This window comes from Candidatus Eremiobacteraceae bacterium (genome assembly GCA_035710745.1).
In the GTDB taxonomy this organism is placed as follows: Bacteria; Vulcanimicrobiota; Vulcanimicrobiia; order Eremiobacterales; family Eremiobacteraceae; genus JANWLL01.
The window spans coordinates 115,343-229,737 of sequence record DASTCX010000025.1; the positions used below are offsets into that span (position 1 = coordinate 115,343).

The window sequence follows — 114,395 nt, forward strand, 5'->3', positions numbered from 1 at the left end:
CGGGCGCGGAAGCGAAGGCCGTTATCGGACTCGACGATAGGCGGACGCTTCTCGTCATGGGCGGCGGCGAGGGCGGCGGCAGACTCAAGCATCTCCTAGCCGACATCGCGCCGACGGTACGCACGCTCGGTCTGCAGCTCGTCGTCATAACCGGACGCAACGAACAGCTGCGCAAACACCTCACCGAGAACGTCGCGGACTTCGGCCGGGGTGCGCAGATCCTCGGGTTCGTCGAGAACGTCGCCGACTACATGCGCGCCGCCGACCTTCTGCTGACGAAAGCCGGACCCGGTGCGATCGCCGAAGCTGCAGCGACCGGACTGCCCGTCGTGCTGTACGAGTACATCTCGGGCCAGGAAAAGGGCAACCTCGACTACGTACGCTCGCGTGGCGCCGGTGTTGTGGCGCTCGACGACGCATCGGTCATCGCAGCGCTCGATAGGCTATTCGCACCAGCATCGGCCGAGCTCGAAGGCATGCGCGTACGCGCTTTGCGAAGCGCACGCCCGAACGCGGCGCACGACATCGCGTGCTTTTTGATGGAAATGCTCGATCGGGCGGCCGCGGTCAGAACGAGCGGGCGGCGCGTAAGGCCTTGATCCCGCCCAGAAAGGCGAGCACCGCTCCGCCGACCGCACCTGCGTCGTTGCCCAATGCCGCCGAAACGATCTTCGTATCTTTCGGCGCCATCGTCGTCAGCACGTCGACGCGCCGCTTCAGCGGCACCGCCAGCATCGCACGGTCGGTCTGACCGACACCGCCGCCGAGCGCGACCATCTGCGGGTTCGTGAAAGCGACGATGTTCGCGACGCCGATCGCGAGATCGTCGAGATAGCGCTCCCACGCGGCGGCGCCGTGCGGATCGCCCGCTGCCGCCGCCTTCACGATCATCTTGCTGCCCCAATCGGCAGGCTTGCGCTGGAGGAAGAGCATGCTGCGCGGAAACGATGGCGCGACGGCAAGCGCGTGACGGAGAAGTCCGGTACCCGAGGCTTGCGCCTCGAAACAACCGACTTTGCCGCACATGCAGATGAAGCCGGTGTCCGGCCGGATCTGGTGATGACCGACTTCGCCCGCGCCCATGCCGTGTCCGAGGATGAGCTTACCGCTCGCGACGATGCCACCGCCGATCCCCGTGCCGATCGTGATGAGCGCGAAGTCCTGCGTGCCCTTGCCGCAACCGTGGACGTATTCACCGAGCGTGGCGGAGCGCGCGTCGTTGAGGATGTGGACGCGCTGACCGAGCCGGCGCTTGAGCGCCGCGCCGAGCGGCACGTTCTTCCACTCGAAGTTCGGCGACCAGCGGACGGTGCCGGTCCGCTCGTCGATGTTGCCGGGCGACCCGACGCCGACGCCCTCGACCTTGCGGCCCTTCAGCGACGCCGCCGCCTTACCGACGGCCGTGCCGATTCGGTCGACGACATCGTCGAAGTCGTGCGATTTCAGCTCGTGTTGAAAACGACTGCGGATCTTGCCGCGATCATCGACGGTCGCCGCCATGACGTGCGTGCCGCCGAGGTCGACGCCGATTGCCCAAGCCATCAATCAACTCCAAAGCCGAAGAAGCCTTGTTCGAAACGTGCCCAGGACAGGACTCGAACCTGCACCGGTGTTACCCGACTAGCCCCTCAAACTAGCGCGTCTACCAATTCCGCCACCTGGGCACGAAAAAACACCGGACCACATTATAGCATCAACGAACGTTCGGGTCCAGCGCGTCGCGCAGTCCGTCGCCCATATAGTTGATCGCGAGGACGGTCGCGAAGATGCACAGGCCGGGATAGACCGCCGCCCACCAAGCGATGGAGACGTTCTCCTGCGCGTCGGAGAGCATGTTGCCCCACGACGCGGTCGGCGGCTGGATGCCGAAACCGAGGAACGAAAGCGCGGATTCCAGGATGATGACGTTCGCGACGTCGAGCGTCGCCTGGACGATGATCGGCGCGACGGCGTTCGGCAGCAAGTGCCGCATGATGATGCGGTTGTCATTGCTCCCGATCGCGCGCGCGGCCTCGCAGAACTCTTTCTCCCGCAAGCTCAAGAAAGCGCCGCGCACGAGCCGCGCGACCGGCATCCACGAGAGGAAGCCGATGATGAGGACTATGCTCGTGGGGTTCAGCGCCGCCTTCGTCGACGAGGCGGCGACGATGCCGGTGAGCACCAGTAGCAACGGCAAAAGCGGGATCGACAAGAACGTGTCGGTCAACCGCATCATCGCCCAGTCGATCCAACCGCCGTAGTAGCCGGCGATAGCCCCGACGATCGTGCCGAGCACGACCTCGATGAGGACCGCGAAGATCGCGACCGTCAGCGAGATGCGGCCGCCGAACAGCATACGCGCCCATAAGTCGCGGCCGAGGTTGTCCGTGCCGAGCCAATGACCGAACTGGCCGGGCGCGAGCGGCGTGCCGCTCCAGTTCCCGTCGATCGCGTTCGGATCGAAATGGGTGAAGGCAGGCGCGAAGATGGCGCTGATAGCGATGAGGATGAGCGCGCCCGCACCGGCGAGCGCGAGATAGTGCCGGCGGAACTTCCGCCACGCCTGGTGTCGTTCGCGTGTGAACTCGGCCTCGTGCGCCTCTTGCAGCGTGCTCTCTTCCGAGCCCGGGGTCCGCATGGGAAGCAATACCTGTCGCATCGCCATCTTAGTCGTACTTCACCCGCGGGTCGAGCCAACCGTACGCGAGGTCGGCGACCAGATTGAAGATCACGACCAGCGCCGAGATCAAGACGAGGTAGCCCATGAGGAGCGAGAAGTCTTGCTGGTAGAGCGCCGTGATGAAGAGCCGGCCCGCGCCCGGCCACGCGAAGATCGTCTCGGTGATCACGGCGCCGCCGACGACGCCGGGCAGCGCGAGCGCGAGCACGGTGACGACCGGCATGAGCGCGTTCTTCAAACCGTGCTTGAAGATGATCTTCCAGTAGCTGAGTCCCTTCGCCGCGGCGGTTCGCATGTAGTCCGTGTGGAGCACTTCCTGCATCGAGGCGCGTGTGAAGCGCGACCACGTCGCGATCTGGATGAGCGAAAGCACGGTCACCGGCAAGATAAGATGCCGGAGGCCGTCGACGAAGCCGCCGCCGTCGGTTTCGTAGCGCCCCGCGGAAGGGAGGCTGAAGTCGATGCGGTAGTCGGAGAACGGGATTCGGAAGTGGATGCCGTTGACCGCGAACGCGATCTGCAAGAGGATCGCGAACCAGAACGTCGGCATCGACATTCCGAAGAACGCGAAGGTCGTGACGAAATAATCCCACAACGAGTACGGACGGACCGCCGCTAGGATTCCGAACGCCAACCCGATGACGAGCGAGACGACGAGCGAGATGCCCATCAGTTCGAGCGTCGCAGGCAGCCGTTCGGCGATCGCCTCCGTCACCGTCGTCGAGTTCATCGTCGACCAGCCCCAATCACCGCGCACGTACGCACCGAGCCACGAAAGGTATTGGATGTACACCGGTCGATCGAGCCCGAAATTATGTCTGAGCCGCTCGATATCGGCCTGCGTGATGTGCGGGTTCTGCATGTACGGCGCAAGCGGACCACCCGGCATGAAATGCAGGATGGTGAACAGGATGATACTGATGAAAACCATCAGCGGAATCGCCTGAAGCAGGCGCCGTATCGTGTAGATCAGCACGTGGACTCCGGGCCTTCTGCCGTCCGCCTAGGCCGGCCTGCTCGCTTCGGCGCTACGGGCGCCGCTGTGACGTCAAGCGGCGCCCGCTCGGACCTCGTATGTCGGCGGACAACACCCAGCCGTATTTGCCGCGCGCGTCTCCCGATACGACCCGGACCCCGATCAAGTAGATGGTCGACGCTCCCGAAGGGTCGCCCGAGGCGCTCGGACGGATCACCTGCTTGCGGCAGCCGAGCGCGAACGCCTTGCTGAAAGCGTGGACGAGCACCGTGTGTTTGAGGACGGTCTGGACGTCGTAATCGCCGGACGCGTAGCGGACGAGCCGGTCGGCGGAATCCCAGAGGAAGACGTCGGGATCGAGTTCTTGCGAAACGAGCACGAGCGCGGCGCCGCGTGAGACCGGGCACGCATTTGCAGAATGGCCGCTCGCGAACACGAAGCAGAGCGCGAAAACGGCGACGCGCACAGCGCGGGTGACGCGTTCGGGCATTTTCAGATGCAAGATTCGAGCGGCCGGCCGACGCATCCCGCTCGATATGGATGAAATCGTCGCAGCGTTCGCCGCCGTCGAGATACGAGCTGGCACCGTGCTTGAGGCCGAGCCGATCGCCGGCGCACGCAAACCTTCGTACAAGCTTCGGATCGACTTCGGCCCCTCGACGGGCACACGCACTTCGAGCGCGCAGTTGACGCGGCGCTACCAAGCGAGCGAGCTTGTCGGCAAACAAGTGCTGGGTGTCGTCAATTTGCCGGTGAAGCGCATCGCAGGCGTCGCGAGCGAGGTGTTGACGCTCGGTGTTGAGGACGAAGCCGGCGCGGTCGTGCTCGTCGTTCCTGAAGCCGCGGTGCCCAACGGCGCGCGGCTGTATTAGCGCCTAGCCTCGGATCTGGCGCAATACGTATTGGAGGATGCCGTCGTGGCGGTAGTATTCCGCTTCGTCCGGCGTGTCGATGCGTGCCGTCGTCGTGAACTGCTTCTTCTTCCCGGCGGAGTCGGTCGCGGTGACGGCGATCTTCGCGCCGGGCTTGACGCCGCCGGCGATGCCGGCGAAATCGTACGTCTCCTCGCCGGTGAGCCCGAGCGATTCAGCCGATTCACCGGTGGCGAATTCGAGTGGCAGTATCCCCATGCCGATGAGATTGCTCCGGTGGATCCGCTCGAAGGTCTCGGCGAGCGCGGCAACGACGCCGAGCAGTCGCGGGCCTTTCGCGGCCCAGTCGCGCGATGAACCCGCACCGTACTCCTTGCCGGCGATGACGATGAGCGGCACGCCGTCCTTCTGGTAGCGCATCGACGCATCGTAGATCGTCATCTGTTCGCCGTCTGGCATGTGGCGCGTGAAACCGCCTTCGGTGCCCGGCGCGAGCCGGTTGCGCAGCCGCACGTTCGCGAACGTGCCGCGCACCATGACCTCATGGTTGCCGCGGCGTGCGCCGTACGAATTGAAGTCTTTCGGTTCGACACCGTGGTCGATGAGATATTTGCCGGCGGGCGTCGACTTCGGTATGCTGCCCGCTGGGGAGATGTGGTCGGTCGTCACGCTGTCGCCGACGTATGCGAGCACGCGCGCTCCGCGTATGTCCGCCCGCGGCTGCGCTTCGCGCGGCATGCCGTCGAAGAACGGCGGCCGTTTGACGTACGTCGATGACGGACTCCACTCGAATCTCGTTCCGGCCGGGACCGCCATCGACTTCCAGCGCTCGTCGCCGCCGAACGCGTCGGCGTATTGGATGCGGAACATCGACTCGGCGACGCATTCCGCGACGACTTTATTGATCTCCGCCGATGACGGCCATAAGTCGCGCAAGTAGACCGGCTTGCCGTCGGTCGTGCCAAGCGGCTCGTCGACCAAGTCGAAGTCCATCCGCCCGGCGAGCGCATATGCCACGACGAGCGGCGGCGAAGCGAGATAGTTCGCTCGCACTTGGGGGTGGACGCGGCCCTCGAAGTTGCGGTTGCCGGAAAGCACCGAGCAGACGATGAGGTCGTTGTCGTTGACGGCCTCGGCGATCGGCTCGGGCAGCGGCCCGCTGTTGCCGATGCACGTCGTGCAGCCGTAGCCGACGAGGTAGAAGCCGAGCTTTTCGAGATAGGGCGTGAGGCCGGCCTTGGCGAGGTAATCGGTGACGACTTTCGATCCGGGCGCGATGCTCGTCTTCACCCACGGCTTCGACGAGAGGCCGGCCTCGACGGCTTTCTTCGCGAGCAGCCCCGCGCAGACGAGGACGCTCGGATTCGAGGTGTTCGTGCAGCTCGTGATCGCCGCGATGACGACGGCGCCGTCGGAGATCTTCTGAGCCCCTGATGGCCCCGCGTACGTGACCGTCCGCTTGCGGGCCATCAGCGAGAGCGCTTCGTTGCCTTCGGGATCGAAGGTCGCCATCTGCGCGACCTTCGCTTCGCGCCGCTCGGCCATCTGCGCGAACGCGTCGCAGAACGACGGCTTCGCTGACTTGAGCGCCACGCGATCCTGTGGACGCCGTGGTCCCGCGAGACTTGGCTCGACCGTCGCGAGATCGAGATGCATGACGTCCGTGAAGATCGGATCGGCGATATCGTCGGTGCGGAATATCCCTTGCGCTTTCGCATAGTCGCGGACGAGCGCGACGTGTGCGGCCTCGCGTCCGGTGAGGCGGAGATACGTCAACGTCTCTTCGTCGATCGGGAACAGCGCGGCGGTCGCGCCGTATTCGGGGCACATGTTGCTGACGGTCGCGCGGTCGGCGAGGCTGAGCGTGCTCAAGCCTGAGCCGAAAAACTCGACGATCTTGCCGACGACGCCGCGCTTGCGCAGCATTTCGGTGCACGTGAGGACGAGGTCGGTCGCGGTCGCGCCCTCGCGCATGCGGCCGGTGATCTTGAAACCGATGACGTCTGGGACGAGCATCGAAACGGGCTGGCCGAGCATCGCCGCTTCTGCTTCGATGCCGCCGACGCCCCAGCCGAGGACGCCGAGCCCGTTCACCATCGTCGTGTGCGAATCGGTGCCGACGAGCGTGTCGGGAAACGCGATCGCTTCGCCGTCCTTGCTTTCGAGGAAGACGACGCGCGCGAGATACTCGAGGTTCACTTGGTGGACGATGCCTTGATCGGGCGGCAGCGCGCGAAAACGTCGCAGCGACTGCTGTCCCCACTTCAACAGCTGATAGCGTTCGCCGTTGCGTTGGAACTCGAGCTCCGCGTTGATCTTGAAGGCCTCGCGCGAACCGAACGCGTCGGCGATGACCGAGTGGTCGATGACGAGCTCGACGTCTTGGAGCGGGTTGATGCGGTCGGGATCGCCGCCCATCTCGGCCATCGCATCGCGCATCGCGGCGAGATCGACGACGCACGGCACGCCGGTGAAATCTTGGAGCAGCACGCGAGCTGGACGAAACGCGATCTCACGCTGCGGCGGTTTTTTCGGATCCCAGTTCGCGAGCGCTTCGATGTGCGCTTTGTCGACGGAGCGGCCGTCCTCGTGACGGAGCAGATTCTCGAGAAGGATCTTCAGCGCTACCGGCAAGCGTTTGACGTTTGGTCCGACGGCCTCGACTTTGTGATATGAGACCTTCTTGCCCGAGGATTCGAGCGTCGTCTTCGCGCTGAAACTGTCCATGCCGGTCGCCACTGTCTCGTCCTTTCCGATGTAGTAGGCCGACCGCAGGTCGGCAAGCCGAGCTTCGCTCGGCCTACTACTATTCTACTCCCCTTGCACCACCGAGTAGCCCGGCGCGCCGTCGAAGGCGTAGAGATTCTCCGTCTTGATCGAGTCGAACCCGGCGCCCTCGATCCACCCGAGCAATGCTGCGATCTCAGATTGTTTGATGGTTCCGTTCGCGGTCTTCGACTTGAAGCGCAGCCGCCATTGATCGGTGCAGAACGTCTCGGGCAGGCCGTCCGGCCACACCTTCGTGCCGCGATTCATGATCGCGGCCAGACGCAGCGCTCCACCGCCGAGCCGTGCTGCGATATCGTCTGCTTTTCCGCCGGCGAGATCGATGAAGACGTCGACGCCGACGAGCGTCTTCGACTGGGTCTTTGACGACGCCGCTCCGACGGACGGCGGCTTTGCGGCCTCGACCGCATAAGCCACCGGCTTCAGCTTCTCAGGCTTTTGCCCGACGCGCGCGACGACGGCTTGCGCGAACTCCTTCGTGCCGACTTTTTCTTTGCTCACCTGCGGATCGAAGATATCGTACGTGTGGATCCCATCCTCGATCGTCCGCAGCCACGCGTTGTGGACGAGCGTCGCGACGTCGCCTTGTCCGATATGGACGAGCATGAGCACGCCGCCGAGCAACAGACCCGATGGGTTAGCCATGTTCTGACCGGCGCGGCGCGGCGCCGATCCGTGGATCGCTTCGAACATCGCACACGACTCGCCGATGTTCGCGGAGCCGGCGAGTCCGACTGAGCCGGCGATCTGAGCGGCGACGTCGGATAAGATGTCGCCATACAGATTCGGCAGCACGACGACGTCGAACGCCTCCGGGGTGTCGGCGAGCTTCGCCGCGCCGATGTCGACGATCCAATGCTCGTGCTCGATGTCGGGATACTCCGCCGAGATCTCATCGAAGATCTTGTGGAATAGACCGTCCGTGATCTTCATGATGTTGTCTTTAGTGAAGCACGTGACTTTTTTGCGGCCGTTGCGCTTCGCGTAGTCGAATGCGAAGCGTACGATCTTCTCGGAGCCCGGGCGGGAGATGAGCTTGAGACACTCGGTCATGCCCTGCGTCTGCCGGTACTCGATGCCGCCATAGACGTCTTCTTCGTTCTCGCGGACGATGACGACGTCCATCTTCGGATGCTTCGTCCGCACGTACGGCGCGTACGACACGCACGGCCGGACGTTCGCGTACAGACCGAACACCGTGCGCGTCGTGACGTTGAGGCTCTTGTAACCGCCGCCTTGCGGCGTCGTGATCGGCGCCTTCAAGAATACTTTGGTCCGGCGCAGGCTTTCCCACGCGTTCGGCGCGATGCCGGCGGAATTGCCGGCGAGATAGACCTTCTCGCCGACTTCGATGACTTCGATATCGAGGCGCGCGCCCGCGGCTTTCAGGATGTCGAGCGTCGCATGCATGATCTCGGGACCGATGCCGTCGCCGTACGCGACCGTGATCGGTGTGTTCGTCGCCATGTGGGCCGTTTTCGGTCGGGTGCGACGGGCGTCCTATCCCGAGCGTCGTCGCTGAAGGGCGCAAAGTCGCATTGGACAAACGACAGCGGTGATGAGCAGCGCAAACATCGTCACCGCGACGTTCGACCTGACGCGCAATGCGACCGCGGCGGTCGACTGGTTCTTGAATCAATCGATCGATCGCGACGCGGTGAGCGTTCGCGTCGCCGGTGCGGGCGAACAGCCCCGGCCGCCGCAAGCCGGCGACAACCGTCGCGCGGACTTGACGTGGTCAGTGAGCGTCGACTTATCGCGCACGCGGCTGAACAAGCGCATCGTCGTCGAGACGATGAAGCGCGAAGGCGGAAGAGTCTAAGGGTTCGTGGGTTAGTTCGCGAGCGTTGCGAGGAGCAGCTTCGCGCCGCCGAAGTGGAACGGCAATTCTCCGACGCCCTGCATGCCCGCGCGCCATTCGTCGTCTTTGAGGAAGATGCGCGCGACCGGATCGCCGAGCGAGTCGTAGACGAAGAACGTCTGACCGGTCTCGTCGTATCGATAGTCGTGGACGCGACCCGCTTGATCTTTCGGCGCTAGATAGAAGCCGACGTGGGTCGCCCTGTACGCGTACGCGTGAGGATCCGACGCGCTCGCGAAAAGCGCATCGACGATGATGCGTCGCGCGAGCGGAAGGCCGATCTTGAATTCGGTCACGGACGGCCGTCCAAGCGTACACCGGACCGCGCGAAAGATGCGCGGTCCGTCGTGGCGCGCTCGCGCGTCGTCCACTTCATGCGGCCGCGTTCGCGCAGATTCCAACGCTTGCCTTGCGCGATACTCGCGGTGTGACTGGGCCCATGTTCGAGCGATCATGGGCCTATCGATGCGACGTTAGGCCCTCACCGCGTCGAGCGCTGGGCCTTCGCCGATGGCGCAGACCGCCGCGGCATCCCAGCGGATGCGTTCGCGCACGAACTCGTTGAATTGCGCGATGCCAACGCCGTCGAGCATCTCGCGCTCCCGAGCCGGCGTCACGAGCGGCTGGTCGATGAGCGTCAGCTCTGCATAACGTGCGGCGTTCGCCATCGGCCATTGCGCGCCGAGATCGATCTGCGCCGCGAGCGCTTCCTTGCCCCGCGAGAACTCGTCGGCGCTGAATCCTCGCGATGTGTCTTCTAGTAGTCGCTTCATCTCTCGCACGGCAACCCCGGCTCTATTGCGACCGACTGCGGCCATCGCGCTCATGACGCCGACGTCCGAATAGAAGTCGAGAGTCGCATAGACCTCGTACGCAAGACCCATGCGTTCCCGCATACCGTCCCATAGACGGCTGCCGTCGCCATCGCCGATCAGCACTTGCGCGAGCTGCGTCTGGAGAACCGCATCGTAGCCGTCCGGATACGACGGCGTCGTCGTCGACGCGGAGAACCACACTTGCGACGTGCCTGATCGACGAAGCACCTTCGATCGGCGTCGCTGAAGCCCGGCGGGAGCGAGTTGCGCAGCCACGCGTCGCCGCGGCGTCGCGGCGATCGCGGACGTCGTCCATCCGCCGAAGTGCCGGCGAGCAAGCGCGAGCATATCGCGCTCGCTCAGTGCACCGGCCACGCTCAACACGGCGTTGCGCGGGTGGAAATAGCGGCGATGGTATCGTCTGACCTGGTCGCGCGTGATCTCGCGGATCGTCGCGCGCTTGCCCCCTATGTCACGACCCATCGGATGTGGACCCCAAAGTGCGGCGTCTGCCAGCACCTCGATGCGCTTGCTCGGATCGTCTTCCCAATCGCGAAGCTCTTCGAGCACGACGAGGCGTTCGGTCTCGATGTCGTCGGCCGCGAAACGGGGCCGCTGTGCAACGCTTGCGATGAGCGCGAGCGCCTCGTCCGCTTTTGGCGACGGAACTGTGCCCGAGATAGCGATCGACTCTTTGCTCGTCGCCGGGTCGAAGCGGTTGCCGCAGCGTTGCATGGAAGCCGCCAGCTGTTGGCGCGAGTAGTCGTCGGTCGACTTGAAGACCAGGTGTTCGAGGAAGTGGGCGAGCCCGTTCGCACGAGGCGGGTCGTAGATGGATCCGGCCTTGACGGCCAGCGTGAAGCTGACGCTGCCGGCGCTGGGCATTGGCGCAGCGACGACGCGGAGGCCATTGCGCAGCCTGAACGAGCCGGGCGCTGGAGTTCGAAGCGGGCGGGGCATGGGGGTGGACCTTTTCCGGGGGTTTTTGAGATGGCGGAGGCTTCTATTATTCTGTCCTAGCGAGGGGTGGGTCCGTTTCGGCTAGGGACGCTCATACCATGGCTTTCCCGCGTCATGCCGGGACGTCTATCGCCCGACGTCCCGCTGTGATACGATTTTGGCATGAGACAGTTGCTTAGGGCGGCAGCCATCGCTGTCTTCGTGACCGCTACCGCGTCGGTCGCTGACGCTGGAACGACTGGCGGCATTAGCGGCCACGTGACCTGGAAGGGATCGGGCATCCCTCTAGCAGGCATCGTGGTTGAGGCTTGTTCCTTGAGCGATCTTGCGATGACGCGAACGAACGCGCGGGGCTTTTACTCGTTCGTTTCGCTCGCGCCCGACCGATACGAAGTCTACTTCCTAGTTCCGTTGCACCCCGCGATGTGGTCAGCGGTTCACGTCTCAGCAGATGCAATGACGACTCTAGACGAGCACGCCTGTCCAGGTATCTGCGAACATGTGGGGCCGCCGCCACCGCCAGCAAGACCATCGAGTAGCGCATGGACGATAGACGACTACGATGTCAAGCCCGTGCGCCATTCGTCATGCGAACTCGGCACGCAACGTTCACGCGCCGAGCTTCGCTCGGCCTACTACACTCCGAATTGGAAGGGCCGCGGCGGTCGACCGTAAAGGTCGACCGCTTCATCCTATCCAGAGCTGAGTTGAGCGAGCGTTTGTTGCGCCTGGACCGTTTGGAATGGGTTGAAGCGCGGATTGATCGCTAAGGCAAGCTCGAGGCGCTTTCGGGCTTCAACTCGATAGCGGCAGTGGAGCGCGATGATGCCGGCATGGTATTGCAGCTTGGCATCCTCCGTGCCGAGGCGAACCGCGCGCTCCGAATGCGCTCGCGCTTCCTCCCATTTGCCGGCGGCTGCAAGCGTCCAGGCGAGCGTGTCTTCCGCGTAGATGTCGTCGCGGCGCGCGAGGTCGCGGCGCGCTATCGCCACGGCGTCATCGGCACGAAGCCCGTGGTCGGCGTAGAACATCGCGATGAGCCGGTCGTTCATGCCCTGCGCGTTGCCGATGCGCTCGATCGCATAGATGAGATCGAGCGTTTGCGCAGCATCGCCACGCCTGCCGAGCGCGAGCTGCGCATCGTATTCATAGCCGAGCACTTCGGGCAGCGGATAGACTTCCGCGCCTTTCGTCGCGAACGCGAGCGCATTCGTCCAGTCGCCTTTCGCCCAGTACGCCTTGGCGAGCCCATCGTAGCCGTGCCAGTAGCCCGGGAAGATCGAGAGCGATTCCTTATAGCGCGAGATAGCCGCCTGCGTATCGCCGGCTGCGAATGCGAGCTCTCCTTGACGCCAATGCGACCAGGCTCGCGTCTCGGCGGGATTGTCGACGACCTCATCCATCCGGCGTTGCACACCATCGATGATCGTGCGCGCGGACGAGAGGTGGCCGGTCAGTTCGTCGTAGCGGGCGAGCGCGATATCCCAATTCGGATCGTCGCTGCTCGGACGTGACGTCAGCGCGTCCTTCGCAGCTGAATAATCGCCGATTTCCATGTCGATGTTGGCGACCGTCGCGCGCGCCGTGAAGCTGGACGGGACGATACGCGACGCCTCTTTCGCATAGACGAGCGCGGGCCGCATTTGATGGAAAGCGGTCAGCGCCGAGGCCATCGCCATGTCGGCGTTGATGTTGTAGCGCGGCTGGAGCGCGAGCGAGTGCTTCGCCTCGTTTTCGGCTCGGAGCAGATCGCCGACGTCCGCGCGTTCGCGATAGCGCTGGAGGTACTGTCCAGCGAGCATCGTCGCGATGATCTGGTCGCGCGAGTTGCGCTTCGTATCCGCTTCGTACGTCGCGACGAGCGCGTCGCGGTTCGCGTAGTCGGCGATGACCGGCGCGGCGGTCCAAGCCGGCGCCGGTACCACGTCGGGGGTGGATGCGCTAGCGCGCATGAACGCCGGCCATGCGACGAGCGCGGCGACGGCGATCGCCGCGACAGACCAGATGACCCGGGCGTTCATGCGTGCCTCTTCCTTTAGTATGGGGTGTTGACGTAGGGGAAGGTCGCGCTGTAGGCTTGCGCCGTTCCGACGTTGTCGGTCGTCAGGCACGGCGACTCGTGGTGGTCGTCGGGTACGACGCCGAGCGCGGCGAGTGTGTTGCCGAAGATCGCCCCGAGCGAGATGTCTATGACGTCGTCGTTGAGCCACCGGCCGCCGAACGTGTTTCCGGTGGCGCCGCCCGTCTCGACGCCGAGATACGCGCCGCATGGCGTGTTCGGCGTGCCGCAACCCGCGACGGTCTTGCTCAGATCCGCCTGCATCTCGTCGGGGGTGAGGATCGAGGCGAGCGTCGTCGAGGTCGTCGTGTCGCGTCCTGCGTCGTTCTCCATGAACGTCACGATCGAGTCGTGGAGCAGGTTGTCTTGCGTCGGTGCCGAGCGGTTCGACTGGTCGTGGTTAGAGAAGTTCTCGAACGCCTCTTTGACGGCCGGTCGCGACAGACGTTCGATCTGGACGTACGTGGACTTGTGCCCGGCCGCCGGCAGCGAAGACGACGAGGTCGTGCAGCCTGCCGCGCCGATCGCGAGGAGCGCGCCGAGCGCCGCTGCGCGGAGAGTGATCGATCCGTTATGCATCTTCATATCCTCCTAGTTGCCGCTCGTCGTGCTCGTCGTCGCCCAGACGCCGATGTGGCCGCTGCCGAGCATCGACTTCGGGACTTCGACGACGATGGCGATGACGTTGAACTGGTTCGAAGAGAGGAAGTCCTGCGACGCCGTCGTCGCGCAGCCGTGCGGATTGCCCGGCGCGAAGCCTTGGAATCCGATGCCCGGATTCGGCGGTCCAGGATTCGGTTGGTTCTGATAGTCGCGATCGGGCAGGATCTGGAAGAACCGCGCGAGATCGAAGAAGAACGGGTCCTTCGCGTCACCCGCGAACACTTTGACGCCGTTCGAGAGCGGCGTGCCGGTGCGATCGTTGAACGTCACGGTCCCGACCTTGGTGACGAGCTTCGATGTCGTGCCGGTCAGCACCGGAGCCGACGGCCCGTAGACCTCGATCGACTGACCCGTACCCGAGTGCTTCGCCTTGAGCTGCAGCACCTGGTCCTCGATGCCGTCGCCGTTCGTGTCGATCTTGAGCTGATAGAGCACGGCCGGATCGAGCGCATCGGCGCCGAGGTTCGCGTGCGAGATGAGCGGGAAGACGTCCATCTGAAGCACGACATTGCTCGAGTTGTCCGGCGCCTGATAGACGAAGACGTCGGTGATGTCGGCTCCCGGGCGGTTGACGACGGTCATCGAATCCTGATGATCGGAGCCTGCCGCCGGATGAGCCAGATAGATGAAGACCGCGCCGGACAGAGCGATGATGGTCGCCGCAACGCCGGCAAGACGCGCTGGTCTCATTTGGGTTTCCTCCTTGTGCCGGACGCCGCTACGCGACGGCCGTCGGGTGAGTAGCCGCGCTCGCAACCGGTGTCGAACGCACGCTAGCGTACGTCCAGACGAAGACGGCGAGCAACGAAGAGACGAGAATGCCGCTCACGGCGATGTCGGGCACCGGCGATCGCCAGCCGAGCGTTTGCGCCAGCTCGTAGCCGCCGACCAAGAGCGCGAGCCCCGTGACCGCCACGATCCAGACGCGAGTCGCGCGAACGGTCTCTAGAGCCGGTCGTGCGCACAGTTTGTGTACGAGCATGCTGTCAAGCGTGTCCGTGACGGCCATGCCGAGCGAGAAGATGACTCCGATGAGCGCGGCGATGATGATGCCGCCGCCGGCGGAGAACGCGAGCGCGTACGTCGCGATCTGGCTCGACGTGTCGAAGCCGAGGCCGAAGAGCAAACCGACTGGGATGGCGGCAAGCGGACTCGTCGCCGCGCGAAGGGCGCGCGGGATGAGCGCCGACTTGACGCCTGCGGGAGCCGTCGCGCCGATCTGCAGTTGGCGCAGGTTGAAAGCGGCGATCAGGAAGAGCGTCACGATGCTGACCCACGTCCCGGCCGTCTCGATGAGAGCACCATGGATGGCGATCTTGCTGCCGAGCAATCCGGCGAGCATCGCGATCGCGAGCACCATGATCGAGTGGCCGCCCGCGAACAGCGTGCCTGCGAAGCGGCTCCACTTCGATCGCGCGCCGATCGCGTTACGCGTCAGGTTGTCGATGGCAGCGAGGTGGTCGGGATCGGCGCCGTGACGCAGCCCGAGGGCGAAGACCGTGAACGCGCTCGTCGCAAAGCCGGCCGTGAGAAGAGTCGGCGTCATGAAGCAGCTCCTTGTCGATGCGAGCGCGCGTGCGCATGCGAGTGGCCCGGCGCTAGCGCGAACGTCGCGACTCCGGCGAGCGCGAGCAGCGTCACGACGACCGGTGATGCTTCGATGAGCCCGGCTTGCGCGCTCTGGCCGAGCATGACCGCGCCGATGATGGCGATGACGCAAGCGGAGACGAGCGGCGCAAATGCGGCGGCTTTGTCGAAAAGCGGTCTGCGCGAGATCCACGCCGCGCCGCGGACGAGCGCGATGCCGAGCCCGGTGAGGACCGCGGCCAGACCGATCGAGAACGCGACGACGACCGCGACGCCGTAGCCGATCTCGTGAAGCGCAAGCGCGGCGAGCATGACGACGAGCGCCGCCGGACACGGCGCGATATTTCCAGTCATCGCCGCGAGCATCACACCGCGGAACGATAGCGGCGCGTCGCCGCTCGCGCCGAGCGAATGATCGTGCGAATGATCGTGGCTGTGATGGTGATGATCGTCGTGATCATGACCGTGAGCGACGGCGCGCCGCGCTCGGACGTAACGCGCGAGACTCGACGCCCCAAGACTCGCGACGACGAGCCCTGACGCGAACGTGATCCACGGATAGATCGCCTCGGGAACGATCCAGCGCGCCGCGAACAGAAGCGCGACGCCCAGCAGCAGCACGCCGGCGGTGTGCGCGATCGTCAGGCCGGTCGCGAGCAGCAGCGCTTGCTTCGGCGTGGCACGCGCGCCGACGAGCGAGACCGCGAGCAGCGTCTTGCCGTGACCGGGCTCGAGCGCGTGCAAAGCGCCGAGCCCGATCGCCGCGAGGAGGGTCAAGAGTACGACGAGCGGGCTCGACGCGCCGCGTGCGAGCATGTCGGAGAGCGCGTTGGAGCGGAATTGCGACGGCTGATTCGACGGAAACGTCAGCGCGGTCGAGCTCGCGCCGGCAGTCACGCGCTCGACGCCGCCGGTGAAATCGATGGCGACCGACGTCAGATCGCGCGGCGAGCCGAGCTGCGCGCTCGGATAGTGGCGTAACTCGTCCGTGGGCTCGGTCGCAGGCGCGACGACGACGTCCTTCCAGCCGATCCGGTCCGGAAATGAATCGTCGCTGATCGTGATGCGTGTCGGCGGCGTCGCGATCCGTGCGTGGAAATCTTCGACCCAATAGAGCGTCGGCAACCCGCCTGCCCCTGGCCGTGTGCTGACGCTTGGTTCTTGCGCCGATAGCGCGAGACGCCGGCCATCGGCGTCGACGTCGAGCGACGGCTCGATGATGCCGATCTCATCGTGCGCCCAAGCGCGCAGCTGCGCGGCGTCCATCGATCCGTTCGATGTGCGCGCCCGCATCGTCTGGAATGTCGGGATCTCCGCCATGTCGAGGATGTAGCGCAGATGCAGCTCGTTCGAACGGGCGTCGACCTTGACGAGATGGTTGATCGTGAAGTTGCCGAGCGGATGCGCGCTTGCGGAAGCCGCGTTGGCGGCGATCAGCGCGCCGACGCATGCGACCAGCATCCCCGTCATCCAAGCCGACCGATATCTCACGCTTTCGTCTCCAAACAGAATAGGAATCGATGGTGGCGGCCGGAGGCATACGCAGCATCCGGCCGCCGGTGGGCATGCGCCGTCTAGTAGGGCGCGTTGAGGTACGGGAACGTCTTGCCGTAGGTCTGATGCGGTCCCACGTGGTCGCTCTCGAGCGCCGGCGACTCTTTGCCATCGTCGGGTGCGAGTTTGAGCGCGGGGATCGTATTGCCGAAGATCGCTCCGAGCGAGATGTCGATGATGTCGTCGTTCAGACCGCGGCCGCCGAACTTGCTGCCGGTCGCGCCGCCGGTCTCCACGCCGAGATACGCGGCGGGAGCGCCGGTCTGCGACAGATCAGCCGAGATCTCGTCCGGGATGAGCACCGCCTTCAAGACATTGGCGATGGCGGGCGAGCGTCCGGCGACGGTCGTCGTGAATGTGTAGATGTCGTTTGGAAGAAGCGGATCGTCGATCGGCGTACTTCGGTTCGTGCGATCGTGACTGTCGTACGCTTCGAACGCTTCCTTGACCGCGGGTCGTCCGAGCCGCTCGATCTGCGTCCACGGACCGCCGTTCGAGCTCGTGCTTGTCGTCGCCCATAGATTGATCTTGCCGGGCGAACCGCCGTCGGGCGCGAGCATCGTGCGCGGCAGCTCGACGACGAGCGACAGCACGTTGAACTTGTTCGACGACAAGAAGTCGACACCGGGATTGTTGAAGCCGGTCGCGGTGGGCGCGGGCGCCTTGGCGCCCGGCGCGTGGCCGGCGCGATCGGGGATGATCTTGAAGAACTGCGCGAGATCGAAGAAGAACGGGTCCTTGCGCGGTCCGGCGAAGATCTTCATGCCGTCGTCGAGCGTCGCAGGCTTATCGTAGGCGATGCTACCGCTCTTCGTGACCCACATCGAAGTCGTGCCGGTCTGCGACGGCTTCGCCGGACCGTAGACGTCGATCTTCTGGTCGGCGCCCATACCTTCGGCCTTGAACTGGATGACCTGATCCTCGACGTGATCGCCCGTGTTGTCGATCTTCAACTGGTACATGACGCCGGGATCGAAGAACGTCGAAGGACCCTGACCGGCGGGGATGACGGGATGCACGTCCATGACGAGCACGACGTTCGAATCGTTGTCTGGAGCTGGAAATGCGTAGACGTCGGTGATGTCCGCACCTGGGCGAGCAGCCGTCGTCGGGGAATCGAGATGATCGGACCCGCGCGACGCGTGCGCCCCGTACAGGGTCAACGCGCCCACGAGAAGTGCGACCGCCGCCGCTGCGGCGACGCCCATGAGTCGCTGCGTCAAGTTCGTGTGCCTCCGTTGGTTGGCGGCGATTTTGCGTACGGTCGCCGCCGGTGATCGAAAAGCCGGCGATTCATGGGTGCAACGAGCGATGGTGCTTACCGGATGAGTCTTGCGAGGGCCGGATCACAAGACCACGACGCGGTGATACGAGCGGCGGTCCCACGCGTTAGAGCGGTAGGACCACGACTATGACGATGACGAGGGAGGACGAAGCGCCCGATGCTCGCCTGGCCCGTGCCGTGCACGTGGGAGGTCATGTCGAAGTTCGCGCCGCGACGGCGCGAGCAAGGCCTCGATTTTTGCGAGCGCGAATGGGCGGCGCACATGCAGGACGACGTGCTCATGCGGCGCGTGACGGCCAGCGATCACGACGCGTTCGCGGCGCTATATGACCGGCACGCGGCGCTCGTCTACGGTATCGCGCGGCGGATGCTCTCGGATACGGCGCAGGCGGAAGACGTCGCGCAGTCGGTCTTCCTCCAGTTGTGGGTGCGCCCCGAGCTCTACCGCGGCGGCAATCTCGCCGCGTGGCTCGCACGAGTCGCTCGCAACGCGTGCATAGATATCTTACGCAGTTCGGCCGTGAGGCTGCGCGAGCCCGAGCTTCCTGCCGACGTCGAGGCTGATTCGTCGGTCGACGAAGAGGTCTTCGCAGGTTTGCGCGCGGAGGCGCTCACCGCAGCGCTCGACAGCTTGCCAACGGAACAGCGCACCGCGATCGAGCAGGCGTATTTCTCCGGCCTCTCCTATCGAGAGGTCGCGGAGCGGTCGGGCGAGCCGCTCGGAACGGTGAAGAGCCGGATCCGCATGGGCCTCAAGCGCTTGTGGGAGACATTGCGAGAGAAGGTGCCGTCGTGATCCGCGGCCACGATGAGTCCATGCTCGAGCTCGCCGCGCTTCGCGCGATCGGCGCGCTTGAGCACGACGAAGCGGCGATCATCGACCGTCATCTCGCCGAGTGCGAGCAGTGCCGGTCCGAGTACGCGCGCTCGAGAGCGGCAGGTGCCGCACTCGCGTTCTCGACGGCGACGCCGCCGCCGCCCGAACTTCGGCATCGAGTGCTCAGTCGCGCCGCGAGAATCACGCGCGTGCGCCGCTGGTATCAGCAGACGTCGTGGCGCGCAGCGGCAGCCGCGGCGGTCGTCGTCATCGCGGCCGGTACGTGGTTCGCGACGCACAAGCAACAGCCCGAACAGCGATGGGCCGCGCACTGCACCGCGGCTGCGGCGGCCGATTGCGGCGATCTCGTCGCGAGCGGCGGCGTGCTCCGGCTCGACGCGCGCGGGCTTGCGACGCCGCCCTCCGGCAAGGTCTACCAGGCGTGGGTCATCCCGCCGAAGCAAAACCCGATTCCCGAGCCGACGTTCTCGGTCGATTCGAGCGGCGCCGGGACCGTCGCCATAGATGCCGCGCCCGCGAAGGGCGACATCGTCGCGGTGACGCTCGAACCTGCCGGCGGCTCCAAGCAGCCGACCTCGAAGCCGCTCATCGTCGCGACGATCCAGTGAAACGAGAGACGGGGGGAGCCCGCCGAGCTGCGCTCGGCATACCACATGCTCGTATTAATGCGGAAGGGCCGCGGCGGTCGAGATGAATCTCGACCGCTCCCTGAGACCGCCTACTACATCTAGGCGGCGCGGAGGACGATCGCCGCGTTCAAGCCGCCGAACCCGAAGCTGTTCGACATGACGACGCGTTGCTTCAATGCCATCGGCGTCTCCGGCGAGTAGCGCAGATCGCAGCCGTCGCCCGGCGTCTCGAGGTTGATCGTCGGCGCGACGAGCGCGTCGCGGATCCCAAGCACGCACATCGCGATCTCGACCGCGCCGGTGGCGCCGAGCGCGTGGCCGGTCATCCCCTTCGTCCCCGATACGACGATCTTGTCGGCCGCAGCGCCGAGCGCGGCGCGGATCGCGCGGCTTTCGGTCGCGTCGTTGAGCGGCGTCGACGAACCGTGCGCGCTCACGTGATCGACCTCCGACGGGTCGACGTCGCCGTCGCGCAGCGCAAGCGTCATCGCGCGCGACGCCTCGCGGCCATCTTCGCGCGGCGCGACCATGCTTTGACCATCGTTCGTCAGCGCGTAGCCGACGATCTCGCCATACGGGGTAACGCCTCGCCGCACGACGTCTGCCTCGCATTCGAGCAATAACAGACCCGCGGCTTCCGCCATGACGAACCCGTCGCGGGCCGCGTCGAACGGGCGGCTTGCGGTCGCGGGATCGCCGTTGCGCGTCGACATCGAGCGGATGACGTCGAACGCGTCGAAGATGAGCGGCGTCAGCGGTACCTCGACGCCGCCGGCGAGCGCCGTGCGGCACAGGCCGCTTCGAATCGCGCGGAACGCATCGCCGATCGCGACCGCGCCAGCCGCGCACGAATTCGAGTTGGAGATCGTCGGGCCGTGCAGCCCGAAGTGGATCGCGACGTTGCAGCACGCCGCCGCCGGGAAGACGCTCAAGGCGAGGATCGGGCTGATGGCCCTCGGACCCTTCTCGTAATAGCTCTTGAACTCGCCTTCGGCGAACGCCGCGCCGCCGAGCGCGCTGCCGATCCAAACGCCGAAGTCGCCGTCGTCGCCTTGCGGCGTGTAGTTCGCGTCGTCGAACGCCATCTGGGCCGCTGCGATCGCGAACTGGCTGTAGCGGTCGGTGCGCTGCGTCTCGCGGCGCGACAGCAACGCCGATGGATCGAAGTCGTCGACTTGCCCGGCGACTTGCGAGCGGAACAGCGATGCGTCGAAACGGTCGATCGCCCGCACACCACGGCGGCCGCCGAGCGTTCCACGCCACATCTCGTTCCTGCCCGATCCGATCGGCGTGATCGCGCCGATGCCCGTTATGAAGACCCGATTAGCCATTGCGCTCCTCCGCGAGCTGCTTCATGCGTGCGAGCGTCCGGCCCGCGATCGATTGGATGAAGAAATAGCCGACGATCCGGTGGCCGAACCAGCCGCGCAGCATCGGCCGCACGTGCTCGTCGAGATCGTGAGCGATCGTCACGCGCGTTCCGCCGGGGCAAGGCGCGAACGTCCACGCGACCGACATGCCTTTCGTCCACCCGGACAAGTGTTTGAATTCGATGCGCGGCGTCGACGGATCGAGCGTCTGCAGCGCGGTCCATCGCACCGGGATCCAATCTCGGCGCGCCGCCATCTCGACCTCGCGTTCACGCCCGTTCTCGCGAAGCACCTTCACCCAGCGGTAGTGCGGGAGTATCGCCGGCCACGCCGCCACGTCCTGTGCGAGCTCGTAGATCTTCTGCGCCGGCGCCGCGACGTCGACCGAGCGTTCGAGGTGCATCATGCGATGAGACCGATGAGCGCGCGCGGATTGAGCGCCGTCCGCGCCGGCACCGCGCCGGCGAGCGCCGCGAGCACCGATTCGGCGTGCCCGGGATCGCGGCGGATCGCTCGTTCGGCTCGATCGCGCAGCGGCCGGATTCGGATGACTGCATCGACCGCCGCGGCGAGCATCGTCCGAGGCCGCACCGCGCTCGCTCGCGCGGCGGCGAAATCGCGCCCTATGGTCGAAGACCGCGCACCGCGCAGAAACGCGTCTGCTGCAGTGACGACCGACGACGACGTCTCGAGCGCGATCGCCATGCCCTGACCGACGAACGGATCGAGCAGACCGGCCGCGTCGCCGACGAGCAGCACGCGATCGCGCGCGGCGACGTCGGCCGCATAGCGAAGCGGACCGACAGCGACGCGCCGCTCGAGCTTGTCTTCTTCGAAACGGCATTTGCCTTTCGTCAATTCGACGACCGTCCGATCGGCATCGCTGCCGCGCCGCGCTTCCGGCATGACGAGCATCGAGTTCGCCTTGCCGTTGCCGAGCGGGTTTCGCGCATAGTAGCCTCCAGGACCGACGAACATCTCAAGCGCGTCTTCATCCTTTTGTCCGGTCAGATGGCCGCCGACGGCCCACCGACCGCCGCGCCGGTGACGCCGCGCCATGCCTGCTCGCTGCGCGACCGTCGAAAACGCGCCGTCGGCGCCGACGAGAACGCGACACTCGATCGTCCGGTTCGCGCCGTCGCGATCGCGATACGAAACGACGAGCCGGTCGCGCGATCCTTCGACGTCGAGGAACGCGCCGCCGATCGACGTCGCGCCTGCGCCGCAGGCCGCTTCGAGCAGGATCTCGTCGAAACGGCTTCGTGGGATCGACAGCGCTCCGCGATCCGGCAAGCGCAGCCGCACGGGCTGCGTGCCAAAACCGGAGAGCGCGATAGTGCGCAGCGGAAATGCTTCTGCCGCCATCGCGTCGAGCAGGCCGAGCTCGGCGAGCGCGTTGCAGGCGCCGGGGCTCACATATTCGCCGCACACTTTCGTGCGCGGGAACTGCGCGCGCTCGAGAACGGTGACCTCGAAGCCGGCGCGGGCGAGACGCAGTGCCGACGACGAACCCGCGGGGCCGCCGCCGACGATGAGGACGTCGGTCACGCCGCGCCTCCGACGAGCGCCATGCGGTAGCCGGGATACTTGCGGACATCGACTCGTGTCCAGCCCGCGTTTCGAGCGAGCGCCGATGCCTCTTGCGGTGTGTACGCGCGCAGCACCGACATCGGTCCATCCGCGAGCGTGAACTTATTGCGCGTGAACAGCGGGAACGCGTACTTCGCGAACGCGTACGCGAGCATGCTGCGCCTAAGATCGTTGACGATGACGGTCTTCGCGACGCGCGCGAGCTCGCGAAGGACGGCGACGGCGGCGTCGCCGTCGAAGTGATGGAATGCGAGCACGATCGTCGCAAGGTCGAAACTCTTATCGGCGAAAGGCAACGAGGTAGCGTCCGCTTGTTGGAGACGGATATCGTCTCGACCCGACACGCGTCCGGCTGCGATGGCGAGCACTTTCGGCGACCGGTCGACCGCGACGCACGTCGCCGCGACGCCGCGGCTGCGGAGATGGTCGAGCATGAAGGCAGGCAAGTCCGCGCCGCCGGTCGCGACGTCGATGATGGTACGCGGAGGAGGGTCGATGCGGTCGATCTCGAGGCGCAGGCTGCGCCGCCCGCCGAGCAGCCTATTGACCCGAGCGAGGTCGTGCAAGCTCCCGCGCCAGAGGGCGTCGTCGCCGCTCGTCGTGTCGTCGTCCATCAATTCGCGGGCGATCAGGCGCGGCATCGTCCTCGCATTCTAGAGCAGGGTGATGAAAAACACCTTAGCACGAAGGAGGCGGCCTTCCCGTCGGAATGCCCGTTTAGTGCAAGCGGTGTCACTTCTAAGCGATTGGGTTGTTGGGTATCATGGGTGGCACGCCGACTCGTAGACCTTCGCATAGGTGAGCAATTTGAACGAAGCGTCCCACGCGAACCAGCCCCAGCCCCAGCCGCAAGGTTTCGATCCGATCCAGTTCACCGTGACGCGGCCGCTCGCTTCTCCGAACGAGCTCGCCGTCGCTTTCGGTCAGCTGATCGACGGCATCGCCGACATCAGCGGCACTTCGGTCGAGCGCATCATCACGCCGGGTCTCAGCGCGATCACGATCTCGTGGCTCAACCGTTCGGTTCCGTCGGACGAGTGGCTCGGCGACGTCGAAAGCCAACTGCGTTCATTCGCCGCATGCACCGGCGTCGAGGTCCACTTCCGCCGGCGCTAAGTCAGCCGGTCTTCTCGCTGACGCTCTTGGCCTGCAGGAACAGCAGCAGGTAGTCCGGACCGCCCGCTTTCGAATCCGTTCCCGACATGTTGAATCCGCCGAACGGGTGAACGCCGACGAGTGCGCCGGTGCTCTTCCTATTGAAGTAGAGATTGCCGACGTGGAACTCGTCGCGCGCGCGCTCGAGCTTCGCGCGGTCCTTCGAATATACGGAACCGGTCAACCCGAACTCGGTGTTGTTCGCGATGGCGAGCGCGTCGTCGTAGTCCTTCGCCTTGATGACGGCGAGCACGGGACCGAAGATCTCTTCCTGCGCGAGCTTGCCGTCGGGCGGAACGTCGACGAATATCGTCGGCTCGACGAAGTAACCGTCGCTGCCGACGCGCTCGCCGCCGTAGGCGAGCTTCCCCTCAGCTTTGCCGGCCTCGATGTACTCCTGGATCTTCTTCATCGACGACTCGTTGATGACCGGTCCCATCCCTTTGTCCGGACTGGTCGTGTCGCCGACCGTGATCTTGTCGGTCCGCTCGACGAGCCGCTTCACGAACTCGTCGTACACGGGCGCCTCGACGATCGCGCGCGAGCACGCCGAACACTTCTGGCCCTGATAACCGAACGCGGCCTGCGCGACCCCTTCGACCGCTGCCGCTAAGTCGGCGTCGGCCGAGACGATGATGCCGTCTTTGCCGCCCATCTCCGCGACGACGCGTTTGATCCATATCTGCCCCGGCTGTGTCTCCGCCGCCAGTCGGTTGACGTGCAGTCCGACGTCTTTGCTGCCGGTAAACGATATGAAGCGCGTGCGCGGGTGCTTGACGAGTTCGTCGCCGATCGCGCCACCCGAACCAGTTACGAGGCTGACGACGTCCGCCGGAAGTCCGGCGTCGACGAGCAGATCGACGAACCTCGCCGCGATGACGGGCGAGTCGCTCGACGGCTTGAGCACGACGGTGTTGCCGGTGACGATCGCCGCTCCGGTCATGCCGACCATGATCGCGAACGCGAAGTTCCATGGCGGGATCACGACGCCGGCGCCGAGCGGGATGTAGCGCATCTCGTTTCGCTCGCCTTCGAACGGCGTGATCGGGTGCGGCTGCGCGTAGCGAAGCATCTCGCGGCCGTAATATTCGAGGAAATCGATGCCCTCGGCGACGTCGCCGTCCGCCTCGACCCAGGTCTTGCCCACCTCGAGGACGAGCAACGCGTCGAATTCGTAGCGCCGCTTGCGCACCGCCTCCGCGGCGCGGAAAAGCACATCGGCGCGCTTTTCGGCCGGCGTCTTCGACCACCGCCGGAAAGCGCGATCGGCGGCTTCGATGGCGGCGCGCGCTTGATCGGGAGTCGCGGACTGCGCCATGCCGATGATTTCGGACGGCCGCGCCGGATTGTGTGAGGCGAACTGTTTGCCGCCTTTGACTTTCTTGCCGTCGATGACGAGGTCGTACACGGTGCCGAACATCTTGCGCTCGGCCTCGATCGCGGCGGACATCGCCTCGCGCGAAGCGGGATCGGCGAACGTCTTCACAGGCTCGTTGCGGAATTCACTGACTTTCTCAAGGACGGTAGACATGTCTCTCCTCGTGGTCACACGGCTGCTGCCGCGACGTCCGTCCGGCGCGCTTTCTTGCGCGCGGATGCGTAATGCCTGATCGCGCGGCCGAGCCGCGCCATCGCTTCCCCGGCGAGATTCTCGGGCAGGGTCCCGAACGACAGGCGCAGCGTGTTGTTCGCCGGCATCGTCGGATAGAACGGCGTTCCCGGCAGAAAGAGCACTCCCTCTTGCGCTGCGTATCCGAACAGCTCGAGCGACGACCAATCCCGCGGCAGTTCAACCCAAACGTTGACGCCGCCGCGCGGCGCTATCGCTCTTGCCCCGTCCGGCAGGACGCCGGCGAGCGCCGTCATGAGCGCGTCGCGGCGTCGCCGGTAGAGAAAGCGCGTCGTGCGGAGATGCCGCGCCGACGCTTTCGACTCGATGAACCGGACGAGCGCGCGCTGTGCGACCGTCGTCGTGAACGTGTCGGCGCGCAGCTTTGCGGCGACGAGCTCCTGCATCGCGTGTCCGCGCGCGGCGATGTAGCCGATGCGCAAACTCGGGAACAGCAGCTTCGACAGGCTCTCGATGAGGACGACGCGCCCGTCGGTGTCGCTCGCGAGTAGCGGGGGCGGCGCTTCGCCCTCGTACGAAAGCAGCCACGACGTCTGGTCTTCGACGATCGTGAGCTTCGCCGCACGTGCGACGTCGAGCACCGCGCGATGACGCGAGCGCGCGAGGAACGAGCCGCTCGGGTTTTGCGACGCAGTGTTCAAGTACATGAGACGCGGCGAAAATCGTCGCACGGCCTGGGCGATCGAATCGGGCAGCGCACCGTCGGCGTCGCCGGCGAGGTTCACCCACGAAACGCGCTTCTGATCGAACACCTCGAGCGCCGAGAAATACGTCGGGGCCTCCGCAGCGGCGAAGTCGCCGAGGTCGAGGAACGTCTCCGCGACGAGGCTGAGCGCTTGCTGCGCGCCGCTGACGACGAGGATATCGTCGGCGCTGACGTCGGCTCCGCGCGCGCGCAAGCGGGCGGCGAAGATCTCGCGCAGCGCCGGATCGCCGCGGTCGGCGCGATATTGGTGGATCTCGGGCGGATCGTCGAGGAACGTTCGCGCGTAGCAGCGCGCGAAATCCGCGAGCGGATATGTCTCCGGCGCGGTGTGACCGTTCGAAAGCGCGATCGTCCCCGGTCGGAACGACGAGCGGAGCAGATGCATCGCGGCGACGCGGCGCGTCTGCGCGCTATAGCGCGACAGCGCGGAATCCCATTGATCGTCTTGGCGCGACGTCGCGGGCCGCGGTGCCTCGATCGTTTCGACGGCATCGGAATCGAAGGAGACGAACGTGCCGCGTCCGGTCCGCGACTCGACGAGGCCTTCGGCCGATAGCGCCTCGTAGGCTTGGCTCGCGGTGACGAGCGCCACCGCATGCCGCTTCGCGAGCTCCCGCAGCGGCGGCAAGCGGGTCCCGAGCGGGAGCGCCCCGTTGCGGATCTGCTGTGCGATGCCCTCGGCGAGCTGCTGATAGAGCGGACGCCTATCGCGGCTGTGGAACTGGATCTGGGTCAAGGTAGCCGGCATTGATATGCTTGTCCTTACTCAATAGATAGGTACAAGCATGCCGCCTTAGAACCCTTCCGCATGAGCACGATCGTGACACGCGAGGCCCAGCCCGGCGACCTTGCGCTCGCGGCCCAGCACTATCTCGACATGCGACGCGAGCTCGGCTGGCCGGACGGCGAGCTCGATCCGCAGTTCGTCTCGCTTTTCACAGCGACGTATTCGGAAAGCGCGGCGACCGGCGATAGCCGCTATCTCGTCGCCGTCGAGGATTCGAGGATCATCGGCTCGGCCGTCGCGATGCGGCGGCGCACGATGTCCGAGCGCTATCTCAAGTCGGTGCCGTCCGGCTATATCGCGAACGTGTACGTCGACCCGTCGTACCGTCACCGAGGCGCCGCGCGAGCACTGACGGCTGCCGCGATCGACTGGCTCGCCTCCATCGGATGCAAAGTCGTGCGCCTGCAAGCGTCGCAGTTCGGACGGCCGCTCTACGAGTCGATGGGTTTCGTGATGACGGGCGAGATGGAGCTGCGGATCTAGGGCCGGCTTAGCGAACGGTCTGAGGCGGGTTATCGGGACCGGGCATCGGTTCAGCGTGCGGCATCGGAACGGTGAACCTGCGTCGTCGCATATCGGCCGAACCCGGCTTTGACATCTCCCAACCGGGTTGGCGGACAGGCATATCCTTATCGAGTACGCGGCCGATGTGGCGCAAGTCGAGCACCGGCTCGGGTTTTTGGTTTTCGTCCGGCATGGCTCGCGCGTCTACTGCGCGAGCCACGCCACGCCCTGCACCGCAGGTCGCTCCTCGGCGTTGCGACAAGTCCCGTTCCGATTGCGCTGTGCTCTTCCAGCTCTTCCATAGGAGGAACGGATGAAGAAGTATTTGGCCGAGCTCGTCGGCACGTTCGTGCTGATCTTCTGCGGCGTCGGCGCCGCCGCGATCAGCGGCGACAAGATCGGCATCGTCGGCATCTCTCTCACCTTCGGTCTCACGCTGGTCGCGATGGCGTACGCGATCGGTCCGATCTCCGGCTGCCACATCAATCCGGCGGTGACGATCGGTCTGGCGGTCGCCGGCCGCATGAGTTGGGCGGACGTCCCCGGCTACGTCATCGCCCAGATCGTCGGCGGCATCGCGGGCGCTGGAGCGCTCCTCCCGATCGTGTCCGGCGGAATCGCCGCGACCGCCAACTCGATCCAAGGCGACTATACCGTGCTCGGCGGCTTCCTGACCGAAGCTTTGCTGACGATGGTGCTCGTGCTGACCGTCATCGGCTCGACGTCGAAGAACGCTCCTGCCGGGCTCGCCGGCATCCCGATCGGCCTTGCGCTTGCGGTGACGAACCTCGTCGCGATCCCGGTGACGAACGCGTCGATCAACCCGGCACGCAGCATCGGCCCGGCGCTATATTCAGGCGGCGGCGACCCCGTCAACCAGTTGTGGCTGTTCATCGTCGCGCCGATCGTCGGCGGTATCGTCGCGGCGCTCGTCTACATGGTGATCCGCGACAAGGAGTGAAGGCGGGCTGCGGCCGTCGAAACCTCACGGCCGTGGCGACTCACCTGACGACCGGCCTCACGCGCGAGGAACGCAAGCGGTACTCGCGCCATCTGACGCTGCCTCAAGTCGGCGTCGAAGGCCAAGAAAAGCTCAAGCAGGCGCGCGTCCTCATCGTCGGCGCGGGCGGATTGGGCGCGCCCGTCGGGCTCTATCTCGCGGCGGCGGGCATCGGCACGCTCGGCATCGTCGACTTCGACGTCGTCGAGGAATCAAATCTTCAGCGCCAGGTCATCCATTCCACGAGCGGCGTCGGAAGCTCGAAGGCCGACTCGGCCGCACGCCGGATCGCCGAACTCAACCCGTTCGTGCGCACCGTCATCCACGATCATCGGCTGACGAGCGCGAACGCGATGGATATCATGCGCGGCTACGACGTCATCGTCGACGGCACTGATAATTTCCCGACGCGTTATCTGACGAACGATGCTTGCGTGCTGCTCGGCAAGCCGCTCGTCTATGGTTCGGTCTACAGATTCGAAGGCCAAGCGTCGCTTTTCGACGCGAAGAGCGGCCCGTGCTATCGCTGCCTCTTCCCCGAGCCGCCGCCGCCGGGGTCGGTCCCATCATGCGAGGAGGGCGGCGTCTTCGGCGTGCTGCCCGGTCTCATCGGCATGATACAAACGACGGAGACGATAAAGCGCATCACCGGCATCGGCGAATCGCTCGCCGGTCGCCTGCTCGTCTTCGATGCGCTCGAGATGCGCTTCCGCGAACTGCGTCTGCGCAAGGACCCGCATTGTCCGGTGTGCGGAGCGCATCCGACCGTCACCGGGCTCATCGACTACGAAGCGTTTTGCGGCGTCGGCGCCAACGCTGCCGGCGCGGAAAGGGCGAACGGCACGAGCGTGAGTGGATCAGATAGCGAGATCACCCCGAAGGAGCTCAAGGCGAAACTCGACCTCAACGATCGCTTCGAGCTCGTCGACGTGCGCGAGGACTACGAGATCGATATCGCAGCGCTGCCGTACACGAAGTGGATACCCATTCGCGAGCTGGGCGATCGCATCGGCGAGCTCGACAAAAGCGCCGAGACGATCGTCTATTGTAGATCGGGTTCCCGGAGCGCGCATGCGGTCGAGTTCATGCGCCAAAACGGATTCACGAACGCGCGCAATCTTACCGGCGGAATCCTTCGTTGGTCCGACGATGTCGATCCGAAGGTGGAGAAATACTAGACCTTAGCCGGACGTCCAGCCGCCGTCGAGCGTGAAGACGGCGCCCGTCGCGAACGAGGCGCTGTCGGAGACCAAGAATACCGCCATATCCGCCACTTCGTCCGCCGACGCGATGCGCGCTTGCGGCGTGCGCGACTCGATCCAATTTGAGAGCGAGTCGCTTTGACGGACGCCGGTCGTCATGTCGGTCTCGACCCAGCCGGGCGAGAGCACGTTGACCCGGACGTTGTGGCGAGCCCAATCGAGGGCAAGCGACTTTGCGAGGCCGATGAGCCCGGCTTTCGACGCCGAGTACGCGGTGAGGCGACCGGCGCCCGCAGTCCCCGCGATCGAGCCGATGAGCACGATCGATGCGGCCCGCTGAGCCGCGATCGCGCGGCGCGCGAACGCCTGTGAGGCGACAAACGCGCCGGTGAGGTTGACGCGAAGGATCGATTCCCAAGCGCCGATGTCGAGCTTCTCGCCCGACGTGAACGTCGGGCTTATCCCGGCGCTGTAGACGAGCGCGTCCGCCGCTCCGCGATCGTGGAAGAACCGCTCGACGACGCCGTCGATCGCGTCGTGGTCGCCGACGTCGAGCGCGTAACCCGCGGCCTTGGGACCGATCTTGTTCGCGACGTCGAGCGCGGTCGTCGCGTCCCTACCCGTGATGCCGGCGAATGCGCCGCCTTCGACAAGGCGTTTCGCGATCGCGAGCCCGATACCGCGAGTGCCGCCGATGACGAGCACCGACCTGTCCTTGACGTCGCCGATCATTTGCTTCGTTCTTTCTCGAGATAGCCCACGGCGCCGGTTCCTGCGTACGCGAACGTCGGACCTTTGCGAACCGCGAACCAGAGCTCGCCGCTCGGGCCTAAGGCGATCGCCGACGGCAGCGAGTCTTGCGTCGCCACGTTGATCAGGGTCGGATGTCGATCGCTCCAGCCCGGCTGAAAGCCCACGTCGCCGTTCGAATCGATGAACCAGATCGCTCTATTCGTCCCCGTCGTCAGCGCGACCGGCGCTCGAGCGGTCGTGTCCTTGAAGATGTGCTTGACTGTGTCGAAGAGGACGAGTCGGTGCGACGCGAGCTCGACGACACCCACGTCCTCGCCGGTGAGGTCGGCGGCGATCGGACCCGGTTTGCTCTTGGGTACGGGCAGCACGTATTCCGTGATTTGATCGGTCGCCGGATCGATACACCCGATCCGATCGCCGTCGGTCTCCGTGAACCAGAGCTTTCGGTCGCGCCCGACGACGATGTCCGTCGGACCGCCTCCGACGTGCGGGAGAGGATACTCCACGATCTTGCCGGACTTCGTTATCCGGCCGATCGCGTTGGCATCGCGCTCGGCGAACCACATCGCACCGTCGGGGCCGGCGACTATACCCATGGGCAGTGCATCCCACGATGCGATCGGATACTCCGACCAGACCCCTTTCGTCGTGATGCGGCCGATCATGTCTGGGCCGGAATCGACGGGAAGATGGGGATTGACCTGTGTGAACCAGAGGGCGCCATCCGGGCCCGACGCTATCCGCTCACCTTCCGCGTCGATATTCTCCGGATTCTGATACATCTCGATGTTGCCGCCGGAGTCGACAGCGCCGATCGCCTTCGCGAGCGGTAATGTGAACCACATGCGACCGTCGGACCCCAGCGTGAGGTTGTTGACGGCGCTGATCTGCGTGAGCGCGAAGACCCTCGGCGATGTCACGTACCCGTCGCTCACCGCGGACGAATTGACGCAACCGGCCGCCGCAAGCGATGATAATATAATGATAACGCAGATCTGATTCGAGCCCGATCTCATCGCGCGCCCCCCTCGAGCAACATGATGCCGCTGACGATGACGATAAGAGTCTTTGGCCCGTGAGCGCCGAGGACGAGGACTTTCTCGATGTCCGCGGTGCGCGCGGGTCCGGTGATCAAAACGGCTTCGCCTCTGTCGCCCCGACGAGCGGCGGCGTGAAGCGCGGCGAGCGACGCGCTCGACATCGTCGGGAATAGGGCGCCCGAGTCCGCGACGACGATGCACGTCCGCGGCAGATACGGAGCGAGCCGGCGTTCCGCCGTGCGCTCGATGACGAGAACGGTTCCGGTGTCAGCGATGAGCGCTTCTGCGCGCAACACCGCGTAGTCGGCCCTCTTCATATCGCTTTCCAACGGGCCGAGACCTCGCGATCGGACGATGCGCTCGATCTCCGCGTCGACTCCGCTCGCATCGGGAACGAATACCGTCTCGCCCGAGACGAGCGCAAGCTCCTCGCGAAACCGCGTCGCGAGCGAGGCCGCGTCGCGTGGGATTTCTTCGTCGGTCGTCGGCGCGCCGACCGCCGCCGGCAACGAAGCGGCCTTGGGTGGCTCGTCCTCTTTTCGCCCGAGCGCCTTGGCTACGCGAGCGAGAAAGCGCGCTCGACCGGAATCGTCCGTCATCGCTCGCGCCACCAATCTTTGAACGTCATCGACGCGACCTTCGGCATCGATCGTTCCTTCGACCACGCGCGCGCCGCGGGCGAGATCCACGGCAGCATCGATGAGACCGCACCCCCGACTCGCGCCGCCAAGACCGCGAATGAATAGCCTCGCGACGACGACATCGCCCGCGCCCATGACGACACGGCGGCGTTCTCGAGCGGCGAGGACGCTGCGCCCTCATCCACCGATCGCGAACGCTCGTGGACGAGCAGATGTGGAAGGTCGATCTTCACCGGGCACTCGGCGGCGCATGCGCCGCACAACGTCGATGCGAACGGAAGTTCGCCGGCATCTTCGACGCCGACCATCGACGGCGTGATGACCGAGCCTATCGGACCGGGGTAGACCCAGCCGTACGCACCGCCGCCGACGCGCCGGTAGATCGGACAGACGTTGAGGCACGCGCCGCAGCGGATGCAGTAGAGCGACTCGCGCGCCACCGGATCGGCGAGCAGATCCGTGCGGCCGGCATCGACGAAGATGCAATACATCGCGCGCCCATCCACCGGTCCGAGAAAGTGGTGGACGTACGTCGACATCTTCTGACCGGTGCCTGAGCGCGCGAGCAGTTGGAGAAAGACGATGAGGTCGTCGAGCGTCGGGATGACCTTCTCGATGCCCATGACGACGATCTGCACCGGCGGCGCTTGCGCCGACAGGCCGCCGTTGCCTTCGTTCTCGACGACGACGACGGTGCCCGTCTCCGCGATGCCGAAGTTCGCGCCGGTCATGCCGACGCCGGCGTCGAGGTAGCGCTGCCGCAGCCGAAGTCGGGCGATCTCGCTCAGCGCCTCCGGGTCGTCGGTATAATCGACCTTCAGCTTGCGTTCGAAGAGCGAGCCGACGTCCTGTCGCGACATGTGGATCGCCGGGGCGATGATGTGCGACGGACGCTCGCCCGCGAGCTGCACGATGTACTCGCCGAGGTCCGTCTCGACCGGATCGATCCCGGCGGCGGTCAAACGCGCGTTGAGCTCGAGCTCCTCGGACACCATCGATTTACCTTTGACGACGCTGCGCGCGCCGTGCGCCCGGCATATGTCGAGGAAGCGCGACGCGGCCTCGTCGGCGGTCTGGGTCCACAAGACGCGCCCGCCGCGCGCGATGAACTCGCGTTCGAACCGGACGAGCAGCTCGTCGAGGTGCTCGATCGAGTACGCTTTGATCTCGTGGGCGCGCTCGCGCAGTTCGTCCCAAGCGATCAGCGTCTGCGCGGCATGTTTGTGCTCGACCGCGCGGCGCATCGATGAATCGAGAATAGGAGGAGCGCTCGGGCTGTGCAGGTCGTCGTGCACCTGCCTGCGATCGAAGTGGATCGTCATCCGCTCACCGCGTTCATCGGCTCGCGAGCACTTCGGCGAGGTGCAAGGTCTTGAGGTTCGACCCGCGATGCTCGAGCATGCCGCCGACGTGCATGAGGCAGCTCGAGTCGCCCGAGACGAGATATTCCGCGCCGGTCGCCGTCGCGTTCGCGCATTTCGCCGAACCCATCGACGTCGAAAGCGCTTCGAACTTGACGCTGAACAGACCGCCGAAGCCGCAGCACTCCTCGATGGCAGGCAGCTCGCGGTAGTCGATGTCGCCGACCGCTTGCAACAGACGTCGAGCCGCCGCGGTGCAGCCGAGCTCGCGCCGGCCGTGACATCCGTCGAGCATGGTCACGGAATGCGGAAAACGGGCTCCGACGTCGACCGTGCCAAGCACGTCGACCAAGAACGTCGCGAGGTCGAAAACGCGAGTGCCGACCGCCGCCGCCTTGCCGCCAGGGTCCAGCGTCGAATAGAAACGTTTCGTCATCGCGCCGCACGATCCGGACGGCACGACGATCCATTTGTACTCTTCGAAGATGTCGCCGAAACGCGCGGCGAGCTCGAGCGCTTCCTTGCGATGGCCACCGTTGAGCGCCGGCTGGCCGCAGCATGTCTGTTCCGCCGGATAGTCGAGGTTGACGCCGAGACGCTCGAAGATGGAGACGACCGCCTTGCCGACGGACGGGAACAAGACGTCGATGAAGCACGGGATGAATAGCGCGACCGTATCACCCGGTGCGTACGCGTCGCTCGCCGTGCCGGCGCGGCTCATGAGCGCGTGTTCGCTGGCCCGGCGCACAGGTCCGCCCCGCACCGCGGAGAAGCGAAGCCGCCGTCATCGAATCGTCGCGACGAAAGGAATCCAAAATCCATGCGCCCTTCCATCTCCTTTGCGATCGTCGCTGTTTTCGCGTCTGCGGCGCTGAGCGCGTTCTCGACGCCTGCCGCGGCCGCGACTCGACCGGTGAAGGCGGAAGATCTTTTCGCGCTTCGCACCGTGTCGTCGGCGATCATGTCGCACGACGGCTCGCGCATCGCGTACGTCGTGACGAAAATGGACGGACCTAAGGACACGTATCTGTCGGATATCTGGATCGCTGATGTCTCGACGGGCCATACCTGGCAGTTGACGCAAGGCGACAGCGACGCGGACCCGGCGTGGTCGCCCGACGACAAATGGCTCGCATTCGACAGCGGCCGCGGCGACAAAGGCCAGGTCTATCGCATCTCGCTCGGCGGCGGAGAGGCGCAGCGACTGACGAACCTTCCGAACGGCGCGTTCGGGCCGAGCTGGTCGCACGATGGATCGCGCATCTTATTCTCATCGGTCACGCTCGATCCGCAGCCGCCCGCGCATATCGACTTCAAGGCGGCGGGCTTCACACCGAAGGACGAACAGAAGACGAGCGATGTCCGCATCATCACCGTCCGACACTTCGAAGACAACGGTCGGGGCGAGACGTATGACAAGCACGTCCATCTCTGGATCATGTCGGCTGACGGGAGCGGGCAGCGCGCGCTTACTTCGGGGCACCAGTGGTCGGAGCAGGGAGCGGTGTGGTCGCCTGACGATAGGCAGATCGCGTTCGGTACGCTTCATGGAGACGACCCGTATGGCTTGCGCAACGACATCTACGTCATGGCGTCGTCCGGCGGCGCGGCGCGCAAGATCCCGCTCGCGCCTGTCGGCAACTACCAGCCGACGTGGTCGGGTGACGGCAAGGGCATCTACTACTTCAAGCAAGTGACGCACGACCCGTCTGGGTACGCGTCCCTCGACTACACGTCGCTCGATGCGACGGCGCAGCGAGAGATCGTGCCACCCGATACGCTTGCGTGGGGCGATGCCGTCATCACCGATATGGATGAGGGCGGCGCCGGCTGTGGGCCGCTGCTCGGCCCCGGCGATCGCTGGTATCTCGCGATCGTGAGCAGACCCGGCGCTTCGGCGCTCGTCAAGTACGACGCGCGCACCGGAGCGGCGACGACGATCGCGGGCGGCGATCGCGAGATCCTCGAGTGTTCGATGAGCGACGACGGCTCGAAGGCCGCTTTCGTCGCGTCCGACGCGACGCACCCGGGCGAGCTCTACGTCGTCGACACGAACGCCGGCGCGGCGAAGCGCCTGACGAACCTCAACGGCGCCTACCTCGCGACGGTCTCGCTGTCGACTCCGCAGGAGTTCGAGATCATCGACAACGCCGGCTACCACGTCCACTATTGGGTGATGCGTCCGCCGAACGCGGTTTCCGGGCGTCGCTATCCGACGATCCTCGACATCCACGGCGGCCCGGGGACGGAGTTCGGCAACGCCTACTTCGATGAGTTCCAGTACCTCGCGGGTCTCGGTTACAACGTCGTCTACGCGGATCCGCGCGGCAGCCCGGGCTTCGGCCATCTCTTCCAAGCCGCGCTCAACCTGAGCTGGGGCGATGCGATGTTCGACGATGAGATGCGTGTCATGAACGCCGTAGAGCAACGTCCGGATGTCGACGTCAACCGGCTCGGCGTGTCCGGCGGCAGCTACGGCGGCTATGCGACCCTCTGGGTCATCGAGCACACCGATCGCTTCAAGGCGGCGATCTCGGAGCGGCCCGCGGTGAACATGACGACGCAATGGCTTGCCGGCGATATCAACTTCGCGTTCGATCCGAAATACTCGTGGGGCAACCCGTGGGACCACTTCCAGCAGAATTGGAGCGTGTCGCCGTCGGCGTACGTCGACAAGATCCATACGCCGCTCATGCTGCTCCACAGCGACAACGATATCCGCACGCCTATCGGCGAGACGCTGCAGGTCTTTTCAGCGCTCAAAATCCTCGGCCGTACTGTCCAATACGTCGAGTTCCCGCGCGACAACCACGATCTCTCGCGCACGGGCGAGCCGATCCATCGCGTCGAGCGGCTCCATATAGGCGCCGACTGGTTCGCGAAATACCTGCACCCGTAACGACACGACGAACGCGCGTCGCGCACACGATGAAAGGGGAGCGGTCGAGATTCATCTCGACCGCCATGGTCTAACCAGAAAGCTTGACCTCGACCGAAACCCGCGCGTCCAAGATTTACGCACGTTTCGCCGCCCTATTGGAGCCCCTTGGATACGTAGCGAGGGGAGGCCGCGGTAGTTTTCGCCGCCCGCTGGGAGAATCGCTTTACGGCTTGATTGGCGTGAATCTGAACTCGTGGGCGGGAGGGCGAGTCGTCAACTTAGACCCAGCGATCGGCGTTCGCGAAGCTCGTGTCAACATGATCGTTTCCGCGTTTCGAGGCATCCCGTATCGATCTAGCATGCCGACGGTCGTAAATCTACTTTCCAATCTGCCGCCCACAAGCACACATAGATCCTGGACAGTTGAAGACGCGGGCGACCTTTCTCCCGTCGATGCGTGTGTGGGGGAAATCCAGACACGCGGATTGGCCTTTATCGAACAGCACATGACGCTGGAATCGATGCGCCAATCCCTTATCGAGCGGCTAGCTGGAGAATACTATGGTTTTCGCTACACCTTAGCAGTCGTCCACGCGATGCTCGGAAGGCAAGACTTGGGGATGATCTTGTTGAGCGCGGTGCTGGAAGATATCAGGGCTGGCAAGGTACCTGCCACTGAAGAGTTTCTCCGTTTCGTGCGGTGGTTTGAATCCAGCCCACTCGATATTTACTCGATGGATCAAAAGGAGCTCGCGCGCTTTTTCCGCGGTCACGCGCCGGATTGATGTTTGCCCGAAACGCGAGACCACCACACGAGATAGAGCGCCGGGATGAGGAAGACCGCGTCTCGCACGACCGTCCACCATGTCGCGGGCGCAGTGTCGGCCGAACCGAAGCAGCCGCATGAGACTTGCAAGCCGCGTGCGACGACCGACGCGACGACGCCGATGAAAAGCGCGAGCAGCGCTGACGCGACGACCGAGGTGGTGGACAGAAGCCAACCGCCGATGAGATACACGCCGAGGAGCACCTCGAATGGCGGAAGCGCGATCGCGGCGATCGCGACGAGGACCGGAGGTAGTCCGAACCCGAAAGCGGTTATGGTCGCCGCGAGATCCGATGCATGCCCGATCTTGAGCCCACCGGCGGCGAGAAAGACGAGCCCGAGCGCGATGCGCGCGATCAAAGGAGCGATATGAGCACGCGGTCCGAACGCCGCCGACAGCAACGCAGTCAAGGCGATTCCCCCAAAGGTATGAGCGGCGGCACCATTGCGGCGATCGTCCTCGTCATCGCGATGGTCGGCATCATCGCGTACGCGGTCGTCCAGCGCAACTCGCAGGTGAGCGGTGCGGCGGTCGCCCCGAACGCGCTTCCTTCGATACCGCCGCCGCTGAAAGTCGGCACGAAGGCGCCGGGCTTTTCGGTGACGACGAAGAGCGGGGTCCTCACGCAAGACTCGTTCGCGGGCGAGCCATATCTGCTCGAGATCTTCGCGACGTGGTGCCCGCACTGCCAACGCATGACGAGCGTCCTACGCGACATCCGCAAGCGGTTCCCGCTCGATAAGCTCGGCATGGTCTCGGCGACTGGATCGCCGATCGGCATGGCGAGCACGCCCGACAATGAGGTCCCTGAGACGCAAGCCGATGTCGACGCTTTTGACGAACAATTCAACGTGACGTGGCCGTCTGCGTTCGACCAAAATCTCACCGTCGCGAAGACGTGGGGATTCGCCGGCTTTCCCGGCATCTATATCGTCGACGCAAAGGGCACGATCAGATACGCGCACAGCGGCGAGATCGACGAGAAGACGCTCGTCGCCGCGATCCAGAAAGCGGGCGGCTAGGACGCTTTTCGCGTCCTCACATATCGACGGCGTTCGGGAGCGATCCGCCGCCACCCGAGCCGCCATCCGGCGGGAAGTGCGACGCGAGCTCTGCACCCGAGGCTTCGATGCCATGCACGATGCCGTCCGTTAGGTCGCCACTGCGGATCCGCTCCGACATCGACCCCGCGACCCGCTCCCAAAACTCTTGACCGACGCGCTCGTGGATAGCGACGTCGCCGAGGATGACGAATTCTCGGCGCGACGGCACGACGAAGATGAGCACACCGTTGCGCTGCGGCGTCTGCGTCATCCCGAGCCGCGTGAAAGTGCGTTCGGCCGCTTTTCGCACGCTGCCCCACGGCGGCGGCGCGATCGACACGCGGATCTGACCCGTCGTATTCCGTTCCGCGTCGACGATGGCGCGGACGATGCGCTCGGGATCGATGTTGTGCGCCTGGCGCTTCACCATCCTCCGGATGCGCCTCCGCCGCCGCCCATGCCGCCGCCACCCGAGAAGCCTCCGCCTCCGCCGCCGAACCCGCCGCCGCCGAAGCCGCCTCCCCCGAGTCCGCCCCAAAAGCCGCCGTAACCGCCGTAACCGCGTCCGCTTCCGAACGTGTGCGATCGTCGCGCGGCGATGATCATACCCATCACGAACAGCCAGATGACGATGAAGAATGCGAATCCGATCAGCGGTCCGGCTTCGTTAGACCCGCTCGGACTTGTCGTGGGCTCGGGCTGTCCGCCGATCGCGGCGATCATCGCGTCGACGCCGCCTTGGACGGCCCCGTCGTCGTCACCGGCGCGGATCTTCGGAACGATGACGTCCCTGATGATCTCCGACGACCGCGCGTCCGTGAGCATCGGCTCGAGACCGTAACCGACCTCGATGCGAAGCTTGTGATCTTGCGCGAAAACGAAAAGCACGGCGCCGTCGTCGAGACCCTTGCGTCCGACCTTCCACTTCGTGAACGCGTTGATCGTGAATCCTTCGAGCGGTGTATCGCCGGTCGACTGACCGATCCAGACGATGACTTGATGTCCGGTCTTCGTCTGATAGCTTTGCAGTTCGTTATCGAGATTCTCGCGCTCGCCGGCCGAGAGAAAGGCTGCATTGTCCGTCACCCAGCTCGTCGGTAAAGGCGGAACGGGCGGTTCGTCGGCGCGCGCAGCCGCGGCGAACACAAGCGCGGACGCCGCGAGGGCGCACGCGAGCGAGGCTTTCACGCGATCAGAACTGGACTTTCGGCGCGGTCTCGGCGCCCTGGGTCGCCTGGAAGTATGCCTTCTCCTTGAACTTGTCGCCGAACATCCCAGCTACTATGTTCGTCGGAAACGATAGGCGCATCGTATTGAATTTTTGCGCCGCGCTGTTGTAGCGCATGCGCTCGACCGCGATCCTGTTCTCCGTCCCTTCGAGCTGCGATTGGAGGTCGAGGAAGTTCTCATTCGCCTTGAGGTCAGGATAATTCTCGACGACCGCGAGCAGCCGCGAGAGCGCCGAACTCAAACCGTCCTGCGCTGCCTGATACTTCGCGAGGGCCTGCGCGTCGGTGGGCAGATTCTCGGTGCCGTGGATCGTCACTTGCCCGACCCTCGCGCGCGCCTCTGCGACCGCGATGTACGTGCTCTTCTCGAAGTTGGCGACGCCCTTCACGGTTGCGACGAGGTTCGGGATGAGGTCGGCACGCCTCTGGTAGACGTTCTCGACCTGTCCCCACTGAGCTTGGACTCCTTGGTCGAGCGCGACGAGCGTGTTGTACGATGAGACGAGCCACCCGGCGATCGCGACGATGGCGAGAACGATGACGAGCGGTACGATCCTGGTGTTCATACCTTCTCCTGTCGGGTCCGTTGCGAAGCGTTACTTAGCGGCGTTCGCTTCGTTCGTCAGATATAGATTGATGAACGAATCGATCTTCGACTTGTCGGCGGATTGCAGCGTGGCGAGGTGCGTCCACGCGGTGAGCGCGATGCGGGCTTTCATGTGCGGATACGGCGCGACGATGACGGCCTTGCCGACTTCCTCGCCTTGCTGCACCTCTTGCACGGAAGGCTGGAGCTCGTTCGGCGCGATGAGCGGCGCGTCGAAGCTGAAAGCGATGGAGCTGAGGCTCGCAGCCACGTCCGGACACGTGCAGCTGTATTGGAGCAGCACGTTGCCGTGTTCGAGCAGATGCACCTGGACGTATACCGGGAGCGGATTCGGGCTCACGAATTGATCGGAGAAGATCTCTTTGTGCGGCCCGCTCGTCGGCGGGTTGGAGTTATAGACGAAGTCGTCTTTGGCCCCGGGATCCAGATGTGCGTGGCCTTGCGATGGGAATGACGCGCCAGGAAATGGAGGCAACGAAGCCGTCGCAGTCGCGGACGGCGACCCCGTTGTCGCCGCAGCCGGAGCTCCCGGGTGCGCACCGCGCCAGATCCAGACGATCGCGACGAGCACGAAGACGCCCAGGGCGGCGCCGGCGATCGCCGGCGTCAGGCCAGGGCGGCGGCCTTGGCCGGGCGACGGACGCGGACCGGATGCCGACGCTTTCTTCTTCTTGCTCATGGCGGCGCAGGTTCGGGAAGGCCGCGGTCCGCGCCTGGCGGAACCCGCATCGCTCGATGGCAGACCGGCGCGCGGCCGTCGTCGTCTTCAATCCGGCAGCAGGACGCCGCGGTGCGCACGAAGCGCTTCGCGCCGTCACGACGAGGCTCGACGGCAAGATCGCTGCGGTGCTCGAGACGTCGCTCGCCGACGGTTTCGACCTGCGCATGCGCGATGCGATCCGCGACGTCGTCGCCACCGGTGAGCGACCGGCGCTCATCGCCGTCGGCGGAGACGGCACGCTTTCGATCGCGCTCAACGCGCTCGCCGACCCTTCCGCCGTGACGCTCGCAATCGTCCCCGTCGGATCGGGCAACGATTTCGCGACCGCGCTCGGGATCGCGAGCATCGACGCGGCTATCGACGCTATCGATCGCGGTGCGTCAAGGCCGGTCGACTTCGGCACCGTGAACGGACGCCGTTTCGCGAACTGCGTCGGCATCGGGTTGGACGCAGAGGTCGGCGCGTTATCGGCGCGCATGCGCGCGCGCGGGTTTCCGCCCGGACCTTCATACTACGCGGCCGCGCTCGCCGGCCTGTTCATGGTCAAACCCGTCGGCATCGTCGTCCATGTCGGCGATACGACGATTCGCCGCGACGACGGCGTCATGGTGACGATCGGCAACGGCCCGGACTACGGCGGCGGTTTCAAAGGCGCGCCTGGCGCGTCGCTCGATGACGGACTGCTCGACGTCAACGTCTTCTCGGATGTCCAGGGATTCTTCCGCCGGCTCTCGCTCATGCAGCGCATGCGTGCCGGCTCCCACGTCGGTCAGCCGAACGTCGATTCGTCGCGCGCTGCGTCGCTCGAGATCGACGTCGATCGAAAAGTCGCTATGCATGTCGACGGCGAGCTGGCGACGGTCGAGCATGCGAGGATCGCCGTCGTGCCCGGCGGCATGCGCGTCATCGCGCCGTGAATTGCGCGCCGATGAGCACGACGTTGAAGGCGATGATGAGCGCGACGACGAGCCAGGCGATCGCAGTCGTCGCGCGCGAGTTGACGAGCCCGCCCATGACGTCCTTGCGCGACGTGAGGAGCGCGAGCGGCACGAGCGCGAACGGCAAGACGAACGACAGCACGACCTGGGTGAAGACGAGCACCACCTGCGGATTTTGACTGAGCCCGATAACGATGAAGCTCGGGATCATCGTCACCGCCCGCCGCACCCAAAGCGGGATCGAGAAGCGTACGAAGCCTTGCATGATGACCTGACCCGACATCGTGCCGACCGCCGAGGACGATAGGCCCGACGCGAGGAGCGCTATCGCGAACGCCGCCGCCGCTGCCGGTCCGAGCGCCGGCGTCAGCATCTGGTAGGCTTGACCGATGGTCGCGACATCCGCGTGCCCGGACGAGTGGAAGGCCGCCGCTGCGACGACGAGCATTGCGACATTGATGATGCCCGCCGCCCCGAGCGCGATGACGACGTCCATCAGCTCGAAGCGGTAGATGTGTTTGGCATCCGCTTCGTTCGACGGCTTGATGCGATTCTGCGTCAGCGACGAGTGGAGGAAGACGATGTGCGGCATGACCGTCGCGCCGATGATGCCGACCGCGAGATACAACGCGCCTTGCGGGAGCGTGATGGCGAATGCGCCGCCCGAAACCCAGCCGGTCGGATGCGCGACGATCAGCTCGAAGACGTACGCCCCACCGATGATGACGACGAAGGTCGCCATCGCGGCTTCGAGCCGCCGGAAACCCCGCCGTTCGAGCGCGAGGAGTGCGATGACCGCGACCGCCGCAAGTCCGGCACCCCAAAGGAGCGGCACGCGAAGCAGCAGATAGAAGCCGACCGCGGCGCCGACGAACTCGGCGACGTCCGTCGCCATCGCGCCGATCTCGGCGACGACCCAAAGCGCGTATGCGGCGGGTGCGCCGAAGTGGTCGCGGCACAGCTCCGCAAGATTGCGTCCGGTGGCGATGCCGACTTTCGCGGAGAGCGCTTGGACGAACATCGCCGTGAGGCTCGCGAAGACCACGACCCAGAGTAGCCGGTAGCCGAACTGCGCGCCGCCTTGGACGTCGGTCGCGATGTTTCCGGGATCGATGTATGCCACAGATGCGATAATCGCGGGACCGAGGAACGGCAGCAGCGCGGCGATGCCACGGCGCCGCCCCTCGAGGGAAGCGCGCGCTTCGGTAAGCGTGCTCGATGGTTCTTGCGCGATGACCGCGTCGCTCACGCGACCGTCCGTTTCGCGATCGACGACCGACGACGGACGCGAACTGCGCTCGATGCCTTTGCCGACAACGACACGGTCCTCGCACCGATGCGAAGCCGGGTCTCGCCGGCGCGCTTCGCGATGACGCGAACTTTCGCACCCGGCAGCACGCCGGCGCGCTCGAGCACGCGGACGACGGACGGTACGCGGTCGTCGATCCTGCTCACGTGCGCTAGGACGCCGGTCGCGATCAGCGGCAGCGCTTCATCGGCGACGCGGACGAGTCTGCCGCGTGCGTCCGGGATCGCGTCGCCGTGCGGATCGATCTCGGGAAAGCGCATGAGCCGCTCGAGCCGCAGCGCGACATCGTCCGACACGGCATGTTCGATGCGCTCCGCCTCCGCGTGGAGCCGGTCGAGCGGCACTCCGAGCGAGCCGTGGAGAAACGTTTCGACTATCCGATGCCGGCGGATGACCGCGAGCGCGATCCGCCGCCCGGCCTGCGTCAATCTTAGAGCGACGCCCGACTTGTCGCGCTCGACGAGCCGGGCGCGCTCGAGCTCTCTCACGCGCTTGCTCACCGACGCTCTCGAGACGCCGAGCCGTCGCGCGACGTCGGCGGCCTTGACGGCCTCACCGCTCCCCGCCAGGTAGATCGATTTCAAATAATCTTGGCGGGCGCGATCGGGCCACCGATCCCCGCCTGTGTTAACCATGGTTAACAAACTTCAGCCCGGCCGTCATCAAAGCCTGCTCTGAAACTCGGATGGAGCGGTCGACCTTGCGCTGATATTGAGTGTAGCGGTCGAGCTTTAGCTCGGGCGGCCTGCTACGGCATCGCGGGCTGCGATGCGCTGCGGATCTGATCGAGGGTCTTGGAGAACATCGAGCGATAGCCGCCGTGACCGAACGCGACCAGGCGCCAATCGATGTATCGCCCGCCACCGGCCTTGATCGCGACCGTGCCGAGCGGCACGTCGGGAGATTGCCAGACGTCCATCGTGATCGGCAAGTCGACTCCACCGGCGGGGAGCGATCGCAACGGCAACTCCGCGACGAGGTGCGTCGCGTGGACGATGGTCCGGCCGATACGCATGTCGACCGCGTCGATCGAACGTAACCTGCCATACCGCGGTGACGAATCGACGGCGCCGGTCAAGATCGAATACGTCGCGCCGCTTCCGGGAGAGACCTCGTACTCGAAGCTCGAGACTTTCAACGCGCTCGTGAGCACGCGGTACGTCCGTGCAAGATCTCCCAGCGTGGAGCCGATGATATACGTCTTCAACACGGCGTCCGTGCCGATGCCGACGGTGGTCTCGGCCGGAAGTCCGCTGACGGGCTGCGCGCGCACGTGCGTCTCGATGAACAGCGTCGGCGTCCCCGCGACCCGTTCGCTCGCGAAGCCGACCGTCTTATCGACTGTTAAACCGTCGGCGAAGACGACGCGGTAGCGCACCCAGTCGCCGGGAGCGACCGGATACGAGAGATAGGCGAATAACTGCCGATCGCTGATCGAGTCGCCCACGTGTAGTGCGACCGGGACTGCAGGCGGAATTCGCGGCGGCGATGGCGATGGCGTCGTTGACGGTGTTGCGGTCGGCATCGGTGACGGTGATGGTGACGCTGCGCCCAAAAACGCGGCGGCTAATGCCATTCCCGCGGCGGTCGAGATAAATCTCGACCGCTCCCTATTCATCACGATCGCAAGACCGCGGCGGTCGAGATAAATCTCGACCGCTCCCCTTTCGGGTCACGAACAACGGTCGCACAGACCGAAGAATTCGAAGCGGTGCTGAGTCGTCTTGAAGCGGAGCGCTTGCGTGAGGTCGCGCTCGATGCGGCCTATCGACCGGCATGGCACGTCCTCGACCTTGCCGCACTTCGTGCACACCGCATGGTGATGATGTTCGGGCGAGCAGAAAAGATATGCGCTTTCGCCGCGGCCCTGGGTGCGGACCGACGCCGCGCCGATAGCCTCGAGCGTCTCGAGCGTCCGATAGATCGTCGCGAGTCCGATGCCGCTGCGCTTTCGCGACAGCCGTTGATGAAGGTCTTTTGCGGTCGCGTACCGTTCGACGGCGGCCAGCTCTTCGACGATCGCCAGCCGCTGCTTGGTGACGCGGAACGAGCCGCCCGAAAGCGCGGCGCGCACGTCGCGCCGGGCCTGATCCTTCGTCATCGCGCGCGCACCGTCGCGCGCCGCGACGCGAGCACGGCCGAGAGCAGCGAACGCCGGCGAGGTGAGAATATCATCGCCAGGAAAAAACACGCGGTCGCGGTGAGGACGATCGTCGCTCCGGACGCGGCGTCGAGATAGTACGACAAGTACAGTCCGCCGATCGACGAGACGACGCCGACCACGGCTGAGACCACCATCATCGTGCCGAAGCGTGTCGTCAGCTGATATGCCGTCGCCGCGGGCGTGACGAGAAGCGCCGCGACGAGCACGATGCCGGCCGCCTGAAGCGAGACGATGATCGTCACCGCCAACAAGACGAGCAGCAGGTAGTAGAGGAAATCGGTCGGCAGTCCGCTCGCTTGCGCCATGACCGGATCGAACGACGAGAAGAGCAGCTCCTTGTAGAGCAGCATGACGATAGCGAGGACGAGCGCGGCGAGCGAGACCACCAGGATGATGTCGAGGCGGTCGACGCCGAGGATGTTGCCGAACAGGAAGTCTTGCAGGTCCGACGAGTAGCTGCGCGCGCGCGACATCAGCAGGACGCCGAGCGCGAACGCCGCCGTGAACAGGACGCCGATCGTCGTGTCGAGCGAAAGCTCCGAACGCTTGGCGATCGAACCGATGCCGAGAGCGGTGAGCACCGCGACGACGAGACCGCCGACGTAGAGGTTCGCCTTCATCATGTACGCGATGACGATGCCGGCGAAGGACGCGTGCGCCAGACCATCGCCGATGAACGACAGGTTGCGTAGCACGACGAAGACGCCGATGACGGAACACGTCAGCCCGATGAACGTCGACGCGACGAGCGCGCGCACCATGAACGCGTTTTGCAGCGGATCGGCGAGCCAATGGATCACAGGCGCGCCTCTCCGTCGCCGCCGATCAACAACGGATGGCTGCCGAACGTCGCCGCAAGCGTGTCGCGTGTGAGCACGACGTCCGGCGGCCCGAATGCGATGACGTGGTGGTTCAGGCAGAGCACCTTGCCGAACCACGTCGCGACGCACGATAAGTCGTGGGTCGAGGCGATGATCGTCGTGCCGGCGCGGTTGCGCTTTTCGAGCAGCGTGAAGATCGCGTGCTGGCTTGCCGCGTCGACGCCCGCGATCGGCTCGTCGAGCAAAAGGAGATCCGGCTGTTGCACGAGGGCGCGGGCGACGAACGTCCGCTGCTGCTGACCGCCCGACAGCTGACCTATCTGCGAGTCGCGCCACTGCGACATGCCGACCTCCGCCAGCGCCTGATCGACCAATTCCAAGTCGGAGGTTGACGGACGGTGGAAAAGGCCGAGGCGCCCATAGCGACCCATGAGGACGACGTCGCTGACGGTGACCGGGAACGACCAATTCACGGATTCGGCTTGCGGCACGTAGCCGATGCGCCGTTTATCGACGTCGCTCGGCTCGGCCCCGAGCACCCATGCGGCGCCGCACTCGATAGGATGGATGCCGGCGATCGCCTTGAGGAGTGTCGACTTGCCCGAGCCGTTCGGCCCGATTATGCCGACGAATTCGCCGCGTTCGACTTCGAACGTGACCTCGTCGAGGACATCGCGGCCGAAATAGCCGGCGCATACACCTTCGAAGTCGACGGCCGGTTCAGCCGCGCCCCGCGCGCGCAGCGCTTCGGCGATGACCGCGCTCGTACCGCGCGTGTGCCCCTCGTGCGGGTGGAGATGCGGCGCCGTCGGCGCTATCGAATGGCTATGGTCGGCGGGCGATGCTAGCTCGCTGGGCGACACGTGCGTGTGGTCGTGGTGATCGACGTCGTGTTCGGTCATCCGCTCCTCGCTCATCTGCGCAAAGCGTCGACGATCGTCTCGACGTCGTGGCGCATCATGGAATCGTAGTCGGCCGCGACGCCGCCGGTCCCGAGCGTGTCGTCGTAAAGGTCGGTGACGAGAGCGATGTTCGCGCCCGAGGCGAGCGCATCCGCGAGCTTCGGCGAATATTGCGGTTCGCCGAAGACGGCGCGCACGTGGTTCGACTTCGCGAGCGCGATCAGCCGCGCGAACGACCCCGGTGCCGGTTCTTGACCGGGCAGCGGCTCGATCGCGCCGACGTCCCTGATACCGTAGCGCCGGTCGAAGTAGAGCCACGCGTCGTGGAAGCAGATCATCGCCCGATGCTCGCGCGGGATCGTGTTGATATGGAACCGTATCCAGCCGTCGAGCGAGACGAGCCGCGCCGTCTCGATGCTCGCGTTCAGCTCGTAGACGGAGGCGTTCTGCGGATCGGCGGATTCCAACGTGCGCGCGATCATCGCGACGTAATCGGCGGCGTACACCGGGTCCATCCATAGATGTGGATTGCCCGACGCAATATCCGTCGCCGGTACCGAGTCCGACAACGTCACGATACGCAAGCCGGCCCCGCCGGCGGCGTCGATGAGCCGCGCGAGCCACGCCTCGAGTCCAAGGCCGTTTTCGAAGAGCACGCTCGCGCCGGAAAGCGCGACCATGTCGTCGGGTCGCGGTTCGAACGTCTCCGGAGAGGCACCGGCGGGCACGATGCCGTGGAGGTCGATGCGATCGCCGCCGACCGAAGCGACGAGCGAGCATAATGTCGTGATCGTGCAAGCGACACGCAGGCGTGGCGCGGGAGCCACTTGCGGGTGCGCGGTGCCGGAGTCCGAGCGGCCAGTGCATGCCGCGGCGACGACGCACGCGAGAGCGATCGCGACTGAGGTTGCGGCGAGCGACGCCCTTTTGTTATCGAGAATCATTCTCGATAAGATTGTCGGCGCGCGGGCCCGTTCCCTTTACCCGGCGCGCAGCACCGCTGACCTGTAACCCGCCATGATGCTGCTGACGTACTCTTGCGTCTCTCGATACGGGGGCACTCCGCCGAAGTGATCGACGGCCCCCGGCCCGGCATTGTACGCGGCGAGCGCGAGATCGAGCCGGCCATCGTAGCGGTCGAGAAGCGAGCGCAGGTATTTGGCGCCGCCCTCGACGTTCTGCGCCGGGTCGAATGGATCTGAGACGCCGAGCTCGCGCGCGGTGCCGGGCATCAATTGCATGAGGCCGACCGCACCGGCACCCGAGACGACGTCGGCGCGAAAGCCTGATTCTTGGCGGATGACCGCGTCGAGCAACGCCGGGTCGAGGCGGTTACGACGCGCCGAGGCATCGATGATTCCCGCGAAGCGGCTGGGCGGCGCAGCGCCTGAAGTCTGATCCGACTCGCTCGTGGCGTTTGAAGCCGGCTGCGCTTGGATCGGCGAAGCCCCGAACAGCGAGCGCAACGCGACGGAACATCGGCTCTCGAGCGTCGACAATTCTCGGCGCAGCAGGTGGGTGAACGCCGTGAAGCGGCGCTCGAGTCCGGCCACGCCGGTTTGGGCTTCCTCGAGCAATCGATCCCCCGGTCCGGCGACTCGCGTGTTCGAAGTCGACGGTTCGATCGCGTCCTCAAAGGTCTGGGTCGATCCGACCTCGCCTGCGAACGCACCGGCGTTGGCAAGCGGATCCGAGTCGGAAAAAGCGTCAAGGCCGATCGACGAAGCCGGAGATATATCCATCAATGCGCTCCTGCGGAGTTGTCCGCGTGCGAGATATCGCGGCGCGCGTGCGTGTCGTCTAGCGTCTGACGACTCGTCGCTTGGCGGCACCCCTCGCTCCCGCTCGCCGCTGCTCGACGGCCGGCGTTGACGCGGCACTCAGGCGACCGGCGATCGATGCGAGCGCTTCGAGGGTCCGCACCGGTAAAGGCTCGGCCATCGCCGCCTCGCCGTGGAGAAGCGCTGCGATCTCACCGCGCACCGCGACCGCAGCATCGAGCGCCGCATCGCCTCCGGGTTCGTAAGCGCCGATCGCGAACAAGTCCTCAGACCGTTCGAGGGTCGCGAGGGCAGCTCGAACCGTCGTCGCGGCCGCGAGATGCGTGTCGGACGCCACGCTAGGCATCAAGCGGCTCAGGCTGCGGAGAACGTCGATAGCCGGAAAACTGCCGGCTTCGGCCAGCCGTCTCGACAAGACGATATGACCGTCGAGCAGTCCGCGGACGGAGTCCGTGACGGGTTCGCGCACGTCGTCGCCGTCGACCAACACCGAATAGATGCCCGTGACGCTGCCGCCCTTCCAGGCGCCGGCGCGTTCGACGAGCGAAGCGAGGACAGATGCGAGCGATGGCGGGTGGCCACGATGCGCGGGCGATTCGCCCGCCTCGAGCGCGTGCTCGCGCCATGCCGTCGCAGCGCGCGTGAGTGAATCGACGACGAGCAACACGTCGCGGCCTTCCCACGCCAGCGCCCGAGCGTGGAGCGTCGCGGTACGGATCGCCGCGAGCCGCTCGAGTGCGGGTGCGTCGGCGGTCGCGCAGACGACCGTCGTCGTCGACCGTCGCGGGTCCGCTCGCAGCGATTCGATGAGCTCTGCGGCTTCGCGACCGCGCTCGCCGACGAGCGCGATGACCCGTGCATCGACTGCGGCGCTTTGCACGATACTCCGCAAGAGCGACGTCTTGCCGACGCCGGCGCCGGCGAACAGGGCGATCCGCTGGCCGTACCCGAGCGTAGCGAACGCATCGATCGCAGCGACGCCGGTGTACAACGCACGGTTGATCGCGACTCGATCAAAAGTGCCACATGGATCGTCAGCGCAGATGACACGCGCGTCGCGGACACCGTCCGCACGCCCCCAGGCATCCGTATCGCGGCCGAGCAGCGTGCTGCCCACGAACGAACCGATGCGAGCGCCGCTCGAACTCGCGCGAGCTCCCGTGACCACGCCGGTCGAATCTCCGAGCGGCACGCACGTGGCGCACGTTCCGTCGAGGTCGACCACTTCGGCGACGATATCCGGCCGTCCGCGGCGCTCGACTTGGACGCACGCACCTATCGCAAGGCCCGGCATGACGGCGCGCATCTTGCGGCGCGATACTGCTGCCACCGTGCCATGGCGGATCCATCCGTCCGCAGACGTGTGCGAAAGCGGCAGCGGTTCCTCAGCGATCATGACGAGTCGGCGACGGCGCGGGCGAGGAGCCGCGCGCGTTGGTCGACGGTCGCGCTGACGATTCCATGCGCGGTCTCCACGACGACGTCGCCGGACGCGAGAGTCTCGTCCGCGGCGACGCTCGCGGCGACGCGATCGCGGCATGCAGCCGCATCGACCGGCGAGAGCCGGACCGTCGTGCCCGATCCTTGACCGGCGACTTCCATCGCGTCGTCGACGAAACGAGCGACGAATAGCGGATTCCTTGCGATCGCCTCGCGGAGCGCCCGCGCACAGGCCTCGCCGGCGATCTTGGTAGCACGTTCGCGCACCGACGCAGCGGTTCGCGCCTCGTCGCGACAATTCGCTTCGTCGTCGCGAACTTCGGCGGGCTTCTCGAGATCGATCTGGTGCAGTTCTGGCAGAACTTCTTCTTCCACGGCGTCCGTGTCGAGTTCTGGCGGTGTCTCTTGCACTAGCCGCCGTGCTATCACCACGCGCGGCACGAACGGCGCAAAGCCGTCGGCTGTCACGGTCGTATTACCTCGGCTGACGAGCGAAGGTCGAGATAGGCGACGATCGCATCGCGTCGCTCCGGCGCACAGCGACGCAGAACGCCTTCGCGCACGTCGTGCGACTCGACGGCGAGCACGTATGCGGCAGCCTGCGGCGATTCGCCCGCGATCGACGCGAGAATCGATCGGGAGCGCTCGGCATGCGTGTCGATCGCGGAAAAAGAGACCGGCGTCTTCGCTTGAGGCGCCTTTTCCGAAGCAAGCCCGCGGGCGCGCGTGAGCGGCAGCGTCGCAAAGCCGAACAATGCGAGCGCGCACGCGACCGCCGCGCGTGCGATGCCGGCGCGGGCGTCCGGATCCTCCGTTGTCGACGGCACCGCCGAAGGAGCGGGCGACGCGAAGGCGAGCGTTTGGACGACGACCTCGTCGCCTGTCGCGAGATCCGCACCGGCGGCTGCCCGCACGAGCGCGGTGACTTCCGATACCGACGTCGACGCGACGCGCGACGAGTTGAGGAAGACGGCCACGGACATTCGCACCGGCGCGTCAGCGGCCATGACGCGGCGCTCCGAAAGCGTATCGTATGCGAAGCGACGAGTCGTGCGCTCGCGGTCGAACGACTTGCCCGACTCCGTGCCGCGCTCGTGCGCGACATCCGCGCTCAAGGCGCCGTGCGGCACGACCTTCGTGCTCTGCGTCTGCTGCTCCGAGCCTGCCGCGGCGACGCTCACCCGCACGACGGCGACGCCGGCTCCGAAGACCGCGTCGAGCGCCGATTGCACCGACCCTTGCACGCGATGCTGCTTCGTCAACGCAGCATCCGGCGACGGCGGTGATCCGATCGCCGCACCGGATGCGTCGATGACGGAGACGTGATCCGGCGACAACCCCGGGTACGCCGCGGCGATGAAGCGGCGGATGCCCGCCACCGCTTCCGCGGTGAGCGTCGCCCCCGGCTGCATGATGAGCTGCACTGCGGCGCTCGGCGGTTCCGTTCGATCGGGGTCTGCGAGGGGATCGGGCTGCGCTGGCGGCAGCACGACGGCTGCGTCGGCGATGCCTGCGATACGGCGCAATCCGGCGACGAGATCGCCTTCGATGCCGGAGCGGCGCCTGTCGTCGAGGATCGACTGCGGTGTGAGCGCGTTCGACTGATCGCCGAGCACGTCGGCTGAGGTCGGCACGTAGCGCCGCGGCAGACCGGCTAGAGTAAGCCGCAAGAGCACATCGCGCCGTCGTGAAGCGGCGACGAAAATCTGCGTGCCCTGCGCATCGGCGCGAAACGTCTCCCCCCAAAGCGTCAACGCGCTTTCGACGTCGCTCGTCTGCGATGGGCGCAACGCCTCATCGAACAGCGGCACGTCGCCCTGGAAGCGCCCGATGCATAGCGCTATGGCGGCGACGACGGCGCTTGCTGCGATCGTGCCGGCGACTCCGGCGCGACGTCTGCCCACCCACGCCCCCGATCGCTCGATGAGCGTCGGCAGCCGGGGGTGGATCTCCGCGAGCACAGGTCACACCTGCGTCTGGAGGAGCGAGTTGACCGCGCTGCTCACCCGTGACGCTGCGACCGAGATGACTTCGAGCGCGACGTCCGCCTTGGCTCGCGCGATCGACGCACCGGCGACGTCACCCCCACCACCCGCGAGCACGGCGGCCTCTACGTCTGCGCCGTGCAGCGCATCGGCAGCGCCGCCGAGCGCACTCGCCAACGCGTCTCCGAATGATGATGTCGCTCTCGGTGAGGCCGAGGCCGGCATGCCGGCCTGCGCGACGCCGTCGATGATATCGACGTTCATGCGCGGTCGACGTCGATCGCCTCGACGTCCATTTGTTTGGCCGCCTGAAGCGCCGCCACGTCCGCGTCGTACGCTCGTCCGGCCGCGACGAGCGATACCATTTGATCGATGGAATCGTCACCCCCGGCCGGCTTCGAAACGATCGAGGCGACTCGAACCGGCTCGGGCACACCGCCGCCGAATAGCGCAAACCCGAACGCCGAATCGCCATCGTCGACGCCATATGTGTCGTCGAACGCTAAACTCCCGGTCGGGTAGGATCCTAGCGCCGAGTCGAGCGCGCTCGCGAACGAGCCTTCGCCGGCCGGCTCAAGAACGGGCGCGCGGGGGCGGAAGGTCGAGCCGTCACGTGGGATCCCCGCGTTGGCGATATTCTCAGCGATGAGATCCATCTCGGCGCGGTGCGCCGCCATTCCGCTGGCCGCGATGTCGAAGGCTGACGCGCTCATCGCCGCGCGTCCTCCGCGACGGTGCGATACTCGCGCAGCATCGCGCGCTCTTGGTCGGCGAGCGCCCGAAAGCGCAGCGAATTCTCGGCGGTCGCGCCCATCGCGTACTCGATCGTGCCGCTCGCCCCAGACGAGGGCGCCGAACGTACGGCGGCCGCGAACTCGAGACCGCGATCGCTCAGCTCGGGTGCCGGCGCTATGTCGCGTGCGACGAAGCCGCTCGAGCGCGCGTTCGCCGCGTCTTCTGCGAGCACGCGCGCCCGCAATTGCGCCACGTTCATACCTTGTTCGACCAACCCGAACGACCCATCGACCATTTCGCACGACCTCCGGCCGAGAACGAGCGTACGCTTACCATATGAACAGCGTTTGTCGGCGTAGTGGCGGCAGAGAAAGCGAGCTCCCGCGAAAGAACACCAGTACGAATCGTGGAAATATTCGATCTCCCGTCGGCTCGAAGCCGGTGGCTTTGCAGCCGATAGTATAGATGAGAAGGCGGCGGTCCCGACCTTGCCTGTCGGGCCTATTGCTGTCGCCGCTCGTTCTGACGCGCCTAGAGCATCGGGTGGTGAGATGAGTCACGACCGGCGTGACAATCCGTGGGAGCGCATCGCTTCGCGTCTTGACGAAGCGTACGACGATGCGCGCTCGCTCGCCGATGCGAAGCCTACGTCCGGCCGTCCGCCCGCACGCGCGAAGAACGCCGCCGATCGTCTGATCGAACTCCTCGCAGACGCTCGCCACGACGTGCGCGCGCGCGAGGTCGAAGCGTCGGTCGCGGCGACCCGAGCCCAGCGGCTCGAGGTCGAGCTCGCGCAGGCGCTGCGCAGGGCCGACACGCTCGTGCGCATCGGCAAAGCGATCAACGCCGTCCGCGAAGTACCTGCGCTTCTCCAACTCGTCGTCGATCTTGCCGTCGAAGCGACTGCCGCCGAGCGCGGCCTCGTCGTCATCCCCGATCCCGCCGGCGGATCGCGCGAATACAGCGCGGCGAGCAACCTCGATCCGTCCGACATCGGGGCGCCGTCGTTCGCCATCAGCCGGTCGATCGTCGAGCGCGTCCTGCGCGAGGGCGAGCCGCTCGTGACGACGGATGCGCAGAACGATCCGAACGTCGACGAAGCCCCGAGCATCCGGTCGCTCCACATCCGGTCCATCATCTGCGTGCCGATCCGCAACAAGGACGGCGTCGTCGGCGTCATCTACGTCGACTCGCGGATCCGCCCCGACAGCCTGCTCCACCACGATCCCGAGCTGCTCGCGACGATCGCCGACCAAGCCGCCGTCGCGATCGACAACGCGCGGCTCTACGACGACTTGACGAAGAGCTTCGCCGAACTATCCGGCATCAAAGGTCAGACGGACGAGATCCTCGAGTCGATCGCGTCCGGCGTCGTCGTCCTCGATTCGACCGACACGATCGCGCAGTTCAACCGCGCGGCCGAGATCACGTTCGGATTGTCGGCGTCGACGCTCGTCGGGCGCAACGCGCGCATCCTCAACACGTGGCTGCCCGGCTTCTCGTCGCTCGTCGAGCGGTTCAGGACCCAATCGGATGCGCGGCTCGTGCTCGAGATCACCGGCGATCACTTCGTCCGCGGCGGCATCGTCCTCCAGCTGACCTTCTTCCGCATCCGCGGCGCGGCCGGCGGCGGCGCAGGCACCGCCGTCGTTCTCAACGATCTCACCGAGAGCCGCGCGCTCGTCGCCGAAAACCTCGCGCAGGTCGAGAAGAGCAGCCGCATCGCGCGTTCGTTCGAACGCTATCTCGCGCCGCACGTCGTCGACGCACTGCTCAAAGATCCCGAAGCGTTCGCGCTCGGCGGCACTCGCGTCCGCGCGACGATGCTCTTCGCCGACATCCGCGGCTTCACCGAACTCTCCGAGCGCCTCATGCCCGAGCAGGTCGTCGATTTGCTCAACCGCTACCTCGAGCCGGTCGTCAACGTCATCTTCGCCAACTCCGGGTTGCTCGACAAATTCTACGGCGACGGCATCATGGCGGTGTTCGGCGCGCCGCTGCCGAGCGAAGACGATCCGCGACGCGCGGTGACGGCGGCGCATCAGATCCTTCAGCAAGTCCACGCACTCAACGCACAGCCCGGCGCTCTCTGGCCGCTTTCAGTCAGCATCGGCCTTGCGACCGGCGACGTCGTCGCCGGACACATCGGCTCCGAGCGCCGGCTCGAATACACGGTCGTCGGCGATGCAGTCAATCTCGCGCAACGCCTGCAGGGGATCGCAGAGCCGAACCAAGTTCTCGCGGACGAAGCGACGTACGCGTGCGTCAAAGGCCGCCTTACCGCGACGCGCCGGATGGCAAGCCTCAAGGGCAAGGCGGGTCTCATCCCCGTCTACGTGCTCCACGGATAGGCGGGAGATGCGCGAGACGATGGCGGCCCAAGAGCCGATCCGATACTTGGACGACCCGGGGTTCGGGGTCGCATCGGACGTCGGCGCGGCGGCGCTCCAGCTTACCGGCGCGAACGCGGTCGCGGTCTTCCTTTATGACGAGTCGCGCAGCGCGTACGTCGGCGCGGCCCGCGTCGCACCGGACGGTCCGCACGCGCTCCCGTCGACCTTGTCGAGCGAGGCCGTCGCGACGGTCGTCACGCAAGGTTCGCCGGTCGCGACGTTCTCGCTCGCGCTCGAGCTCGAGGGGGCGATCGCCGAGGAAGTGCAGCGGACGAACGCCGCGTCGCTGCTCGTCATCCGCTGCGATCGCGGCCCGCGCCCGCTCGGCCTCTTGCTTTGCTCGTTCGACGAGATGCAGACTTTCGACGCCGGCGCCGAGCGCGATGCGCTCGCGCTCGGGCGGGTCGTCTCCACGATGCTCGAGTACGCGCGTCGCACGAACGCCGCGCTCGATCGCGCCGACCGCCTCGCGACGCTGCTCGACACGGCATCCGCCTTCGCCGGTGAGCTCGACCTCGAATCGCTTTTCGCGGCGATCCACGAGCAAGTGTGCCGGCACATGGACGCACCGAGCTTCTTCGTCGCGCTCGAGAGCAGCGAAGCCGGCGCGTTGCGGACCGAGTACGCCGTCGAATCCGGCGTCCGCATCCAGGCCGAATCGCTGCTTTCCGGCGGCAACGTCCGTCAGGTCTTCGAAAGCTCGCTTCCGCTCGTGCTCGACGCGGAGCGCGACGCATTCGCGATGGAGCCTGGTTCGGCCGGAGCGCGCGTCTCGTCGGCGCTCTACGTGCCGATGCGCTTGCGTGACCGGGTCATCGGTGTCATGTCCGTCCAGTCGTACCGGCCGGACGCCTACTCCTCCGCGCACGTCGAGCTGCTTCTCGAGCTCGCGGAGCAGGCGGCGACGGCCATCCAGAACGCCGGTATGTTCCGCGAAGAACGGCGGCGCATGCGCGAGCTGTCGGTGCTCCATCGCCTCGCAGCGCTGACGAACTCGGAAGCGCACCTCGACCGCATCATGGCGGCTATCGTCACCGAAGCGGCTTCGGCGTTCAAAGCAGACGCGGCCTCGATCGCGCTCGAGAACGAGCGCGGCGACTTCATGCTGGCGGCGACCCACGGCGTGTCCGAGTCGTATCGCCACACGCGCGTCATCCCTGGACCGTCGTTGCGCGCGCTCTACGGCTCGCCGCCGACCGAACGCTTCATCGGACCTGACGAGATCGACGCGATGGGCCAGACGGACCTCGTGGTCGCCGAGGGGATCACGAACTGGTTCCTCGTGCCCTTGCTCCAGCAAGGACGTCTCATCGGAAGCCTCGCCCTGTGCGGCCGGGACCGCATCATCCGGCTGTCGCCGAGCGAGACCGGACTCGCGCGGCTCTTCGCCGAGCAAGCCGCGGCGGCGATGCTGCGCGCGCAGTCCGCGCACGCGCTCACCGAGCGCATCGAAGATTACGATCTACTGACGCGCGTCGGCCGCGCTCTCGTCTCGCGGCTCGAAGTCGACTACGACGCGATCCTGCGCCTGCTGCGGGATCAGCTCGGCTACACGCATCTCGCGATCCTCACGCTCGAGGGCGACCCGCCCGCGCTCGCGCTCAAGGCACATCTCGGACACGGCGACCACGCGAGCGCGATGGCGCTCGAACCGGATCGCGGCGTCATCGGCTCGGTCGCCGCCACCGGCGAGATGCTCTACCTGCCGGACGTCTCGAAGGACGCGCGTTACGTCCAGACGACGGTCGACGTCCAGTCGGAGCTCGCGTACCCGCTCAAGTACGGCGGTCAAGTGCTCGGCGTCCTCGACGTGCAAAGCGAGGCTCGCGATGCGTTCACGGCACGCGATCGCCGCATCCTCGCCGCTCTCGCCGACCAGTGCGCGATAGCGTTGTCGAACGCGCGGCAATATGCGACCGCTGGCGCGCGCCTCCAGTCGCTCGGCGCGGCGCGCGTCCAGCTGGAGAAATACGCCGAGTATCTCGAACGGCGACAAGAGGATCTCAAACTCGTCAACGCCGTGTCGGCCGCGGCGAGCGCGACGCTCAACCTCGACCGCATCCTCGAATCGGCGGTGCGCAACGTCGCCGCCGGGCTCCGCGCCGATCGCTGCAGCGTCGGCATCCTCGACGAAGACCAGATGCGCATCGAGATCGCCGCCGAATACCGGCCGGACGGCCATGCGACGTCGGTCGGCGTGAAACTGCCGCTGCAAAGCTCGTCGATGCTCGCGAAGTCCGTCACCGGGCGTCACACGATCGCCACTGAGGACGCTCTCGCCGATCCGCGCTTCGCGGATGTCCGGTCTGAGATGATGCTGATGCACGTGCGCGGCACGGTCATCGTGCCGCTCGTCGCCGGCGGCCGCGTCATCGGCACGCTGTCGGTCAACTCATCGGGCGAGGCGCGCCGCTTCACCGACGAAGAGATCGAGGTGCTCGAAACGGTCGCGAATCAGCTCGCGCTCGGTGTGCGTAACGCGCGCCTCTATGGCCGGGCTCGCGACCGCGCGAACGAAGACTCGCTGACGGGCATATTCAACCACCGGTATCTGCACGAGCGCCTCGAGTTCGAGCTGCTCCGCGCGCGGCGCGCCGGTCATCCGCTGTCGATCGCGCTCTTCGACCTCAACAACTTCAAGACGTTCAACGACACGTTCGGCCATCAAGCGGGCGACGAAGTGCTGCGCGTCGTGGCGACGACGCTCGGCATGTGCTTGCGCGCGACCGACATCGGCGGACGCTACGGCGGCGACGAGTTCCTCGTCATCTTACCCCAAGCCGACGAGCCCGGAGCGCAGATGCTCCTCAACCGTGTGCGCCGCAAACTCGAAGAGCAGGCGAAGGCGGGCTTCCCGCCGATCCCGATCGAGCTCGCCGCCGGCATCGCGGTCTTCCCGCGCGATGGCCAGACGAAGCGTGATCTCATCGCGCACGCCGACCAGAGCATGTACTCGCACAAACGGCTCGAGAGCGGCCTCCCGACCGCGGGTCAGTGACCGCCGCCGACCAGTTCGCGGAGATGCGCCGCCTGAGCTTCAGCTTGCTTCAACGGTAGATCGTAGCTGTTCGTGAGCGGCCACGTCCCTTTCGGCGTGGCGATCATCAACCGGTAGAACGTCATGTTCTTGTCCATCATCGAGTCGAGGCCGATGCTGACGTCGCTGAAGCCGACGCTTCCCGACGCGTTCTCGCGCAGACCGCGCGACGTCCAACTCATCGTTTGGCTCGCCTTGTCGAAGGTGAACGTCCGCCGCTTTTGCGTCAGCACGCCGATAGCGCAGAGAATCGTGAAGAACCCGAAGATCCCTGCCGCTAGATAGCTCGGCGACGTTTGATGGATGCTGCCCCACGTCGCGATCCCGAGCACGACGGTCATCAGGATCATGAGGATCTCGGCGAACACGGGTGAGTCGACGTACCGCTCTTGGTTCTTGTCGTTCGGATTGAAGTCCATGCTCGAGGTATCGGACGGGGTCGCGAAGGCCTGAAGCGACGAGGCGCGAGCATCTGCTCGCGCCTCTTTAGTCTTTGTCGTCGCTTTTCAGATCTAGCGCTTGCTGAACTGGAAGCGTTTGCGCGCGCGCTTGCGGCCGTACTTCTTCGACTCTTTCTCGCGCGGATCGCGCGTGAGCAAGCCGGCCTTGCGGAGGACCGGACGGAGCGTCTCGTCTTCGCGCAGGAGTGCGCGCGCTATGCCGTGACGGATCGCACCGGCTTGGCCGGTGAGACCGCCGCCGTGCGCGGCGACCTCGATGTTGAAGCGCGTCATGCTGTTCGTCGCTTCGAGCGGCTGGCGCACGATCTGCAGCAGCGTGGCGCGGCCGAGATATTGCTCGATCGGCCGGTTGTTGACTTTGATCTCGCCGCTGCCGGCGGTCAAACGGACCCGCGCGACCGCGCGCTTGCGGCGTCCGGTGCCCTGCGGTGTCGTCGTCGCGATTGCCATCAGACCTCTTTCATCGGCTGCGGCGCTTGCGCAGCGTGGGTATGATCAGGCCCGACGAAGAGGCGCAAACGCGCCATGCGCTTCGAACGCAGCCGGTTGCCGGGGATCATCCCGCGCACCGCGGTCTCGATGAGCCGCGTCGGGTGCGCGTCTCGCACTTGTCCGGCGGTCCGCTCGCGCAGGCCGCCCGGGAATTGCGAGTGGCGGTAATAGATCTTGTCGGACCACTTCTTGCCGGTAAGACGGATCTTCTCGGCATTGACGACGACGACGAAGTCGCCGGTGTCCGAATGCGGGGTGTAGATCGGCTTGTGCTTGCCGGTCAGATATTTGGCGATGCGCGTAGCGAGCCGGCCGAGCGTTTTCCCGTCGGCGTCCACGACGTACCAGGCGCGCTGGACGTCCTGCATCGCGAGCAAGGGCGTGTTCATGGGTGGATCAGGAGCCTTTTTCAGACGAGCGGCGGGCCGCTCGATAGATATCGTGCGGGCGAACCAAGTAATAATACGGCAGCGGTGCGGGACCAGTCAAGGAGTTCGGCGACCAGGGTATTGGGCGTTGTCGATGCGGGACAGCCGTCAGAGCGCGTCCGAATCGACGCCGCGCGGGATCACGTAGTATGCCGCGATTAGCAAGTAGGCGGCGAAACTCGCAAGCGGATCGACGAGCGCTACGAGCATCGCGAGCGCGTAACCCACCCAACCGACGCGATAGGCCCTGATCGTCGCTCGAAGCGTCTCGTCTCCGACGCTCGCATGGAACGCGCGGCGCCGGACGAGATGCAGCAACATCAGGTTGTAGAACGTCGCGCACAGCGTCAGCACGATCCCGTAGAGGAACGTCGACGAGCGCATCGTCGGATACGTGCCGAGCGTGCTCGTCGCGAACGGGATGAACGCGGTGGCGGCGAGCAGCAGTAAGTTCAGGAAAACGGTCATGCGGTCGACGTGCGCGATCATCCTGAAAAGCGCATGATGGTTCTGCCACATGATGCCGATGACCGCGAACGAGAGGACGTAGGCGACGACGTTCGGCCACAGCCCGAACAGCGCCGACGAGAGCTGCGCCTCCGAAGGTTGATGGAGCTGCGGCAGCACGACGCCGAGCACGAGCAGCGTGATCGCGAACGCGAACACGCCGTCGGAGAACGCCTCGAAGCGCGATTTATCCACGCGCTAGTTGTCTTCGTCCTTGAAGCCGACGTACCAGTGCGTACCGTCGCAGAACGGTTTGTTCTTCGAGTGACCGCAGCGGCACAGCGCGTAGTGCTCGGCGAGCGCACCGGAGTTCTGCTTCTCACGCTGGATGGCGATGTTGCCCTGGACGTGATACGGGCCGTCTTTCGAGACGTAGATCGCTTGGTCGCGGTCTTCGCCTTTGTAGTCGACGCCGTCGCGCGTGAAGCTCAGCGCGCCGGACGGACACTGCCTGACGATCGCGACGACCTCGTCCGCCGAAGCGCCGTCGGGCGTCACGAACGTGTCGCCTTCGTGATGGAAGACCGCCGGGAGATGATCGGTGCAGTTGCCGGCGTGGCAGCACGTGCCGCGGTTGTCGTGGATCGTGATCGACTTGCCGACGTACGTGTCGGGCCGGTCGGGCGTGCGGTTCGGCGACTTCGCGCTCGAGAACCCGATGCGCGCGTGCGTGCCGTCGCAATACGGCTTGAGGTTCGAACCGCCGCACCTGCAAAGGGCGAGCGAACGTCGCGTGGCGAGGGTCTCGCCTTTCGAGTTCGTGAGATGCCGCAGGTTGGCGACGAGATACGGGCCGTTCTCCTCGCAGGAGATCGTCGCCGGCACCGGCGGCTCGATCGAGTGGAAATCCATCTTGCTCGAGAACTGCCGCGGGACGAACTGGACGAGGTGGTCGCCGATCGACTGCAGCGCCGCCGCCGCCTCTTGCACCTGCGGAGGCGCTTCGGGTCTCGCACCGATCGCCGAGGTCCGCGCGACGAGATCGGCGATGCGCTCGAGCACGAACACCCACGCCGACGTCTTGTGCGCGAGCAGATGGATGTCGCGGTTATATCCGAAGCCCGGGCCGGCGGTTTTGCCCGGGTATTCCGGACCAGCGGGCATCTGCGCGAGCGCTTCGCCGAGCGGGCGGAGGACCGACGCCATGATGCGCAGCGTGCCGCGCGAGATCAGGCGGAGCTCGTCTTCGGTCTCGTCGATGTGGGCGAAGAAGCGCGCGAGCATGAGCAGCATCGTGTCGTATGTCGAGTTGAACAGATCGGCGACGTCGTGGGTGAGCGGATCGGTGATGATGTTGCCGCCTGTCGCGTCGTCGTAGTAGCGCGTCATCGGGTTCGAGATGACGGGTCGTACCGGTTCGAACGTCGCTCCGGTGTCGCTCGCATCTTTGAGCGCTCCCGCGTATTGCTTTCGGATCGCGTCGAACACGGCGAAGTGGGCGTCTGGATGATCCGACGTCGGCGCTTCGCCTTGTTCCACGATCATCTCGACCGCCGCTCGCGCTGACGCCGCATCGACGACTTGGACGAGCTTGGGGAGGTCGAGATAACGCGAATTCGCCTGCGCTTGGGGCGGCCCGATGAAGAGCACGTCTTCCGGAATGTTCGTGAAGCCGCTCAGTATCTTGTGGTAGAAATCCCCGACGGTGCGGAAGTCGACGTCGTAGGGCTCGGTGAGGGCCGCGGGCCGTGTGCCTGCAGCGCCGGCGGGCGCAACCGGTCCGCATACACGGGTGCGGATAGCTTCGTAGACCTTCGATTTCTCGTCCGGCAGCACGCCCGCTTCCGGCAGTTCGAAACAGAGAAGCCGTTCGATCGTCTCCTGCGAGAACGGCTCGAGCGTCAGCGGGATGCCGAGCGGGAACGCCGACGCGGGAAGCGGGAAGTTCACGCGCCTGAAGTGCGGCGCACCGCCGATCGCGATCAGCATGTTCGACACTTGCGCGAGATGAAGCATCTCCTCTACCGCGACCGATGCGAGTCGGCGCTTCCAGCCGCGCACCATCTGCGCTTGCTCGGTCGTGAGGCCGCCCTCGCTGGCGTCGTTCTTGAGCGAGTATGCGGCGAACAGGTAGACGCACGAGAGGCCGTGCTCGAGCTCCGAGGCGCGCGACAAGAGATAGACGAGTTCTTCTCGCGTCGTCACTTGCGCGATGTGCGAACGGTCGGGCACGCTCGCCGGCGCTAACGTGGACATGGAACCATCCCCCAGGGTCGTGAAGGCAGAGCGGTTCCCCGTCGCCTGGCTTGTGGCCCTGTGGGGGTGGGCTGTCAGAACGGCTAGGTGAAGCCGAGCTTCGCTCGGCCTACTACATTTTGCCGAGCTTCGCTCGGCCTACTACATCAGTGAGGACCCATTCTGGATTATTCCGGAAAGCGGACATCGCCGGGAGTGAATCCGGCTGCGGCGATCGCAGCGCGGAGCATGTCCGGCGTCGCAACCGTCGGATCCGCGGTGACGGTGGCGAGCGATTCACCAAGGCTCGCGATGGCATCGGTGACGCCCGCGATCCCGCACAGCGCCGCGCGGACCATCTCGACGTCGACCGCCGAGCGCATGTCCGCGATCTCGATGACGATGTCTTGCGAACGCGCGGTCATATCGGATGCGCGTAGTGCACGCGTTCCAAGAACAGGCCGTGCGGCGGCGCCGTGAAGCCGGCACGCTCGCGCTCACGCGAGGCGAGGGTCGTAGCGACATCGTGCGGCGTCATCCGTCCGCGCCCGACGTCGACGAGCGTGCCGACGACGATGCGCACCATCTGATGGAGAAATGAGTCCGCGGTCATCCAAAGCTCCACGAAGTCGCCGGCGCGATCGACCGAAATGCCGGTCACGGTCCGGGTCGTTCCGCCCCGCGCCGGCGGCGTCGCGCAGAACGCGGCGAAATCGTGCTCGCCGATCAGCTTCTCCGCACCCGCGCGCATCGTGGCGATCTCGAGCGCCGCGCGAACGTGGAACGCTCGTCGATCGTTGAGCGGCGAGGGCGCCGTCCGGTTGACGATGCGATAGCGATAGGTACGAGCGAGCGCGTGCCGGCGCGCGGAAAAACCGGACTCCCGCTCGACCGCGCGCAGCACCGCGATGCGCGAACCGCGCAGCATCGCACTGGCAGCTATTGGTAAGCGTTCGAGGTCGAACGAGCTCGTCGTCGCGTAGCTGACGACCTGACCTGTCGCATGGACACCGGCGTCGGTGCGGCCCGCGGCGACGATGCGGACGTCGTGACCGAACAGCCGCGACAACGCGCGCTCGAGCTCGCCCGCGATGGTCGGCAACGTCGTCTGTCGTTGCATGCCGTGGTAGCCCGTGCCGTCGTACTCGACGACCATCGCGATCGTCCGGAGCAGACCGCCGCTTTCGCTCACTCCGGCTTCTGCAGCGGGAAAAGGAGCACGTCGCGGATCGACGCCTCACCGGTCAAGAGCATGACGATGCGATCGATTCCGTAGCCGATTCCGCCGGTCGGCGGCATGCCGTATTCGAGCGCCTGGACGTAGTCCCAGTCCGGCTCGGGCGCTTCCGCATCGCCGGCGGCGCGTTCGCGCGCCTGCGCTTGGAAGCGGCCGCGCTGGTCGTCTGGGTCGTTGAGTTCGGAAAACGCGTTCGCCATCTCCATGTGGCCGATGAAGAGCTCGAAACGCTCGACGAGGTCGGGGTCGCCCGGTTTGCGTTTCGCGAGCGGCGACAGCACGACGGGCTGCTCGGTGACGAACGTCGGATCGACGAGATGCGGCTCGGCGACGAGTTCGAAGATCTTGTCGATGACGTGCCCGTGACTCGCACCTTTTTGGAGCTCGATGCCGAGGCGGCGCGCGACCGCGCGCGCTCGTTCCTCGACGAGAACGTCCTCGCGCGACAGCTCGCCCCACTTGGCGAGCGCATCGAGGTAGGGGATGCGAGCGAACGGTTTTTCCAGACGGATCTTCTCGCCGTTCCACTCGTGGCCGCCGCGGACGCCGACAGATTCGGCGAGGTGGACGATCAGGTCTTCGGTCAGCCGGATCATGCCTTCGACGTCGGTGTACGCCTCGTAGAGCTCGAGCATCGTGAACTCGGGGTTGTGCGTCTTGTCGATGCCCTCGTTGCGGAAGATGCGTCCGAGTTCGTAGACCTTTTCGATGCCGCCGACGATGCAGCGTTTGAGGTTGAGCTCGGTCGCGATGCGCAGCTGGAGCGGCACGTCGAGCGCGTTCGACTTCGTCACGAACGGCCGCGCATTGGCGCCGCCCGCGACGCCGAGAAGCGTCGGCGTCTCGACCTCGTGGTAGCCGCGCCCGTCGAGGAAACGTCGCGCGGCGGCGAGGATGCGCGAGCGCGCGAGCATCGTATCGAGCACGGGCCGGTTCACCATGAGGTCGACGTAGCGTCGACGATAGCGGATCTCCGGATCGGTGAGGCCGTGCCACTTGTCGGGCAAGGGGCGGAGCGACTTCGAGAGCACGGTGAGCGATCGGACGTGGACGGAGATCTCGCCGGTCTTCGTCGTGAAGATCTCACCCGTCGCGCCGAGGACATCCCCGCGATCGAGGAGGTCGATGACATCGGCATCGGCGCCGAGATCGTCGACCTTGAAATAGAGCTGGATGCGGCCGGTCTCGTCGTCGAGGTCTGCGAACACGCTCTTCTTGCTCATCCGCCGCAGACCGCCGATGCGGCCGGCGACGCGGACCTCGCCGGTCGCCTCGCGCGCGGCTGCGCAGGTGTGGGTACGGTCGAACTTCGTGACCGCGAACGGGTCGCGGCCCATCGCTCGCAGCGCGTCGAGTTTTCCTCGACGCACCTTGATCAGTTCGGCTTCGGTCTTTCCTTCGTCGAGCGGCTCGCTCACTTCGCCTTAGCTTTGGAGCCGGTCTTCCGGTTGCCACGGATCGAGATGACCTTGAGCTGCACCTCGCCGCCCGGCGTCGACGCGGTGACGGTCGATCCCGGTTTCGAGCCGATGAGCGCGACGCCGATCGGCGATTCGTTGCTGATCTTCGCGTTGAGCGGATCGCTCTCGGTGCTGCCGACGATCGTGTATTCGTTTTCGCTCCCGGCGGTCACGTTGCGGACGCGCACCGTGCTGCCGAGATGCACCTCGTCGGCGCTGCCTTCGCTCTCGACGATGATCTTCGCGTTGCGGATCATCGCCTCGAGCTTGAGGATGCGCCCTTCGACGAACGCCTGCTCTTGCTTGGCGTCCTCGTATTCGGCGTTCTCAGAGATGTCGCCGAACTCTTTGGCCTGACGTATTCGGTCGTTGACCTCTTTGCGATGGACGCTCTTGAGCTCGTCGAGCTCGACTTCGAGCTTTTTCAGGCCGTCTTCTGTGAGCAGGACTTCCTTTTCGGTCACTGGTCTCTCCCTAGGTCGCGGTGGTGATGTGAGCGGGTGCGAGCGTTTCGACGCGTGGTTCGAAGCGCAGGCGATGGAGCAGATCGAGGTAGTCGCTTTCGACGACGTCCTCCCAACGCTTGCCGAGCTTGGCGAGCAGCGCTGCTTCCATGACGTTCGTGCCGAACGAACGCCCGCCGAGGTTCGGCGTGCTCGTGACGAGCAGCGCGACGCCGCGTTCGCGCAGCTCGGCGACGTTTTTCTCCGTCACCGTGTTCGTGAGCACGATCTTGCCGGCGAGCGAGTCGGGCATGTGCTGGCGTATGAAGTGGAAGTCGCCGGCGATGAGCTTGGCGGCATCGTAGTACTGCGTGAACTTCGGCTCCGGCGGCCGCTCTTGTTTCTTGCCCGTCGGATAGAAGAACTGGAACGGCAGCTTGCACGCGTCCGGCAGATAGCGCGCGGCCTCTTTCTCGAACTCGGCCAACGACGACACCGGCTTGTCGATCTCGAGCGCGAAGATGAAATCGCCGAACGTGACCTGCGCTCCCGCGGCGACGAGCGCCTGCGCCATCCCGAAACGGTCGAGAGCGCTCACCATGAGCACCGGCAGGCCGCGGAAATCGACGATGCCGCGCTCTTGGAGCACGCGCACGGTCTCGCGCTCGAGCGTGTTCTTGAGACCGCTGCCGTCGACGACGGGCGTCTTCTTGACGCTTTCGAGCATCCGCACGCCGTCGCGCAGCGCGTAGCGCTTCGTACCGGCATACAGATAGACGTCGATGCCGCCGAGGCCGATCGCGTCGACCCGGCCGTCGATGTCTTTGAGTTTTTCGACGGCGCGTTCGATCGAGCCGTCGAAGCCGATGCGGCTGATGTCGAATTTTTCGCCGAGCCAGTCGACGATGACGCGGTGATCGCGCGTCGAGGATCCAAGGCTGACCGAGACGATCGTCTTCATCCGTTCGCCCGCGCTGCTGCGCCCTTCTGGGCCGCGGACCCGTTCTTCGAGGCGGCGCCGTTACGGCGTGGCACGACGTCGCTTCGGCCCGGCATCGCGCCGGCACGAGCCGCGATAGCGAGCTCGCGCGTGCGCGCGATCTGCTCGACGGTGATCGCCTTGTCGAACGCGCGCATGCCCGCGAGCTCGAAGCCGTGCTTTGCGGCGAGCTGCTCGATCTCGAGCACTTTGTGGATGTTGATTCCGCGCCCGAGCGAGTAGTTCTCGAACCGGTTCTCGAGCGTCAGGATCATCGTCTCCGACATGCACGCGAGCGCGGTCTTCGGCGGCAATCCGAAATCGAAGTGGAAGTCGACGTCGCCTGGTACGCGGATGTTGCCGCCCTCGGTCACCAGGACGTCGGGCCGCTCGACCGCGACGCGGCGCGAAACGTCATGCGGCAACGATACTTCGCAGACGACGGCGCCCGGCTTGAGGTCTTCCGGCTCGACGACTTCCGACACCGCGGAAGTCGCTGTGAGGACGAGATCCGCGCGCTGGACCGCGTCGCGGATGTCGGCGGTCCAATCGCACTGCGCGGCGACGTGCGGCTGGAGCGCGTGCGAGAGATTCTTGAGGCGAGTCGCGTTGCGCGCCGTAAGGGTCAGGCGCTCGACTTGATTGCCGAGGATCTGAGAGCACGCCGCGCCGATGCTCCCGGTGGCGCCGATGACGGTCGCGTGCGAGCGCGCGAGGTCGATCCCCATCTCGCGTGCCCCGCGGATGAGGCTTTGGATGCCGGCTGCGATCGTGAACGAGTTGCCTGTCGTCACGGCGATGGGGCAATTCTCCGATACCGTTACGCCGCCGTCGCCGACGACCGACGTGAACGCGCCGAGACCGACGATCTCGCAGCCGAGTTCGGCCGCGATGTTCGCACCGCGGATGATGCGCGCCATGACTTGGTCGCGCGGCAATTCGAGGAACTGGTCCGGCAGTAGCGGCGCAGCGATGAAATAACCCGTGCACTCCTCGCCGGTCTTGGATCGGATACCCGTGATTTCGGAGACCTTGTACGCTGGCATCCACTCGAGGATCTTGCGGATGAGCGGGCGACCTTTACCGGCCGCCTTGGGCTCGTAGCGCAGGACGTCTTCGTAGGAAAGCGGGTGGATGAGGAAACCGAATTTGCGCACGCGACGGAACACCTCGAGCGAGCCGACCCTAAGACGGCGACCGTTAATGTTTCACGAGCGGGCGCTATGGTCCTGGGAGAAGGTCAGCGTTTTGGCGCGCCTGCGCCTCGCACTTCTCTTTGAGCGCGCGCAGCATCATGAGCGAGTTCTCCTCCACTTTCTTGTGGAGGATCGGCCCGATGAGCTCCGCGAGCGTCGGCACGCCGAAGTCGTAGTCGACGCCGAGGCTGACGTGCGTCACGCCGTCGCGCTCGTCGAACGTCCACGCGCCTTCGAATTTGTCGAGGTCGCCTTCGATGAGCTTGTAGTCGATGCGCGTGTTGACGTCGTCGAAGACGTCTTCTTCCGTCCACTCGATCGGCGCTTCTTCCACGAGCGTCTTCCAGCGCGACACCGCCGTGTTGCCGTCGCGGCTCAGCACCTTCACGTATTCGACGTCCGGCATGAAATCCGAATAGCGCTCGAGATCCTTAGCGAGCGCGTAGATCTGATGCCGCGGCGCGGCGATGTCTATCGAGGTCTCGACGTATGGCATCTTATCGAAAAGCGCCGTAAACGCAGCGGTCGCGCATAAGCGCGACCGGCGAAGACGACCGCTAGAGCTTTCCGAGTTTATCCTTCGCCTTGGTCACTCCTTGTCCAAGGATGTCGACCGCTTCGTCGATCTCGTCCTTCGTGACGACGAGCGGAGGTTCGAGACGGATGACGCGCTGCTGGTTGAGCGTATACGCCGCGGTCATCCCGAGCTTGAGGCACTCGGGGATGATGACGCCGCCGTACCCTTCGTTCGTGAGTTCCACGCCGACGACGCAGCCTCGGCCGCGTACTTCGGCGATGACGTCCGGATGTTTCGCGCGCAGCTCGTCCGCGCGCTTCATCAGATACGCGCCCATCTCTCGCGATCGATCGACGAGCTTTTCGTCGACGAGCACTTCGAGCGCGGCGAGGCCGGCCGAGCATGCGAGCGGGTTGCCGCCGAACGTGCTCGTGTGCATGAGCGGCGATTGGCCGAACGCACGCATCCAGACGTCGCGCTTCGAGATCGTCGCGCCGATCGGTACGACGCCTCCCGAGAGACCTTTCGCGATCGTCATGATATCGGGCACGACGCCGTCGGCGTCGACGCCCCACATGTAGCCGGTTCGTCCGAGACCTGTTTGCACTTCGTCGGCGATGAAGAGCGCGCCATGCTTGTCGCACAGCTCGCGAACGCCTTTGAGATAGCCGTCGGGCGGGATGACGACGCCGCCTTCGCATTGGATCGGTTCGACGATGAACGCGGCTGCGCCGGGCAACGCGCGATCGAGCGCGTCGAGATCGCCGAACTGGACGTGCTCGAATTCCGGCACGAGCGGCTGGAAGGAATCCTTGAAGACGTCGCGGCCCGTCGCGGTGAGGCTGCCCATCGTCTTGCCGTGATACGCGTTATGCGTCGAGACGATGTGCACGCGTTTGGTCGAAAGCCGCGCGAGTTTGAGCGCCGCTTCGACGGCCTCGGTACCGCTGTTCGAGAAGAACGATATCGCGAGATCGCCTGGGGCGAGATCGGCGAGCGCCTTTGCGAGCATCGCGAGCTGTTCGTTGAAGAAGACGCGCGTCGAGAGCGCCATCCTATCGAGCTGATCGCGGACCGCCGCGACGACGCGCGGGTGCATGTGGCCGAGCGTGAAGACGCCGTAGCCGCCGCAAAAATCGAGGTACGATTTTCCCGTGTGATCCCAGACGCGGCAGCCGCGCGCGCGGATCTCGACCGGCGCGCCTGCGACCTTCATGAACCGCGCGAGCGGCGGATTGACGAACTCTTTGTAGGCCGTGTAAACGGTGTCGAAGAGCGTCAATTGCTGTTCTTGGAGGGCATTGGCCATATCGCTTCGACGTTCTCGGTTCATGGAGCGGTCGACCTTTACGGTCGACCGCCGCGACCTCGCGATAAGAAGACAAAGGGAGCGGTCGAGATTTATCTCGACCGCCGCGGCCTCGCAGAGTCGGCCCCACGGTCACCGACTTGAAGGTTGGGCTTTCGGTCAAAAGAACGTCCCTGGACCTATGACCGACGCAAAGCGAGCGAAGTCCGACGGGCTGAGCATAGCCTATCTAGATGAAGGCAGCGGACCGCCGATCCTCTTCCTTCACGGCGTTGGCGCGACAAAACAGATGTGGGCGCCGCAGCTCACGATGCTGTCCGAACGGTTTCGCTGCATCGCACTCGACTACCGCGGTTACGGCGAGTCGGAAATGCCGCCTGAGTCGTCGCTCAAGCCCGCTGCTCGCGATGCGAAAGCGATCAGCCGCGCGGCATACGCTCGCGATGTCGTCGCGGTGCTCGATGCGGCGGGAATCGAGTCAGCACATCTCTGCGGATGTTCGCTCGGAGGGGTCGTCGCGCTGGAAACGTACGACGCGAAGCCGGCGCGCGTGAAGTCGCTTGCGCTCGTCGACACATTTGCATTCTATCCGGACGGTTCTACGTCGATCGACGAGCGCGTCGCGAATCTTGATCGTCTTGGCATCGCCGAGTTCGCGAAAACGCGCGCACCAGGCATCCATAAGCCGGACGCCCCAAAAGCGCTGGTCGAGAAGTCGGTCGCCGACATGGCATCGATCCCGCTCGCCGTGTACAAAGCGTCGACGCGCGCGACGTGGACCGGCGACTACCGTGCACTCCTGCCGCGGATCAGCGTGCCGGCGGAAGTGTTCTGGGGCGAACTCGACACTTCGATCGCGCCGCACGAGTTGAGCGAAGAACTCGCGAGTGCGATTCCGACGTGCAGCGGCGTCGTCCGCGTGCCGCACGCGGGCCACGTGGCGAACCTCGACAATCCGGAGTTCTTCAACCTCGCGCTCGAGGCGTTCGTCGACTCGGTCGAAGCTGGTTTTATTTAGTCCGCGACGCGGTTAGCCGAGCTTCGTGCCGCACTCCGAACAGAACTTCGCGCCGGGCGCGTTCTGCGCTTTGCAGTTCGGGCACACCGCGCCCGCCATAGCTTTGCCGCATTCCGAGCAGAACTTCGCGCCGGGTGGGTTTGGCGCGTGGCAGTTCGGACAGGCGATCGACGCCGTCGGCATCGACGGAGCCGCTGCGGCTTGCGAGTTCGCCTGCTGCATCGCCTGATTGATCATGCCCGGCAACGCGAACCCGATGCCGGCGCCGACGCCGAGGCCGGCTGTGGTTCCGGCGCCGCCGCTCTGGTTCTGTGCTGCATCCTCGATCGCGCGCGCGCTCTTGTATTGCATGTACTGGCCCATATTGCCGATGACGCCCATGCCGGTGCGCTCGTCGATGACCTTCTGCACTTCATCCGGCGGCGTGATCGCGTTGATGAGCAAGTCGACGAGTTCGACGCCGTATTGGCCGAAGTCGTCTTTGACGCGCGCCTTCGCGGCAGCGTCCAAAGCGTCGTATGACTTCGGCAGGTCGAGGATGCTCTTGAGCGTCTCGCCGAGCAGGTTGTTCAGCCGCGAGACGATCGCGTTGCGAAAGAAATCGGCGAGCGCATCGCTCGTGTAGACGTTCTGCGTGCCGACGATCTTGTTGACGAACAGTTGCGCATCAGTTACTCGGACGCTGAAGACGCCGTACGCGCGCAGGCGCACCATCGAGAACTCGGCATCGCGGAAGAGGATCGGCTCGGCGGTGCCCCAGTGCAGATTCGTGAAGACCTTCTGGTTGACGAAGTACACCTCGGCTTGGAACGGCGACGTGCCGCCGAACGGCATCGACAGCAAGCCGGTTATGAGCGGTAGGTTCTGCGTCGCAAGCGTGTAGCGGCCCGGACCGAACGTGTCGAGCGCGCGACCGTCGCGGAAGAACACCGCTGCCTGGCTCTCCTGGACGATGAGCTGGCTGCCCCATTTGATGTCGGTCGATCCCGTCTCCGGCCACCGGTGCACGATCTGCTGACCGGTATTGTCGAAGAATTCGATGACGGATAAGCCGAGTGCCATTTGGTCCTCCCGGTCGAGCTAAAGCTCGACCGCTACAACAGATATCGTTATGGGGTGGGCAGGCCATCGAAGAGGTGCTTGCGGCCTTCGAAGCGGCGGTCGAACTCCGCCGTCAGCCCATCGAGCTTCGCGAGCGCGCTGCGCAGTGCTGTCGGATCAGCTGCGCCCTGCTCGACCTCACCGACGCCCGATTCGAACTTCCCCAGCTCACCCATGAGCGCCGTATCGTACGCGTAGATCTTTGCGAGTTCGGTATCGCCCATCTGGACGCGGTCGAACACGGCCGCATAGCCATAGTCCGCAAAGCGCATGCGGTCGATCAAGCGGCTGAGGCGACGCGAGCTCTGGTCGATGAGCGCAACGCCGTCGAGGCTGCCGCTTCGCGAAAGCGTGTCGACGACCGCGTCGAGGCGGCCGCGCACGTTCGTCAGCCGCTCGCCGATGACGGCACGCAACTGCTTATCTGCGATGCGACGGTCTTCGGTCGACTTGTAGCCGGCGAAGCCCGGCACGAAGCTCGCGAGTGTTGAGAGAGCCTCGTTCAAAGAAGGCAGACGCGATTCGAATTCGTGCACGCGTTCGCCCAGGCTCGGGCCCGGCGCGACCGTCGGCGTCGCAGGAACGGCCGAGGCGATTTGTCCTTGGCCCGATGCTTGATCTTCCATATGATGCTCCGTCCGCTCCATCGGCGCGTGGTTGTGCAGCGCCGCCTACGTGGTATATCGTCCCGGACGATTCAAGGTTACATCGCTACCGCGAGTTCTTCGTGATCCTCGGCACCGCGTTCCGCCGGCTGGGTCGCGCGTGCCTCGTCGAGGAGCACGCGTACCGCATCCGGGTCGGGCGCCTTGTTGATGCGCTCGCGCATGCTCCCCGCGTCGCGGATCCCCTTGACGTACCAGCCGAGATGTTTGCGCATCTGGAGAAGTCCCGATCGTTCGCCGTAGCGTTCGATCATCGCGTCGAAGTGCTCGCGCGCGAAGTCGATGCGCTCTGCGATCGTCGGCGGTGCAGGCACAGCCTTGCCGCGCATCGCCGCGGCGATATCGCGGATTAGCCAAGGATTGCCGAGCGCGGCGCGACCGACCATGATCGCGTCGGCGCCGGTCTCGCGCAATCGCATCATCGCCTCCTCGGGAGACGACACGTCGCCATTACCGATGACCGGCACGTGCAGCGCCTCTTTCAAACGCGCGACGTGCTCCCACTTCGCGGACGGTTTGTAGAACTGTTTACCGTAGCGGCCGTGCAACGTGAACGCGTCGATCCCGACCGCTTCAGCGCGCTTCGCGATCTCGATGAAGGTGAAGTTCTCCGCATCCCAACCGAGGCGCATCTTGCACGTGACCGGTGCGCGCTTCACGGCCTTGCGCACGGCGTCGCAGATGGCGACGGCGAGGTCCGGATCGCGAAGGATCGCGGCACCGTCGCCGCCCTTCGTGATCTTCGGCGCCGGGCAGCCGAAGTTGATGTCGACGATGTCGGCACCGCATTCCTCGACGAATGCCGCGGCCTCCGCCATGATCGCGGGGTCGCTCCCGTGCAGCTGGACCGATGTCGGCCGCTCGTCGTCGTAGACCTCGATCATCTCGAGCGTGCGGCGGTTCATGCGCACGAGCGAGTTCGCCGAGACGAATTCGCTCACGGTGAGGCCGAGCCCGAAACGTTTGAACAAGCGGCGGAACAGCGCGTCGGTGACGCCTGCCATCGGTGCTAGAGCCAGCGGCGGGTCGATTTCGAACGACCCGATGCGCAAAACCGGTGTCACGGCCATGTCGAACCCTCCGATTCGCGCACCCGCCATTGGTGGCCTGGGCACCCTGGCAAGACCGCGGTGGTCGAGCTAAAGCTCGACCGCTACAGTTTCTGGCCCCGAGGTGTGAGCCCGCCGTCATCCCGAACGAATCGCCATGCCATCATCGACCGTCATCGTGCCGCCGGACGTCACGCGCGACGTCATCGAGTTGCGACGCAACATCCATCGCCACCCGGAACTCGGTTTCGAAGAGGTGCGCACCGCTGCGATCGTCGCCGATCGTCTCGAGCGCCTCGGCTACGAAGTGCGCACGAAGATCGGCGGGACCGGCGTCGTCGGCATCATGCGCTCGAAGCGTCCGGGGCGCACGATACTCTTGCGCGCCGACATGGATGCGCTTCCGATCCAAGAGGAAACCGGATTGGCGTTCGCATCCGCGAGCGACGGCAAGATGCACGCCTGCGGACACGACGGTCACGTCGCGATCTTACTCGGCGCCGCTCAGATCATCGCACAGCGACAAGACGAACTCTCCGGCACGATCGTGCTCTGCTTCCAGCCAGCCGAAGAAGGCAAGGGGGGAGCGCGCGAGATGATCCGCGACGGCGTGCTCGAGGACCCGCACATCGATCGCGTCTACGGCTTGCACTTGCTCTCGCAGGCACCGAGCGGCGTCATCCGCGTTCGCCCGGGTCCTGTGATGGCGTCGAGCGATTCGATCGAGATCACGATCCACGGCAAAGGCGGCCACGGCGCAGCGCCGCACGAGACGAACGACCCGATCCTCACCGCAGCGCACTTCATCACCGCGGTCCAGAGCATCGTGAGCCGGAAGGTCGAACCGGTCGAACCTGCCGTCGTGACGATCGGCGCGATCCACGGCGGCACGATCCATAACGTCATCCCCGACGACGTCCGGCTGCTCGGCACCGTGCGAGCGTTCTCGCCGGAAGTCCGCGCGCAGATGGAGCCGCGCATCAAGACGATTCTACACGGTTCGTGCGAGGCGCACGGTGCGACCTACGACCTCGACTATCAATGGCGCTACCCGGTGACGGCGAACGACCCCGACGAAGCGGCGTACGTGCGTGCGCTCGCGACGCGCATCCTCGGCGAAGAGCGATCTGAGGACATGCGGCCGACGATGGGCGCCGAAGATTTTTCGTTCATGCTCGAACAGCGGCCTGGATGCTTCTTCTTCCTCGGCACGCAATGCGACGAGAGCACGTCGGCGCCGCATCACAACGCACGCTTTTCGATCGATGAAGCGGCGCTCGAGATAGGCGTCCGGATGATGGTCGCGCTCGCGCTCGACGCGCCTGCACCCGCGGCTGAGGCTGAAGCCAAGCCGAAATGAAGACCGTCGTCCGCTGGATCGGCGCGGTCATCGGCCTCCTCGTCTTCGTCTTGATCGTCGCGATCGCGATCGGCACGGGGCTCCCGATCGCGCACATCGCGTCGTGCTCGGCACAGTATCGGCAATCGCCCGCGACGCTCTTCGCGACCGTCGAAGACGATGCGTCATCTCCGAGTTGGCGCAGCGACGTCCGGGAGGTTCACTCCGAAACCGCAACCGTGGGCCGAACGAGGTGGGTCGAGACGTACAAGAACGGCCAGACGCTGACGTATCTCGAATTTGGCGACCGCAATATCTCGGGCAAGTATTTGGAACGGGATATCGCCGACCCGACCCTGCCGTTCGGTGGAGGCTGGAAATACAGGTTCGATCCGAGCGGTGGCGGCACGGTTGTGACGATCAGGGAGGCCGGGTGGATCTACAATCCGATGTTCAGATTTGTCGAGCAGTTCTTCACGGGCTACACTTCGACGATAAAGACGTATCTGACCGATCTCGGCCGAAAGTACGGGGAGTCCCCTGCGATAACGTGCACCGTCACGACGTACGCGAACCGCCCCGAAGATATGTAAGATCTACGCCGAGCTTCTCTTAATACGTCGCGCGAAGGCGGCGAGGGCGACAACAAGCTCGACGACCTGTTGGCGCGTCGTCTCATCGGTCAGCCGCCCATCGGCGTCGAATTTCTCACGCGCACGTGCGACGTGCACTTGCGGGTCGTTGAGGAACCACTGATCGGTGAACCCGGCGACCGTCCGGATCGCGATCTGCATCCGCACCGTGCCGAACCCGCCGGTCGACGCGCCCATGATCGCGGTCGGTTTGTGCTCGAGCACACCGTCTTCGCGCGACGCCCAGTCGAGTACGTTCTTTGTCACCGCCGGGATCGACCAATTGTATTCGGGCGACGCGATGAGCAGCGCATCGGCGGAACGGATGGCATCGCGCAGTCGCTTCACGGACGGCAACGGGTGCTCGTCGCTATCGAGGTCATCGTTGAACAGCGGCACGTCGTCGATATCGAACGGCACGACCTTGATCTCCGGCGGCGCGAGCTCGACCGCCGCGCGAAGGAGCATCCGATTGTACGATCCCTTGCGAAGGCTGCCGGCGAACGCGGCGATCGAGACGACGTCGTCGCTCATGCCTTTCCTTTCGCGGTGCCGATCGTCACATCGACAGAATCGCCGCTCGCGCGATCTGTCGTCGCCCAATGGTATAGACCGTCGAGGACGAGCCGCTGATCGACCCGATCGATCGCCTTCGTGTGCGGCGCGATGAGCTCGGCAAGGCCGCCGGTGGCTACGACGGTCGGTTTCGGGGCGCCGAGTTCCGTGGCGATCCGGCCGATCAGATATTCGGCTTGCCCGACAAATCCGAAGATGATGCCCGACTGGAGCGAGCTCACCGTGTCGGTGCCGATCGCCGCGGGCGGCAGGACAAGCGGCACGTCGAAAAGCTTCGCGGCGCGCGAGACGAGCGCGTCGACGGAGATCTCGACACCTGGCGCGATCGCAGTACCGGCGTAGCGGCCTTGCGAGTCGATCGCAGCGAACGTCGTCGCCGTGCCGAAGCCGACGACAATGAGCGGCGCCCCGTACTTCTCGACGGCGCCGATCGCACCGGCGATGAGATCCGCGCCGAGTTCGGCCGGGCGCGCGGCGATCACCGGCATGAGCGTTTGGCGCGCTGCTGAGATGAACTCCCCCGTACATCCGAAGTAGCGGTGCGACAGCTCCGATATCGACCTATAGAGCGGCGGCACGACGCTCGCGACGACGACGCGTTTGATCGCGGACCGTGCGATGCCGCTGATGCGCATCGCTCCGTCGACGAGTCCGGCGAGTTCGTCGCCGGTCTGTCGTCTGTCCGTGACCGAGCGCCATGTGTGGAGGAGCGTGCCTGCGGCGGCGCCGTCGGTCTCGAAGACGCCGAACTTGACGTTCGTGTTCCCGGCTTCGATCGCGAGCAGCATGCGTCAGGCGCGATCCCGCAATGCGGCGACCCGATCGAGCACCGCACGCGCGATCGTCGACTTCGGTGCCCGCGAGATCGCCTCGCGGCCGCCATCGCCCCAAAGGATGACGACCTCGTTGTCGTCTGCCGCGAAGCCGCCCATCGGACCGCCGATCCGGTTGACGACGATGCAGTCCAGGCCTTTACGTTCGAGCTTCTCACGGCCGGCTTTTTCGATGCCGTCCGTCTCGGCGGCGAAACCGACGACGAAGCACCCGCGCGGGCGATGCTCGGCGACGTCAGCGATGATATCGGGATTGCGAGCGAGCTCGAGCGCGAGTTCGGCTGCGTCCTTCTTCACTTTGCCCGCAGCGACGACCGCCGGACGGAAATCTGCGACGGCAGCTGCGCCGACGAACACCGTCGCCCCGCCGATATGCTCGAGCACGGCGGCGTGCATCTCGCGCGCCGTCGTCACGCGGACGACATCGACGCCGGCAGGCGCTCGCAGGTGCGTCGGCCCGCTGATCACCGTGACGCGGGCGCCGCGCGCGCGCGCCTCGCTCGCGATCGCGTACCCCATCTTGCCCGTCGACGGATTCGACAAGAAACGAGCGGGGTCGGCGAATTCGCGCGTCGGTCCGGCGGTGACGACGACGACGTCGCCGGACATCGACGCGGTTCGCGCGAGCACGACTCCGGCGGCTTCGGTGATCTCGTCTTCCTCAGCAAGCCGGCCTTCGCCGATCTCGCCGCATGCCAAAAAGCCCGATCCCGGCGAAACGAACTCGTAGCCGCGACTCTGCAAGGTCTCGATGTTGCGCTGCGTCGGCTCCGCCTCGTACATCGCCGTGTTCATCGCGGCCGCGACGAGCACCGGGTTGCGCGTCGCGAGCGCGCACGTCGACAAGAGATCGTCCGCGATGCCGTGCGCGAGTTTCGCAAGCGTGTTCGCAGTCGCGTTGAGGATGAGGAAGAGTGACGACTTGCGGACGAGCGAGATATGCGCCACTTGCCAGGCAGTGCCGGCGTCGAACATCTCGGTGTGGACGTCGTTTCCCGACAGCGCCTGGAAGGTGAGCGGCGTGACGAAGCGCTGCGCGGCGGCGGTCATGATGACGTGCACGTCGGCTCCGGCTTGGCGTAGCTTGCTGACGACGCCCGCGCACTTGTAGGCCGCGATGCCGCCGCATACGCCGACGAGGATCGTGCGGCCCGCGAAGGTGGAAGGCCGGTCGAAGTCGCTCATGGTGGAAATATCATGTTTGTCGGGGCCGCTTGCTCGTCCTATGCCGAGCGGAGCTTCATATTGTCTATGAGACGCGTCGTTCCGCAAAAGGCGGCGCCGACCGCGAGCAGATCGGCGTGACGTGGGACCGCGTCGAGCGGCACGAAATCCGCGGGATCGACGACCGCCAGATAGTCCTGCTTCAACGCGCCGAGCTCCGCCGATGCGGCGCGCGAGACGGCGCCGATGTCCGTCGCCCCCCGCTCCAGCGTTTCGACGATGAGTCGCAGCGCGCGCGAAAGACCGACCGCGTCGCGGCGTTGCACGTCGCTCAGGCGTCGATTACGCGATGAGATCGCGAGACCGTCGCTTTCGCGCACGGTCGGGCACGCGATGATCTCGACTGGAAGATCGAAGTCGCGCACCATGCGGCGCACGACTGCGAGCTGCTGCGCGTCCTTCTCTCCGAAGTACGCGCGGTCGGGCGTCACGAGCGAGAAGAGCTTCAGCACGACGGTCGCGACGCCGGCAAAATGACCTGGCCGGCTCTCGCCCTCGAGGTGCGTCGCGACTTCGCCGGGCTGCACGCGCGTCTGCGAACCGGCAGGATACATCTCGTCGACGGTCGGCGCGAAGAGCACGTCGCACGACACGCGTTCGAGCAGCGCCGAATCATCTTCGGGCGTGAGCGGATATTGCGCCAGATCCTCGTTCGGTCCGAACTGGAGCGGGTTGACGAAGATCGATGCGACGACCGTCGCGTTCTCGTCGCGAGATCTCTTGAACAGCGATTCGTGCCCGGCGTGGAGCGCGCCCATGGTCGGCACGAGTGCGACAGGCGATCTCAGCGAGTTGCGCACGGCGCGCAGCTCGGCCGCGGTACGGCAGATGTGCATGCGTCAGGAAGTGGGAGAGCTCTCGCCGGCCGGTTTCGAGCGGTGCGGCGCGTGCGCCCCGACTTCGTGCTCGGGCGCTGGGAACGCGTTCGAGCGGATCTCGTCGATGTGCGTGCGCACCGCCGTCAAGCCGGTTTCGTAGAACGATGCGTATCGTTTGGCGTGGCGCGGCAGATAGCCGGTCGAGAGCCCGAGCACGTCGTTGATCACGCTCACCTGGCCGTCGCAGTGCGGGCCGGCGCCGATGCCGATCGTCGCAGCGCCGATCGTCCGCGAGATCTCGGCGGCGAGCGGCGACGGTACGCACTCGAGCACGATCGAGAAACAGCCGGCCAGGTCGAGCGCGATCGCGCTCTTGAGGATCGAAGCTGCGGAGGCCTCGGTCTTGCCCTGGGCGCGGAAACCGCCGAGCGCATTCACCGATTGCGGGGTGAGGCCGAGGTGACCCATGACGGGGATGCCCGCGTGGACCAGGCGCGCGACAAGGGCCGGATCGTCACCCTCGAGCTTGACGGCGTTCGCACCGCCCTCTTTCAGGAAACGGCCCGCATTGCTGACGGCTTCGTCGTGCCCCGCCTGATACGACATGAATGGCATGTCGCCGATGACGAACGCGCCTTTCGCCCCGCGGACGACGCAGCGCGTGTGATAGAGCATCTCGTCCATCGTGATCGGCAGGGTCGAGTCGTAGCCGGCAAAGACCATCGCCGCGGAATCGCCGACGAGGATCGCATCGATGCCGGCCGCGTGGACCATCGCCGCGGTCAGCGCGTCGTACGCGGTGATGACCGCGATTTTCTCTCCCCGCCGTTTCTTTTCAGCGAACGTCTGGATGGTGGTCGGCATCAGGCTCTCCCGGAAACGTCCAAAACGCGTAGCATCGTCGAACCGACGCGGAACGGATGACCGAGTTGCAACCGCACGGGCGTTTCGATCGCTTGCCCGCCGACGATCGTGCCGTTGCTGCTGCCCGCATCGGCGAGCACGACCTCGCCGTTGTCGACGGTGACGCTGGCGTGGCGCCGCGAGACGGAGCGATCGGTCGTCAACGCGGCTTGCGCGACGTGTTCGTCTCGGCCGATCGTGATGTCCCGTTCGAAAGGCCATCGTTTTCCGTCGAGCGGTCCGTTCATCGCTTCGATGATATACATAGATAATCGCGTTTCGTGCCGCCGGAAACGAACTCCCTCGGCTGGGTCGAGGCGGTGCTCCTGGAGCCTAGTCTCTGCCGCGGCGGACATATTTTTCGCACGAAGCGGCGACAAAAGCCCTAATCTTATCCTGCCGCCGAGCCGATGGTGTTAGAAGGAAACACCGCGCGACCCATGGGCGTCGACCGGCCGGCTGGTCTAGCCGCCTCGGCGCCGGAGAACTTTTGGGTGGACGATCAAGAAACCGTGAACGATCTCCAAGATTCCAGCTTGCTCGACATCGACCCCGACGCGCTCCGCGAAGCGGAGAAGGTCTTCGCGCAAGGCATTCTCGACACGATGTCCGGCAAGGAAGTCGCGAAGGCGACCTATGAGGACACGCGCGTCGTCGTCATCATGGCCGACGGCAGCGAATACTATTTCTACGGGTTCATGGGCGAATCGCGCGCGTAAGGGCTCCCGTATCTGAGATCGCGATCAGGAAATGCCGCGGCGGTCGAGCTAAAGCTCGACCGCTACGGTTTTTTGGGGGACTCTAGTTCGTGCGACGAGCCTCTTGGTGGTCGACGAATTCCGCGATGAGCGAGCGGTCGCGCGGGTCGAGGGACGTGAACGCGATCCCGTGATGGAACTTCTGCTCGTTGCGCTGGAAGAAGCTGAGCACGACTCGGCCGCGGGCGAGGATGCCGCGGTCGGCGGCCGGCAGCCTGAACTTCAAGTTGACGTTCGAGCGCGGGGGCAAGTCGTAGGACGCGACGAGCCTCATGCCGCCTGCGCCGAGATCGAAAACCGCGCCGTCGTGAGGCGCCGCCTCGCCCTCGAGCGAGAACTCAACCGGCAAAGAGACCTCGACTCTGACGTATTGCCGCCGATGCATGTCGCCCGTCATGCGAGGAGTGTTCGAGCGCGGCGCCGATGCGCCTGCCTGCGCTTGCGCTTGACGTGTGTTCTCGCTCGCTTGATACTCGGGCGGGAGCGCTGCGGCTTGACCGCGAGGAGTCTGAAGACATGAGTTATCTTTCGCCCATCGATTCGGCACAGGTCTATTTCGAGCCGCTCGACGTCGATGAAGACGAGCGGCCTCGATGCGATCCTGACGACGATCGAGGCCGTGACCGGTTCGACCGTGATCGACCCGACGATATGCGTGCCGACCGACGGGAGCGCTTCGATCGCCTCGAAGACGCGCGGGAACGCTTCGAGCGATTCGAGCGCGGTCGGCTCGATGATCAGCCGGGGCCACACCCGCTTCCGAGGCTGTGACTTAAGCTGCGCCGACCGCGGCCGCGGCGCTCGTCACAGCGATGATCCCGTGGACGAAATCCATGCCGCCCTGGAGATACACCTCGAACGGTTCGCGCAGCGGCGCATCACACGACAGCTCCAGCGTCGATCCAGTGATGAAAGCGCCGCCTGCCATGATGACTGGATCCGCATACCCCGGAACCTCGCCAGGTTCCGGGCGCGCGCGCGAGTTCACCGGCAGCATGCGCTGCAAGCCGTGTGCGAAGCGCTCGAGCCGCTCGCGCGATCCGAGCCGGATCGCTTGGATGATGTCTGTCCGCTCATCGCCGCACTGCGGATCGACCTCGTAGCCGAGCTTCGAGAACAACGCCGCTGCGAAATCCATCGTCCTGAGGCTATCAGAGACCGTTCGTGGTGCGCGGTGAAGGCCCGCGTACATCGACCGCACTGCCTCAAGGCTCGGCCCGATCCTCGAGCCGAGTCCCGGCGCGAAGACGTGCTCGGCGATGCGCTCGATCGCATCGCGCGATCCCGCGACGTACGCGCCCGTCACCGCCATGCCGCCGCCCGGGTTCTTGATGAGCGACCCTACCACGACGTCAGCGCCCACGGCGCACGGCTCGCGCGATTCGACGAACTCGCCGTAGCAATTGTCGACGACGACCACCGCTTTGGGGCTGTGCCGTTTCGCAAGCGCGACCAACCGTGCTATCTCGTCGATCGACGCGCTCGGCCGCGGCGCGTAACCGCGCGAGCGCTGGATGAAGACGACGGCGGGCCCGTGGACGAGCGCCGCGATCATCGCTTTTTCGTCGAGGCTCGCGCCGGGGGCCCACGCGACCTCGACGTACCGCTGCCCGCCCGGGCGCAACGCGCGCGGATGGCCGGTGAGCGCGAGCGTAAGCGTGTCGTACGGCCTGCCGGTGAGCGAACAGATGATGCCGTCGGCGCCGGCGAGCGCGGCGATGCTCGCGACGATCGCCTGGGTTCCGCTCGTGAGCTGGACCCGTGCGAGCGCTGCCTCCGCGTCCATGAGGCGGGCGAGGATCGCCTCGTACGCTTCTCGGCCGAAGTCGTGATAGCCATAACCGATCGTGCCTTGTAGGTGCGCATCGGTGATGCCGACATCAGAGAATGCCCTGACCGTCTTCGCCGTAAGCGCGACCGAGTGGGCGGCGCGCTTGTTCCAGGCCGGAATGGCGGTCTCGCACGCCGCAAGGGCGAGCCGGACGATATCGTCGGGTAGGTCGAAACCGGTTAGAGCAGTGCGGAGCGGATCGATCACTGCGTCGAGCGCTCCGGATGCATCTCTTGGTCGCGCTCCTGATCGCGAATCGCCTCCGCTTCTCGGAGCAGACGGTTCTGCTCGGACGGCTCGGCGACCACCGCCTTCTCGTAGGCGCGGAAGAACGGCGCGTAGATGATCGCGCCGATCGCGATATTGATGAAGACGAGGACGATCGCCCGCCAGTCGCCGGCCGTCGTCAGCCACGCCGTCACGAACGACGGAAAGACCGGTGGCAAATAGACGATCGTATGACCGATTAGGTTCAGCCACGTCGCGAGATACGTGACAGTCGCGAGGACGAGCGGCACGAGCAAGAACGGGATCGTCAGGCTCGGGTTCATGACGAGCGGCACGCCGAAGATGATCGTCTCGTTGACGTTCCAGACCGTCGGCAGGATCGACGCGATCGCGAGCTTGCGCAGCCGTGCGACGCGCGAGCGGAGCATGACGAGCGTCAGCGGCAGCGTCGCGCCGGACCCGCCGGGGAAGTAGAATATGGACAACATGATCGTGACGATGTGCGGCGGCGCTTGATGCGCCGCGACGGCTTGGCTGTTCTCGTCGAGCGCTTTCAAGAAGACCGGCGTCACGATGCCGGACAGGAACGCCGGGCCGTGAACGCCGGCGGTCCACAGCAGCGTCTGGAAAAAGACGACCAGGAGCAGGCCGGGCAACGTGTCGCTCGCGCTGACCAGCGGACGGATGACGGTGAGCAGGACATCGCCGAGCGTCACGTGTGCGAGCGCGAGACCGCCGAAGACGATGGCGACCGCGAGCGCGCCCACCGCGTCGGCGGCGATCACGTTAGAGATGTATTTACGAGCGAACCGAAGCGCTTCGCCCGTCGCGAGCGTCGTGACGAGGCCGAGCAAGATGCTCGTCGACGAAATCGCGCCGAGTTCGACCGCGAGGTTGTCGGCGAGCGGCCACTTGAGTCCGGAGGCGAATGCGCCGAGGCTGACGACCCACGCGAGCGGACGATTGAAGCCGAAAGCGCGCGCGAGCCGGTCGGCGAGCAGCGCGCTGAGCACGACGCCCATCGCGCCGAAGCCGACGTGGTAGGCGGCGAAAAAGCGGTTCGAGAGGCTTGTGAACGACGCGCCGAGCGTCGGTTCCGGGGGCGTGAAGAACGCGACGATCGTCACCGCTATCAAGCCGGCGAACGACGGGCCCATCGCGACGCGCACGGCCGCGACGTGCGGCTCTTCGGCGATGCGATGAAGAACGGGGAATAGCCGCGACTCGATCGACGCGATGAATGCCTCGACGCCGGTCCTGCGCTCGCGCGCGCTCGCTGTCGTCGTTAGCTCCGGTCCGCGGCGAGCTGTTTTGCCGCAGCGCGGCGCGACGCGGCCGCGACGAATGAGGCGAAAAGGCGACGGCTCGGTTCGTCGGCGCCGACGAGTTCCTCCGGATGCCATTGCACGCCGACGAAGAACGGGTGCTCGCCGCGGAGCTCGTACGCCTCGACGATCCCATCTCGCGCGTGCGCAACGGGTTCGAGCCCGTGTGCGACCCGGCGCACGGCCTGATGGTGCAGCGAATTGACGCGCATCGCAGACGAGCCGGCGATCTCGGCGAGTTTCGAGCCGACCTTCAGGTCGACTTCGTGTGTCGTCTCGTGCCGGCCGAAATCGGGCGTCTGCTCGTGGCGCAATCGTAGGCCGTTCGCGGCGTCGTATTGATCGGCGATGTCTTCGTAGAGCGTGCCGCCGAGAGCGACGTTGACGACCTGCATGCCGCGGCAGATCGCGAACATCGGCAGTCCGGACCGTTTGGCGATGCGGGCAGCTTCGAGTTCGAGCGCGTCGCGCCGAGGATCGGCGACGTCGACGCTCGGGTGCGGCCTTCCGCCGTACGCCGCCGGATCCACGTCGGTGCCGCCCGGCAGCAGGATCCCGTCGAACGCCAAGAGCGTTTCGGCAAGGCTCGAATGACCGGCGCCGTCGATGAGGATCGGCTCTCCGCCCGCTGCCGTGACCGCGTCGCGGTACTTCTTGCGTGCGCCGGGAGCGGACGCCTCACCCGGGTTGACGGTGACCGCAATCCTCGGTCTCATCGCGCTTGACGTTAGACGCGGGTCTCGGGCTTGCCTCGAAAAATGAAGCGGCCGCGTCTCATGCGCGGCCGGCTCCCGATGGAGATGCTCTCAGCGCCGCTTCAAAGCTTTCGTATGATGGCCGAGACCTTGCCGACGATGTCCACGTTGTCCGTGTAGATCGGTTCCATATACTTGTTCTGCGGCTGCAGGCGGACGCGATTGTCTTCCTTATAGAACGACTTCACCGTCGCTTCGCCGTCGATCATCGCGACGACGATCTCGCCGTTGTTCGCGATCTTCTGCGGGTTGACGAGGATGAGGTCGCCGTCGAGGATGGCGGCGTCGACCATCGACTCGCCCTTGACGCGGAGCATGAACGACCCGGAGTTTCGGACGAGGCTGGCAGGCAGCGCGAATTCTTCTTCGATATTCTCGGCGGCCGTGATCGGCACGCCGGCGGCGACGCGGCCGATGATCGGCACGGTGATGACGTCGCGGGCGACGGAATCGGACTCGGATGTGAGGGCGCGGGGCTTGGTCGGATCGCGCTTGATGAGCCCCTTCTTCTCGAGCGTACGCAGATGGCACTGGACGGTCGAGCTCGACGACAGTCCGACGCGTTCGCCGATCTCGCGGACTGACGGCGGATAGCCGTGCTCGCGCGTGAAGTCTTTGATGACGTCGAGTATGGCTTGCTGCCTTGGCGTCGTCTTGCGATCCACGGGAGTCTACCGCCCTTTCATCTTAACGCCGCTGCGGGACAAAAGAGCCGCCCTCAAGGGCGACCCTGGAGCGGGCTAGCGTAAACGCAGCCCGACACGCCGAGTAATTGGGATTCTACCACATCGACGTCCCGGATGCAAACATCTGTTCGACAATCTCTTGACAGCCCAGGTGGGCGGCGATAAGATTAGGGCGACAAACATATGTTCGAAACACGCCACTCACAGAGGAATGGACCCATGTTCCGGTACCGCCGCACCCAGCGGGTCTCGCTGATTCCCTTTATCCAGGCCCTCTCCCTCGTGCTGGTGTTCGCCCTGCCGACCATCTGGGGGGCCCGTATTTACGCATCCAGCCCGACGCATTATGACAAGGTCGTCGTGCAGCCCGGAGACACCGTTTGGAGTCTCGTCGCTCGGCGCGCGAAGGCCGGGTCGGACGTCGCCGAAGCCGCCTACGACGTCTCGTCGATCAATCACCTCGCGGCCGGCAAACAACTCCATCCGGGCGAGGTCCTGCTAATACCGCGCTGATCCAGCGCTAATCAAGACGATCAGGGGTCGCACGAGCGGCCCCTTTTTTCTTGTCCGACGTCTGTCGTTTCCGGCGTACCTCGCCTTGCTGGTCCGACGGCGGCTATGGTATCCTTGTCGGGTGCCTGCTACGGCGGCCGGCGGCCCGGTAAGTCAAGGGGCTGCTGCCGCACGCGAATACCGGAAGGAGCACACACGTCCGTGGCACTCAAAAAAGATCAGAAGTCGTCGGTGATCGGCCGCTTCGGCCGCAAAGAAAACGACACCGGATCGGCGGAAGTCCAAGTCGCTCTGCTCACCGAGTCGATCAACGAGTTGACCGAGCACCTCAAGGTGCACAAGAAAGACCATGCGAGCCGTCGCGGTCTTCTCATGAAGGTAGGCAAGCGCCGCAGTCTGCTGAGATATCTCGAAAAAGCGGACCTCGAGCGTTATCGCGCGATCGTCAGTAAGCTCGGCCTGCGTCACTAAGCGCGCGCTGTCCCTAGGGATAGGCCGGCCTAGCTCAGAAACAAGAACCCGCATCATCAAAATCAGCAAAAGAAAAGCGTAGGAGGAACCCCTTTTTGCCAGAGTCCGTCAGCATGGAGCTGGGCGGGCGCACTCTCACCATGGAAACCGGTGAGCTCGCGCGCCAAGCCAGCGGCTCCGTCTTTATCCGTTATGGCGATACGTGCGTCTTGTGCGCCGCGACCGCCAGTGCAGGCCCCCGCGAGGGCGCAGATTTCTTCCCCCTCACCGTGGACTACGAAGAGCGCATGTACGCCGCCGGAAAGATCCCGGGCGGTTTCATCAAGCGTGAAGGCAGGCCGTCCGAAAAGGCGACGCTCACCGCTCGCCTCATCGACCGTCCGATCAGACCGCTTTTCGCCGACGGTTTCCGTAACGACATCCACATCGTCTGCACGATCCTCTCGATCGATCCCGAGATCGACCCCGATGTCGTCGCATTGACCGGCGCGGGCGCCGCGCTCGCGCTCTCGGACATCCCGTTCGAATATCCGGTCGCGGGCGTCCGCGTCGGTCTCATCGACGGGCGCTACGTCATCAATCCGACGCGGACCGAACTCGAGTCGAGCACGCTCGACATGATCATCGCCGGCACATCCGACGCGGTGATGATGGTCGAAGGCGGCTGCAAGGAGATCTCCGAGGACCAATTCCTCGGCGGTGTCGAGGCAGGTCACGCGGCCATCAAAGACATCCTCGAGCAGACGCGCAGTCTGGTCGCCCGCGCCGGCAAGAAGAAGCGGACGTTCCCGCTCTTCAACCCGTCGGCCTCGATGCGTCAGTTCGTCGACGAGGTCTTCGGGCACGACATCGCGCGCGCCATGCGGATCACGTCGAAGACCGAACGCAATCGCGCCTTCGAAACGATCTCGCGCGAGGAGGCTCGCAGCCGCATCGCCGGTCATCCGCTCGAGGCGGAGCTTCGGCCGCTGCTCGACGACGGACGCAATCACGACTTCGACAAGTGCGTGAAGGCACGCGAAGAGGAAGAGCTGCGGGTCATGGTCGTCGACGAAGGGCTGCGCCCCGACGGCCGCAAGCTCGATGAGATCCGCCCGATTTCGTGCCGGACGAGCGTCGTCCCGCGCACGCACGGCTCGGCGCTCTTCACGCGCGGCGAGACGCAAATCTTCACGGCGGCGACGCTAGGCTCGATCTCCGACGAGCAGCGCGTCGATGGACTCTTGCCGCAATACTTCAAGCGCTACATGCACTACTACAACTTCCCGCCGTACTCGGTCGGCGAGACCCGTCCGATGCGCGGCCCCGGCCGGCGCGAGATCGGTCACGGCTGGCTTGCCGAGCGTGCGCTCGTGCCGATGCTGCCGCCTCAAGACGAGTTCCCGTACACGCTGCGGCTCGTCTCCGAGACCTTCGAGAGCAACGGGTCGTCGTCGATGGGCTCCGTCTGCGCGAGCACGATGGCGCTCATGGACGCTGGTGTGCCGCTGCGCAAGCACGTCGGCGGCGTCGCGATGGGCCTCGTCCTCAAAGACGGCGCGTACTCGGTGCTCACCGACATCCAAGGCCTCGAAGACGCTCTCGGCGAGATGGACTTCAAGGTCGCGGGAACTGTCGACGGCATCACGGCCGTCCAGATGGATATCAAAGTCCGCGGCATCACGATCGAGATCATGCGGCGCGCGATGGCTCAGGCCCGTGAAGGCCGCATGTTCATCATCGGCAAGCTCAAGGAGACGATCCCGAGTCCGCGGCGCTCGCTCTCGCACTTCGCGCCTCGGATGTTCGTGCTCGAGATCCATCCCGACAAGATCAAAGACATCATCGGGCCAGGCGGCAAGGTGATCAACAAGATCGTCGCCGATACCGGCGCGAAGATCGACATCGAGAACGACGGCCGCGTCTTCATCGCATCGCCGGACGCCGAAGCGGGCGAGAAGGCGAAGCGGATGGTCGAGGATATCGCACGCGATGTCGAGGTCGGCGAGATCTACACGGGCGTCGTCAAGCGGATCATCACGATCGGCGCGTTCGTCCAGATCCTGCCTGGCAAAGAAGGTCTCGTCCACATCTCGCAGCTCGCCAACCATCGCGTCAACCGCGTGGAGGACGAGGTACAGGTCGGCGATGAGATCCAGGTGCGCGTCGCCGAGATCGACCATCAAGGCCGCATCAACCTGACGCGCAAGGGTCTGCTGGAAACCGCCAACAACTAGCGCCACCCATCGCTCTGTAGCGGTCGAGCTTTAGCTCGACCGTTCTTTTTTCTGGGAGCAGTCGAGATCTATCTCGACCGTTCTTTTTTCTGGGAGCGGTCGAGATTTATCTCGACCGCCGCGGTCTTACACGAGAAGAGAATGGAGCGGTCGACCTTCACGGTCGACCGCCGCGGCCTTTCCAGCGCGGAATTATCGCACCCGGTGTGAAAGCAACGAGTTGATGAGGCGCGTAACGTTTTTCGCGATCGCCGCGATCGCTATCATGTGCGGTTCCTGCTCGAAGCTCGTGCGTTCGAGGCCGCCGGCGTGTTGCGCTGCGCCCGGCTACTCGCGCACGCAGGTCGAAGCCGTACTCGGAAAGCCGTCGCCGCCGGAGCCGTCGTCGAAATTCCACCCGTATCCATCACCGCCGCCCGACGCGCCGATCTACACGACGGAGCACGGCTACCTCACCGTTCACTATGCCGGCGTCAACGGTCTGGCGACGCGCTTCTCGATGGATTTCTACGAGGGCAAAGCGCCCGACGACGCTTTCTCGATCACGTCGGCGTATCTACCGGACGATGCCGTCGACCTGAAGGCCGACGTCGTCGGAAAGACCGCGAACATACACGTCTATCGAAGCGCGAAGCTCGCGAAGGCTCTGCCAGCGAGTCATGGTATGTTGTACGTCGAGTGCAAAGGGCCACAGCCCGCGATGTTGTGTTATACCACCGACGTCATGTTAGGCGCGCCGTAACGCAGCGGTCGCGCCGGTCGAGATAAATCTCGACCGCTCCCAGATCCATTGGCTAAACCGCGCCGGTCGAGATGAATCTCGACAGCTCCCAGATCCATTGGCTAAACCGCGGCGGTCGAGATGAATCTCGACCGCTCCCTATTTGTGCCGCGCGAGGTCGATTTAAAGTAGGCCGGCGGCCCGCTCGAGGGTCACGAGCGCGGATTGAACGGCTGCTTGTGCTGTGACGTACTGCGTCTTCGCCTGCGTGTCGGCGAGCAGCGCGTCGGATAGCTCCAGCGACGTTCCGACACCGGCTTGGAAACGGATGCGCGTGACGCGCAGATCTTCTGCCGCCGACGACTGCGCCGAGCGCGCAGCCGCGAGCTGCGCCTGCGACGCGACGTAGTTGAGATACGCTTGTCGCGCCTCGAGATCGACGCCGTTCTGCAACTGCTTCAGATTGATCTGGGCTTTATCGACTTCTGCCTGGGCCTGGGCCACTTCGCCGTGCGTCATACCGCCGTCGAACAGCTTCCACGTTACGCTCAATGTCTCGGAAAGTTGCGGCTGCTTGATGTTCTCGAAGTTAGGCGTCAGGCCGGCGTTTTGGATCTGGAGCGCAAGGGTCGGAAGCGTGCCGGCGCGCGCGGCCTTGACGGCATCCGCCGCGATCGTCACGGCGTCGGCCGACGACGCGAGCTCCGGCCGCTTCGATCGAGCGTCCGCGAGGATCTGACCGAGGGTGAATGACGGCACCGCGGTGTTGAGATTCTCCGTCGGCTGGATATCACTGCCGAGATCGATGTTGAGCGTGTTCGCAAGGTCCGCGTTCGCGAGCGCCGCTTCGTTGTCGGCCTGAACGGATTGCACTTGCGTGTTGGCGAGCGTCACTTGCTCGCGCAGGACGTCCGCTCGCGCCGCCGTGCCCGCGTTTAACTGCTGTTCGGCGAGCTTCTCATCATCGCGCGCGACGAGCACCGCTTGATCCGCGATCGAGGCTCGATGCTGCGCCGCCAGCAGCGCGAAATACTTGGTGGTCGTCTCGTTGATGACGTCGGCACGCGTCGCAGCGACGCCGTTTTGCGCCGAGGCGAACCCCGCCGCAGCCTCGCCGATCTCGGCTTCGACCGCGCCGCCGCTATAGATCGCCCATTGGATCGTCTCGGAGATACTATTGTAGTTCGTCGCCGAGATCGGAAACTTCACCGGCCCCTTCGGCGACGGGAACACGAAGGCGCCCGCGCTCTCAGTATGCTGGCGTGCAGCGGAAGCGGTGAGGGAGGGTACCTTGCCTGCGCTCGCCGTGACGACGCGCGCAGCCGCTGCCTTCTGATCGGCGAGCGCCGCTTGATAGGTCAGATTGTTGGCCGCAGCAAGCGCCAGCGCATCGGCGAGCGTCATGCGGACGAGCGGTCCGTTCGATCCGGCGGTCGCCGACGACGTCGGCATCGACGCCGGCGTCGGTGATGCCGTCGGCGAGGCTTGCGGCGAGGGCGCCGCATGTCCGGCGGCGATGGCAGGCTTGGGATGAGCGGCGAAGGTCAAGCCGCTCGCGATGAGCGCAACGGCCAAGGCAACGCGCATGTCGGGCGATCCCCCCAAAAGTTGTGTCGAAAGGGTCAGGCGGCGGCTCGCGCCGGCGGTCCGAGTTTGAACACTCTGGCCAACGCGGTGACCTCGAGGACCCGTCGTATCCGCGGACTCGCGGTCTCGACCTTGATGTCGCCCCCGCGCTCGCGCACGCGCCGAAGCGCGACGATCAGCGATGCGAGGCCCGACGAGTCGAGGAATCCGACGCGATCGAGGTCGAGCGTCACGTCCAGACGCCCCGACGCGATGTGCGTTTCAAGGGCGCGGCGCACCACCCTCGCCCCGTCCGCATCGAGATCTCCGGTCAGTGCGAGATGGAGAGCTCGGGGATCCGAGGCTGTTTGCGAATCTATTCTCAAGGCCATTGCCCTTACTGGGCCTCCGAAAAACCATTTACGTTGGCGGTTGAATGTATACCAGCGAATTGTTAAGCGGTTGACTTTCTCCTTCTATATTCATAAATTGTCCCGCAAAGCAAAAGACCACCGGCGCTTCTCGCACCGGCGGCCTCGAGATCGCCCGTAGGCGAATTCTTAGAGCTTGGCGTTTATGACCGCGTCGACGCCGACGCCGTACACCCGCTTGAACCCCTTGAGCGGGTTGAGGCTGTCGATCGGGATGAGGACGCTGCCCCGCCAGACGTTGTTGTTCCACTCGAACGCGAGCGAGCCCACGGCCTGCACGCGGTCGACCGCGTATGCCGGACCGCTCACCTGCGCGGCTCCGACGTACGTGCCCGTGCCCGTCTGCAGGATCGGCACGACCTTCGTCTTGCCCTCGTTCGCGATATGGTTCGTCAGAAGCAGGTTGTCGAGGAAGCTGTTCAGCGGTCCGGCGATGAGCTTCACGCCGTAGATGCCTGCCGCGCCCGTCAACACCTTGTTGACGAACGAGTCAGCGTTCGCAACCGTTAGCGGCGCCACCGCCATGGTGGCGGTCATCATCAAAGCGGCGATGGTCGTCTTCAGTTTCACGTGGATGCCGTCTCCTTTACGCGGGCTGAGCAGCGGAGCGCCGCCCGGCGTTCGCTATATCATGCCCGTTCTTTCGTCATCCTAGACAACGTTTCACGCATCCTTCGAGTTCCGCGCACGGACGCGCCGGGACATGTTTCGCGAGGCTTTCAATCCGCCCGATGAGAACGCACGGAGCCGTGTACGCCAACCTGCGCGAGTTCGTCGACGACATGCGACGGCGCGGCGAACTCATCGAGGTCGCGGCACCGGTCGATCCCAAGCTCGAGATCGCGGAGATCGCAGACCGCTGCGTCAAGAGTCAGAGCGGCGGCCCTGCCCTGTTGTTCACCGCTGTCCGCGGCTCGACGATGCCCCTGCTCATAAACGCCCTCGCGACGCGCGGCCGCATGTCCGCGGCGCTCGGCGTCGGCGGTCTCGACGAGCTCGGCGACAAGGTCCGCCATATCCTGACCACGCTCCAACCCGGCGGCGGATCGGCGCTGAGCAAGCTGTTCGAGCTCAAAGATCTCGCGGGCATCATGCCCAAGACGGTCCGCAACGCGCCGTGCCAGGAAGTCGTCCTCGAAGGCGACGCAGTCGACCTCACGTCGCTGCCGGTGATCACGTGCTGGCCGCAAGACGGCGGACCGTTCATCACGCTGCCGCTCGTCTTCACGAAGCATCCGCAAACCGGATCGCAAAACGTCGGCATGTATCGCATGCAGGTCTACGATCGAAATACGACCGGCATGCACTGGCAGCGGCACAAGCACGGGCGCGAACATCAAGACGCTTCTAAGCGCGACGCGCGCATGCCGGTCGCAGTCGCCATCGGCACCGAGCCGATCGTGACGTACACCGGCTCGGCTCCGCTGCCCGCGAACATCGACGAGATGCTACTCGCCGGTTTTCTCCGCGGCAAAGCGGTGCCGATGGTGGCGTGCAAGACCGTCGATCTGCAGGTGCCCGCTGAAGCCGAGGTCATCCTCGAAGGGTACGTCGACAACGCCGAGCTGCGCATCGAAGGACCGTTCGGCGATCACACCGGCGTGTACACGCCGCCCGAGCCGTTCCCCGTCTTCCACGTCACGTGCATGACGCGGAGGCGCTCGCCCATCTATTGGACGACCATCGTCGGCAAGCCGCCGATGGAAGACCAGTGGCTCGGCAAGGCGACGGAACGCCTCTTCCTTCCGTTATTGCAGCAGATGCTTCCCGAGGTCGTCGACTACAACTTGCCGGTCGAAGGGGGCTTCCAAAACCTCGTGCTCGTGTCGGTGCGCAAGCGCTATCCCGGTCAAGCGAAGAAGGTCATGTACGCGCTTTGGGGCCTAGGACATATGATGATGCTGACGCGCAACATCGTCGTCGTCGATGACGATGTCGACGTCCAGAACGTACGCGACGTCGCGTGGACCGCGCTCAACAATGTCGATGCAGGACGCGATCTCGTTTTCGCACCGGGGCCGGTCGACCACCTCGACCATGCCGGACCTATGCCGCTGCTCGGCACGCGCCTCGGTATCGACGCGACGCGCAAAGGGCCCGAGGAGGGCTACATGCGCGGCTGGCCTGAAACCGTCGTCATGTCGCAAAGCGTGAAGGACGACGTCGCTCGCCGTTGGAGCGAATTCGGGCTAGCGGGCGTCGTCGATATCAGATGAACGGCCTGCGTCTCTTCCTTCAAGAGATCAAGATCGAGCACACGCTGTTCGCGTTGCCGTTCGCCTACGCGGGTGCCTTGCTCGCCGCGCGCGGCGTGCCGAGCGCGCATGTGCTCGTATGGATTACGCTCGCGGTGCTCGGCGCCCGGACCGCTGCGATGTCGGCGAACCGGCTGCTCGACGCGAAGATCGACAAGAAGAACCCGCGCACGGCCGGGCGCGCCGTCGCCTCCGGCAAGCTGAAGGCTTCGACGATGATCGTCGCGATCGTCGCCGGCCTCGTGCTGCTGACGATCGCGGCATACGAGCTCAATCCGCTGTGTCTCGCGCTTCTCCCGATCGGCGCGGCCGGCGTCATCATCTACCCGCTCGTCAAGCGCTGGACGTGGGCGGTGCACTTCGTCCTCGGCGCCGTCGATGCGCTCGCACCGCTCGGCGCGTGGATCGCCGTCACCGGACGCTTCGAGCCCGGCGCATGGCTGCTCTTCGGGGCCGTCACCGTGTGGGTCGCCGGCTTCGATATCCTGTACGCATTGATGGATCACGACTTCGACGTCGCCGAAGGGATCAGGTCGATCCCCGCGCGCTTCGGATCGGCCGCCGGCCGCTTCGTGCCGCAGCTGCTCCACGCACTGCTCGTCATCGCGCTCGCAGCGCTCGGCATCCTGACGCACGTCGGCGCCCTCTACTACGTCGGCGTGGCCGCCGCGCTCGCCTTGCTCGTCTACGAACTCTCGCTCATCCGGCGTCGACGCGATGTCTTCGCGCTCAACGCCGCGGTCTTCAACGCCAACATGGCGTTTTCGGTCGTCTTTCTCATCAGTACTGCGGCGTCGATCGCAGTGCGAGGTGCGCTGTGATAGATAGGAGCCTACCTGTGGTACGACGTCGCCGACGGATGCGCCGCGGCTTGTTCGCTGCTGCGCTCGTGGCATGCTGCTGCGCCGCGCCGGCCGCGTCGCTCGCCGATTTCGAGCCGTATACGAAGGTCATCACGATCTCGCTCGTCGCGCCGCTATCGGGTGACGAACGTCAGCTCGGCATCGACTTGAGCAACGGCGTCAACCTCGCGGTCGACGAGACGAACGAGAGCCGTTCGCTCACCGATTTCGGATGGAAGGTCCAGACCTTCGACGATCAGGCGGATCCCGGCATCGCGCTTCAGGAGGCGCAGTTCGCGCTCGTCGATCCGACCGTCGGCTTCGTCATCGGCCACGTCGGCGCCGAAGAGACCAACTTCGCGCTGCAGACGTATCACGAACAAGAGATGCCGCTCATCATACCGACGCAGCCGTACTTCCAGCTGACGCAGCACGGTTACGACAACGTCTTCCGTCTTTGCCCGACCGACGTCGAAGAAGGGACCCAGGCGGCGAAGTACGCGGAGAAGACGCTCAAAGCGAAGTTGGTCACGGTCGTCTACGTCAAAGACCAGTTCGGCGTCGACAGCGCGCTTGGCTTTCAGAACTACGCGGCCTCCGGAAAGACGACGAAGACCGACGGCATCGGCGTCGACGTCGACATGAAGTCGGACAAGGATATCGTCGCTGCGGTCAAGGCGGACGCTCCGGACGTCCTATACTTCAGCGGCCCGGGCGCGAAACTGCAAAAAGTCCTCGCCGACATCCGCGCGGCAGGCATCACCGCGCCGGCGATCGCGAATGACGGTTTCTACGATCCGGCTTCGCTCAAGGCGGCGGGAAGCGCCTCCGATGGGATGCTCGTGACGTCATGCGTGCCGCCGCTCGACCTCATGCCGACGGCGCAGGTGTTCGTGCATCATTATCAGGCGCGCTACGGGCAGCCGTCGTCGTTCGCGTTGTTCGGCTACGTCGCCGCACAGATAGCGATCGCGGCCGCGAAGCAGATCCACACGGCCGATCACCTTCAGATCGACCGCGAGCTCTCGGTGGGGACATTCGAGACGATCATCGGACAGATCTCGTTCCAGCGCGGCGGCGACGTCTTCGAGCCTGACGTCTACTTCTACAAGGCCTCGAGCGGACAGCTCAAATACGACTCGGCATCCGTGCCGAATCCGCTCATAATCTCCCGTCAGAACAGCGGTGGTTAGGGTCGTTTCGCCGCGAAGCGCTTGAGGCCGGGCGCGCTTCCCGCGCTCGAGCCGATGGGCTCCAGATGCGCGGCGGCGACCATCGCCCTCACCGCGACTTCCTTATAATACTGGCGGCTGCGCGAGAACTCGCGGACGTGGCCGTCGGATGGCACGACGAAGTGCCGGAAGACGTCGGCGCTCGCTTCGGCATCGTAAACGCGCTCGTCGAGCTGCAGGTGCGGGCCGTCGGCGAACATCGACTCGTCGCCCGAGACGAACTGCCACGAACGCTCGTCCGCGCGCGACGCCACATCGGCGTCGGCATATTCGAAGACGAATCGGCCGCCGGGCACGAGCGCGCGTCCGACGATCGCGAGGATCTCTGACGCGTCACTCGGGCTGAAGTCGCTGAAGCCGCCACAGGTCAGATACGCGCCGTCGTACGCGTCTTCGAACGAGATACGCTTCACGTCGAGCAGGCGGAAATCGATCGTCAAGCCGAGGTTCTTCGCCGTCTCGCGAGCGAGCTGGACCGCGCCGGGACCGACATCGATGCCGGTCGCACGTCGTCCGCGCAGAGCCATCGCGATCGCGTGGCGGCCGTTGCCGGAGCAGAGATCGAGCACGCTCGCCTTGGGCGCGCACTGCAACAGCGCGCAGAGCGCATCGACTTCTTCGCCGGTCTCTTGCATGCCGTAGAGCGACTGGTAGTTCGCGCGCCGCACGAAGCGTGCGGAGAAATCCTCGTCACGCCACGGGAAAGCGTCGGCGTCGACCCACGGTTTCGGCCGTTCCTTGCGATCCGCGACTGCTTGCATGAGCGCCTGCGGCGGACTCGTCGTGCCGTTGGTCGCCTTGATATCGATCGCCATCTCTTGCGCTTGCTCCAGAATACGCGCCGCAATCGCGACGCGAAGCCCATACTCGATTCATCGGAGAGGCGGAGGGCCGACCGCGCTACAGCGGTTGGCAGGCGCGCGTATGTGTGACGCCGCGCACGCCCTGCGGTATGGCGAGCCATATCAACTTGAAGCGGCGCCCTCGTAGTAGCGGCACAGCTCTTCGACGAGACCGTCGACGGTCGACCGCTCCGGGGTCAGCTCGACGTGCAGCCCGGCGCGACGCGCTTCAGTTTCGGTGATCGGCCCGATGCAAACGATAAGTTTGCCTCTCAGCTTCGACGGTGCGAGGTCGCCGCCGAGACCGATGACGAGCGAGCGCACGGCGCTCGCGGATGCGAGCGTGACGACGTCGACGTGCGCGATGCGTGCGTCGAAGTCCGCGGGCGCCTGTAAGACCGTCGAGTACGCGGCGACCGCCGTGACCTCGAAACGCGCGAGCTTGAGACGGTGGGCGAGCACGGGGCGCGCATCCTCGGCCTGTACGAGGAGCACGCTCGATCCGGGCGACGCCGCGTCGACGAGCGCTTGGGCGATCGCTTCGGCGACGTAGCGCGAAGGGACGACGTGCGGCGGCCTGCCGAGGAGGGTCGCGACGGCCTCCGAGGTCGCAGGTCCGATCGCTGCGATATGCGGGTTGACGCCGAGCGAACGCTTGCGGCGGCGCGCGAACGATTCGACGCCGCTGACGCTCGTGAAAACGATCCACGCGAAATCGTCGGCAGCGTCGATCGCCTCTTGCAGCGCGCGCTCGTGCGGCGGAGGACCCAAGTGGATGAGCGGTACGACGTCGACGGCGGCGCCTCGACCCTCGAGAAGGTCGATGAGCTCGCGCGCATGATCGGCGGAGCGCGTCACCATGACTCGGACGCCGGCGAGGGGCAGAGGCACTCGCTTATCGCGCCGGCGGCGCGAAGGTCGTGGAGAACCGGCGCTCGATCTGCTCTTCCATCGACGCGAGGTCGACGAGCTTGTTGAGGGCATCGGCGGGATCGCCGGCCTGCGTCGCGGACGCCGCCGTTTCTCGCAGCTTCGTCAGCGGCTCGTGGAGGAGCTTGTTGATGATGCCGATGCTCGCTTGGACGATGGCGGCACGCTGGGCTTCGTCGAGCTCCGGGCGGCTGGCGAACAGCCTCTCGATCTCGTTCGTCCGGATCCGCTCGGCGCGCGTGCGAAGCCTCGCGATGAGCGGCACCGCGGCACGCGATTGGTACCAGCGCAAGAACTCGCGCGACAGCTCGTCGACGATCGCTTCGACGGCCGGTACCGCCGCTTTGCGGCCACCGATATGTTCGTCGACGACGACTCGCAGGTCGGCGAGCTCGAGCACGTCGACGCCGCCGATCGAACGAGCGCCAGGATCGACGTCGTGCGGCGCGCCGATGTCGACGATGAGCAGCGGGCGCCCAGGCCTTGTCGTCATCGCAGTGGCGATATCCGCCGTCGTGACGAGGTGCGCCCCGCTGCCGACCGCTGTCACCGCGAGATCGGCATCGGCGAGCGCTTCGCAGAGCGCGTCGAAGGGAAGTGCGCGCGCGCCGATCTCAGACGCGATGGTTTGCGCGCGAGCGAGCGTCCTATTGACGATCGCGATGCGTCCGGCACCGCGAGCGGCGAGATGCCGCGCAACGGTCGTTCCCATCTTGCCGGCTCCGACGACGACGGCGGACGCGCCTCGCAGATCGACCCTTCGCGAAGCGAGCTCCACGGTGGCGGCGCCGAGCGAGACGACGTCGCTGCCGATGGTCGTTTCGGTCCGCGCGCGTTTGCCCGCTCGCAATGCGGTGCGGAAGAGCCGGTTGAGATGACTTCCCATCGTGCCGGCCGCTTGCGCCGCTGCGAGTGCGCCCTTCACCTGCGCCATGATCTCCGCTTCGCCGATGAGCATCGAATCGAGACCGCTCGCGACGCGGAGCAATTGGGCGACGGCGTCGGCGCCGAGCAGCGTGTAGAGGTACTTGTCGAAATCCTCGACGCGCATGGCGCGATACGTCGTGAGGAAATCCTTGATTTCGCCGACGCCCGTCTCGAAGTCGGCGACCTCGGCATAGATCTCAAGCCGGTTGCACGTCGCGACGATCGCCGCTTCGCGGACGCCGGAGTAATCGCGCAGCGCGCCGAGCGCTTCGGTCACGCGTTGCGCGGGAAACGCGTGGCGGTCGCGGACTTCGGGCGGTGCTGTCTTGTGGCTGAGGCCGAGGACGACGATGGGCATGATCGCGTGGCGGCCTTCTGGTCGGCTATTTCCTTTCCCTAGCCCAGTTGGCTGGTGAGAATCGACAATTCCGACGCAAGATCGATGGCTCGAAGCGCGACGCCGTGCGGCAATTTCAACGCCGCCGGCGCGAAATTCAGCAACGCGGTGACGCCGCACGCGACGAGGCGGTCGGCGATCGCCTGCGCGGCCGGCGCAGGCACCGTGATGATGCCGATGCTGCAGCCGAGCACGGGCAAGACGCGCTCGAGATCATCGACGTGACTGATGCGCACGCCGTGCCACTGCGTGCCGACGATCGCCTCGTCGTTGTCGAAGATGCCGGCGATGTGGAACTTCTCTTCGCGGTACTCGAGATAGGCGGCCAGCGCGTGACCGAGATAGCCGAAACCCACGATCGCGAGGCGCCAGTCGCGGTCGAGCCCAAGGACGCTTGCGAGCCGGCGCACGAGGACGACGACATCGTAGCCTTGCCCGCGGCGGCCGATCTTGCCGACATGCGACAGGTCCTTGCGCACTTGCGTCGACGATATGCCGCGACCGACGCGGCGCGAAAGCTCTGATGACGTCAGCATCTGCTTGCCTGCGCGCAGCGCATCTTCGAGCGCTCGATGATAGAGGAAGAGGCGAGGCAGGCTGATGACGACGACGCTCGAGGCACGCTTGCGTTTCGACGGCGATCGCGACGGCGACGGCGGTCTTCGGTCCGGCTTGCGCCGCTGGGTCACATCAGCGTACCGCGATCGCTGCGAGCGACTCGCGAGCCGCCGTGAGCGTGCGCTCGACGTCGTCGTCGCTGTGCGCGGCCGACAAGAACGCGGCTTCGTATTGCGACGGCGCCAGGTAGACGCCGCGGTCGAGCATCGCGTGGAAATACTTGGCGAAAGCCGCCGTATCCGACGTTTTCGCAGACGCAAGATCGGTGACGGGATTCGCGTTGAAGAACAACCCCCACATCGAGCCGATGCGATCTATCTGCGCGGGGACGCCGGCTTTCGCGAACGTGTCGCGCAGCCCGGAGACGAGCGCGCTGCCGATTCGATCGATATGTTCGTACGCGTCGCCGTCGCGCAGCGCGCGCAGCTGCGCGGCGCCGGCGGCCATCGCAAGCGGGTTGCCTGACAGCGTTCCAGCTTGATAGACGTCGCCGCTCGGCGCGAGCCGCTCCATGATCTCGCGTTTGCCGCCGATCGCCGCGACCGGCAAGCCGGCGCCGATGACCTTGCCCAGACACGTGAGATCGGCTTCGATCCCGTAGATCGATTGCGCCGATCCGTAGTGGAGGCGAAAGCCGGTCATGACCTCGTCGGCGATGAGCAGCGCGCCGGCTTGCGACGTCAGCGCACGCAGCCGTTCGAGATAGCCTGGCGACGGCGGGATGAAGCCCATGTTGCCGGCGACCGGTTCGACGATGACCGCTGCGATCCGTTCGCCGTGCTTCGCGAACGCTGCGCCCGTGCTGTCGTCGTCGTTGTAGGGGACGACGATCGTGTCGGCGGCTGTGGCCGCCGTGACGCCGGGAGCGTCGGGAATGCCGAGCGTCAGCGCGCCCGAACCGGCTGAGACGAGCAGCGGATCGGCGTGCCCGTGATAACATCCGGCGCATTTGACGATCTTGTCGCGCTTCGTCCATGCGCGTGCGAGCCGGATGGCGGTCATGCACGCCTCGGTGCCCGAGCTGACGAAACGCACCATATCGATCGCCGGGATGGCGTCGATGACGAGCGCAGCGAGGTCGACCTCGTACGGCGAAGGCGCACCGAACGACGTGCCGTCGCGAGCGGCTCGTTCGATCGCTTCGACGATCTCCGGGGCGGCGTGGCCGAGCATGATCGGCCCCCACGACAGCACGTAGTCGACGTACTCGCGGCCATCGACGTCGTAGATCTTCGACCCAGCCGCGCGCGCGATGTAGCGTGGCGTGCCGCCGACGGCACGGAACGCGCGCACGGGCGAGTTGACTCCTCCGGGCGTCAGACGGACGGCGGCGGCGTGAAGGGCTTCCGATCGACTCGTCGGGATCGATGTCACGGACGAAACACCTCGTAGTCTGGCCGGGTGTTCACGTTGGCGAGGCGCGCTTCATCTTGCGGTCGCACGGCGAAGCGCAGGACGCGCAAAGAGTCGATCATCGCGCTGACGCGTCTGCGACCCGACGCGAGCACGACGGATCCCGCGCGAACGACTGCTGACGTCGCGTAGAGCGCGGCGAGCGGCTCGATATCGCCGTTCGACCATACCGGCACGACCGCTTCGGGCTGCTCGCCCAGCCGTGCGTCGTACGCCCTTTCGAGATCATCGACGAACGACGCGTCGAGGTCCGGCAGATCGCCCGCCGCGGCGAAGAAAAGCGGCGTACTCAGCGTCGACGCGACGGTGACGATCGCCCCGAGCGGACCGGCGTCGGCGAGGTCGTCGAAGATGATGGGAGCGTCGACCTTCGCGGCGAGCGACGGCTCGAGCGGGCCGCGTGCGCTGACGACGCACGGCCGTCTGCCGTCGACGAGGCGACGGTACACGCGCACGAGCATCGGTTCGCCTTCGATAGCTAAAGAGAGTTTACCGGGCAGACGCGTGGCGCTGCCGCCCGCGAGCAGGACGATCGTCGTGCGCGCCGCTGCGGACGCGCCGCTCACCGCTGCGCTTTCGCCAGCCGCGTCGCTACCGACCGTGCGAAATACGTGATGATGATCGAGGCGCCCGCGCGTTTGCAGGAGACGAGCAGTTCGTCGACAGCCCGCTCTTCGTCGAGCCAGCCGCGCGCAGCGGCCGCCTTGATCATCGAATACTCGCCGCTCACGTTGTAGACGGCGACCGGTACGTTCACCGCGCGACGCACGTGAACCACGACGTCGAGATACGACAGCGCCGGCTTGACGAGCACGATGTCGGCGCCCTCGGCGACGTCGAGCAGGGCTTCCTTCACCGCCTCGCGTGCGTTCGGCGGATCCATCTGATGCGTGCGCCGGTCGCCGAACGCGGGCGTCGAGCCCGCTGCCTCGCGGAACGGACCGTAGAACGCCGACGCGTATTTCACGGCGTACGACATGATCGCGGTTTCTAGGTGCCCGTCGCGGTCGAGCGCCGCACGGATGGCGGCGACGCGGCCGTCCATCATGTCGGATGGCGCGACGATGTCGACGCCGCACTGCGCGTACGAGAGCGCGCCGCGCGCGAGGAGCGCGACGCTCCGGTCGTTGTCGATCTCGCCGTCTGGGGTCAAGAGTCCGCAATGGCCGTGCGACGTGTACTCGCAGCCGCACAGGTCGGCGATGAGGAGCAGTTCGGGCAAGGCAGACTTGATCGCGCGGATCGCTCGCTGCACCGGTCCGTCGTCACGATCGAGCCACGAAGCGGTGTCGTCTTTTTCGGGCGGAATGCCGAAAAGGATGACCGCCGGAATTCCCGACGCCGCGCAAGCGCGCGCCTCTTCGACCGCACGATCGACGGAGAACTGTTTGACTCCCGGCATCGAGGCGATATCGCGCTCGACGCCTTCACCCGGCACGACGAAGAGCGGCTGCACGAGATCCGACGCGGAGACCCGGTGTTCGGCGGTGAGGCGACGCATCGCGGCGGTGCGGCGAAGACGCCGCGGCCGGATCGTCGGCACGGGCAGGGCTCCTGCGTCGCCGAGAACGCTTTCCGTTTTCGCGGGATCGAACGTCGAACTCATATGCCTTTCACGACCATCGTGCGGAACTGATCGACAAGCGCGCGGCCTCCGGCTTCAAGCATCTCATCGGCGAGAGCTTCGGCGGCGGCGACGGCCGACACTTCGTCAGCCGCGTCGATGCGTGCGCTTCGTCGCACGGACGAGCTGCCGTCGGTCGCGGCGATGACGGCCTCGATCGTGCAATCGGATCCGCGGACGGCTGCGTTGACACCGATCGGCAGGAGGCACCCGCCTCCCATGCGGCGCAAGAAGGCGCGCTCGATCGTCACCTCGCGCGCGCTTTGAGCGTGATCGAGCGCCTTCAGCAAGGACGCCATCTCCGCATCGTCCGCCCGGCACTGCGCGCAGATAGCACCCTGGCCCGCGGGCGGCGTCATGACACCGAGCGCGAGCGGTGTTCCGCCGCCGACCGTCTCGAGCAGTCCGGCGCGCCGCAATCCGGCGAGCGCGAGGATCGCGGCATCGAATTCGCCTTCGAGCACTTTTCGCACGCGCGTGTCGACGTTGCCGCGGATGTCGCGCACCTCGACGTCGGGTCGCGCCGCGAGGACGAGCGCTTGCCGGCGAAGAGAGCTCGTGCCGACGACCGCCGATGCGGGGAGCGCGGCGAGTCCTCGGAACGCGTTGTCCTTGCTGATCAAAACGTCACGCGGATCCTCACGCTCGAGCACGGCAGCGTTGCGGAGTTCGGCAGACTGGTCGGTCGGGAGATCCTTCATCGAATGGACGGCGACGTCGGCACGGCCGTCGAGCAGCGCTGCTTCGAGCTCTTTGACGAACACGCCGTCGCCGCCGATCTGAATCAGGCTGCGATCGGTGACGCGATCGCCGCGCGTCGACACGGTGACGACCTGCGTGGCACGTCCGAGCGCTTCGAGCGGCTCAGCGACCGCTCGCGCCTGGATGAGCGCGAGGCGGCTTGCGCGCGTGGCGATGCGTATCGTCTGCATGTCCGGCTTCCTTTCTTCGCGCACGCACACGCGCCCCGTTGGACTTACTGAAAGGACTTCGCTCCGTCCCGTCGACAAGAGCCCGCATCGTGAAGCAAGAAGCGCGGCCGAGCGACAGGCGCTCGCAAGTCTTCGTTTTTCTGACGCTCGCGTTCTTAGCCGCGCTCTATTCGGTGCGGTTGGGCGCGGGGAGTCTGTGGGATAACAGCGAGCCTCAGTACGGCGAGATCGTGAAGGAGATGCTCCGGTCGGGCGACTGGCTGACGCTCCACAAAGATCTGCAACCTTGGTACGTCCATCCGCCGCTCTGGTTCTGGACGGCGGCGCTTTCGGCGAAGATCTTCGGCCTCACCGAATTCGCGCTTCGATTTCCATCCGCGGTCTTCGGCGTCGCGAGCGGATACGCGATCTATCTTGCCGGTCGAAGGCTCTACGGCGAGACCACAGGCATTGTCGCCGCGCTCGCCCTCGGGGTCGGGCTCGAGTTCCTCGTCATGTCGCGCCTGGCGATCCAAGACACGATGCTCGTTTGCGCGATGACGGTCTCGACGTTCTGGGGCTGGTTCGCGCTGCGCGATAGCGACTCGAAAGCGCTGTGGATCGCGGCGATCGCGACCGCGCTCGGCACGCTCATCAAAGGCCCGGTCGCGCTCGTCCTTCCGGGGCTCACGCTCATCGCATGGGCGGCGTGGACGCGCAGCTGGAAATCTTTCGCCGGTCTGCCGTGGCTCGGCGCGATCTCCCTGTACGTCGTCATCGCGGGTGCGTGGTTCGCAGCTGAGACAGCGGCGCGCGGACCGCACTTCTTATACGCATACTTCGGGCTCTCGAACGTCAGCCGTTTCCTTTCCCCGTACGAGAATCAGCCGGGCCCCATCTACTATTACGTTCCGATCCTCATCGTCGGCTTCTTCCCGTTCATCGCGTTCGTTCCGCAAGCGCTCGCACGCGCGTGGCGCTCGGGAGGCGAGGACGGAAAATTCCTCATAGCAGCCGCGGTCGTGCCGTTCGTCTTCTTCTCCATAGCGCAGACGAAGCTGCCGAACTATATCGAGGCGTCATTCCCCGCGCTGTCGATCATGACCGGCGAGACGATCGCCAACGCGATCGCGCAGCGCTCGATGCGGTCGTTGCGCGGGGCGCTCTTCGCGCTCATCGCGGCTGTAGTCGTGCTTGCCGCCGGTGTGTACTTCTACGGCCATGCGCACGCGAGCGGATTGATGGTTACCCTCAGCCCGTCGCTTGCGCTCTTAGGCTGGCTCATCGTGCCGATCGCGGTGTTAACCTTCGTGCTGGCTATACGCCTCGACCGACCGTGGATCGCGCCGCTCGGACTCAGCACGATGATGGCGGCGTTTATCGGCGTCGTCGTCTTCTCGATTCTCCCGCAGATCGAGGCGACTGCCAAGCCGATGAAAGCGATGTCCGCCGATGTCATGCGTGTCTGGCGTCCGGGCGAGCGCATCTGCTTCGATGGCGTCCATCAAGGTTTTTCCTTGGACTACTACACGAACGGCCCGCCCATCACGAGCGTCGGACACAACACCGACGATGTCCCCCCGCGCCGCTACTTCGCGACGCCGCAACCCGCCGTGTGCGTGGTATCACCGGATGCGTACACCGATCTGACGGACCGCGGCATCAAACTTGCGCTCGTCGAAAAGACGCCGACCCTGTGGCTCGTGACCTACGACAAGTCGATCACGATTCACTGACGATGCGCTTGCCCCGAGAGTGTCGCTCTCGCGGGCACGCGGCTAATCGGGAAATATTTACCTTCCGCCGCTGTCTTCGACGGCTTTCGCCGTCTCAGAACACCCGCTTAGAGCGGCACCCTCGGGGCGTGCGCTTGCTCATATAAGCCGCTGCCGGCGCACCCGCGAGGGGGCCAAAAGCGGGGCTTGTGAGGCGCCGAAAGGCGCCGAACAGAGCGGCGTAGGTGCGTCGGCGTCTATTTGTATGAGTGCAGGCCGCTGATCCAGATATTGACGCCGAAATAGCAGAACAACACGACGCCGAATCCCGCGATCGACATCCACGCGAGACGCGTGCCGCGGAACGACGGGCGCGTGTGCAAGTGGAGGTAGGCGGCGTACCAGATCCAGCACGTCAGCGCCGCGAGTTCCTTCGGATCGTTCTGCCAGTAGCTGCCCCACGCGTCGTGCGCCCATAGCGATCCGAGAATGATCCCGACAGTCAGCAATATCTCGCCGATGGCGATGACGCGATACGTGATGACCTCGAGCGCACCCGATGCCGGCACGAGGTCGAGCCAATCGAGCCACGCGGGGCGGGCCGCTGCGACGGCGGCCCCGACGGACTTCCCGGCCCCCGCGAGGGCACTGTCTTCGTCGTGCTTCTTCAATAGATAAAGGATGCTCGTGGAGAAACCGATGAGGAAGGCAGCATACGCGGCGAGCACGACGGGGACGTGGTAGTAGATCCAATAGTTGTTCTGCAGCGAGGGGACAAGCGGCTCGAGTCCCTTGTTCCACCCCTGACCGTAGGCGAGCAGCGCATCGGTGACCGAAAGGACGATCGGCCCGGCGAACCAGATATTGAATCGCCACCCGAAGATGAGGAAGAGCGCGACCGAGAGCAGCGCGACGACCGACAACGATCCGTAGAGGTCGTTCCACGGCACGTGGCCGCTGTATACCCAGCGGATGCCGAGGCTCGCCACCTGGCAACCGAGACCGGCGGCCGCTAGGATCGCGCCGCCGGCGGCGGTCGGGCGGTTGCGGAAGAACCAGTACGCGACAAACACGGCGGCCGCGAGCACGTAGAGAACGATCGCGACGTGATACCACGCCATGTATGCCGCGACGTGCGCGTCCGCGAGCCCTTGAGCGTTCGTGTTGTATTGCGAGTAATCAGGCATACGCCGTCTCCACCGCATCTTGCGCGGGTTCGTCATCGCCGGTCTCGAGCGTCCGCCCGAGCCCGTCGAGCAGTTGTTTGAATTCACCCTCGTAAATCGTGTTGCCCTTCGTCGTCGTCGCAGCGACGTCGACGACCGGCCCGCGCGCGTCGCGACGCGTCCGCACGTACAGCTTGATCGGAACGAAGAAGAGAGCCATGACGAAGCCCGTGACGAGCACCGCCGCGCCGAGTCCGACGAAGCCCTCACCCGGATCGCGACGATAGGTCAAGCCAGTCCACGCGATCGGCGGACGTGCCGTGAGAGAATAGCCGTCGCCGACGTCGACGGTCTTGCCGATGGGTACGAGAAGCGGCCGCGATGTCGTCGGCACGTTGTCGTGGATGACCCACATCGCGTACTCGTCGGTCTTCGGCAGCGGCACGCCGAGGGGGACCTGCGACGGATCCGATGGTCCGAGCAGCGTGACGTAGTCGATCTCGCGGCTCGTGCCCGGCAAGAACACCTGATCGCCCGGCATGAGCCGCCCCGCGCCTGAGAGGCTGATAGGTTTGCCGTTGCGCGTCAGGTCGATGCGGCCGCCGAAGCCGTACGACGCCTGGTAGAAATAGACGCCCGACTTCGTCTGGAACGGATGGTTGACGATGATGTCGGTCTTGGTCGTCACACCGTCTTCGATGACGCCCACGTCGGACTCGAACTTCGACGCTTGATAGAACGTGCCGCTCGGCGTCTCGACGGGCTGGAACGTGGCGGTGAACTTGTCGAGATGGACCGCGAGGCCCCGTTGCTGCTCTACCGCGGACGTCGCGCCGTCGAAGATCTGCAGTTCGCCTTTGAAACCGGCGAGCCACCCGAGGAACACGCCGAATGCGATGATCGCGAACCCGAGGTGCGCGACGAGAACGCCGTATCGCGCCCACTTATTCTTGTCGCCGAAGAGCCAGCGCGTACCGTCGACGTCGAGCGATCGTAACGCGAACCCGCGCTTACGTAAGAACTGCTCGGTTCGCTCGACGGTCGCGTCTCCGGCTCGCGACGGCGCGCTTCCGTGCAATCCGAACGCTTCGATCATCACCGCGCGATCCTTCGGAAAGCGCTTCGGGATGACGCGCCGGAAAGTGCACACGGTCATCGACACGAGCAAGAGCACGATGAGCGAGAAGTACGGGATCGAATGGAGCACGGTATCGAGATGGAGGCGCAAGATGAGATTCGCGACCGCAGCCGGATACATGTCGTAGTAGTGCTGCGGATCGTCGTTCTGGTCGACGATCGTGCCGATCGTCGTCATCACCGCCCAGATCAGGAACACGACGACCGGAAAAAGCACGTTGCTCAAGACGTCGAGCAGCTCGTCGACGAACGTCCGCTTCGCAACGGCGGTCTTCACGCTATCCTCGGGAGCTTCGGCTGCGCGATGCGCACGACAGCGACGCTCAACACGTAGAGCGCGAGCAGCGGAAGTGCGAGCAGCGCCATCGTCATGGGGTTGCCGTCAGGCGCTGCTATGCCCGCGGCGATGAAGATGACGAGCGTCGCATGGCGCCATTTGTCGGTGAGCATCTTCGCGTTGATGATGCCGACGCTCGCGAGGATGGCCGCCAGGATCGGCAGCTGGAACATGACCGCGAATATCCCGAGCATGAGCGTGATGAAGCCGACCGTCGGCTCTAGTTGATACGTGTCGACGAGGCCGGCGGATTGGTTGAGCTGCATGAGCGCGTGCAGCACGAACGGCAGGACGACGAAACCGCAGAAGGCGATGCCGGCGGCGGACATGAGAAACGAGAGCAGTACGTACAAGGGCACGCGCGTGCGCAAGCGTCGGTCGAGCGCCGGCGCGACGAAAGCATAGACCTCGTAGAGCACGACGGGCATCGCGACGACGACTCCGATGAGCAGCGACAGCTTGATGTAGACGCGGATCGTCTCCGCCGGCGAGAACACGTGCAGCTGGATGCCCGCGAGGAAATAGCGCTCGACAAACCCGAGGAACGCGGGCATGAGTGGAAATGCGACGAGCGATGCGACGCCGACCGCGGCGATCGCGATGAGCAGGCGCGTTCGAAGCTCGGCGAGATGCTCGGTGAACGTCATCTCGACATCGTCGCCCGGCGGGCGCAACGGAGGTGGCCCGGGCTTGGAGGGCGGCACGGTCGCGGTCGTCATTTAAGCTCTAGGGCGGCTGGAGCAGCCGGCGTCTATTGCTGCGGCGGCTGTGAAGTCGGAGCGGCCGGCGGCGCCGCGGGCGGCTGAGTCTGGTCTTGGGGCGGCTGCGGCGCGTTTTGTCCGCGCGAACCCGCTTCGAATTCTTTTCTCGCCTCACCCATCGAGCGAGCGAGCTTCGGGATCTTGTCCGCGCCGAACAGCAAGACGCCGAGTCCCACGATGATTATGATGATCGGAGCGTCGATGATGGCGAAAAATGGCGTCATGGCTGTTCTTCCCTTTCAGCGCCGCTGGAGCGCTCGACCTTCACGGTCGTCCGATTTCCGTCAACGAGCGCGCGAGCGCGGAGAGTTCGTCGCGCGCCTCGGACGGCGCGAGAGCGAGGAGGGCGGTCTCGGCGGCGCTCGCGTAGCGTTCGATCGACGCAGTCGTCAGCTCGACAGCTCGGCCGTTGCGGATCGCCTCGACGACCGCCGCGAGGTCGTTTTCAGCTTCGGGCGCACCCGCGTCGTCGTGCGCGAACAGCCTATCGACCGCGGCGCGTACCGGCGGTCCGCCTGAACGTAGCGCGTTGATGAGCGGCAGCGTCACTTTCTTCTCGCGGAGGTCCGAACCGGCCGGTTTGCCGAGGGCGTTCTCATCGGCGATCGCGTCGAGCAGATCGTCGCGCACCTGGAACGCCATGCCGAACGACCAGCCGTATGCGCGCAGCGCCTTCACGCGCTGCATGTCGCGGACGTCGGCGCCGCCGTGCCCCCGCTTCGCCGCGACTGCGACGATGGCGCCGCATTCGGCGCACGCGGCGAACAGTTCGGCGGTCTTCTTGCCGATGATCTCCGCGTACGCGGACTCGGGCAGATCTGCCTTCCCTTCCGCGCGCAGCTGGCGCACCTCGCCGTTGCAGATCTCGGCGAGCATCGCCGCGAGGATCGTCGGCACCGGCTGCGGATACGACTGGGTGACCTTCTTGAACACCCATGAAAAAAGATAGTCGCCGGCGAGAACCGAGAAGCGATTGCCGAACGCACGGTTCGTCGACCGCACGCCGCGCCGCACGTCTGCGTTGTCGACGACGTCATCGTGGATGAGCGTCGCGACGTGGATCATCTCCATGTATGCGGCGAGGACCGCATCTTCGGTCGCGCCGGACTCGCACGCCCGGCTCGAGAGCATCGTGATGCGCGGCCGCAGATGCTTGCCGCCGGCATCGAGCATCTCTGCGACGGCAGCGGCGATGTGCGCGTTCTCCGCCGAGAGCTCCTCGCGGACGAATTCCTCGATGACCGTCGCGATCGTCGCACGCGCGCTCGTCTCGATCACGGTGCTACCGCTTCGGGCGCGCGTGCGGGCGGTGCGACCGGCGCTTTCGCTTTCGTGCCGACGTGCAGCGCCGCGACGCCGCCCATGAGCGGCACGAAGCGGACGGCAGCGAACCCATTCGTTTCGAACAGCGCGGCGAGCGCGTCGGCGTCGGGAAAGTTGACGAGCGACTGCGGCAGGTAGCGATACGCGGCGGCATCGCCGCCGATGATGCGACCGATCAGCGGCACCATGCCGTAGAAGTACGCGTAGAACGCGCGCCGCATGAGCGGGTTGCGCGGCTTGCTCACTTCGAGGTTAACGAACGACGCACCCGGCTTGAGGACGCGAGCGATCTCTCGCAGGCAAGCGCCGATGTCGACGACGTTGCGCATCGAAAAACCCATCGTCGCGCCGTCGAACGATGCGTCGGCGAAGGGCAGATGAAGGACGTCGCCCTCGTTGTACTCGACGTTCGTCGCACTCGTATGCGCGCGAGCGATCTCGAGCATCTGCGGCGTGAAGTCGACCCCGATGACGCTGCCGGTGCTCGTTCGAGCCGCGAGATCTCGCGTCAACGCACCGGTGCCGCAGCAGAGGTCGATGAGGCGGGCGTCGCGAGAGATATCGAGGCACGCGACCGCTTTGCGGCGCCAGACGGCGTCGATTCCGCCGGTCATCACCGTATTGACGAGGTCGTACCGACCGGCGATCCGCCCGAACATCTCGCGGACGCCGCCGCCTTTGTCCATTCGTCACCAATTGGTGCGGCCTAAAGGCTATTCCTGGCGTTGAAAGGCCGGCCGCGCGCGGGTCGTAGACACGCGTCGCAGCGCGCGTGACTAGCGGGCATGTCACGACTTTCAGTGCACATCGGCTCGGACGCGCGCGCTGTGTTATGCGAGGCGTTCGACAGCGCGCGGACGTCGATCGATGCGGAATTCTACAGCATCGGCGACAGCGAGGTCGTCGCTCGACTCAACGATGCCGCACGACGCGGTGTCCGAGTGCGCGTCACGCTCGAAGGCGACACGCATCGCTATCGTGGGCCGCGGGCTGTCGAACCCGCAGATGCCGTCATCCGCGGCGCGCTCGACGATGAGATCGACGTCGTCATCTCGCGGCGGCCGCATGCGCTCGTCCATGGAAAGGCCGCTGTCGTCGATCACCGCATCGCATTCGTCGCGACCGCGAACGCGACGCCGACAGGCTTCGACGCGCCGGGCGAAGTCGCGATCGAGGATCGCGACCGCCTCGACGTGCGCGCGGTCTTGCGCGAGATCGACGATGCTGCGTCGGGCGATCCCGTTCATCCGCACTTGCGCGACGCGCTCCGGGTCCTCTTCGCTTCGCCGCGCGATCTTCGCGTCGCGAGCGAAGATCTCTCGGACTGGCGCACGGTCGCTTGGCTCGTCCACCGCGCGCATGCCGGCCGCCACGATCGCGTTCTCATCGGACAACCGGCATCACGCAGCGCCAGCGAGATGTTGAAGCGGCTGACCGGTGCCGGCGTCGACGTGCGCGCTCCGAGCGCAGGTTACATGCACGAGAAGCTCGTCGACGACGGCGAATGCACGTATGTCGGTTCGGCGAACCTCACCCGCAACGGTATCGACGAGTCGTACGAGGTCGGCGTGGTCGCCCCGCGCGGTGACTTCATCGACGGCGGGTCGTCGCTGCGCGCCGACTTCGATCGCCGCTGGTCTGGTGCCCAACGGATCGGCTGACTCTAAGAGGCGACTAGCGCCCCAACCCTTGAACGTACGCGGCGATGGAGACGGTCGTCGAAGTCGAACATGCCTCAAAGCGTTTCGGCGCGACGCTCGCACTCGATCGCGTCGACTTGCGGCTGAGCCGCGGCGAAGTCGTCGCGCTCCTCGGACCGAACGGCGCAGGCAAGACGACGCTCGTGTCGCTCGTACTCGGCTTGCGCAAGGCGAACGAAGGCTCGACGCGCACCTTCGGCATGGATCCGCGCGACCGGCGTGCGCGCTCGCGCACCGGCGTCATGCTTCAAGGATCGGGGCTGCCGAACTTCCTTCGGGTCGGTGAAGTCGTCGATCTCTTCCGATCGTACTATCCGCATCCGATCGATCGCGCGAAAGCGCTCGAGATCGCCGGGCTTGCCGACAAAGCGACGGCCATGCTCGTGACGCTTTCCGGCGGTCAGCTGCAGCGGCTCTATTTCGCGCTCGCCGTCTGCGGCGATCCCGAAGCGCTCTTCTTGGACGAGCCGACCGTCGGTCTCGACGTGGAGGCGCGTCGGTCGTTCTGGGCGCATCTTCGACAATTCGTCTCGGGCGGCCGGACGCTGCTGCTGACGACGCACTACCTCGAAGAAGCGGACGCGATCGCCGACCGCATCGTCGTCATCAACGCCGGCCGCATCGTCGCGGATGCTTCGCCGGCGGCGCTCAAGTCGAGCGTGCGCAACAAACGCGTCTCGTTCGAGACCGACGGCGTTCTCGACCTCCAAGGCCTGCCGATCGCCCGGGTCGTGTCGAGCGGACCGCGCGTCGAATTGGTCACGTCCGAACCCGAAGCGGTGCTAGGCAAGCTCTTCGCACGTGGGTGCGCCATCCGGAACCTCGAGGTCGCGGGCGCGACGCTCGAAGAGGCGGTCGTCGGCCTGACCGCGCGGGGCCGATGACGATGGCGGCGACGCGAGAGCTCGCGCCGATCGGTCAGATCACCGTCGCGCAGGCGCGATCTGAGTTCCTCCGCCTCATCCGCGTACCGGCTTTCAGCGTGCCGTCGATCATCTTCCCGATCATGTTCTACGCGCTGTTCGGGTTGCCGTTCGCGCACGAAATGGTGAACGGCGTGTCGATCGCCGTGTACGCGCTCGCATCGTTCGGCGCCTATTCCGTCATCAACGTCGCGATGTTCTCGTTCGGCATCACCGTCGCGAACGACCGCGGCGAGAAGACGACGGTCCTGATGCGAGCGACCCCGCTTCCGCCGATCGCCTATCTGGGCGGCAAAGCGATCGCGACCCTCGCCTTCGCAGCCATCGCCGTCGGCGCGCTGCTCGCATTCGGCGCGATCGCCGGCGGTATCCATCTCGCGGCAATCGCATGGCTGACGCTCGGCGTCCGTCTGCTGGCCGGCGTCTTCCCGTTCATCACGCTCGGGTTCGCGGTCGGATACCTCGCCGGGCCGACGTCTGCGGTGGCGATCCTTCAGATGATAAGTCTGCCGATGTCATTCGCCTCGGGACTCTTCATCCCGATCGGCGTGTTGCCGGCCTGGATCCGCACGATCGCGATCTACCTGCCCGCGTATCATTTCGGCGTGCTCGCGCGGTCGACGCTCGCTCCGCCGACCGAGCCGCTCGCGACGACCCTGGCCTGGCTCGCGGGCTACACCGTGGTGTTCTTATTTGTCGCGATCCGCGCGTACTATAGAGAAGAGACGAAGACGTTCGGCTAGCCAGTCAACGCTAAAATGGAGCGGTCGACCTTCATGGTCGACCGCCGCGGTCTTACGATTGAAGGCCCGTCACCGGTCGAGCTAAAGCTCGACCGCTACAAAAGCGCCTAGCCGAATTGATCGACGGCTCAAAGCGTCGGGAATAGCCGGCGCGCGTTCGAGGCCGTCGCTTGCGCGATCGCGTTGACGCTTACGCCGCGCAATTCGGCGAGCCGCGCACACGTCAACGCGATGTATGCCGGCTCGTTGCGTTTTCCGCGGTGCGGCGCCGGCGTCATGTACGGACAATCAGTCTCGAGGACGAGGCGTTCAAGGGGCAGCCGCGCCGCCGCGTCGTGCAGCGCTTCTGCCTTCTTGAATGTGACCGCGCCGCCGATCCCGAGATAGACGTCGAATTCGTCGATCAGCGCTTTGCCGAAATCGTACGCGCCGGTGAAACAGTGGACGACGGCGCGCCGGTCTCGCGCGTAATAGCGCCGCAAGTGCTCGACGAGGTCGTCTTCCGATTCGCGGCAATGGATGATCGTCGGCTTCGATAGCTCACCCGCGAGCTCGAGCTGACGCGCGAAGACCTCGCGTTGGACGTCGCGCGGCGAGAAGTCGTAGTGGTAATCGAGTCCGCATTCACCGATGGCGACGACGCGCGCACCGCGCGCAAGGGCGGGGAGCCAGCTCATGTCGCCCGCGCTCGATGCGAGATGCGGATGCACTCCGACTGCCGGCAGCACCGCGTCATAGCGCACCGCAAGGTCGAGCGTCGCGCGGCTCGTCGCTTCGTCTTGGCCGGCGCAGACGATGCGACCGACCCCCGCCGCTGCCGCACGAGCAAGCACATCGTCGAGATCGGAACTGTATTCCGAGCCGTCGAGATGCGCGTGCGTATCGACGAGGACGGGCTGGTTCAACGGCGCTCGCTGCCCGCGAAGCGCGAGGACCACGCGGCGACGTCTTCGGGCAACACTTTCTTGAAGAGCACGCCTGGGTCATCGACCGGCGAACCAGTCGTCGCGAGCCGCAACTCGGCAGCGAAATCATCGGGAAGCCAGCGCGACGAGGCGGGATCGACGCGGAGCGCGCGCAGTACCCGGGCCCCGGTGTCCGGGATGAACGGCAGCGAGGCCGTCGCGAAGATGCGGATGAGGTTGATCGAAACCGCGAGCACGTGAGCGGCGGCGGCGCGCTCGGCCTTGATCGCCTTCCACGGCGCCGTCCGGTCGAGATAGATGTTGCCCGACGCCCACATCGCCTTGAGCGATTGGACGGCTTTGCGGAATTGAAGCGATTCGAGCGATGCTGTCAGCGCGCCGCCGTGCTCTCGCAACCCTTCGAGCAGATCGTTCTCTTCAGTCGTCGCCCTGCCGTACTCGGGGACCTTCGCGTCGAAATGCATCGCGACGAGCTTGACGACGCGGTTGACGAAGTTGCCGAACGTGTCGGCGAGATCTTTGTTGACGGTGTCGGCGAAGATCTCCCAAGTGAAGGTCGCGTCCGCGCCTTCGGGCGCGTTCGCCATGAGCTGATAGCGCCAGTAGTCCGCCGGGAGCAGTTCGAGCGCATCGGCCATGAAGACGCCGCGCTTGCCGCTCGTCGAGAACTTGCCCCCGTAATAGTTGAGCCAGTTGAAACCCTTGACGAAATC

General features: G+C 65.5%; 119 protein-coding genes, 1 tRNA gene and 1 pseudogene (2 of these 121 running past the window's edge). 30 read left to right on the plus strand and 91 right to left on the minus strand.

The window, feature by feature from the left end; genetic code table 11:
- Positions 1-599: the final stretch of a glycosyltransferase gene (locus VFO25_10085; GenBank protein HET9343250.1), read on the plus strand. The gene continues 607 nt to the left of window position 1, outside the view; 599 of the gene's 1,206 nt are visible here — the last part of the coding sequence; its start codon lies off the left edge, out of view; it ends in the stop codon at positions 597-599.
- On the opposite strand, the gene VFO25_10090 is transcribed toward VFO25_10085, so the two are convergent.
- From VFO25_10090 to VFO25_10110, 5 genes are all read right to left on the minus strand, one after another.
- Positions 568-1,542: an ROK family protein gene (locus VFO25_10090; protein HET9343251.1), complete on the minus strand. Its 975-nt coding sequence runs from the start codon at positions 1,540-1,542 to the stop codon at positions 568-570. The two genes, VFO25_10085 and VFO25_10090, sit on opposite strands and share 32 nt — an antisense overlap.
- A 38-nt stretch (positions 1,543-1,580) precedes the next feature.
- Positions 1,581-1,664: transfer RNA gene (locus VFO25_10095), tRNA-Leu, on the minus strand.
- Positions 1,665-1,693: 29 nt separating this feature from the next.
- Complete coding sequence (locus tag VFO25_10100) at positions 1,694-2,644, minus strand: ABC transporter permease (protein HET9343252.1); 951 nt, start codon at positions 2,642-2,644, stop codon at positions 1,694-1,696.
- A gap of 1 nt (position 2,645) precedes the next feature.
- Positions 2,646-3,635, minus strand: coding sequence for an ABC transporter permease (locus VFO25_10105; protein HET9343253.1), 990 nt, complete (start codon positions 3,633-3,635; stop codon positions 2,646-2,648).
- A gap of 52 nt (positions 3,636-3,687) precedes the next feature.
- Entirely contained in the window at positions 3,688-4,125 is a 438-nt protein-coding gene (locus tag VFO25_10110; protein ID HET9343254.1) for a hypothetical protein, read from the minus strand.
- A gap of 46 nt (positions 4,126-4,171) precedes the next feature.
- Here VFO25_10110 and VFO25_10115 point away from each other — a divergent pair, with 46 nt between their 5' ends.
- Positions 4,172-4,507, plus strand: a complete 336-nt coding sequence (locus VFO25_10115; protein HET9343255.1) for a tRNA-binding protein — start codon at positions 4,172-4,174, stop codon at positions 4,505-4,507.
- 3 nt (positions 4,508-4,510) lie between these two features.
- On the opposite strand, the gene acnA is transcribed toward VFO25_10115, so the two are convergent.
- Together acnA and VFO25_10125 are read right to left on the minus strand one after the other, a co-directional pair.
- Positions 4,511-7,246: an aconitate hydratase AcnA gene (acnA, locus tag VFO25_10120; protein HET9343256.1), complete on the minus strand. Its 2,736-nt coding sequence runs from the start codon at positions 7,244-7,246 to the stop codon at positions 4,511-4,513.
- 72 nt (positions 7,247-7,318) lie between these two features.
- A complete protein-coding gene (locus VFO25_10125; protein ID HET9343257.1) occupies positions 7,319-8,761 on the minus strand; it encodes an NADP-dependent isocitrate dehydrogenase in 1,443 nt (480 codons plus the stop codon).
- Positions 8,762-8,852: 91 nt separating this feature from the next.
- Between VFO25_10125 and VFO25_10130 the strand changes: the two genes are divergently transcribed.
- Positions 8,853-9,116, plus strand: coding sequence for a hypothetical protein (locus VFO25_10130; protein HET9343258.1), 264 nt, complete (start codon positions 8,853-8,855; stop codon positions 9,114-9,116).
- Positions 9,117-9,127: 11 nt separating this feature from the next.
- Here the strand turns inward: VFO25_10130 and VFO25_10135 are convergent, their stop codons facing one another.
- The 7 genes and pseudogenes from VFO25_10135 to VFO25_10165 all read right to left on the minus strand — a co-directional run bounded on the left by VFO25_10135 (position 9,128) and on the right by VFO25_10165 (position 18,016).
- Complete coding sequence (locus VFO25_10135; protein ID HET9343259.1) at positions 9,128-9,451, minus strand: hypothetical protein; 324 nt, start codon at positions 9,449-9,451, stop codon at positions 9,128-9,130.
- A gap of 177 nt (positions 9,452-9,628) precedes the next feature.
- Positions 9,629-10,930, minus strand: coding sequence for a pitrilysin family protein (locus tag VFO25_10140; GenBank protein ID HET9343260.1), 1,302 nt, complete (start codon positions 10,928-10,930; stop codon positions 9,629-9,631).
- A gap of 692 nt (positions 10,931-11,622) precedes the next feature.
- Positions 11,623-12,951, minus strand: coding sequence for a tetratricopeptide repeat protein (locus VFO25_10145; GenBank protein ID HET9343261.1), 1,329 nt, complete (start codon positions 12,949-12,951; stop codon positions 11,623-11,625).
- 14 nt (positions 12,952-12,965) lie between these two features.
- Positions 12,966-14,342: pseudogene (locus tag VFO25_10150) on the minus strand (DUF4331 family protein).
- A gap of 28 nt (positions 14,343-14,370) precedes the next feature.
- Complete coding sequence (locus VFO25_10155) at positions 14,371-15,198, minus strand: hypothetical protein (GenBank protein ID HET9343262.1); 828 nt, start codon at positions 15,196-15,198, stop codon at positions 14,371-14,373.
- The gene (locus tag VFO25_10160) at positions 15,195-16,730 is read right to left on the minus strand and encodes a hypothetical protein (GenBank protein ID HET9343263.1); all 1,536 of its coding nucleotides are present in this window, start codon (positions 16,728-16,730) and stop codon (positions 15,195-15,197) included. Before VFO25_10160 ends, VFO25_10155 begins: the two co-directional genes overlap by 4 nt.
- 83 nt (positions 16,731-16,813) lie before the next feature.
- Positions 16,814-18,016: a DUF4331 family protein gene (locus tag VFO25_10165; GenBank protein HET9343264.1), complete on the minus strand. Its 1,203-nt coding sequence runs from the start codon at positions 18,014-18,016 to the stop codon at positions 16,814-16,816.
- A 219-nt stretch (positions 18,017-18,235) separates the two neighbouring features.
- Here VFO25_10165 and VFO25_10170 point away from each other — a divergent pair, with 219 nt between their 5' ends.
- On the plus strand, positions 18,236-18,874 hold the full coding sequence (locus VFO25_10170) for a sigma-70 family RNA polymerase sigma factor (GenBank protein HET9343265.1): 639 nt from the start codon (positions 18,236-18,238) through the stop codon (positions 18,872-18,874).
- Complete coding sequence (locus tag VFO25_10175; GenBank protein HET9343266.1) at positions 18,871-19,524, plus strand: anti-sigma factor; 654 nt, start codon at positions 18,871-18,873, stop codon at positions 19,522-19,524. Before VFO25_10170 ends, VFO25_10175 begins: the two co-directional genes overlap by 4 nt.
- Positions 19,525-19,643: 119 nt before the next feature.
- On the opposite strand, the gene VFO25_10180 is transcribed toward VFO25_10175, so the two are convergent.
- The 4 genes from VFO25_10180 to VFO25_10195 are packed head-to-tail and all read right to left on the minus strand — an operon-like array spanning position 19,644 to position 23,146.
- Positions 19,644-20,876, minus strand: a complete 1,233-nt coding sequence (locus tag VFO25_10180) for a beta-ketoacyl-[acyl-carrier-protein] synthase family protein (protein ID HET9343267.1) — start codon at positions 20,874-20,876, stop codon at positions 19,644-19,646.
- Positions 20,869-21,321 (minus strand): SRPBCC family protein, encoded by a 453-nt coding sequence (locus VFO25_10185; GenBank protein ID HET9343268.1) that lies wholly within the window; start codon positions 21,319-21,321, stop codon positions 20,869-20,871. The genes VFO25_10180 and VFO25_10185 overlap by 8 nt, the downstream gene beginning before the upstream one ends.
- Positions 21,318-22,463 carry an FAD-dependent oxidoreductase gene (locus tag VFO25_10190; protein HET9343269.1) on the minus strand — a complete coding sequence of 382 codons (1,146 nt, stop codon included), beginning with the start codon at positions 22,461-22,463 and terminating at the stop codon, positions 21,318-21,320. Before VFO25_10190 ends, VFO25_10185 begins: the two co-directional genes overlap by 4 nt.
- Complete coding sequence (locus tag VFO25_10195) at positions 22,460-23,146, minus strand: methyltransferase domain-containing protein (GenBank protein HET9343270.1); 687 nt, start codon at positions 23,144-23,146, stop codon at positions 22,460-22,462. Before VFO25_10195 ends, VFO25_10190 begins: the two co-directional genes overlap by 4 nt.
- A gap of 157 nt (positions 23,147-23,303) precedes the next feature.
- Here VFO25_10195 and VFO25_10200 point away from each other — a divergent pair, with 157 nt between their 5' ends.
- A complete protein-coding gene (locus VFO25_10200; protein ID HET9343271.1) occupies positions 23,304-23,621 on the plus strand; it encodes a hypothetical protein in 318 nt (105 codons plus the stop codon).
- 1 nt (position 23,622) lies between these two features.
- On the opposite strand, the gene pruA is transcribed toward VFO25_10200, so the two are convergent.
- Together pruA and VFO25_10210 are read right to left on the minus strand one after the other, a co-directional pair.
- Positions 23,623-25,191, minus strand: a complete 1,569-nt coding sequence (gene pruA / locus VFO25_10205) for an L-glutamate gamma-semialdehyde dehydrogenase (protein ID HET9343272.1) — start codon at positions 25,189-25,191, stop codon at positions 23,623-23,625.
- A gap of 14 nt (positions 25,192-25,205) precedes the next feature.
- On the minus strand, positions 25,206-26,744 hold the full coding sequence (locus tag VFO25_10210) for a PLP-dependent aminotransferase family protein (GenBank protein HET9343273.1): 1,539 nt from the start codon (positions 26,742-26,744) through the stop codon (positions 25,206-25,208).
- Between the two features lie 60 nt (positions 26,745-26,804).
- Here VFO25_10210 and VFO25_10215 point away from each other — a divergent pair, with 60 nt between their 5' ends.
- The 3 genes from VFO25_10215 to moeB all read left to right on the plus strand — a co-directional run bounded on the left by VFO25_10215 (position 26,805) and on the right by moeB (position 29,465).
- Complete coding sequence (locus VFO25_10215) at positions 26,805-27,266, plus strand: GNAT family N-acetyltransferase (protein ID HET9343274.1); 462 nt, start codon at positions 26,805-26,807, stop codon at positions 27,264-27,266.
- Positions 27,267-27,600: 334 nt separating this feature from the next.
- Positions 27,601-28,248, plus strand: coding sequence for an aquaporin (locus tag VFO25_10220; GenBank protein HET9343275.1), 648 nt, complete (start codon positions 27,601-27,603; stop codon positions 28,246-28,248).
- Positions 28,249-28,280: 32 nt separating this feature from the next.
- On the plus strand, positions 28,281-29,465 hold the full coding sequence (gene moeB, locus VFO25_10225) for a molybdopterin-synthase adenylyltransferase MoeB (protein ID HET9343276.1): 1,185 nt from the start codon (positions 28,281-28,283) through the stop codon (positions 29,463-29,465).
- Positions 29,466-29,468: 3 nt separating this feature from the next.
- On the opposite strand, the gene VFO25_10230 is transcribed toward moeB, so the two are convergent.
- From VFO25_10230 to VFO25_10250, 5 genes are read right to left on the minus strand one after another with little or no spacing between them, the layout of a single operon-like run.
- The gene (locus VFO25_10230) at positions 29,469-30,221 is read right to left on the minus strand and encodes an SDR family oxidoreductase (protein ID HET9343277.1); all 753 of its coding nucleotides are present in this window, start codon (positions 30,219-30,221) and stop codon (positions 29,469-29,471) included.
- Positions 30,218-31,258 carry a hypothetical protein gene (locus VFO25_10235; GenBank protein ID HET9343278.1) on the minus strand — a complete coding sequence of 347 codons (1,041 nt, stop codon included), beginning with the start codon at positions 31,256-31,258 and terminating at the stop codon, positions 30,218-30,220. The genes VFO25_10230 and VFO25_10235 overlap by 4 nt, the downstream gene beginning before the upstream one ends.
- Complete coding sequence (locus VFO25_10240; protein HET9343279.1) at positions 31,255-31,893, minus strand: LUD domain-containing protein; 639 nt, start codon at positions 31,891-31,893, stop codon at positions 31,255-31,257. Before VFO25_10240 ends, VFO25_10235 begins: the two co-directional genes overlap by 4 nt.
- Complete coding sequence (locus VFO25_10245) at positions 31,878-33,245, minus strand: lactate utilization protein B (GenBank protein HET9343280.1); 1,368 nt, start codon at positions 33,243-33,245, stop codon at positions 31,878-31,880. The genes VFO25_10240 and VFO25_10245 overlap by 16 nt, the downstream gene beginning before the upstream one ends.
- A 13-nt stretch (positions 33,246-33,258) precedes the next feature.
- On the minus strand, positions 33,259-34,005 hold the full coding sequence (locus VFO25_10250; GenBank protein ID HET9343281.1) for a (Fe-S)-binding protein: 747 nt from the start codon (positions 34,003-34,005) through the stop codon (positions 33,259-33,261).
- Between the two features lie 99 nt (positions 34,006-34,104).
- Here VFO25_10250 and VFO25_10255 point away from each other — a divergent pair, with 99 nt between their 5' ends.
- The gene (locus VFO25_10255) at positions 34,105-36,183 is read left to right on the plus strand and encodes a S9 family peptidase (GenBank protein ID HET9343282.1); all 2,079 of its coding nucleotides are present in this window, start codon (positions 34,105-34,107) and stop codon (positions 36,181-36,183) included.
- A gap of 299 nt (positions 36,184-36,482) precedes the next feature.
- Positions 36,483-36,950: a hypothetical protein gene (locus VFO25_10260; GenBank protein ID HET9343283.1), complete on the plus strand. Its 468-nt coding sequence runs from the start codon at positions 36,483-36,485 to the stop codon at positions 36,948-36,950.
- On the opposite strand, the gene VFO25_10265 is transcribed toward VFO25_10260, so the two are convergent.
- Positions 36,935-37,351 (minus strand): MauE/DoxX family redox-associated membrane protein, encoded by a 417-nt coding sequence (locus VFO25_10265; GenBank protein ID HET9343284.1) that lies wholly within the window; start codon positions 37,349-37,351, stop codon positions 36,935-36,937. The two genes, VFO25_10260 and VFO25_10265, sit on opposite strands and share 16 nt — an antisense overlap.
- A 9-nt stretch (positions 37,352-37,360) precedes the next feature.
- Between VFO25_10265 and VFO25_10270 the strand changes: the two genes are divergently transcribed.
- Entirely contained in the window at positions 37,361-38,014 is a 654-nt protein-coding gene (locus VFO25_10270) for a TlpA disulfide reductase family protein (protein HET9343285.1), read from the plus strand.
- Positions 38,015-38,030: 16 nt separating this feature from the next.
- Here the strand turns inward: VFO25_10270 and VFO25_10275 are convergent, their stop codons facing one another.
- Genes VFO25_10275 through VFO25_10290 form a run of 4 tightly spaced genes read right to left on the minus strand, consistent with a single transcriptional unit; the run spans position 38,031 to position 40,550 of the window.
- Complete coding sequence (locus VFO25_10275) at positions 38,031-38,465, minus strand: TPM domain-containing protein (GenBank protein ID HET9343286.1); 435 nt, start codon at positions 38,463-38,465, stop codon at positions 38,031-38,033.
- On the minus strand, positions 38,459-39,223 hold the full coding sequence (locus VFO25_10280; protein HET9343287.1) for a TPM domain-containing protein: 765 nt from the start codon (positions 39,221-39,223) through the stop codon (positions 38,459-38,461). The genes VFO25_10275 and VFO25_10280 overlap by 7 nt, the downstream gene beginning before the upstream one ends.
- A gap of 4 nt (positions 39,224-39,227) precedes the next feature.
- The gene (locus VFO25_10285) at positions 39,228-39,830 is read right to left on the minus strand and encodes a LemA family protein (GenBank protein ID HET9343288.1); all 603 of its coding nucleotides are present in this window, start codon (positions 39,828-39,830) and stop codon (positions 39,228-39,230) included.
- Positions 39,831-39,860: 30 nt separating this feature from the next.
- Positions 39,861-40,550, minus strand: coding sequence for a DUF3105 domain-containing protein (locus VFO25_10290; protein ID HET9343289.1), 690 nt, complete (start codon positions 40,548-40,550; stop codon positions 39,861-39,863).
- Between the two features lie 56 nt (positions 40,551-40,606).
- Here VFO25_10290 and VFO25_10295 point away from each other — a divergent pair, with 56 nt between their 5' ends.
- Entirely contained in the window at positions 40,607-41,509 is a 903-nt protein-coding gene (locus VFO25_10295) for a diacylglycerol kinase family protein (GenBank protein ID HET9343290.1), read from the plus strand.
- Here the strand turns inward: VFO25_10295 and VFO25_10300 are convergent.
- From VFO25_10300 to VFO25_10365, 14 genes are all read right to left on the minus strand, one after another.
- Entirely contained in the window at positions 41,496-42,779 is a 1,284-nt protein-coding gene (locus VFO25_10300; GenBank protein ID HET9343291.1) for an Nramp family divalent metal transporter, read from the minus strand. The genes VFO25_10295 and VFO25_10300 overlap by 14 nt on opposite strands.
- Complete coding sequence (locus tag VFO25_10305) at positions 42,776-43,423, minus strand: metal-dependent transcriptional regulator (protein ID HET9343292.1); 648 nt, start codon at positions 43,421-43,423, stop codon at positions 42,776-42,778. The genes VFO25_10300 and VFO25_10305 overlap by 4 nt, the downstream gene beginning before the upstream one ends.
- A 164-nt stretch (positions 43,424-43,587) precedes the next feature.
- Positions 43,588-44,286: a hypothetical protein gene (locus VFO25_10310; protein ID HET9343293.1), complete on the minus strand. Its 699-nt coding sequence runs from the start codon at positions 44,284-44,286 to the stop codon at positions 43,588-43,590.
- A 225-nt stretch (positions 44,287-44,511) separates the two neighbouring features.
- The gene (locus tag VFO25_10315; protein HET9343294.1) at positions 44,512-44,940 is read right to left on the minus strand and encodes a transcriptional repressor; all 429 of its coding nucleotides are present in this window, start codon (positions 44,938-44,940) and stop codon (positions 44,512-44,514) included.
- The gene (locus VFO25_10320; GenBank protein HET9343295.1) at positions 44,937-45,803 is read right to left on the minus strand and encodes a metal ABC transporter permease; all 867 of its coding nucleotides are present in this window, start codon (positions 45,801-45,803) and stop codon (positions 44,937-44,939) included. Before VFO25_10320 ends, VFO25_10315 begins: the two co-directional genes overlap by 4 nt.
- Complete coding sequence (locus VFO25_10325; GenBank protein ID HET9343296.1) at positions 45,800-46,726, minus strand: metal ABC transporter ATP-binding protein; 927 nt, start codon at positions 46,724-46,726, stop codon at positions 45,800-45,802. Before VFO25_10325 ends, VFO25_10320 begins: the two co-directional genes overlap by 4 nt.
- Before the next feature lie 11 nt (positions 46,727-46,737).
- Positions 46,738-47,670 carry a metal ABC transporter substrate-binding protein gene (locus VFO25_10330; protein ID HET9343297.1) on the minus strand — a complete coding sequence of 311 codons (933 nt, stop codon included), beginning with the start codon at positions 47,668-47,670 and terminating at the stop codon, positions 46,738-46,740.
- A gap of 36 nt (positions 47,671-47,706) precedes the next feature.
- On the minus strand, positions 47,707-48,468 hold the full coding sequence (locus tag VFO25_10335) for a lytic transglycosylase domain-containing protein (protein ID HET9343298.1): 762 nt from the start codon (positions 48,466-48,468) through the stop codon (positions 47,707-47,709).
- 58 nt (positions 48,469-48,526) lie between these two features.
- The gene (locus tag VFO25_10340) at positions 48,527-49,903 is read right to left on the minus strand and encodes an EscN/YscN/HrcN family type III secretion system ATPase (protein HET9343299.1); all 1,377 of its coding nucleotides are present in this window, start codon (positions 49,901-49,903) and stop codon (positions 48,527-48,529) included.
- Entirely contained in the window at positions 49,900-50,415 is a 516-nt protein-coding gene (locus VFO25_10345) for a FliH/SctL family protein (protein ID HET9343300.1), read from the minus strand. The genes VFO25_10340 and VFO25_10345 overlap by 4 nt, the downstream gene beginning before the upstream one ends.
- Positions 50,412-51,908 carry a flagellar M-ring protein FliF C-terminal domain-containing protein gene (locus VFO25_10350; protein ID HET9343301.1) on the minus strand — a complete coding sequence of 499 codons (1,497 nt, stop codon included), beginning with the start codon at positions 51,906-51,908 and terminating at the stop codon, positions 50,412-50,414. Before VFO25_10350 ends, VFO25_10345 begins: the two co-directional genes overlap by 4 nt.
- A 3-nt stretch (positions 51,909-51,911) precedes the next feature.
- Complete coding sequence (locus VFO25_10355) at positions 51,912-52,196, minus strand: flagellar hook-basal body complex protein FliE (GenBank protein ID HET9343302.1); 285 nt, start codon at positions 52,194-52,196, stop codon at positions 51,912-51,914.
- Positions 52,193-52,645, minus strand: coding sequence for a flagellar basal body protein (locus tag VFO25_10360; protein HET9343303.1), 453 nt, complete (start codon positions 52,643-52,645; stop codon positions 52,193-52,195). The genes VFO25_10355 and VFO25_10360 overlap by 4 nt, the downstream gene beginning before the upstream one ends.
- Positions 52,642-52,920, minus strand: coding sequence for a hypothetical protein (locus VFO25_10365; GenBank protein HET9343304.1), 279 nt, complete (start codon positions 52,918-52,920; stop codon positions 52,642-52,644). The genes VFO25_10360 and VFO25_10365 overlap by 4 nt, the downstream gene beginning before the upstream one ends.
- Before the next feature lie 298 nt (positions 52,921-53,218).
- Here VFO25_10365 and VFO25_10370 point away from each other — a divergent pair, with 298 nt between their 5' ends.
- Both VFO25_10370 and VFO25_10375 read left to right on the plus strand, forming a co-directional pair.
- Positions 53,219-55,018 (plus strand): adenylate/guanylate cyclase domain-containing protein, encoded by a 1,800-nt coding sequence (locus VFO25_10370; GenBank protein ID HET9343305.1) that lies wholly within the window; start codon positions 53,219-53,221, stop codon positions 55,016-55,018.
- A gap of 7 nt (positions 55,019-55,025) precedes the next feature.
- Positions 55,026-58,058: a GAF domain-containing protein gene (locus tag VFO25_10375; protein ID HET9343306.1), complete on the plus strand. Its 3,033-nt coding sequence runs from the start codon at positions 55,026-55,028 to the stop codon at positions 58,056-58,058.
- Here VFO25_10375 and VFO25_10380 read toward each other — a convergent pair.
- The 13 genes from VFO25_10380 to VFO25_10440 all read right to left on the minus strand — a co-directional run bounded on the left by VFO25_10380 (position 58,052) and on the right by VFO25_10440 (position 69,301).
- Positions 58,052-58,516 carry a hypothetical protein gene (locus tag VFO25_10380; protein HET9343307.1) on the minus strand — a complete coding sequence of 155 codons (465 nt, stop codon included), beginning with the start codon at positions 58,514-58,516 and terminating at the stop codon, positions 58,052-58,054. The genes VFO25_10375 and VFO25_10380 overlap by 7 nt on opposite strands.
- A 93-nt stretch (positions 58,517-58,609) precedes the next feature.
- Entirely contained in the window at positions 58,610-59,008 is a 399-nt protein-coding gene (gene rpsI / locus VFO25_10385) for a 30S ribosomal protein S9 (GenBank protein HET9343308.1), read from the minus strand.
- Positions 59,008-59,439, minus strand: a complete 432-nt coding sequence (rplM, locus tag VFO25_10390) for a 50S ribosomal protein L13 (protein ID HET9343309.1) — start codon at positions 59,437-59,439, stop codon at positions 59,008-59,010. The genes rpsI and rplM overlap by 1 nt, the downstream gene beginning before the upstream one ends.
- 147 nt (positions 59,440-59,586) lie before the next feature.
- Entirely contained in the window at positions 59,587-60,180 is a 594-nt protein-coding gene (locus VFO25_10395; protein ID HET9343310.1) for a TMEM175 family protein, read from the minus strand.
- 3 nt (positions 60,181-60,183) lie between these two features.
- Positions 60,184-62,181, minus strand: coding sequence for a ferritin-like domain-containing protein (locus VFO25_10400; protein ID HET9343311.1), 1,998 nt, complete (start codon positions 62,179-62,181; stop codon positions 60,184-60,186).
- A gap of 167 nt (positions 62,182-62,348) precedes the next feature.
- Positions 62,349-62,585: a heavy metal-associated domain-containing protein gene (locus VFO25_10405; GenBank protein HET9343312.1), complete on the minus strand. Its 237-nt coding sequence runs from the start codon at positions 62,583-62,585 to the stop codon at positions 62,349-62,351.
- Entirely contained in the window at positions 62,582-63,352 is a 771-nt protein-coding gene (gene truA / locus VFO25_10410; GenBank protein ID HET9343313.1) for a tRNA pseudouridine(38-40) synthase TruA, read from the minus strand. Before truA ends, VFO25_10405 begins: the two co-directional genes overlap by 4 nt.
- Positions 63,349-64,815 carry a lysine--tRNA ligase gene (gene lysS, locus VFO25_10415; GenBank protein HET9343314.1) on the minus strand — a complete coding sequence of 489 codons (1,467 nt, stop codon included), beginning with the start codon at positions 64,813-64,815 and terminating at the stop codon, positions 63,349-63,351. The genes truA and lysS overlap by 4 nt, the downstream gene beginning before the upstream one ends.
- Positions 64,812-65,321: a transcription elongation factor GreA gene (gene greA / locus VFO25_10420; GenBank protein HET9343315.1), complete on the minus strand. Its 510-nt coding sequence runs from the start codon at positions 65,319-65,321 to the stop codon at positions 64,812-64,814. Before greA ends, lysS begins: the two co-directional genes overlap by 4 nt.
- Before the next feature lie 10 nt (positions 65,322-65,331).
- Positions 65,332-66,261 (minus strand): hypothetical protein, encoded by a 930-nt coding sequence (locus tag VFO25_10425; GenBank protein HET9343316.1) that lies wholly within the window; start codon positions 66,259-66,261, stop codon positions 65,332-65,334.
- A complete protein-coding gene (locus tag VFO25_10430; GenBank protein ID HET9343317.1) occupies positions 66,258-67,436 on the minus strand; it encodes a hypothetical protein in 1,179 nt (392 codons plus the stop codon). Before VFO25_10430 ends, VFO25_10425 begins: the two co-directional genes overlap by 4 nt.
- Positions 67,437-67,500: 64 nt before the next feature.
- On the minus strand, positions 67,501-67,971 hold the full coding sequence (locus VFO25_10435; protein HET9343318.1) for an SRPBCC family protein: 471 nt from the start codon (positions 67,969-67,971) through the stop codon (positions 67,501-67,503).
- A 61-nt stretch (positions 67,972-68,032) separates the two neighbouring features.
- Entirely contained in the window at positions 68,033-69,301 is a 1,269-nt protein-coding gene (locus tag VFO25_10440) for an aspartate aminotransferase family protein (GenBank protein ID HET9343319.1), read from the minus strand.
- 181 nt (positions 69,302-69,482) lie between these two features.
- On the opposite strand from VFO25_10440, the gene VFO25_10445 reads away from it, so the two are divergent.
- Positions 69,483-70,319: an alpha/beta hydrolase gene (locus VFO25_10445; GenBank protein HET9343320.1), complete on the plus strand. Its 837-nt coding sequence runs from the start codon at positions 69,483-69,485 to the stop codon at positions 70,317-70,319.
- A 12-nt stretch (positions 70,320-70,331) separates the two neighbouring features.
- Here the strand turns inward: VFO25_10445 and VFO25_10450 are convergent, their stop codons facing one another.
- The 3 genes from VFO25_10450 to dusB form a co-directional block, all read right to left on the minus strand.
- Positions 70,332-71,381, minus strand: a complete 1,050-nt coding sequence (locus VFO25_10450; GenBank protein ID HET9343321.1) for an SPFH domain-containing protein — start codon at positions 71,379-71,381, stop codon at positions 70,332-70,334.
- Between the two features lie 47 nt (positions 71,382-71,428).
- Entirely contained in the window at positions 71,429-72,046 is a 618-nt protein-coding gene (locus tag VFO25_10455; GenBank protein ID HET9343322.1) for a hypothetical protein, read from the minus strand.
- 77 nt (positions 72,047-72,123) lie between these two features.
- Complete coding sequence (gene dusB / locus VFO25_10460; GenBank protein HET9343323.1) at positions 72,124-73,155, minus strand: tRNA dihydrouridine synthase DusB; 1,032 nt, start codon at positions 73,153-73,155, stop codon at positions 72,124-72,126.
- A gap of 136 nt (positions 73,156-73,291) precedes the next feature.
- Here dusB and VFO25_10465 point away from each other — a divergent pair, with 136 nt between their 5' ends.
- Both VFO25_10465 and VFO25_10470 read left to right on the plus strand, forming a co-directional pair.
- Positions 73,292-74,494, plus strand: a complete 1,203-nt coding sequence (locus tag VFO25_10465; protein ID HET9343324.1) for an amidohydrolase — start codon at positions 73,292-73,294, stop codon at positions 74,492-74,494.
- On the plus strand, positions 74,491-75,066 hold the full coding sequence (locus VFO25_10470; GenBank protein HET9343325.1) for a hypothetical protein: 576 nt from the start codon (positions 74,491-74,493) through the stop codon (positions 75,064-75,066). The genes VFO25_10465 and VFO25_10470 overlap by 4 nt, the downstream gene beginning before the upstream one ends.
- 3 nt (positions 75,067-75,069) lie before the next feature.
- Here the strand turns inward: VFO25_10470 and VFO25_10475 are convergent, their stop codons facing one another.
- From VFO25_10475 to VFO25_10500, 6 genes are read right to left on the minus strand one after another with little or no spacing between them, the layout of a single operon-like run.
- Positions 75,070-75,639, minus strand: coding sequence for an NADPH-dependent FMN reductase (locus VFO25_10475; GenBank protein ID HET9343326.1), 570 nt, complete (start codon positions 75,637-75,639; stop codon positions 75,070-75,072).
- The gene (locus tag VFO25_10480; protein ID HET9343327.1) at positions 75,636-76,469 is read right to left on the minus strand and encodes a type III pantothenate kinase; all 834 of its coding nucleotides are present in this window, start codon (positions 76,467-76,469) and stop codon (positions 75,636-75,638) included. Before VFO25_10480 ends, VFO25_10475 begins: the two co-directional genes overlap by 4 nt.
- A gap of 3 nt (positions 76,470-76,472) precedes the next feature.
- A complete protein-coding gene (gene coaBC, locus VFO25_10485; protein HET9343328.1) occupies positions 76,473-77,699 on the minus strand; it encodes a bifunctional phosphopantothenoylcysteine decarboxylase/phosphopantothenate--cysteine ligase CoaBC in 1,227 nt (408 codons plus the stop codon).
- Between the two features lie 38 nt (positions 77,700-77,737).
- The gene (panC, locus tag VFO25_10490; GenBank protein HET9343329.1) at positions 77,738-78,574 is read right to left on the minus strand and encodes a pantoate--beta-alanine ligase; all 837 of its coding nucleotides are present in this window, start codon (positions 78,572-78,574) and stop codon (positions 77,738-77,740) included.
- A gap of 3 nt (positions 78,575-78,577) precedes the next feature.
- A complete protein-coding gene (gene panB / locus VFO25_10495; protein HET9343330.1) occupies positions 78,578-79,420 on the minus strand; it encodes a 3-methyl-2-oxobutanoate hydroxymethyltransferase in 843 nt (280 codons plus the stop codon).
- Positions 79,420-79,725 carry an FHA domain-containing protein gene (locus tag VFO25_10500; GenBank protein ID HET9343331.1) on the minus strand — a complete coding sequence of 102 codons (306 nt, stop codon included), beginning with the start codon at positions 79,723-79,725 and terminating at the stop codon, positions 79,420-79,422. The genes panB and VFO25_10500 overlap by 1 nt, the downstream gene beginning before the upstream one ends.
- Positions 79,726-79,953: 228 nt before the next feature.
- On the opposite strand from VFO25_10500, the gene VFO25_10505 reads away from it, so the two are divergent.
- Positions 79,954-80,178, plus strand: coding sequence for a hypothetical protein (locus VFO25_10505; protein ID HET9343332.1), 225 nt, complete (start codon positions 79,954-79,956; stop codon positions 80,176-80,178).
- Between the two features lie 82 nt (positions 80,179-80,260).
- Here the strand turns inward: VFO25_10505 and VFO25_10510 are convergent, their stop codons facing one another.
- The 6 genes from VFO25_10510 to lexA form a co-directional block, all read right to left on the minus strand.
- Entirely contained in the window at positions 80,261-80,614 is a 354-nt protein-coding gene (locus VFO25_10510; GenBank protein HET9343333.1) for a PilZ domain-containing protein, read from the minus strand.
- A complete protein-coding gene (locus VFO25_10515) occupies positions 80,611-80,970 on the minus strand; it encodes a hypothetical protein (protein HET9343334.1) in 360 nt (119 codons plus the stop codon). The genes VFO25_10510 and VFO25_10515 overlap by 4 nt, the downstream gene beginning before the upstream one ends.
- Positions 80,971-80,989: 19 nt before the next feature.
- Positions 80,990-82,255: a methionine gamma-lyase family protein gene (locus tag VFO25_10520; protein HET9343335.1), complete on the minus strand. Its 1,266-nt coding sequence runs from the start codon at positions 82,253-82,255 to the stop codon at positions 80,990-80,992.
- Entirely contained in the window at positions 82,252-83,445 is a 1,194-nt protein-coding gene (locus tag VFO25_10525) for a PTS transporter subunit EIIC (GenBank protein HET9343336.1), read from the minus strand. The genes VFO25_10520 and VFO25_10525 overlap by 4 nt, the downstream gene beginning before the upstream one ends.
- 116 nt (positions 83,446-83,561) lie before the next feature.
- Positions 83,562-84,317, minus strand: coding sequence for a gamma-glutamyl-gamma-aminobutyrate hydrolase family protein (locus VFO25_10530; GenBank protein ID HET9343337.1), 756 nt, complete (start codon positions 84,315-84,317; stop codon positions 83,562-83,564).
- Between the two features lie 101 nt (positions 84,318-84,418).
- A complete protein-coding gene (gene lexA, locus VFO25_10535; protein HET9343338.1) occupies positions 84,419-85,021 on the minus strand; it encodes a transcriptional repressor LexA in 603 nt (200 codons plus the stop codon).
- Positions 85,022-85,261: 240 nt separating this feature from the next.
- Here lexA and VFO25_10540 point away from each other — a divergent pair, with 240 nt between their 5' ends.
- The 4 genes from VFO25_10540 to VFO25_10555 all read left to right on the plus strand — a co-directional run bounded on the left by VFO25_10540 (position 85,262) and on the right by VFO25_10555 (position 88,984).
- Positions 85,262-85,555, plus strand: coding sequence for a LysM peptidoglycan-binding domain-containing protein (locus VFO25_10540; protein HET9343339.1), 294 nt, complete (start codon positions 85,262-85,264; stop codon positions 85,553-85,555).
- A gap of 201 nt (positions 85,556-85,756) precedes the next feature.
- Positions 85,757-86,026: a 30S ribosomal protein S15 gene (gene rpsO, locus VFO25_10545; GenBank protein ID HET9343340.1), complete on the plus strand. Its 270-nt coding sequence runs from the start codon at positions 85,757-85,759 to the stop codon at positions 86,024-86,026.
- A 113-nt stretch (positions 86,027-86,139) separates the two neighbouring features.
- The gene (locus VFO25_10550) at positions 86,140-88,242 is read left to right on the plus strand and encodes a polyribonucleotide nucleotidyltransferase (GenBank protein ID HET9343341.1); all 2,103 of its coding nucleotides are present in this window, start codon (positions 86,140-86,142) and stop codon (positions 88,240-88,242) included.
- 223 nt (positions 88,243-88,465) lie between these two features.
- A complete protein-coding gene (locus VFO25_10555) occupies positions 88,466-88,984 on the plus strand; it encodes a hypothetical protein (protein HET9343342.1) in 519 nt (172 codons plus the stop codon).
- A 162-nt stretch (positions 88,985-89,146) separates the two neighbouring features.
- Here the strand turns inward: VFO25_10555 and VFO25_10560 are convergent, their stop codons facing one another.
- From VFO25_10560 to VFO25_10570, 3 genes are all read right to left on the minus strand, one after another.
- The gene (locus tag VFO25_10560; protein ID HET9343343.1) at positions 89,147-90,550 is read right to left on the minus strand and encodes a TolC family protein; all 1,404 of its coding nucleotides are present in this window, start codon (positions 90,548-90,550) and stop codon (positions 89,147-89,149) included.
- A 35-nt stretch (positions 90,551-90,585) separates the two neighbouring features.
- Positions 90,586-90,915 (minus strand): STAS domain-containing protein, encoded by a 330-nt coding sequence (locus VFO25_10565; GenBank protein ID HET9343344.1) that lies wholly within the window; start codon positions 90,913-90,915, stop codon positions 90,586-90,588.
- Between the two features lie 174 nt (positions 90,916-91,089).
- Positions 91,090-91,530: a hypothetical protein gene (locus tag VFO25_10570; GenBank protein ID HET9343345.1), complete on the minus strand. Its 441-nt coding sequence runs from the start codon at positions 91,528-91,530 to the stop codon at positions 91,090-91,092.
- Between the two features lie 161 nt (positions 91,531-91,691).
- Here VFO25_10570 and VFO25_10575 point away from each other — a divergent pair, with 161 nt between their 5' ends.
- Genes VFO25_10575 through VFO25_10585 form a run of 3 tightly spaced genes read left to right on the plus strand, consistent with a single transcriptional unit; the run spans position 91,692 to position 95,250 of the window.
- Complete coding sequence (locus tag VFO25_10575; protein HET9343346.1) at positions 91,692-93,176, plus strand: menaquinone biosynthesis decarboxylase; 1,485 nt, start codon at positions 91,692-91,694, stop codon at positions 93,174-93,176.
- Positions 93,173-94,036 (plus strand): UbiA-like polyprenyltransferase, encoded by an 864-nt coding sequence (locus VFO25_10580; GenBank protein ID HET9343347.1) that lies wholly within the window; start codon positions 93,173-93,175, stop codon positions 94,034-94,036. The genes VFO25_10575 and VFO25_10580 overlap by 4 nt, the downstream gene beginning before the upstream one ends.
- A 50-nt stretch (positions 94,037-94,086) precedes the next feature.
- Positions 94,087-95,250: a branched-chain amino acid ABC transporter substrate-binding protein gene (locus VFO25_10585; GenBank protein ID HET9343348.1), complete on the plus strand. Its 1,164-nt coding sequence runs from the start codon at positions 94,087-94,089 to the stop codon at positions 95,248-95,250.
- Here VFO25_10585 and VFO25_10590 read toward each other — a convergent pair.
- The 8 genes from VFO25_10590 to hemC all read right to left on the minus strand — a co-directional run bounded on the left by VFO25_10590 (position 95,247) and on the right by hemC (position 102,972).
- A complete protein-coding gene (locus tag VFO25_10590; GenBank protein ID HET9343349.1) occupies positions 95,247-96,104 on the minus strand; it encodes a class I SAM-dependent methyltransferase in 858 nt (285 codons plus the stop codon). The genes VFO25_10585 and VFO25_10590 overlap by 4 nt on opposite strands.
- A gap of 150 nt (positions 96,105-96,254) precedes the next feature.
- Positions 96,255-97,022 (minus strand): uroporphyrinogen-III synthase, encoded by a 768-nt coding sequence (locus tag VFO25_10595; GenBank protein HET9343350.1) that lies wholly within the window; start codon positions 97,020-97,022, stop codon positions 96,255-96,257.
- A gap of 4 nt (positions 97,023-97,026) precedes the next feature.
- Positions 97,027-98,346, minus strand: a complete 1,320-nt coding sequence (hemA, locus tag VFO25_10600; GenBank protein HET9343351.1) for a glutamyl-tRNA reductase — start codon at positions 98,344-98,346, stop codon at positions 97,027-97,029.
- Positions 98,347-98,384: 38 nt separating this feature from the next.
- Entirely contained in the window at positions 98,385-99,074 is a 690-nt protein-coding gene (locus VFO25_10605) for a redox-sensing transcriptional repressor Rex (GenBank protein ID HET9343352.1), read from the minus strand.
- A 1-nt stretch (position 99,075) separates the two neighbouring features.
- Positions 99,076-100,377 (minus strand): glutamate-1-semialdehyde 2,1-aminomutase, encoded by a 1,302-nt coding sequence (hemL, locus tag VFO25_10610; GenBank protein HET9343353.1) that lies wholly within the window; start codon positions 100,375-100,377, stop codon positions 99,076-99,078.
- Positions 100,374-100,982 carry a molybdenum cofactor guanylyltransferase gene (locus VFO25_10615; GenBank protein HET9343354.1) on the minus strand — a complete coding sequence of 203 codons (609 nt, stop codon included), beginning with the start codon at positions 100,980-100,982 and terminating at the stop codon, positions 100,374-100,376. The genes hemL and VFO25_10615 overlap by 4 nt, the downstream gene beginning before the upstream one ends.
- On the minus strand, positions 100,979-102,022 hold the full coding sequence (gene hemB / locus VFO25_10620) for a porphobilinogen synthase (protein ID HET9343355.1): 1,044 nt from the start codon (positions 102,020-102,022) through the stop codon (positions 100,979-100,981). Before hemB ends, VFO25_10615 begins: the two co-directional genes overlap by 4 nt.
- Positions 102,019-102,972: a hydroxymethylbilane synthase gene (gene hemC / locus VFO25_10625; GenBank protein ID HET9343356.1), complete on the minus strand. Its 954-nt coding sequence runs from the start codon at positions 102,970-102,972 to the stop codon at positions 102,019-102,021. The genes hemB and hemC overlap by 4 nt, the downstream gene beginning before the upstream one ends.
- Before the next feature lie 89 nt (positions 102,973-103,061).
- Here hemC and VFO25_10630 point away from each other — a divergent pair, with 89 nt between their 5' ends.
- Positions 103,062-104,687: a glycosyltransferase family 39 protein gene (locus VFO25_10630; protein ID HET9343357.1), complete on the plus strand. Its 1,626-nt coding sequence runs from the start codon at positions 103,062-103,064 to the stop codon at positions 104,685-104,687.
- A 236-nt stretch (positions 104,688-104,923) separates the two neighbouring features.
- Here the strand turns inward: VFO25_10630 and ccsB are convergent, their stop codons facing one another.
- The 6 genes from ccsB to ubiE are packed head-to-tail and all read right to left on the minus strand — an operon-like array spanning position 104,924 to position 110,076.
- On the minus strand, positions 104,924-105,853 hold the full coding sequence (ccsB, locus tag VFO25_10635; protein HET9343358.1) for a c-type cytochrome biogenesis protein CcsB: 930 nt from the start codon (positions 105,851-105,853) through the stop codon (positions 104,924-104,926).
- Complete coding sequence (locus VFO25_10640; GenBank protein ID HET9343359.1) at positions 105,846-107,246, minus strand: cytochrome c biogenesis protein ResB; 1,401 nt, start codon at positions 107,244-107,246, stop codon at positions 105,846-105,848. Before VFO25_10640 ends, ccsB begins: the two co-directional genes overlap by 8 nt.
- A complete protein-coding gene (gene tatC / locus VFO25_10645; protein HET9343360.1) occupies positions 107,243-108,025 on the minus strand; it encodes a twin-arginine translocase subunit TatC in 783 nt (260 codons plus the stop codon). Before tatC ends, VFO25_10640 begins: the two co-directional genes overlap by 4 nt.
- Before the next feature lie 32 nt (positions 108,026-108,057).
- Positions 108,058-108,291 (minus strand): twin-arginine translocase TatA/TatE family subunit, encoded by a 234-nt coding sequence (locus VFO25_10650; protein HET9343361.1) that lies wholly within the window; start codon positions 108,289-108,291, stop codon positions 108,058-108,060.
- A 40-nt stretch (positions 108,292-108,331) separates the two neighbouring features.
- Positions 108,332-109,345 (minus strand): polyprenyl synthetase family protein, encoded by a 1,014-nt coding sequence (locus VFO25_10655; protein ID HET9343362.1) that lies wholly within the window; start codon positions 109,343-109,345, stop codon positions 108,332-108,334.
- The gene (gene ubiE, locus VFO25_10660; GenBank protein ID HET9343363.1) at positions 109,342-110,076 is read right to left on the minus strand and encodes a bifunctional demethylmenaquinone methyltransferase/2-methoxy-6-polyprenyl-1,4-benzoquinol methylase UbiE; all 735 of its coding nucleotides are present in this window, start codon (positions 110,074-110,076) and stop codon (positions 109,342-109,344) included. The genes VFO25_10655 and ubiE overlap by 4 nt, the downstream gene beginning before the upstream one ends.
- 99 nt (positions 110,077-110,175) lie before the next feature.
- On the opposite strand from ubiE, the gene VFO25_10665 reads away from it, so the two are divergent.
- Genes VFO25_10665 through VFO25_10675 form a run of 3 tightly spaced genes read left to right on the plus strand, consistent with a single transcriptional unit; the run spans position 110,176 to position 112,756 of the window.
- Positions 110,176-111,051, plus strand: a complete 876-nt coding sequence (locus VFO25_10665; GenBank protein ID HET9343364.1) for a phospholipase D-like domain-containing protein — start codon at positions 110,176-110,178, stop codon at positions 111,049-111,051.
- 44 nt (positions 111,052-111,095) lie between these two features.
- The gene (locus tag VFO25_10670) at positions 111,096-111,974 is read left to right on the plus strand and encodes an ABC transporter ATP-binding protein (GenBank protein ID HET9343365.1); all 879 of its coding nucleotides are present in this window, start codon (positions 111,096-111,098) and stop codon (positions 111,972-111,974) included.
- A gap of 2 nt (positions 111,975-111,976) precedes the next feature.
- Positions 111,977-112,756 (plus strand): ABC transporter permease, encoded by a 780-nt coding sequence (locus VFO25_10675; protein ID HET9343366.1) that lies wholly within the window; start codon positions 111,977-111,979, stop codon positions 112,754-112,756.
- Positions 112,757-112,884: 128 nt separating this feature from the next.
- Here the strand turns inward: VFO25_10675 and VFO25_10680 are convergent, their stop codons facing one another.
- Positions 112,885-113,661, minus strand: coding sequence for a TatD family hydrolase (locus VFO25_10680; protein ID HET9343367.1), 777 nt, complete (start codon positions 113,659-113,661; stop codon positions 112,885-112,887).
- Positions 113,658-114,395: the 3' portion of a methionine--tRNA ligase gene (gene metG / locus VFO25_10685; GenBank protein HET9343368.1), read on the minus strand. It continues 960 nt past the right edge of the window; 738 of the gene's 1,698 nt are visible here — the last part of the coding sequence; its start codon lies off the right edge, out of view — the gene reads right to left on this strand; the stop codon is at positions 113,658-113,660. Before metG ends, VFO25_10680 begins: the two co-directional genes overlap by 4 nt.

Coding starts and splice junctions, on each gene's coding strand:
- VFO25_10090 (HET9343251.1), bottom strand. CDS start 1,542: ATGGCTTGGGCAATCGGCGTCGACCTCGGCGGCACGCACGTCATGGCG.
- VFO25_10100 (HET9343252.1), bottom strand. CDS start 2,644: ATGGCGATGCGACAGGTATTGCTTCCCATGCGGACCCCGGGCTCGGAA.
- VFO25_10110 (HET9343254.1), bottom strand. CDS start 4,125: ATGCCCGAACGCGTCACCCGCGCTGTGCGCGTCGCCGTTTTCGCGCTC.
- VFO25_10115 (HET9343255.1), top strand. CDS start 4,172: ATGGATGAAATCGTCGCAGCGTTCGCCGCCGTCGAGATACGAGCTGGC.
- VFO25_10125 (HET9343257.1), bottom strand. CDS start 8,761: ATGGCGACGAACACACCGATCACGGTCGCGTACGGCGACGGCATCGGT.
- VFO25_10130 (HET9343258.1), top strand. CDS start 8,853: ATGAGCAGCGCAAACATCGTCACCGCGACGTTCGACCTGACGCGCAAT.
- VFO25_10140 (HET9343260.1), bottom strand. CDS start 10,930: ATGCCCCGCCCGCTTCGAACTCCAGCGCCCGGCTCGTTCAGGCTGCGC.
- VFO25_10145 (HET9343261.1), bottom strand. CDS start 12,951: ATGAACGCCCGGGTCATCTGGTCTGTCGCGGCGATCGCCGTCGCCGCG.
- VFO25_10155 (HET9343262.1), bottom strand. CDS start 15,198: ATGACGCCGACTCTTCTCACGGCCGGCTTTGCGACGAGCGCGTTCACG.
- VFO25_10170 (HET9343265.1), top strand. CDS start 18,236: ATGCTCGCCTGGCCCGTGCCGTGCACGTGGGAGGTCATGTCGAAGTTC.
- VFO25_10180 (HET9343267.1), bottom strand. CDS start 20,876: ATGGCTAATCGGGTCTTCATAACGGGCATCGGCGCGATCACGCCGATC.
- VFO25_10185 (HET9343268.1), bottom strand. CDS start 21,321: ATGATGCACCTCGAACGCTCGGTCGACGTCGCGGCGCCGGCGCAGAAG.
- VFO25_10195 (HET9343270.1), bottom strand. CDS start 23,146: ATGCCGCGCCTGATCGCCCGCGAATTGATGGACGACGACACGACGAGC.
- pruA (HET9343272.1), bottom strand. CDS start 25,191: ATGTCTACCGTCCTTGAGAAAGTCAGTGAATTCCGCAACGAGCCTGTG.
- VFO25_10210 (HET9343273.1), bottom strand. CDS start 26,744: ATGCCGGCTACCTTGACCCAGATCCAGTTCCACAGCCGCGATAGGCGT.
- VFO25_10215 (HET9343274.1), top strand. CDS start 26,805: ATGAGCACGATCGTGACACGCGAGGCCCAGCCCGGCGACCTTGCGCTC.
- VFO25_10220 (HET9343275.1), top strand. CDS start 27,601: ATGAAGAAGTATTTGGCCGAGCTCGTCGGCACGTTCGTGCTGATCTTC.
- VFO25_10230 (HET9343277.1), bottom strand. CDS start 30,221: ATGATCGGCGACGTCAAGGACAGGTCGGTGCTCGTCATCGGCGGCACT.
- VFO25_10235 (HET9343278.1), bottom strand. CDS start 31,258: ATGAGATCGGGCTCGAATCAGATCTGCGTTATCATTATATTATCATCG.
- VFO25_10245 (HET9343280.1), bottom strand. CDS start 33,245: ATGACGATCCACTTCGATCGCAGGCAGGTGCACGACGACCTGCACAGC.
- VFO25_10250 (HET9343281.1), bottom strand. CDS start 34,005: ATGAGCCGCGCCGGCACGGCGAGCGACGCGTACGCACCGGGTGATACG.
- VFO25_10255 (HET9343282.1), top strand. CDS start 34,105: ATGCGCCCTTCCATCTCCTTTGCGATCGTCGCTGTTTTCGCGTCTGCG.
- VFO25_10260 (HET9343283.1), top strand. CDS start 36,483: ATGATCGTTTCCGCGTTTCGAGGCATCCCGTATCGATCTAGCATGCCG.
- VFO25_10270 (HET9343285.1), top strand. CDS start 37,361: ATGAGCACGCGGTCCGAACGCCGCCGACAGCAACGCAGTCAAGGCGAT.
- VFO25_10275 (HET9343286.1), bottom strand. CDS start 38,465: ATGGTGAAGCGCCAGGCGCACAACATCGATCCCGAGCGCATCGTCCGC.
- VFO25_10285 (HET9343288.1), bottom strand. CDS start 39,830: ATGAACACCAGGATCGTACCGCTCGTCATCGTTCTCGCCATCGTCGCG.
- VFO25_10290 (HET9343289.1), bottom strand. CDS start 40,550: ATGAGCAAGAAGAAGAAAGCGTCGGCATCCGGTCCGCGTCCGTCGCCC.
- VFO25_10295 (HET9343290.1), top strand. CDS start 40,607: ATGGCAGACCGGCGCGCGGCCGTCGTCGTCTTCAATCCGGCAGCAGGA.
- VFO25_10315 (HET9343294.1), bottom strand. CDS start 44,940: ATGACGAAGGATCAGGCCCGGCGCGACGTGCGCGCCGCGCTTTCGGGC.
- VFO25_10325 (HET9343296.1), bottom strand. CDS start 46,726: ATGACCGAACACGACGTCGATCACCACGACCACACGCACGTGTCGCCC.
- VFO25_10330 (HET9343297.1), bottom strand. CDS start 47,670: ATGATTCTCGATAACAAAAGGGCGTCGCTCGCCGCAACCTCAGTCGCG.
- VFO25_10335 (HET9343298.1), bottom strand. CDS start 48,468: ATGGATATATCTCCGGCTTCGTCGATCGGCCTTGACGCTTTTTCCGAC.
- VFO25_10340 (HET9343299.1), bottom strand. CDS start 49,903: ATGATCGCTGAGGAACCGCTGCCGCTTTCGCACACGTCTGCGGACGGA.
- VFO25_10355 (HET9343302.1), bottom strand. CDS start 52,196: ATGAACGTCGATATCATCGACGGCGTCGCGCAGGCCGGCATGCCGGCC.
- VFO25_10360 (HET9343303.1), bottom strand. CDS start 52,645: ATGAGCGCGTCAGCCTTCGACATCGCGGCCAGCGGAATGGCGGCGCAC.
- VFO25_10370 (HET9343305.1), top strand. CDS start 53,219: ATGAGTCACGACCGGCGTGACAATCCGTGGGAGCGCATCGCTTCGCGT.
- VFO25_10375 (HET9343306.1), top strand. CDS start 55,026: ATGCGCGAGACGATGGCGGCCCAAGAGCCGATCCGATACTTGGACGAC.
- VFO25_10380 (HET9343307.1), bottom strand. CDS start 58,516: ATGGACTTCAATCCGAACGACAAGAACCAAGAGCGGTACGTCGACTCA.
- rpsI (HET9343308.1), bottom strand. CDS start 59,008: ATGGCAATCGCGACGACGACACCGCAGGGCACCGGACGCCGCAAGCGC.
- rplM (HET9343309.1), bottom strand. CDS start 59,439: ATGAACACGCCCTTGCTCGCGATGCAGGACGTCCAGCGCGCCTGGTAC.
- VFO25_10400 (HET9343311.1), bottom strand. CDS start 62,181: ATGTCCACGTTAGCGCCGGCGAGCGTGCCCGACCGTTCGCACATCGCG.
- VFO25_10405 (HET9343312.1), bottom strand. CDS start 62,585: ATGACCGCGCGTTCGCAAGACATCGTCATCGAGATCGCGGACATGCGC.
- VFO25_10425 (HET9343316.1), bottom strand. CDS start 66,261: ATGAAGACGATCGTCTCGGTCAGCCTTGGATCCTCGACGCGCGATCAC.
- VFO25_10435 (HET9343318.1), bottom strand. CDS start 67,971: ATGCCATACGTCGAGACCTCGATAGACATCGCCGCGCCGCGGCATCAG.
- VFO25_10440 (HET9343319.1), bottom strand. CDS start 69,301: ATGGCCAATGCCCTCCAAGAACAGCAATTGACGCTCTTCGACACCGTT.
- VFO25_10445 (HET9343320.1), top strand. CDS start 69,483: ATGACCGACGCAAAGCGAGCGAAGTCCGACGGGCTGAGCATAGCCTAT.
- VFO25_10450 (HET9343321.1), bottom strand. CDS start 71,381: ATGGCACTCGGCTTATCCGTCATCGAATTCTTCGACAATACCGGTCAG.
- VFO25_10455 (HET9343322.1), bottom strand. CDS start 72,046: ATGGAAGATCAAGCATCGGGCCAAGGACAAATCGCCTCGGCCGTTCCT.
- dusB (HET9343323.1), bottom strand. CDS start 73,155: ATGGCCGTGACACCGGTTTTGCGCATCGGGTCGTTCGAAATCGACCCG.
- VFO25_10465 (HET9343324.1), top strand. CDS start 73,292: ATGCCATCATCGACCGTCATCGTGCCGCCGGACGTCACGCGCGACGTC.
- VFO25_10470 (HET9343325.1), top strand. CDS start 74,491: ATGAAGACCGTCGTCCGCTGGATCGGCGCGGTCATCGGCCTCCTCGTC.
- VFO25_10475 (HET9343326.1), bottom strand. CDS start 75,639: ATGAGCGACGACGTCGTCTCGATCGCCGCGTTCGCCGGCAGCCTTCGC.
- VFO25_10480 (HET9343327.1), bottom strand. CDS start 76,469: ATGCTGCTCGCGATCGAAGCCGGGAACACGAACGTCAAGTTCGGCGTC.
- coaBC (HET9343328.1), bottom strand. CDS start 77,699: ATGAGCGACTTCGACCGGCCTTCCACCTTCGCGGGCCGCACGATCCTC.
- panC (HET9343329.1), bottom strand. CDS start 78,574: ATGCACATCTGCCGTACCGCGGCCGAGCTGCGCGCCGTGCGCAACTCG.
- panB (HET9343330.1), bottom strand. CDS start 79,420: ATGCCGACCACCATCCAGACGTTCGCTGAAAAGAAACGGCGGGGAGAG.
- VFO25_10500 (HET9343331.1), bottom strand. CDS start 79,725: ATGTATATCATCGAAGCGATGAACGGACCGCTCGACGGAAAACGATGG.
- VFO25_10510 (HET9343333.1), bottom strand. CDS start 80,614: ATGACGGGCGACATGCATCGGCGGCAATACGTCAGAGTCGAGGTCTCT.
- VFO25_10530 (HET9343337.1), bottom strand. CDS start 84,317: ATGAGACCGAGGATTGCGGTCACCGTCAACCCGGGTGAGGCGTCCGCT.
- VFO25_10540 (HET9343339.1), top strand. CDS start 85,262: ATGTTCCGGTACCGCCGCACCCAGCGGGTCTCGCTGATTCCCTTTATC.
- VFO25_10550 (HET9343341.1), top strand. CDS start 86,140: ATGGAGCTGGGCGGGCGCACTCTCACCATGGAAACCGGTGAGCTCGCG.
- VFO25_10555 (HET9343342.1), top strand. CDS start 88,466: ATGAGGCGCGTAACGTTTTTCGCGATCGCCGCGATCGCTATCATGTGC.
- VFO25_10560 (HET9343343.1), bottom strand. CDS start 90,550: ATGCGCGTTGCCTTGGCCGTTGCGCTCATCGCGAGCGGCTTGACCTTC.
- VFO25_10575 (HET9343346.1), top strand. CDS start 91,692: ATGAGAACGCACGGAGCCGTGTACGCCAACCTGCGCGAGTTCGTCGAC.
- VFO25_10580 (HET9343347.1), top strand. CDS start 93,173: ATGAACGGCCTGCGTCTCTTCCTTCAAGAGATCAAGATCGAGCACACG.
- VFO25_10590 (HET9343349.1), bottom strand. CDS start 96,104: ATGGCGATCGATATCAAGGCGACCAACGGCACGACGAGTCCGCCGCAG.
- hemA (HET9343351.1), bottom strand. CDS start 98,346: ATGCCCATCGTCGTCCTCGGCCTCAGCCACAAGACAGCACCGCCCGAA.
- hemB (HET9343355.1), bottom strand. CDS start 102,022: ATGAGTTCGACGTTCGATCCCGCGAAAACGGAAAGCGTTCTCGGCGAC.
- hemC (HET9343356.1), bottom strand. CDS start 102,972: ATGCAGACGATACGCATCGCCACGCGCGCAAGCCGCCTCGCGCTCATC.
- ccsB (HET9343358.1), bottom strand. CDS start 105,853: ATGCCTGATTACTCGCAATACAACACGAACGCTCAAGGGCTCGCGGAC.
- tatC (HET9343360.1), bottom strand. CDS start 108,025: ATGACGACCGCGACCGTGCCGCCCTCCAAGCCCGGGCCACCTCCGTTG.
- VFO25_10650 (HET9343361.1), bottom strand. CDS start 108,291: ATGACGCCATTTTTCGCCATCATCGACGCTCCGATCATCATAATCATC.
- ubiE (HET9343363.1), bottom strand. CDS start 110,076: ATGGACAAAGGCGGCGGCGTCCGCGAGATGTTCGGGCGGATCGCCGGT.
- VFO25_10665 (HET9343364.1), top strand. CDS start 110,176: ATGTCACGACTTTCAGTGCACATCGGCTCGGACGCGCGCGCTGTGTTA.
- VFO25_10670 (HET9343365.1), top strand. CDS start 111,096: ATGGAGACGGTCGTCGAAGTCGAACATGCCTCAAAGCGTTTCGGCGCG.
- VFO25_10675 (HET9343366.1), top strand. CDS start 111,977: ATGGCGGCGACGCGAGAGCTCGCGCCGATCGGTCAGATCACCGTCGCG.